The 108,916-nt window shown below is 59.2% G+C and carries 106 protein-coding genes, 4 tRNA genes and 1 riboswitch; of the genes, 55 read left to right on the forward strand and 55 right to left on the reverse strand.

The genetic code is table 11. The annotated features are described in order from the left end of the window. The 8 genes from Q7U49_RS06125 to mdcH all read left to right on the forward strand — a co-directional run. A partial coding sequence (locus Q7U49_RS06125; RefSeq protein WP_304763191.1) for a TRAP transporter small permease occupies positions 1–453 on the forward strand: 453 nt, incomplete at its 5' end. Next, complete coding sequence (locus Q7U49_RS06130; RefSeq protein WP_304763192.1) at positions 450–1,757, forward strand: TRAP transporter large permease; 1,308 nt, start codon at positions 450–452, stop codon at positions 1,755–1,757. The genes Q7U49_RS06125 and Q7U49_RS06130, both read left to right, overlap by 4 nt. Before the next feature lie 12 nt (positions 1,758–1,769). Beyond that, positions 1,770–3,422: a malonate decarboxylase subunit alpha gene (gene mdcA / locus Q7U49_RS06135; RefSeq protein ID WP_304763193.1), complete on the forward strand. Its 1,653-nt coding sequence runs from the start codon at positions 1,770–1,772 to the stop codon at positions 3,420–3,422. A gap of 26 nt (positions 3,423–3,448) precedes the next feature. Beyond that, entirely contained in the window at positions 3,449–3,784 is a 336-nt protein-coding gene (gene mdcC, locus Q7U49_RS06140; RefSeq protein ID WP_304763194.1) for a malonate decarboxylase acyl carrier protein, read from the forward strand. Next, a complete protein-coding gene (locus Q7U49_RS06145; protein ID WP_304763195.1) occupies positions 3,781–4,677 on the forward strand; it encodes a biotin-independent malonate decarboxylase subunit beta in 897 nt (298 codons plus the stop codon). The genes mdcC and Q7U49_RS06145 overlap by 4 nt, the downstream gene beginning before the upstream one ends. Beyond that, positions 4,674–5,372 (forward strand): biotin-independent malonate decarboxylase subunit gamma, encoded by a 699-nt coding sequence (gene mdcE / locus Q7U49_RS06150; RefSeq protein ID WP_304763196.1) that lies wholly within the window; start codon positions 4,674–4,676, stop codon positions 5,370–5,372. The genes Q7U49_RS06145 and mdcE overlap by 4 nt, the downstream gene beginning before the upstream one ends. Positions 5,373–5,400: 28 nt before the next feature. Next, complete coding sequence (gene mdcB, locus Q7U49_RS17430) at positions 5,401–7,059, forward strand: triphosphoribosyl-dephospho-CoA synthase MdcB (RefSeq protein ID WP_370653971.1); 1,659 nt, start codon at positions 5,401–5,403, stop codon at positions 7,057–7,059. Next, positions 7,056–7,976 carry a malonate decarboxylase subunit epsilon gene (gene mdcH, locus Q7U49_RS06165; protein WP_304763197.1) on the forward strand — a complete coding sequence of 307 codons (921 nt, stop codon included), beginning with the start codon at positions 7,056–7,058 and terminating at the stop codon, positions 7,974–7,976. Before mdcB ends, mdcH begins: the two co-directional genes overlap by 4 nt. A 10-nt stretch (positions 7,977–7,986) precedes the next feature. Here the strand turns inward: mdcH and Q7U49_RS06170 are convergent, their stop codons facing one another. Continuing rightward, positions 7,987–8,457 (reverse strand): SRPBCC family protein, encoded by a 471-nt coding sequence (locus tag Q7U49_RS06170; protein WP_304763198.1) that lies wholly within the window; start codon positions 8,455–8,457, stop codon positions 7,987–7,989. 149 nt (positions 8,458–8,606) lie between these two features. Here Q7U49_RS06170 and Q7U49_RS06175 point away from each other — a divergent pair, with 149 nt between their 5' ends. The 19 genes from Q7U49_RS06175 to Q7U49_RS06265 all read left to right on the forward strand — a co-directional run bounded on the left by Q7U49_RS06175 (position 8,607) and on the right by Q7U49_RS06265 (position 25,793). Beyond that, positions 8,607–9,554, forward strand: a complete 948-nt coding sequence (locus Q7U49_RS06175) for a tRNA-dihydrouridine synthase (RefSeq protein WP_304763347.1) — start codon at positions 8,607–8,609, stop codon at positions 9,552–9,554. 70 nt (positions 9,555–9,624) lie between these two features. Further along, complete coding sequence (uvrB, locus tag Q7U49_RS06180; protein WP_304763199.1) at positions 9,625–11,733, forward strand: excinuclease ABC subunit UvrB; 2,109 nt, start codon at positions 9,625–9,627, stop codon at positions 11,731–11,733. Positions 11,734–11,866: 133 nt separating this feature from the next. Next, complete coding sequence (locus Q7U49_RS06185) at positions 11,867–12,403, forward strand: Fe-S cluster assembly transcription factor (RefSeq protein WP_304763200.1); 537 nt, start codon at positions 11,867–11,869, stop codon at positions 12,401–12,403. Between the two features lie 34 nt (positions 12,404–12,437). Next, positions 12,438–13,658: an IscS subfamily cysteine desulfurase gene (locus Q7U49_RS06190; RefSeq protein WP_304763201.1), complete on the forward strand. Its 1,221-nt coding sequence runs from the start codon at positions 12,438–12,440 to the stop codon at positions 13,656–13,658. Positions 13,659–13,671: 13 nt separating this feature from the next. Continuing rightward, positions 13,672–14,070: a Fe-S cluster assembly scaffold IscU gene (iscU, locus tag Q7U49_RS06195; protein WP_304763202.1), complete on the forward strand. Its 399-nt coding sequence runs from the start codon at positions 13,672–13,674 to the stop codon at positions 14,068–14,070. A 20-nt stretch (positions 14,071–14,090) separates the two neighbouring features. Continuing rightward, positions 14,091–14,414, forward strand: coding sequence for an iron-sulfur cluster assembly protein IscA (iscA, locus tag Q7U49_RS06200; protein WP_296272760.1), 324 nt, complete (start codon positions 14,091–14,093; stop codon positions 14,412–14,414). After that, positions 14,411–14,929: a Fe-S protein assembly co-chaperone HscB gene (gene hscB, locus Q7U49_RS06205; protein WP_304763204.1), complete on the forward strand. Its 519-nt coding sequence runs from the start codon at positions 14,411–14,413 to the stop codon at positions 14,927–14,929. Before iscA ends, hscB begins: the two co-directional genes overlap by 4 nt. Positions 14,930–15,011: 82 nt before the next feature. After that, entirely contained in the window at positions 15,012–16,868 is a 1,857-nt protein-coding gene (hscA, locus tag Q7U49_RS06210; RefSeq protein WP_304763205.1) for a Fe-S protein assembly chaperone HscA, read from the forward strand. 27 nt (positions 16,869–16,895) lie between these two features. Beyond that, positions 16,896–17,234, forward strand: coding sequence for an ISC system 2Fe-2S type ferredoxin (fdx, locus tag Q7U49_RS06215; protein ID WP_304763207.1), 339 nt, complete (start codon positions 16,896–16,898; stop codon positions 17,232–17,234). Positions 17,235–17,246: 12 nt separating this feature from the next. Next, positions 17,247–17,975, forward strand: a complete 729-nt coding sequence (gene dnaQ, locus Q7U49_RS06220) for a DNA polymerase III subunit epsilon (RefSeq protein ID WP_304763209.1) — start codon at positions 17,247–17,249, stop codon at positions 17,973–17,975. A 25-nt stretch (positions 17,976–18,000) separates the two neighbouring features. After that, positions 18,001–18,075 (forward strand) — tRNA-Val (locus tag Q7U49_RS06225). A gap of 89 nt (positions 18,076–18,164) precedes the next feature. Beyond that, complete coding sequence (locus Q7U49_RS06230; protein ID WP_304763210.1) at positions 18,165–18,647, forward strand: type II toxin-antitoxin system VapC family toxin; 483 nt, start codon at positions 18,165–18,167, stop codon at positions 18,645–18,647. 96 nt (positions 18,648–18,743) lie between these two features. Next, positions 18,744–19,139, forward strand: coding sequence for a type IV pilin protein (locus tag Q7U49_RS06235; protein WP_304763211.1), 396 nt, complete (start codon positions 18,744–18,746; stop codon positions 19,137–19,139). Then, on the forward strand, positions 19,133–19,711 hold the full coding sequence (gene pilV / locus Q7U49_RS06240; RefSeq protein WP_304763213.1) for a type IV pilus modification protein PilV: 579 nt from the start codon (positions 19,133–19,135) through the stop codon (positions 19,709–19,711). The genes Q7U49_RS06235 and pilV overlap by 7 nt, the downstream gene beginning before the upstream one ends. Then, positions 19,711–20,889, forward strand: coding sequence for a PilW family protein (locus tag Q7U49_RS06245; RefSeq protein WP_304763214.1), 1,179 nt, complete (start codon positions 19,711–19,713; stop codon positions 20,887–20,889). Before pilV ends, Q7U49_RS06245 begins: the two co-directional genes overlap by 1 nt. Further along, on the forward strand, positions 20,886–21,371 hold the full coding sequence (locus tag Q7U49_RS06250; RefSeq protein ID WP_304763215.1) for a hypothetical protein: 486 nt from the start codon (positions 20,886–20,888) through the stop codon (positions 21,369–21,371). Before Q7U49_RS06245 ends, Q7U49_RS06250 begins: the two co-directional genes overlap by 4 nt. 24 nt (positions 21,372–21,395) lie before the next feature. Then, the gene (locus Q7U49_RS06255) at positions 21,396–24,545 is read left to right on the forward strand and encodes a pilus assembly protein (RefSeq protein WP_304763217.1); all 3,150 of its coding nucleotides are present in this window, start codon (positions 21,396–21,398) and stop codon (positions 24,543–24,545) included. A 62-nt stretch (positions 24,546–24,607) separates the two neighbouring features. Next, on the forward strand, positions 24,608–25,120 hold the full coding sequence (locus Q7U49_RS06260; protein WP_304763218.1) for a GspH/FimT family pseudopilin: 513 nt from the start codon (positions 24,608–24,610) through the stop codon (positions 25,118–25,120). Between the two features lie 118 nt (positions 25,121–25,238). Then, positions 25,239–25,793: a GspH/FimT family pseudopilin gene (locus tag Q7U49_RS06265; RefSeq protein WP_304763219.1), complete on the forward strand. Its 555-nt coding sequence runs from the start codon at positions 25,239–25,241 to the stop codon at positions 25,791–25,793. Positions 25,794–25,801: 8 nt separating this feature from the next. Here Q7U49_RS06265 and Q7U49_RS06270 read toward each other — a convergent pair whose 3' ends face one another. From Q7U49_RS06270 to Q7U49_RS06285, 4 genes are all read right to left on the reverse strand, one after another. Then, positions 25,802–27,043: an ATP-binding protein gene (locus tag Q7U49_RS06270; RefSeq protein ID WP_304763221.1), complete on the reverse strand. Its 1,242-nt coding sequence runs from the start codon at positions 27,041–27,043 to the stop codon at positions 25,802–25,804. Positions 27,044–27,118: 75 nt separating this feature from the next. After that, positions 27,119–27,568 (reverse strand): transcriptional regulator NrdR, encoded by a 450-nt coding sequence (gene nrdR, locus Q7U49_RS06275; RefSeq protein ID WP_304763223.1) that lies wholly within the window; start codon positions 27,566–27,568, stop codon positions 27,119–27,121. Between the two features lie 2 nt (positions 27,569–27,570). After that, positions 27,571–28,818 carry a serine hydroxymethyltransferase gene (gene glyA, locus Q7U49_RS06280; RefSeq protein ID WP_304763225.1) on the reverse strand — a complete coding sequence of 416 codons (1,248 nt, stop codon included), beginning with the start codon at positions 28,816–28,818 and terminating at the stop codon, positions 27,571–27,573. Positions 28,819–28,848: 30 nt separating this feature from the next. After that, positions 28,849–28,978: riboswitch (ZMP/ZTP riboswitch) on the reverse strand. A gap of 16 nt (positions 28,979–28,994) precedes the next feature. Continuing rightward, complete coding sequence (locus Q7U49_RS06285) at positions 28,995–29,822, reverse strand: lytic transglycosylase domain-containing protein (RefSeq protein ID WP_304763227.1); 828 nt, start codon at positions 29,820–29,822, stop codon at positions 28,995–28,997. Positions 29,823–30,129: 307 nt separating this feature from the next. Here Q7U49_RS06285 and Q7U49_RS06290 point away from each other — a divergent pair, with 307 nt between their 5' ends. Together Q7U49_RS06290 and Q7U49_RS06295 are read left to right on the forward strand one after the other, a co-directional pair. Beyond that, on the forward strand, positions 30,130–33,765 hold the full coding sequence (locus Q7U49_RS06290) for a DUF748 domain-containing protein (protein ID WP_304763228.1): 3,636 nt from the start codon (positions 30,130–30,132) through the stop codon (positions 33,763–33,765). Between the two features lie 103 nt (positions 33,766–33,868). Further along, complete coding sequence (locus Q7U49_RS06295; RefSeq protein ID WP_304763229.1) at positions 33,869–36,607, forward strand: DUF349 domain-containing protein; 2,739 nt, start codon at positions 33,869–33,871, stop codon at positions 36,605–36,607. Here Q7U49_RS06295 and Q7U49_RS06300 read toward each other — a convergent pair. From Q7U49_RS06300 to Q7U49_RS06315, 4 genes are read right to left on the reverse strand one after another with little or no spacing between them, the layout of a single operon-like run. Then, on the reverse strand, positions 36,604–37,383 hold the full coding sequence (locus tag Q7U49_RS06300) for a UDP-2,3-diacylglucosamine diphosphatase (RefSeq protein ID WP_304763230.1): 780 nt from the start codon (positions 37,381–37,383) through the stop codon (positions 36,604–36,606). The genes Q7U49_RS06295 and Q7U49_RS06300 overlap by 4 nt on opposite strands. A gap of 20 nt (positions 37,384–37,403) precedes the next feature. Continuing rightward, on the reverse strand, positions 37,404–37,910 hold the full coding sequence (locus tag Q7U49_RS06305) for a peptidylprolyl isomerase (RefSeq protein ID WP_304763231.1): 507 nt from the start codon (positions 37,908–37,910) through the stop codon (positions 37,404–37,406). A gap of 3 nt (positions 37,911–37,913) precedes the next feature. Next, the gene (locus Q7U49_RS06310) at positions 37,914–38,507 is read right to left on the reverse strand and encodes a peptidylprolyl isomerase (protein WP_304763233.1); all 594 of its coding nucleotides are present in this window, start codon (positions 38,505–38,507) and stop codon (positions 37,914–37,916) included. A gap of 8 nt (positions 38,508–38,515) precedes the next feature. Further along, positions 38,516–39,055, reverse strand: a complete 540-nt coding sequence (locus Q7U49_RS06315; protein ID WP_370653972.1) for a tetratricopeptide repeat protein — start codon at positions 39,053–39,055, stop codon at positions 38,516–38,518. 191 nt (positions 39,056–39,246) lie between these two features. Between Q7U49_RS06315 and cysS the strand changes: the two genes are divergently transcribed. The 6 genes from cysS (at position 39,247) to Q7U49_RS06345 (ending at position 44,804) form a co-directional block, all read left to right on the forward strand. Further along, a complete protein-coding gene (gene cysS, locus Q7U49_RS06320) occupies positions 39,247–40,623 on the forward strand; it encodes a cysteine--tRNA ligase (protein ID WP_304763235.1) in 1,377 nt (458 codons plus the stop codon). 13 nt (positions 40,624–40,636) lie between these two features. Next, the gene (locus tag Q7U49_RS06325) at positions 40,637–41,281 is read left to right on the forward strand and encodes a DNA-3-methyladenine glycosylase (RefSeq protein ID WP_304763237.1); all 645 of its coding nucleotides are present in this window, start codon (positions 40,637–40,639) and stop codon (positions 41,279–41,281) included. Between the two features lie 155 nt (positions 41,282–41,436). Beyond that, positions 41,437–42,414 carry an acetyl-CoA carboxylase carboxyltransferase subunit alpha gene (locus Q7U49_RS06330; protein WP_304763238.1) on the forward strand — a complete coding sequence of 326 codons (978 nt, stop codon included), beginning with the start codon at positions 41,437–41,439 and terminating at the stop codon, positions 42,412–42,414. Between the two features lie 14 nt (positions 42,415–42,428). Further along, positions 42,429–43,409, forward strand: a complete 981-nt coding sequence (gene tilS, locus Q7U49_RS06335) for a tRNA lysidine(34) synthetase TilS (RefSeq protein ID WP_304763240.1) — start codon at positions 42,429–42,431, stop codon at positions 43,407–43,409. Beyond that, a complete protein-coding gene (locus Q7U49_RS06340; RefSeq protein WP_304763241.1) occupies positions 43,400–44,668 on the forward strand; it encodes an aspartate kinase in 1,269 nt (422 codons plus the stop codon). The genes tilS and Q7U49_RS06340 overlap by 10 nt, the downstream gene beginning before the upstream one ends. A gap of 43 nt (positions 44,669–44,711) precedes the next feature. Then, positions 44,712–44,804: transfer RNA gene (locus Q7U49_RS06345), tRNA-Ser, on the forward strand. A 3-nt stretch (positions 44,805–44,807) separates the two neighbouring features. Here the strand turns inward: Q7U49_RS06345 and Q7U49_RS06350 are convergent. Then, the gene (locus tag Q7U49_RS06350) at positions 44,808–44,954 is read right to left on the reverse strand and encodes a hypothetical protein (RefSeq protein ID WP_304763243.1); all 147 of its coding nucleotides are present in this window, start codon (positions 44,952–44,954) and stop codon (positions 44,808–44,810) included. Between the two features lie 188 nt (positions 44,955–45,142). Between Q7U49_RS06350 and Q7U49_RS06355 the strand changes: the two genes are divergently transcribed. Further along, entirely contained in the window at positions 45,143–46,102 is a 960-nt protein-coding gene (locus Q7U49_RS06355; RefSeq protein ID WP_304763245.1) for a TerC family protein, read from the forward strand. A 37-nt stretch (positions 46,103–46,139) separates the two neighbouring features. Continuing rightward, complete coding sequence (locus Q7U49_RS06360; RefSeq protein WP_304763247.1) at positions 46,140–47,096, forward strand: calcium/sodium antiporter; 957 nt, start codon at positions 46,140–46,142, stop codon at positions 47,094–47,096. A 21-nt stretch (positions 47,097–47,117) separates the two neighbouring features. Here the strand turns inward: Q7U49_RS06360 and Q7U49_RS06365 are convergent, their stop codons facing one another. Further along, positions 47,118–48,002, reverse strand: coding sequence for a LysR family transcriptional regulator (locus Q7U49_RS06365; RefSeq protein WP_304763248.1), 885 nt, complete (start codon positions 48,000–48,002; stop codon positions 47,118–47,120). A 98-nt stretch (positions 48,003–48,100) separates the two neighbouring features. Here Q7U49_RS06365 and Q7U49_RS06370 point away from each other — a divergent pair, with 98 nt between their 5' ends. Both Q7U49_RS06370 and Q7U49_RS06375 read left to right on the forward strand, forming a co-directional pair. Beyond that, on the forward strand, positions 48,101–48,379 hold the full coding sequence (locus tag Q7U49_RS06370) for a zf-TFIIB domain-containing protein (protein WP_304763250.1): 279 nt from the start codon (positions 48,101–48,103) through the stop codon (positions 48,377–48,379). 147 nt (positions 48,380–48,526) lie between these two features. Next, positions 48,527–50,269: an alpha/beta hydrolase gene (locus Q7U49_RS06375; RefSeq protein ID WP_304763251.1), complete on the forward strand. Its 1,743-nt coding sequence runs from the start codon at positions 48,527–48,529 to the stop codon at positions 50,267–50,269. 2 nt (positions 50,270–50,271) lie between these two features. Here Q7U49_RS06375 and Q7U49_RS06380 read toward each other — a convergent pair whose 3' ends face one another. Beyond that, on the reverse strand, positions 50,272–51,585 hold the full coding sequence (locus Q7U49_RS06380) for a D-amino acid dehydrogenase (protein WP_304763253.1): 1,314 nt from the start codon (positions 51,583–51,585) through the stop codon (positions 50,272–50,274). A gap of 129 nt (positions 51,586–51,714) precedes the next feature. Between Q7U49_RS06380 and Q7U49_RS06385 the strand changes: the two genes are divergently transcribed. Continuing rightward, positions 51,715–52,182 (forward strand): AsnC family transcriptional regulator, encoded by a 468-nt coding sequence (locus tag Q7U49_RS06385; protein ID WP_304763255.1) that lies wholly within the window; start codon positions 51,715–51,717, stop codon positions 52,180–52,182. A 50-nt stretch (positions 52,183–52,232) separates the two neighbouring features. Here Q7U49_RS06385 and Q7U49_RS06390 read toward each other — a convergent pair whose 3' ends face one another. Continuing rightward, entirely contained in the window at positions 52,233–52,649 is a 417-nt protein-coding gene (locus Q7U49_RS06390) for an RNA-binding S4 domain-containing protein (RefSeq protein ID WP_304763257.1), read from the reverse strand. Further along, complete coding sequence (locus tag Q7U49_RS06395) at positions 52,630–53,106, reverse strand: DUF192 domain-containing protein (protein WP_304763258.1); 477 nt, start codon at positions 53,104–53,106, stop codon at positions 52,630–52,632. The genes Q7U49_RS06390 and Q7U49_RS06395 overlap by 20 nt, the downstream gene beginning before the upstream one ends. 180 nt (positions 53,107–53,286) lie before the next feature. On the opposite strand from Q7U49_RS06395, the gene icd reads away from it, so the two are divergent. Continuing rightward, complete coding sequence (gene icd / locus Q7U49_RS06400) at positions 53,287–54,540, forward strand: NADP-dependent isocitrate dehydrogenase (protein ID WP_304763260.1); 1,254 nt, start codon at positions 53,287–53,289, stop codon at positions 54,538–54,540. Positions 54,541–54,670: 130 nt separating this feature from the next. After that, positions 54,671–55,543 carry an amidohydrolase gene (locus tag Q7U49_RS06405; RefSeq protein WP_304763262.1) on the forward strand — a complete coding sequence of 291 codons (873 nt, stop codon included), beginning with the start codon at positions 54,671–54,673 and terminating at the stop codon, positions 55,541–55,543. Positions 55,544–55,568: 25 nt separating this feature from the next. Here Q7U49_RS06405 and hypE read toward each other — a convergent pair whose 3' ends face one another. Genes hypE through rpoD form a run of 7 tightly spaced genes read right to left on the reverse strand, consistent with a single transcriptional unit; the run spans position 55,569 to position 63,996 of the window. Next, positions 55,569–56,633: a hydrogenase expression/formation protein HypE gene (hypE, locus tag Q7U49_RS06410; protein WP_304763264.1), complete on the reverse strand. Its 1,065-nt coding sequence runs from the start codon at positions 56,631–56,633 to the stop codon at positions 55,569–55,571. Beyond that, complete coding sequence (gene hypD / locus Q7U49_RS06415; RefSeq protein ID WP_304763265.1) at positions 56,630–57,760, reverse strand: hydrogenase formation protein HypD; 1,131 nt, start codon at positions 57,758–57,760, stop codon at positions 56,630–56,632. The genes hypE and hypD overlap by 4 nt, the downstream gene beginning before the upstream one ends. Continuing rightward, positions 57,757–57,999 (reverse strand): HypC/HybG/HupF family hydrogenase formation chaperone, encoded by a 243-nt coding sequence (locus Q7U49_RS06420; RefSeq protein WP_304763267.1) that lies wholly within the window; start codon positions 57,997–57,999, stop codon positions 57,757–57,759. Before Q7U49_RS06420 ends, hypD begins: the two co-directional genes overlap by 4 nt. Beyond that, a complete protein-coding gene (locus Q7U49_RS06425) occupies positions 57,999–60,398 on the reverse strand; it encodes a carbamoyltransferase HypF (protein WP_304763268.1) in 2,400 nt (799 codons plus the stop codon). The genes Q7U49_RS06420 and Q7U49_RS06425 overlap by 1 nt, the downstream gene beginning before the upstream one ends. A 2-nt stretch (positions 60,399–60,400) precedes the next feature. Further along, on the reverse strand, positions 60,401–61,252 hold the full coding sequence (hypB, locus tag Q7U49_RS06430) for a hydrogenase nickel incorporation protein HypB (RefSeq protein ID WP_304763270.1): 852 nt from the start codon (positions 61,250–61,252) through the stop codon (positions 60,401–60,403). A 42-nt stretch (positions 61,253–61,294) separates the two neighbouring features. After that, positions 61,295–61,636: a hydrogenase maturation nickel metallochaperone HypA gene (hypA, locus tag Q7U49_RS06435; RefSeq protein WP_304763271.1), complete on the reverse strand. Its 342-nt coding sequence runs from the start codon at positions 61,634–61,636 to the stop codon at positions 61,295–61,297. A 29-nt stretch (positions 61,637–61,665) separates the two neighbouring features. Further along, the gene (gene rpoD, locus Q7U49_RS06440) at positions 61,666–63,996 is read right to left on the reverse strand and encodes an RNA polymerase sigma factor RpoD (RefSeq protein ID WP_304763273.1); all 2,331 of its coding nucleotides are present in this window, start codon (positions 63,994–63,996) and stop codon (positions 61,666–61,668) included. Here rpoD and Q7U49_RS06445 point away from each other — a divergent pair. Further along, on the forward strand, positions 63,884–64,225 hold the full coding sequence (locus tag Q7U49_RS06445; protein ID WP_304763349.1) for a hypothetical protein: 342 nt from the start codon (positions 63,884–63,886) through the stop codon (positions 64,223–64,225). The two genes, rpoD and Q7U49_RS06445, sit on opposite strands and share 113 nt — an antisense overlap. Before the next feature lie 14 nt (positions 64,226–64,239). Here Q7U49_RS06445 and dnaG read toward each other — a convergent pair whose 3' ends face one another. Together dnaG and Q7U49_RS06455 are read right to left on the reverse strand one after the other, a co-directional pair. After that, the gene (gene dnaG, locus Q7U49_RS06450) at positions 64,240–66,099 is read right to left on the reverse strand and encodes a DNA primase (RefSeq protein ID WP_304763275.1); all 1,860 of its coding nucleotides are present in this window, start codon (positions 66,097–66,099) and stop codon (positions 64,240–64,242) included. A 71-nt stretch (positions 66,100–66,170) separates the two neighbouring features. Further along, positions 66,171–66,929 carry a 3-hydroxyacyl-CoA dehydrogenase gene (locus Q7U49_RS06455; protein WP_304763277.1) on the reverse strand — a complete coding sequence of 253 codons (759 nt, stop codon included), beginning with the start codon at positions 66,927–66,929 and terminating at the stop codon, positions 66,171–66,173. A gap of 135 nt (positions 66,930–67,064) precedes the next feature. Here Q7U49_RS06455 and Q7U49_RS06460 point away from each other — a divergent pair. Next, positions 67,065–67,141: transfer RNA gene (locus Q7U49_RS06460), tRNA-Val, on the forward strand. 120 nt (positions 67,142–67,261) lie between these two features. Here Q7U49_RS06460 and Q7U49_RS06465 read toward each other — a convergent pair. Then, positions 67,262–67,335, reverse strand: a tRNA-Gly gene (locus tag Q7U49_RS06465). A gap of 212 nt (positions 67,336–67,547) precedes the next feature. Here Q7U49_RS06465 and Q7U49_RS06470 point away from each other — a divergent pair. Continuing rightward, positions 67,548–68,825: a tyrosine-type recombinase/integrase gene (locus Q7U49_RS06470; protein ID WP_370653973.1), complete on the forward strand. Its 1,278-nt coding sequence runs from the start codon at positions 67,548–67,550 to the stop codon at positions 68,823–68,825. On the opposite strand, the gene Q7U49_RS06475 is transcribed toward Q7U49_RS06470, so the two are convergent. Then, a complete protein-coding gene (locus tag Q7U49_RS06475; RefSeq protein ID WP_300216156.1) occupies positions 68,826–69,080 on the reverse strand; it encodes an AlpA family transcriptional regulator in 255 nt (84 codons plus the stop codon). It abuts the gene before it with no gap. Positions 69,081–69,996: 916 nt separating this feature from the next. Between Q7U49_RS06475 and Q7U49_RS06480 the strand changes: the two genes are divergently transcribed. From Q7U49_RS06480 to Q7U49_RS06500, 5 genes are all read left to right on the forward strand, one after another. Beyond that, positions 69,997–70,341, forward strand: coding sequence for a ribbon-helix-helix protein, CopG family (locus Q7U49_RS06480; protein ID WP_304763282.1), 345 nt, complete (start codon positions 69,997–69,999; stop codon positions 70,339–70,341). Then, positions 70,331–72,235 carry a TraI/MobA(P) family conjugative relaxase gene (gene traI / locus Q7U49_RS06485; protein WP_304763284.1) on the forward strand — a complete coding sequence of 635 codons (1,905 nt, stop codon included), beginning with the start codon at positions 70,331–70,333 and terminating at the stop codon, positions 72,233–72,235. The genes Q7U49_RS06480 and traI overlap by 11 nt, the downstream gene beginning before the upstream one ends. A 713-nt stretch (positions 72,236–72,948) precedes the next feature. Continuing rightward, entirely contained in the window at positions 72,949–73,506 is a 558-nt protein-coding gene (locus Q7U49_RS06490) for a hypothetical protein (protein ID WP_304763286.1), read from the forward strand. Positions 73,507–73,812: 306 nt separating this feature from the next. Then, positions 73,813–74,094, forward strand: a complete 282-nt coding sequence (locus Q7U49_RS06495; protein ID WP_304763287.1) for a YlcI/YnfO family protein — start codon at positions 73,813–73,815, stop codon at positions 74,092–74,094. Continuing rightward, entirely contained in the window at positions 74,091–74,408 is a 318-nt protein-coding gene (locus Q7U49_RS06500; protein ID WP_304763289.1) for a type II toxin-antitoxin system RelE/ParE family toxin, read from the forward strand. The genes Q7U49_RS06495 and Q7U49_RS06500 overlap by 4 nt, the downstream gene beginning before the upstream one ends. 291 nt (positions 74,409–74,699) lie before the next feature. Here the strand turns inward: Q7U49_RS06500 and Q7U49_RS06505 are convergent, their stop codons facing one another. From Q7U49_RS06505 to phnF, 20 genes are all read right to left on the reverse strand, one after another. Next, positions 74,700–75,221, reverse strand: a complete 522-nt coding sequence (locus Q7U49_RS06505) for a S26 family signal peptidase (protein ID WP_304763291.1) — start codon at positions 75,219–75,221, stop codon at positions 74,700–74,702. Between the two features lie 19 nt (positions 75,222–75,240). Next, entirely contained in the window at positions 75,241–77,226 is a 1,986-nt protein-coding gene (locus tag Q7U49_RS06510; protein WP_304763293.1) for a type IV secretory system conjugative DNA transfer family protein, read from the reverse strand. Between the two features lie 16 nt (positions 77,227–77,242). Next, complete coding sequence (locus Q7U49_RS06515) at positions 77,243–78,397, reverse strand: ArdC family protein (protein WP_304763295.1); 1,155 nt, start codon at positions 78,395–78,397, stop codon at positions 77,243–77,245. Further along, positions 78,390–78,557, reverse strand: coding sequence for a hypothetical protein (locus Q7U49_RS06520; protein WP_304763296.1), 168 nt, complete (start codon positions 78,555–78,557; stop codon positions 78,390–78,392). Before Q7U49_RS06520 ends, Q7U49_RS06515 begins: the two co-directional genes overlap by 8 nt. 43 nt (positions 78,558–78,600) lie before the next feature. Then, positions 78,601–79,977: an LPD7 domain-containing protein gene (locus Q7U49_RS06525; RefSeq protein WP_304763298.1), complete on the reverse strand. Its 1,377-nt coding sequence runs from the start codon at positions 79,975–79,977 to the stop codon at positions 78,601–78,603. Positions 79,978–79,999: 22 nt separating this feature from the next. After that, complete coding sequence (locus Q7U49_RS06530; protein ID WP_304763300.1) at positions 80,000–80,617, reverse strand: hypothetical protein; 618 nt, start codon at positions 80,615–80,617, stop codon at positions 80,000–80,002. Between the two features lie 513 nt (positions 80,618–81,130). Next, entirely contained in the window at positions 81,131–81,991 is an 861-nt protein-coding gene (locus Q7U49_RS06535) for an EamA family transporter (protein ID WP_304763301.1), read from the reverse strand. After that, entirely contained in the window at positions 81,988–82,764 is a 777-nt protein-coding gene (phnP, locus tag Q7U49_RS06540) for a phosphonate metabolism protein PhnP (protein ID WP_304763303.1), read from the reverse strand. Before phnP ends, Q7U49_RS06535 begins: the two co-directional genes overlap by 4 nt. Further along, positions 82,746–83,369: a phosphonate metabolism protein/1,5-bisphosphokinase (PRPP-forming) PhnN gene (gene phnN, locus Q7U49_RS06545; RefSeq protein WP_304763305.1), complete on the reverse strand. Its 624-nt coding sequence runs from the start codon at positions 83,367–83,369 to the stop codon at positions 82,746–82,748. Before phnN ends, phnP begins: the two co-directional genes overlap by 19 nt. A gap of 10 nt (positions 83,370–83,379) precedes the next feature. Beyond that, positions 83,380–84,534 carry an alpha-D-ribose 1-methylphosphonate 5-triphosphate diphosphatase gene (locus Q7U49_RS06550; RefSeq protein WP_304763307.1) on the reverse strand — a complete coding sequence of 385 codons (1,155 nt, stop codon included), beginning with the start codon at positions 84,532–84,534 and terminating at the stop codon, positions 83,380–83,382. After that, positions 84,531–85,256, reverse strand: a complete 726-nt coding sequence (phnL, locus tag Q7U49_RS06555) for a phosphonate C-P lyase system protein PhnL (RefSeq protein WP_304763308.1) — start codon at positions 85,254–85,256, stop codon at positions 84,531–84,533. Before phnL ends, Q7U49_RS06550 begins: the two co-directional genes overlap by 4 nt. Positions 85,257–85,264: 8 nt before the next feature. Further along, positions 85,265–86,104 (reverse strand): ATP-binding cassette domain-containing protein, encoded by an 840-nt coding sequence (locus Q7U49_RS06560; RefSeq protein WP_304763310.1) that lies wholly within the window; start codon positions 86,102–86,104, stop codon positions 85,265–85,267. After that, entirely contained in the window at positions 86,101–87,015 is a 915-nt protein-coding gene (locus Q7U49_RS06565) for an alpha-D-ribose 1-methylphosphonate 5-phosphate C-P-lyase PhnJ (RefSeq protein WP_304763312.1), read from the reverse strand. Before Q7U49_RS06565 ends, Q7U49_RS06560 begins: the two co-directional genes overlap by 4 nt. Next, the gene (locus Q7U49_RS06570; protein ID WP_304763313.1) at positions 87,012–88,139 is read right to left on the reverse strand and encodes a carbon-phosphorus lyase complex subunit PhnI; all 1,128 of its coding nucleotides are present in this window, start codon (positions 88,137–88,139) and stop codon (positions 87,012–87,014) included. The genes Q7U49_RS06565 and Q7U49_RS06570 overlap by 4 nt, the downstream gene beginning before the upstream one ends. Continuing rightward, entirely contained in the window at positions 88,127–88,717 is a 591-nt protein-coding gene (gene phnH / locus Q7U49_RS06575; RefSeq protein ID WP_304763314.1) for a phosphonate C-P lyase system protein PhnH, read from the reverse strand. Before phnH ends, Q7U49_RS06570 begins: the two co-directional genes overlap by 13 nt. After that, positions 88,710–89,204 (reverse strand): phosphonate C-P lyase system protein PhnG, encoded by a 495-nt coding sequence (gene phnG, locus Q7U49_RS06580; protein ID WP_304763315.1) that lies wholly within the window; start codon positions 89,202–89,204, stop codon positions 88,710–88,712. The genes phnH and phnG overlap by 8 nt, the downstream gene beginning before the upstream one ends. 86 nt (positions 89,205–89,290) lie before the next feature. Further along, the gene (gene phnE / locus Q7U49_RS06585) at positions 89,291–90,322 is read right to left on the reverse strand and encodes a phosphonate ABC transporter, permease protein PhnE (protein WP_304763316.1); all 1,032 of its coding nucleotides are present in this window, start codon (positions 90,320–90,322) and stop codon (positions 89,291–89,293) included. Positions 90,323–90,331: 9 nt separating this feature from the next. After that, positions 90,332–91,144 (reverse strand): phosphonate ABC transporter ATP-binding protein, encoded by an 813-nt coding sequence (gene phnC / locus Q7U49_RS06590; RefSeq protein ID WP_304763317.1) that lies wholly within the window; start codon positions 91,142–91,144, stop codon positions 90,332–90,334. 67 nt (positions 91,145–91,211) lie between these two features. Then, positions 91,212–92,159 (reverse strand): phosphate/phosphite/phosphonate ABC transporter substrate-binding protein, encoded by a 948-nt coding sequence (locus Q7U49_RS06595; RefSeq protein WP_304763319.1) that lies wholly within the window; start codon positions 92,157–92,159, stop codon positions 91,212–91,214. 48 nt (positions 92,160–92,207) lie between these two features. Beyond that, positions 92,208–92,936, reverse strand: coding sequence for a phosphonate metabolism transcriptional regulator PhnF (gene phnF / locus Q7U49_RS06600; RefSeq protein WP_304763321.1), 729 nt, complete (start codon positions 92,934–92,936; stop codon positions 92,208–92,210). A 453-nt stretch (positions 92,937–93,389) separates the two neighbouring features. On the opposite strand from phnF, the gene Q7U49_RS06605 reads away from it, so the two are divergent. The 4 genes from Q7U49_RS06605 to Q7U49_RS06620 all read left to right on the forward strand — a co-directional run bounded on the left by Q7U49_RS06605 (position 93,390) and on the right by Q7U49_RS06620 (position 97,989). Then, complete coding sequence (locus Q7U49_RS06605) at positions 93,390–94,451, forward strand: phosphotransferase (RefSeq protein ID WP_304763322.1); 1,062 nt, start codon at positions 93,390–93,392, stop codon at positions 94,449–94,451. 79 nt (positions 94,452–94,530) lie between these two features. Continuing rightward, the gene (locus Q7U49_RS06610) at positions 94,531–95,706 is read left to right on the forward strand and encodes an ABC transporter substrate-binding protein (RefSeq protein WP_304763323.1); all 1,176 of its coding nucleotides are present in this window, start codon (positions 94,531–94,533) and stop codon (positions 95,704–95,706) included. 125 nt (positions 95,707–95,831) lie between these two features. Beyond that, a complete protein-coding gene (locus Q7U49_RS06615) occupies positions 95,832–97,340 on the forward strand; it encodes an ABC transporter permease (RefSeq protein ID WP_304763325.1) in 1,509 nt (502 codons plus the stop codon). A 1-nt stretch (position 97,341) separates the two neighbouring features. Further along, positions 97,342–97,989, forward strand: coding sequence for an ATP-binding cassette domain-containing protein (locus tag Q7U49_RS06620; RefSeq protein WP_304763327.1), 648 nt, complete (start codon positions 97,342–97,344; stop codon positions 97,987–97,989). Positions 97,990–98,092: 103 nt separating this feature from the next. Here Q7U49_RS06620 and Q7U49_RS06625 read toward each other — a convergent pair whose 3' ends face one another. Genes Q7U49_RS06625 through Q7U49_RS06645 form a run of 5 tightly spaced genes read right to left on the reverse strand, consistent with a single transcriptional unit; the run spans position 98,093 to position 103,233 of the window. Further along, positions 98,093–98,962 carry a DMT family transporter gene (locus Q7U49_RS06625; protein ID WP_304763329.1) on the reverse strand — a complete coding sequence of 290 codons (870 nt, stop codon included), beginning with the start codon at positions 98,960–98,962 and terminating at the stop codon, positions 98,093–98,095. Next, entirely contained in the window at positions 98,959–99,585 is a 627-nt protein-coding gene (locus tag Q7U49_RS06630) for a TIGR04282 family arsenosugar biosynthesis glycosyltransferase (protein WP_304763330.1), read from the reverse strand. Before Q7U49_RS06630 ends, Q7U49_RS06625 begins: the two co-directional genes overlap by 4 nt. After that, positions 99,582–100,253, reverse strand: a complete 672-nt coding sequence (locus Q7U49_RS06635) for a TIGR04283 family arsenosugar biosynthesis glycosyltransferase (RefSeq protein ID WP_304763332.1) — start codon at positions 100,251–100,253, stop codon at positions 99,582–99,584. Before Q7U49_RS06635 ends, Q7U49_RS06630 begins: the two co-directional genes overlap by 4 nt. Then, positions 100,253–101,077, reverse strand: coding sequence for a DUF547 domain-containing protein (locus tag Q7U49_RS06640; protein ID WP_304763333.1), 825 nt, complete (start codon positions 101,075–101,077; stop codon positions 100,253–100,255). The genes Q7U49_RS06635 and Q7U49_RS06640 overlap by 1 nt, the downstream gene beginning before the upstream one ends. A 5-nt stretch (positions 101,078–101,082) precedes the next feature. After that, positions 101,083–103,233, reverse strand: a complete 2,151-nt coding sequence (locus Q7U49_RS06645) for an FAD-dependent oxidoreductase (RefSeq protein ID WP_304763334.1) — start codon at positions 103,231–103,233, stop codon at positions 101,083–101,085. A 149-nt stretch (positions 103,234–103,382) separates the two neighbouring features. Here Q7U49_RS06645 and Q7U49_RS06650 point away from each other — a divergent pair, with 149 nt between their 5' ends. Beyond that, a complete protein-coding gene (locus tag Q7U49_RS06650; RefSeq protein WP_304763336.1) occupies positions 103,383–104,858 on the forward strand; it encodes an IS66 family transposase in 1,476 nt (491 codons plus the stop codon). A gap of 5 nt (positions 104,859–104,863) precedes the next feature. Here Q7U49_RS06650 and Q7U49_RS06655 read toward each other — a convergent pair whose 3' ends face one another. From Q7U49_RS06655 to soeB, 5 genes are read right to left on the reverse strand one after another with little or no spacing between them, the layout of a single operon-like run. Further along, positions 104,864–105,685 carry a universal stress protein gene (locus tag Q7U49_RS06655; RefSeq protein WP_304763338.1) on the reverse strand — a complete coding sequence of 274 codons (822 nt, stop codon included), beginning with the start codon at positions 105,683–105,685 and terminating at the stop codon, positions 104,864–104,866. Positions 105,686–105,687: 2 nt separating this feature from the next. After that, positions 105,688–106,131, reverse strand: a complete 444-nt coding sequence (locus Q7U49_RS06660; protein ID WP_300121954.1) for a hypothetical protein — start codon at positions 106,129–106,131, stop codon at positions 105,688–105,690. Positions 106,132–106,144: 13 nt separating this feature from the next. Beyond that, positions 106,145–107,110, reverse strand: coding sequence for a sulfite exporter TauE/SafE family protein (locus Q7U49_RS06665; protein WP_304763340.1), 966 nt, complete (start codon positions 107,108–107,110; stop codon positions 106,145–106,147). 12 nt (positions 107,111–107,122) lie between these two features. Next, the gene (locus tag Q7U49_RS06670) at positions 107,123–108,064 is read right to left on the reverse strand and encodes a DmsC/YnfH family molybdoenzyme membrane anchor subunit (protein WP_304763342.1); all 942 of its coding nucleotides are present in this window, start codon (positions 108,062–108,064) and stop codon (positions 107,123–107,125) included. A gap of 18 nt (positions 108,065–108,082) precedes the next feature. Next, positions 108,083–108,811 carry a sulfite dehydrogenase subunit SoeB gene (soeB, locus tag Q7U49_RS06675; protein WP_304763344.1) on the reverse strand — a complete coding sequence of 243 codons (729 nt, stop codon included), beginning with the start codon at positions 108,809–108,811 and terminating at the stop codon, positions 108,083–108,085. Positions 108,812–108,916: the final 105 nt, after the last annotated feature.

A 108,916-nucleotide genomic window follows, 5' to 3' on the forward strand; every position in this document is an offset into this window, starting at 1 on the left:
ATCGTGCTGGCGATTGTGGTGGTGTGCCAGATGGTGTTTGTCCGGGCGGTGCTCGGTGAGTCGTCCATCTGGCAGACCGAGTTTTCCACTTTCTCCATCTTGGCGGCCACTTTTCTGGGGGCCCCCTACATTTTGCTGACACGCGGCCATGTGGGTGTCGACATTTTGCCGATGATGGTAGCTGGCAACAAACGGCGCGCGCTCTTTTTTGTCGGCAGCTTTGTGGCGCTTTTCTTTTGCGGCCTGTTCTTTTATGCCTCGCTGTCGTGGTGGTATGAAACCTGGACCTCGGGCCACACCACCTCGTCGATGTGGCGCGCCAGACTGTGGATTCCGCACCTGAGCGTGCCGGTGGGCCTGGGGCTGTTATGCCTGCAGTACCTGACCGAAATCTGGCTGGTCTGGAGCGGAAAAGAAGAACCCTACGGCATGACGCCAGGAGTCCACCTATGAGTCCGTTGTTGATTGGTGTGCTGGTCTTTTCCACCACCATGCTGGTGCTGTCCACCGGGCTGCCCATCGCCTTTGGCCTGGGGGCGGTGGCGCTGGGCTTCATGATCATTTTTGATGGCTGGTCCAGTGTTCACTTCCTGCCGGAAACCATTTTTTCGGGTCTGGATGACTTCACGCTGGTGTCGCTGCCCATGTTTGTCATCATGGGGGCAGCGGTGGCTTCATCGCGTGCCGGCAGTGATCTGTATGAAGCGCTGGCGCGCCTGCTGCACAAGGTGCCGGGTTCGCTGGTGATCTCCAACATCGGTGCCTGCGCGCTGTTCTCTGCGCTCACGGGCTCTTCCCCCGCCACCTGTGCTGCCATTGGCAAGATGGGCATCCCCGAGATGCGCAAACGCGGCTACGACGCCGACCTGGCTACTGGCGCTATCGCTGCGGGCGGCACTCTGGGTATTTTGATTCCGCCCAGCGTCACCATGATCCTGTATGGCATTGCCTCGGAAACCTCGATCGGTCGGTTGTTCATTGCCGGCATCCTGCCAGGCCTCATGCTCACCGGCATGTTCATGGCCTGGGCGCTGTTTTTGAGCTGGAAGCGCGGCACGGTGCTGATCGACAAAGACCGTATTTATTCGCTGAAGGAAAAGGTTGAGCTGCTGCCGCGTCTGTTGCCCTTTTTGGCGGTGATTGTGGGCGTGGTCTATTCCTTGTATGGCGGCATTGCCACACCGTCGGAGGCGGCCGGGGTCGGCGCCATGCTGTGTCTGGTGATGGTGGCCGTGATCTACAAGGTCTGGCGGCCACGTGACATGTGGCATATTTTGCGCGACGGGCTGCGCGAGTCCGGCATGCTGCTGCTGATCATTGGCACGTCCATCCTGTTCGGCTACATGATGTCCTCGCTGCAGGTGACGCAGTCCGTGGCCGAAGCCATTGGCGCCTTGCAGGTGAACCGCTGGGTGGTGCTGGCCGCCATCAACCTGATGCTGCTGGTGGCCGGTTGCTTTTTGCCGCCCGCAGCCATCATTTTGATGACCACGCCGATCCTGATGCCGGTGATCACGGCCGCCGGTTTTGATCCGATCTGGTTTGGTGTGGTGCTCACCATCAACATGGAGCTGGGTCTGATCACGCCGCCTGTCGGCCTGAACCTGTTTGTGATCAATGGCATTTCGCCCGACATCAAGCTGACCACCATCCTCAAGGGGGCTGTGCCCTTCATGTTGTGCATGGTGGTGGCTATTCTGATTTTGTGTGTCTTTCCTGAAATCGCGACCTGGTTGCCGACCAAAGTCATGGGCTGATGCGGGTCGATCATGCGTAACTGGAACAGTCTGGCCGACAACCGCAGCGCCCGGCTCAAGCGCGCAGCCAGCCTGGTGGGTGGTAAACGGGTGCCGGCCGAGCTGGCCACGGCGTTGCTGACGGCGGTGCTGGAGCCGGGCGACCGGGTCTGCATCGAGGGCAACAATCAGAAGCAGGCCGACTTTCTGGCGCGCTGCCTGACCCGGCTGGACCCGACGCAGGTGCACAGCCTGCACATGCTGCAGTCGGTGTTGGCGCTGCCCGAACATCTGGATATTTTTGACAACGGCATTGCCTCAAAGCTCGACTTTTCATTCTCGGGCCCGCAAGCCGCGCGCCTGGCCAAGATGGTTTCTGCCGGGCAAATCCAGATCGGTGCCATCCACACCTACCTGGAGTTGTTCAGCCGTTACTTTGTCGATTTGACGCCGCGCGTGTCGCTGGTCTGTGCCCAGGCGGCCGACGCCCAGGGCAACCTTTATACCGGCGCCAATACCGAAGACACGCCCGCCATCGTGGAGGCCACGGCGTTCAAGGGCGGCATTGTCATTGCCCAGGTCAATGAGTTGCTGGACACCCTGCCGCGGGTCGATATTCCGGGGGATTGGGTCAATTTCGTGATCCAGGCTCCGCAGCCGCACGCCATCGAGCCGCTTTTCACGCGCGACCCGGCGCAGATTTCCGAGATTCAGGTGCTGATGGCGATGATGGCCATCAAGGGCATTTATGCCGAATACGGCGTGCAGCGCCTCAACCACGGCATTGGCTTTGACACAGCGGCCATCGAACTGCTGCTGCCCACCTACGCCGAGTCGTTGGGCTTGAAGGGCAAGATTTGCCAGCATTGGGCGCTCAATCCGCACCCGGCGCTGATTCCGGCCATTGAGGCGGGTTGGGTCGAGTCGGTGCACTCGTTCGGCTCCGAGTTGGGCATGGAAAATTATGTCAGGGCGCGCTCCGATGTGTTCTTTACCGGGGCTGATGGCAGCATGCGCAGCAACCGGGCCTTGTGCCAGGCGGCCGGCCACTATGCCTGCGACATGTTCATTGGCTCCACCCTGCAGATCGACCTCAACGGCCACAGTTCGACCGCCACCACGGGGCGCATTGCCGGTTTTGGCGGCGCGCCCAACATGGGCGCCGATGCGCGCGGGCGCCGCCACGCCACACCGGCCTGGCTCAAAGCCGGCGCCCAGGCGCGCCAGGGGCGCAGCGGCGTGTCCAGCATGCCACGCGGGCAGAAGCTGGTGGTGCAAATGGTGGAAACTTTCCGTGAACACATGCAGCCGGCCTTTGTTGACACCCTCGATGCCTGGCAGTTGGCCGAACAGGCCCACATGGCGATTCCGCCGGTGATGATTTACGGCGACGACGTCACCCACATCCTGACCGAAGAAGGCATCGCCAATTTGCTGCTGTGCCGCAGCGACGCAGAGCGCGAGCAGGCCATTCGCGGCGTGGCCGGCTACACCCCGGTGGGCCTGGCGCGCGACAAAGCCATGGTGGAAAACCTGCGCGACCGTGGCATCATCGTGCGCGCCGAAGACCTCGGTATTGACAAGCGTGACGCTACCCGCAGCCTGCTGGCGGCGCGCAACATGCGCGACCTGGTCAGGGCATCTGGCGGGCTTTATGACCCGCCCAAACGCTTTCGCAATTGGTAGATTTGGTGGCGCCCAAGGAGAACAGCATGGAAAAATTGCACTACGAATTTGCCGGGCAACGCGCTCCAGGTCACTTTGCTCCCGTGTTGGTGGGTGTGGTGGGTTCGGGCAATCTGGAAGTGATGATCGAGCCAAAGCCCCAAAGCGCGGCTTGCCAGATCGACATCACCACCTCGGCGCGCGGTTTTGCGCCCATCTGGCAGGCGGTGGCCAACGACTTTCAGGCAAGGCATAGACTGGCTGGGGTGGCGGTGTCGATCAACGACATGGGAGCCACGCCAGCGGTAGTGAGTTTGCGCCTGGACCAGGCCGCAGCGGCATTGCCAACAGCCAGTTCGGTCGTCGAAGGTGACTTGCTATGAAACTCAGTTTTGCCGAATTGACCGCCCGCGAGCGTGTTGCCCAGCTGCTTGATACCGGTAGTTTTCAGGAAATTCTGGGCCCGGCTGAGCGCGTTGTCAGCCCGCATCTGGCGTTGCTGGGCGTGCCCTCGGCGTTCGACGATGGCGTGGTGATTGGCAGCGGTTCGCTGGCTGGCCAGCCGGTCTTGCTCGCCGCGCAGGAAGGCGAATTCATGGGCGGTGGCGTGGGTGAAGTGCATGGCGCCAAGCTGGTCGGCCTGTTCCAGCGCGCGCTAATCCACCGGCCTGCGGCCGTCATTGTGCTGGCCGAGTCCGGCGGCGTGCGCCTGCACGAGGCCAACGCCGGGCTGATCGCGGTGTCGGAGGTGATGCGCGCCTTGCTGGCGGTGCGTGCGGCGGGCATTCCGGTGCTGATGCTGATTGGCGGCGCCAATGGCTGTTTTGGCGGCATGGGCCTGATTGCGCGCTGTGCTGACTGGGTGGTGATGAGCGACATGGGCCGTCTGGCCATGTCGGGCCCCGAGGTGATCGAGTCGTCCCACGGCGTCGAAGAATTCGACTCGCGCGACCGTGCGCTGGTGTGGCGCACCACCGGCGGCAAACACCGTTACCTGACGGGTGATTGCGACGTGCTGGTGGAAGACGACGTGGCGCAATTTCGCCGCGCTGCCATCGGCTTGCTGAACCAGGCCCGGCCCCTGAGCCTGGCGGCGCTGGAGGCCGAACATGCGCTGTTGGCCGAGCGCCTGAGGCGTGACGGCGACTGCCGCGATGCGCTGGACATCTGGCAACGTGCCGGAGTGCCAGAGCCGCTGCGGGTGACCGACATGGAAGCCGATGCCATCGTACGCCTGAAGGACACGATGGAACACCTGTCAAAGGAGCCGGCATGAATTGGGAAACACTGCTCAGCGCGCTGTTCGGCTCGGCGCACAACGTTCAGTGTGACGGCGACCTGCTGCACGGCAGCGCCCAGCTGAACGGCCAGACTATCACTGTGGTGGGCACCACCCACCACGCGGCCATTGGCGTCGAGCTCGCCCTGGCGCAGGCGCGTGTGGTGCTCGACACGGTGCGCGACTTTCCCGGGCGGGCCATTGTGCTGCTGGTCGACACCCAGGGCCAGCGTTTGCGGCACCGCGACGAGTTGCTCGGCATCAACCGTTACATGGCGCACATGGGTTGCTGCATCGCGCTGGCGCGCCAGCACGGGCACCGCGTCATAGGCCTGGTGTACGACCAGGCGCTGTCGGGTGGTTTTATTACCTCGGGCCTGATGGCCGATGCCTGCTACGCGCTGCCCGAGGCCGAGATCCGTGTCATGCGTCTGCCGGCCATGGCGCGCGTGACCAAGCTCGACGAGCAGCGCCTCGCTGAACTTTCCAAATCCAATCCGGTGTTTGCGCCGGGCGTGGAAAACTATGTGACCATGGGCGGCATCGAGGCGCTTTGGCGTGGTGATTTGCAGGCCTGTCTGGTCGATGCCTTGCAGCAGGCCACCACCCAGGACACGCGTGCGGCCGAGGGCGCGGCGCGCGGCGGGCGCACCCTGGCCGCGCAGGTTGCCATGCGTGTGGTCAATGCCTGAAGTGCTTTAGGCCAGCGTGAGGCACGGCATGCAGGACTTGCGACGCAACCAACTGGTGTGGCTCGATCCGCAGGGCTGGTTGCAGGTCCAATCGCATGTCTGGGACGCTGAGGCCCAAGCCTTGCTGGCACACTGGTGTGACCATGATTTGCCGCTGGTGGTGTGCCGCCAGCGTCTTGATGTGGCGCCAGATCAGCTTTGCCTGGGTTTGCCGGCACCACGGCAATGGTCGCGGCGCCGCCTCGCGCTGACGGTCGGGCGGGACCAGGTGGCCGTCATTGGGGACTTCCCCACGTTGCGTCAAGTGGCGCAGGCCCTGCCCTGGGGGCCTGCCGCGCTGGAACTGGATCGGGCCTTGACTGAGCTGGCGGTGACGCCGAGGGTTTACGGCTCCCATGCCTGGCAGTGGCTCACCCAGATGCCTTACCTGCACGGCGATTCGGACATTGATGTGACGCTGGAGGTGCCCGATTTCCAGGCCGCCTGCGAGGTGTTGGCGCTGCTGGCTGCGGCTGATCTAGGGCCGCGACTTGACGGCGAAATCGTTTTCCCGGACGGCCAGGCCGTCGCCTGGCGCGAGTTGCAGCGCCTGCTGACAGGCCATACCGCGCAGGCCTTGCTGAAAGAACGTCAAGGTATCCGGCTGGCGACGCTGGCAGAGTTGCAAAAGTTGGGAATATGCACGCCTGATGAAGCTGCCCATGCCATGCCTTGTCATGAGCCAAATGCGATTGTGGTTAGGGCGCAGCTCGCGGACGATGCCCTTGTAGGAGGCCCGCCCTCGGGCCGATGGATGTCTGGACCTGTTTCCACTGCAGCACAAAAATTCGGCCTGGCGGCGGTGCGCGCGCTTTACGCCGAGGTGGCGCTGGAGCCCAAACCGGGCCTGGTGTCGTTTCGCGACTGCGGCAGCCATACCGACATGGATGCCCAGACTTTCATGCGCAGCCTGTTTGCCTTGCGCGGCTATTTCCCGCGCATGGTGCGGGCAGGTCATACCGGGGCACCGTTCGCCGTTCTGGAAGGCCTGGGAAAAAATGCCGAGGCCCGCATGCTGACAGCCACCGGTGGCATCAACACCCACCGCGGTGCCATTTTTGGCCTGGGTCTGCTGTGCGCCAGCGCCGGCCAGTTGCAGGCGCAAGGCTTGCCGTTCACGTCACAACATCTGCGTGGCGCGTTGCTGTCCACTTGGGGCGACGCTTTGGCGCAGCGCGCCAAAGCGGCACGGCTGAGCGCGCCGGTTTCCAATGGCCAAAGGGCGATTCGGCGGTTTGAGCTGCGCAGCGCGGGCGATGAAGCGGCGCAGGCGTTCCCGGTGCTGTTTGATGTCACCCTGCCGGCCCTGCAAGCCGCCCTGCGGGCGGGGGCTGGTGAGCGGGCCGCCCGCGTGCAAGCGCTGTTTGCCACCATGGCCGCGCTGGACGACACCAATTGTGTGCACCGCGGCGGCATTGACGGCTTGCGCTTTGTGCAAGCCTCGGCGCGGCAATTTCTGCAGGCGGGCGGCGTGCTGCAAGCTGACTGGGTGCCACAGGCACGCGCGATGCACAGCGCGTTTGTAGCGCGCCGACTGTCACCCGGTGGTTCCGCCGACGTGTTGGCCAGTGCCTGCTGGGTTCGGTTGACGCTACAGAGCCAAATGTCAGCGAGTTCCATGCAATCCCTGCCCGAGCTTGCCGCATGAGTTACGCCCTTGTTTTTTCAGGGCAGGCCAGCCAGCACCCGAAGATGCTGCCCTGGCTCGACACCGAGCCCAGGGCAGCGGCAACATTGCACGCCATGGGTGAGCGTATTGGCCTTGACTGGCGCACGGCGCTGCAAGATGAGAGCAGCCGCAGCAACAATGCCTTTGCCCAGGTGCTGATCACCGGCACAGCATTGGCGGCGTGGGCGGCCATCAAGGATCAATTGTCGCAAGCACCCGCCGTGGTCGCTGGTTACAGCGTGGGTGAACTGGCGGCTTTTGCCGGTGCCGGTGTGTTCTCGGCAGACCGGGCTCTTGCCCTGGCGCAACAGCGTGCCGCCTTGATGGATCAAGCCGTGCTGGGCCAGCAGACTGGCATGATGGCGGTGACGGGTTTGCCTGAGCCCCGCGTGCTGACAGCCTGCGCCGGCCTGGGGCTGGAATGCGCCATCCGCATCCATTCCGGCCAGTCGGTTTTCGCGGGGACCGATGATGCCCTGAGCCAGGCCACACCCCGGCTGCTGGCTTTGGGCGCCGTGTGCAAGCGGCTGGATGTGCGTGTGGCTTCCCATTCGTCCTGGATGGCGCCGGCCGCCCGGGCCTTTGCCAAGACCTTGGCCACCTTGCCGTTTGCCGCACCAAGCTGCCCCATTGCCACCAATGCCGACGGCGCGCTGGTCCGAAATCCGGCCGTGTTGCGTCAGGTCCTGAGCCGGCAACTTGCGAGCACGGTGCAATGGGCCGCTTGTATGGAAGCGGTCAACGAGCGGCAGGTGGCCTGTGTACTGGAAATTGGCGCCGGCTCAGCGCTGGCCAAAATGTGGAACGAGCGCTATCCCGGCATTCCGGCACGCTCTGTCGATGAGTTCCAGCAGCCGCAGGGTGCGGTGGCTTGGATCGCGCGGCACCTGTGTTAAGAACCGTGCATCAGACCTCGCCGCCAAACTGCTGGGTGAGCTTGTCGATGTATTGCTCCACCAGTTTTTCGAACTCCGCCTCGACCACCGGGGCGATCATCATTTTCATCAAACCCGGCAGGGGCAGGGTGAGTTCGCACTGAAGTTCCAGCACCAGGTGGGTGGACTTTTTCTTGTCAGTGATTTTCCAGGAACCTGACACCAGCGCGTTGCCTTCTCCCGCAATGGGCGTCCAGATCACGCTGCCCTTGGCCTTGTTGGACGTGTATTTCGACGCGTAAATGGTTTGCAGGCTGGCTTGGCCGATGCCGATTTTTTCCATTTCCCAGCGGTAAACGCCATCGCCCAGGCCCACCAGTTGATCGACTTTGGGGAAAAAACTGGCGGACTTGGGCACGTCGGACAGGGTGTCGAAGACGCTGCCATAGTCGGCCTTGACGGCGAATTCGTAACCCAGATCAATGTTGACGGTGATGCTCATGTGCGGTGTTCCGGTAGCGGTTGAAGAAGGGTGACTGTACGGACCGTCGGTGTTTCTGTCAAAACCACGGCATAGAGCACGACAATCCGGGATTCATTGTTCATTTTGACCGATCCCACGTGACCCCACCCACCCTGCTTCTTGCCCCCATGGAGGGTTTGCTCGACTTTGTCCTGCGCGATATTTTGACGCGGGTGGGCGGCGTGGACCGTTGTGTGTCCGAGTTCATCCGGGTCACTGGCACTCTTTTCCCCGAGCGTGTTTTCCTGCGTTATGTGCCGGAACTGCTGCAGGGCTGCAAGACGGCGTCCGGCGTGCCGGTGCGGCCGCAGTTGCTGGGCTCCGATGTGGTGTGCCTGGCCGACAACGCGGCGCGCCTGGCGGACATGGGCGCCGAGGGCATTGACCTGAACTTCGGCTGCCCGTCGCCGGTGGTGAATCGGCACCGCGGCGGCTCGGCCCTGCTGGAAGAACCCGAGCTGCTGTACCGCATCGTGGCGTCGGTGCGCCAGGCCGTGCCGGCGCATCTGCCGGTGTCGGCCAAGATGCGGCTCGGCTTGCACGACGACAGTCGGGCAGAAGCCTGTGCCCTGGCGCTTGAAGCCGGTGGCGCTTCTGAGCTGGTGGTGCACGCCCGCACCAAGGCCGACGGTTACCGGCCGCCAGCCTATTGGGAGCGGATTGCCGACATCCGTCAGGTGGTGCGCTTGCCGCTGGTGGCTAATGGCGAGATCTGGACGGTGGCCGATGCCCTGCGTTGCCAACAGGTGTCGGGCTGCCAGAACCTGATGCTGGGCCGCGGCATGGTGGCCAACCCGGCGCTGGCACGCGGCATTCGCGCGGCTTTGGGGGACGATTCTGCGTCGGCCAGCCTGAGCTGGCCGCAGCTCATGGTGCTGATCTCTGAATTCTGGCGCCTGGTTTGTGCGCACCTGACGCGTGACCAGCAAACCGGGCGCCTCAAGCAGTGGCTCAACCTGTTGCGGCGGGTCTACCCGCAGGCGCAAGCGGCCTTTGCCGAAGTACGCACTTTCCATGATCCTGCCGATGTGGAGCGTTGGTTTAAGGCGCAAGCAAGACCCGATGTCAGGGCTTGAGCCCAGTTTGACGCTGGCATGCGAGTGCATTGGATAACATCGCTTCTGATTTAAATTGTGAGCCTCCTGAATGTCTGAACCCCTGACCCTGGCCGTGAGCGATGCGTCTGAGCAGATTCGCCCGGGCACCTTTGTGCGCTACCCCGACTCCCCGTTTGAGCTGTACCAGCCCTACCCGCCCGCCGGTGACCAGCCCGAGGCCATCACGCAGCTGGTGGATGGCGTCAACGACGGCGAGGTGTTTCAGACCCTGCTGGGCGTGACGGGCTCGGGCAAGACCTTCACCATGGCCAACGTGATTGCGCGTCTGGGGCGGCCGGCCATCGTGTTTGCGCCCAACAAGACGCTGGCGGCGCAGCTGTACAGCGAGTTCCGCGAGTTTTTCCCGAAAAACGCGGTCGAGTACTTTGTCAGCTACTACGACTACTACCAGCCCGAGGCCTATGTGCCGCAGCGCGACCTGTTCATCGAGAAAGACTCGGCCATCAATGAGCACATCGAGCAGATGCGCCTCTCGTGTACCAAGAGCGTGCTGGAGCGCCGCGACGTGGTGATTGTGGCCACGGTGTCGGCCATTTACGGCATCGGCCAGCCCGAGGCCTACCACCAGATGGTGATGACGCTGCGCGCGGGCGACAAAATGGGCCAGCGCGACATGATCGCGCAACTGGTGCGCATGCAATACCAGCGCAACGATGTGGATTTTTCTCGTGGCGCCTTTCGCGTGCGCGGCGACACCATCGACATCTTTCCGGCCGAGCACAGTGAGATGGCGATCCGCGTCGAGTTGTTTGACGACGAGATCGAGAGCCTGCAACTGTTTGACCCGCTGACCGGGCGCATCCGGCAAAAGATCCCGCGCTTTACCGTCTACCCCAGCAGCCATTACGTCACGCCACGTGAACAGGTTTTGAGCGCGGTGGAGGCGATCAAGCTTGAGCTGGCTGAGCGCATCAAGGAATTTGTGTCGCAAGGCAAGCTGGTGGAAGCCCAGCGCATCGAGCAGCGCACCCGGTTCGACCTGGAAATGCTCAGTGAGGTCGGCCACTGCAAGGGCATCGAGAACTACTCAAGGCACTTGAGCGGCGCAGCGCCCGGCGAGCCGCCCGCCACGCTGACCGACTACCTGCCCAAGGACGCGGTGATGTTCCTGGACGAATCCCATGTGCTGATTGGCCAGTTTGGCGGCATGTACAACGGCGACCGCTCGCGCAAGACCACGCTGGTGGAGTACGGCTTTCGGCTGCCCAGCGCGCTGGACAACCGTCCGCTCAAGTTTGAAGAGTTCGAGACCAAGATGCGTCAGGCCATTTTTGTCTCGGCCACGCCGGGCCAGTGGGAAAAGGACCATACCGGCCAGGTGGTGGAGCAGTTGGTTCGCCCCACCGGCCTGGTCGACCCCGAAGTGGAGGTGCGCCCGGCCTCAGCCCAAGTCGACGACGTGCTGCAGGAAATCCGCATCCGCGTCGACAAGCATGAGCGGGTGCTGATCACCACGCTGACCAAACGCATGGCCGAGCAACTCACCGACTATTTGAGCGACAACGGCGTCAAGGTGCGTTACCTGCACAGCGACATCGACACCGTGGAGCGGGTCGAGATCTTGCGCGACCTGCGCCTCGGCACCTTTGACGTGCTGGTGGGCATCAACCTGCTGCGCGAAGGGCTGGATATTCCCGAGGTGTCGCTGGTGGCGATTCTGGATGCCGACAAGGAAGGTTTTTTGCGTTCGGAGCGTTCGCTGATCCAGACCATCGGCCGCGCCGCGCGCAACCTGGAGGGCCGCGCCATTCTGTACGCCGACAAGGTGACCGAGTCGATGCGCAAAGCCATCGACGAGACCCAGCGACGCCGGGTCAAGCAGGTGGCGCACAACCTGGCGCATGGCATCACGCCGCGCTCCATCGTGAAAGAAGTGCGTGACCTGATTGACGGGGTTTACAGCGAAAAGGCCGGCAAGGAAGCCGAGAAGCTGGAGCGCGATGCCATGCAGCGCGCGCAGGTGGAAGACATGAGCGAGAAAGACATCTCGCGCGAGATCAAGCGGCTGGAAAAACTCATGATGGAACACGCCCGCAACCTGGAGTTCGAAAAGGCCGCGCGGGTGCGTGATCAATTGGCTATTTTGAAGGAGCAGGCCTTTGGCGCGGCAGGTGGCGACCATGTGCTGGTGGGGTAACATGTCAATAACCTTAAAAAGTTACTGACCAGTCTAGTTACCCGACTAAAACGCTTGGTTTTTGGTTATACTGAACCACGTTATCACAGTCAAACATCAATTTGATCGATAACACAACTTCAGGAGTGTTGCCATGCGTTTAACCACCAAAGGCCGTTTTGCGGTCACTGCCATGATTGATCTGGGCTTGCGCCAATCGGCGGGTCCCGTCACGCTGGCCGCCATCAGCCAGCGTCAGCAAATTTCCTTGTCCTACCTGGAGCAATTGTTCGGCAAGCTGCGCCGCAACGCCCTGGTGGAATCCACCCGCGGCCCCGGTGGCGGCTACACGCTGGCGCGTTCACCAGCCGACATCACCGTGGCTGAGATCATCACCTCGGTGGATGAGCCCATTGATGCCACCCAGTGCGGTGGTAAGGAAAACTGCCTTGGCGAGGGCGCCCGCTGCATGACGCATGAGCTGTGGGCCTCGCTGAACGTCAAGATGGTCGAGTTCCTGGACTCGGTCAGCCTGCAAAAGCTGGTCGACGAGCAACTGGCCAAGGGCTTCCAGATGGAAGAAAAGCCCACCCTCAAGCGCGCCATTTCCAGCATGCCGGCCATGAAACCCATTCGCATCAACGCCCCCAATTCGGTGTTTGCGCTGGGTGCCAGTTACGCCAAGATGTAAGCTCCGTTTCGTTTATTCAGCAAGAGACTTCAACATGGACAGTACCCCCCATTTTCCCATTTACATGGACTACAGCGCCACCAACCCCTGCGATCAGCGGGTGGTGGATGCCATGATCCCCTGGCTCAGAAGCCATTTTGGCAACCCGGCGTCGCGCAGCCACGCCTGGGGCTGGGAGGCTGAAGCCGCGGTGGAAAACGCCCGCGAACAGGTCGCTGCCCTGATCGGTGCCGACCCGCGCGAGATTGTCTGGACCTCAGGCGCCACCGAGTCCAACAACCTGGCGCTCAAGGGTGCCGCGCATTTTTACCAGTCCAAGGGCAAACACATCATCACGGTCAAGACCGAGCACAAGGCCGTGCTCGACACCTGCCGCGAGTTGGAGCGCCAGGGCTTTGAGGTGACTTACCTTGATGTGCAATCCGACGGTCTCGTCAATCTGGACACCTTCAAGGCGGCCATTCGCCCCGACACCATCCTGGCCAGCGTGATGTATGTCAACAACGAAATCGGCGTGATTCAGGACGTGGCTGCCATTGGCGCCATTTGCCGCGAAAAGGGTGTGGTATTTCATGTGGATGCCGCGCAGGCCACCGGCCGTGTGGCTTTCGACATCAGCAAAATGCCCATCGATCTGATGAGCCTGACCGGCCACAAAACCTACGGTCCCAAGGGCATTGGTGCGCTGTTTGTGCGACGCAAGCCGCGCATCCGCATCGAGGCACAAATGCACGGTGGCGGTCACGAGCGCGGCATGCGCTCGGGCACGCTGCCCACGCACCAGATTGTGGGCATGGGCGAGGCCTACCGCATTGCCAAGGAAGAAATGGCCGCTGAACTGGTCAAGATCCAGGCGCTGCACGACCGCATGATTGCCGGCCTGGAGGGCGTGGAGCAGGTTTTCATCAACGGCCACCTGACCCAGCGGGTGCCGCACAACCTCAACATGAGCTTCAATTATGTTGAGGGCGAGTCACTGATCATGGGTATCAAGGGCTTGGCGGTGTCAAGCGGTTCGGCCTGTACCTCGGCCAGCCTCGAGCCCAGCTATGTGCTGCGCGCCCTGGGCCGCAGCGACGAGTTGGCGCACAGTAGCCTGCGCATGACGATTGGCCGCTGGACCACCGAAGAAGAAATTGATTATGCGGTGGCCACCATCAAGGAAAATGTGGCGCGCCTGCGCGAGCTCAGCCCGCTGTGGGACATGTACAAAGAAGGCATTGATATCAGCACCATTCAATGGGCTGCTCACTAAAGGAGAAATCAAAATGGCATATTCAGAAAAAGTGGTAGATCACTACGAAAACCCCCGCAATGTGGGTTCTTTTGACAAGGGCGACGACTCGGTGGGCACCGGCATGGTCGGTGCGCCGGCCTGCGGTGATGTCATGAAGTTGCAGATCAAGGTCAACCCCGAAACCGGTGTGATCGAAGACGCGCGCTTCAAGACCTACGGTTGCGGCTCGGCCATCGCCTCGTCGTCGCTGGTCACCGAATGGGTCAAGGGCAAGACGCTGGACCAGGCCGCTGCACTAAAAAACAGCGAGATTGCCGAAGAACTGGCGCTGCCACCTGTCAAAATCCACTGTTCCATTTTGGCTGAAGACGCCATCAAGGCGGCCGTTAACGACTACCGCCAAAAGCACGCCGAAGCGCAATCCGCATAAACGAAACCTACGAATTCATCATGGCTGTGACGCTGACAGAAGCCGCTTCCCGGCACATTACCCGCTATCTGAGCAAACGTGGCCAGGGTGTGGGTGTGCGACTGGGGGTCAAAACAACCGGGTGCTCCGGCATGGCCTACAAGCTGGAATACGTTGACGAGATCGGCCCGGAAGACATGGTGTTTGAAGGTTTCGGCGTCAAGGTGCTGGTGGATCCCAAGAGCTTTGCCTACCTGGACGGCACCGAGCTTGACTTCGTGCGCGAAGGCCTGAATGAAGGTTTTAAATTCAATAACCCAAAAGAGCGTGACCGCTGCGGATGCGGCGAGTCTTTTCGGGTGTGAATCTCCAATCTGACGATTTCGAGCTGTTCGGGTTGGCGCGGTCCTTTGCCCAGGACCGTGCCGCGCTGGATGCACGCTGGAAAGACCTGCAGCGTCAGGCCCACCCCGACAAGTTTACCGCTCAGGGCGCTGCGGCCCAGCGCATCGCCATGCAGTGGTCGGTACGCATCAACGAGGCTTACCAGCGCCTGAAAAATCCGCTCAAACGTGCCGCCTACCTGTGTGAATTACACGGTGCACCGGTCAATGCCGAAAACAACACCACCATGCCCGCGTCCTTTTTGATGCAGCAAATGCAGTGGCGCGAAGAGCTGGACGAGGCGCAGGGCGCGCAAGACCTGGAGCAGATCAACCAGCAATGCCGCCAGGCCGAACGCGATGTACTTCTTAAAATCGAGCAGTTGCTGGACCAGTCGCACGATTACCCCGGCGCCGTGGCGCAAGTCAGGGCGCTGATGTTCATCGAGCGCTTTGCAGCAGATGTCAACGACCGGCTTGACCAGATCGAAACTTAAGAATAACGAAAATTGCGTCAATACCCAAGCCGCGAGCTGTCATTGCGGACCTGATCCGCAATCCATCCTTACCCAACTGACCATGGCTTTACTCCAAATCTCCGAACCCGGGCAAACGCCCAATCCGCACGAGCGCCGCATTGCCATCGGCATTGACCTGGGCACCACGCATTCGCTGGTGGCCAGCGTGCGCCATGGCGTGGCCGAATGCCTGCCTGACGCCCAAGGGCGGGTGATTTTGCCGTCGGTGGTGCGTTACCTGGCGGGCGGCGGCCGTCAGATTGGCGACGATGCCGTGGTGGGTGGCGTGGGCGACCCCGAAAACACCATTGCTTCGGTGAAACGTTTCATGGGCCGCAGCCTGAAAGACGTGGTGCTGGCCGCCAAACTGCCCTACCATTTTGTTGACCACCCCGGCATGTTGGGCCTGCAAACCGTGCAGGGCGAGAAGTCTCCGGTGGAGGTGAGTGCCGACATCCTGGCCACGCTGCGCTACCGCGCCGAAGACACTTTTAATGACGACCTGTACGGCGCGGTCATCACGGTGCCGGCTTATTTTGACGATGCCCAGCGTCAAGCCACCAAGGACGCGGCGCAACTGGCTGGTCTGAACGTACTGCGCCTCATCAACGAACCCACCGCTGCAGCCATTGCCTACGGCCTGGACAACGCCAGTGAGGGCGTTTACGCGGTTTATGACCTGGGCGGCGGCACTTTTGACATCTCCATTCTCAAGCTCACCCAGGGCGTGTTTGAGGTAGTGGCCACCGGCGGCGACTCGGCCCTGGGGGGAGACGACTACGACCATGCGCTGGCCGACTGGGTGCTGGCGCAAACGGGTGCTGTTGTGGCGAATGCCACCGACAAAGCCGCACTAAAGGCCGCAGCACGCGCCTGCAAGGAAGCCTTGACGGATGCTGACACCGTGACTTTTCGCACCTTACTGAGCGGCGCAGAACTCAGCTTGGTTGTGACGCGCGCAGACTTCGAAGCCGCCACCCAAGCGCTCACCGCGCGCACCCTGCAGGCGGTGCGCAAGGCGCTGCGCGACGCCAAGTTGGCGGCCGACGAAGTCAAGGGCGTGGTGCTGGTGGGTGGCTCCACCCGCATGCCGCAGATCCAGCAGACGGTGAATGCCTTTTTTGGCCAGACGCCGCTGACCAACCTCAACCCCGACGAAGTGGTGGCGCTGGGCGCGGCCATTCAGGCGAACCAGCTGGCTGGCAACAACCCGGGCGGCGACCTGCTGCTGCTGGACGTGATTCCGTTGTCCCTGGGCATCGAGACCATGGGCGGCTTGGTGGAGCGCATCGTGCTGCGCAATGAGACCATTCCTACGGCCAAGGCGCAGGACTTCACCACTTATATCGACGGCCAGACCGCGCTGGCGCTGCATGTGGTGCAGGGCGAGCGTGACCTGGTGGCTGACTGCCGCAGCCTGGCGCGCTTTGAGCTGCGCGGCATCCCGCCGATGGTGGCCGGTGCAGCGCGCATTCGCGTCACCTTTACCGTGGATGCCGACGGCCTGTTGAGCGTGTCGGCGCGCGAGCAGGCCAGCGGCGTGGAGGCGCAAATTGCCGTCAAACCCTCCTACGGCCTGGCCGACGACCAGATTGCGCGCATGCTGCAGGAAAGCTTCACCACCGCCGAGGCCGACATGCAGGCCCGCGCCGTGACCGAGGCGCGCGTGGACGCCGACCGCATGATTCTGGCCACCGTGAGCGCGCTCCATGCTGATGGTGATTTGCTCGACGGTGCCCAGCGTGCCGACATCGACCGCCTGATGCAGGACGTGCAGGCCGCCCGTACACTGGAAGACGCCAAGGCGATCGAGGCCATCACGCTGACATTGGCCAAAGGCACCGAAGCCTTTGCCGCGCTGCGCATGAACCGTGGCATCCAGAAGGCCTTGTCCGGCAAGAATATTGCAACTATCTAACTTGCGGGTCAGACCACCCAATTAACTATGCCCATCATCAAAATCCTGCCCCACGCCGAATACTGCCCCCAGGGCGCCGAGCTGTCCGCCCCGGCGGGCACCTCCATTTGCGAAGCCCTGCTGGAGCACCACATCAACATCGAGCACGCCTGCGAAATGAGCTGCGCCTGCACCACCTGCCACGTCATCGTGCGCGAAGGCTTCGAGTCGCTGGCGCCGTCGGAAGAAGATGAGGACGACCTGCTGGACCAGGCCTGGGGTCTGCAACCCAACTCGCGCCTGAGTTGCCAAGCTATCCTGGCGCAGAAAAACCTGGTGATCGAGATTCCCAAATACTCGATTAACCACGCCAAGGAAAATCACTGATACCGTAGAGCCATGCGTCAAATCTTCCTCGACACAGAAACCACGGGCCTGTCAGCTGACAACGGCGACCGCATCATCGAGATCGGCTGTGTCGAGATGCTGCACCGCAAGCTCACCGGCAACAACCGCCACTTTTACGTCAACCCGGGGCGCGACAGCCACGAGGAAGCGCTCAAGGTGCACGGCATCACCACCGAATTCCTCAAGGACAAACCCAAGTTTGTCGAAGTGGCCCAGGACCTGCTGGACTACCTGAAAGACGCGCACGTGGTCATCCACAACGCGCCGTTCGATCTGGGTTTTTTGAACATGGAGCTGGCGCTCATCAAGCAGCCGCCGGTGAAAAGTGTGGTGGCCAGCATCACCGACACGCTCGTCATGGCCAAGGAGCTGTTTCCGGGTAAGCGCAACTCGCTCGACGCCCTGTGTGATCGCCTTGAGGTCGACAACTCGGGGCGCACGCTGCACGGCGCGCTGCTCGATGCCGAGCTGCTGGCCGACATGTACATCAACCTCACCCGTGGCCAGGATGCTCTGCTCATGGACGAGACCCCGACCACTGATGCCAACGGCGCATGTGTCACCGCGCTGGACCTGAGCCAGTTTGTGCTGCCGGTCATCTGCGCCAACGAGCAGGAACTGGCCGCGCACGAAGACGTTTTGAAGCAAATCGACAAGTCAAGCAATGCCAAGACACTTTGGCGCTCGCAAGAGCAAAAAACGCCAGAAACTGTGCCATAATTCGCGTCTTTCCTGAACAGGGAAAGGGCGGTTAGCTCAGGGGTAGAGCACTGCATTCACACTGCAGGGGTCACAAGTTCGAAACTTGTACTGCCCACCAAAAATACCAATTGAATCAAGCACTTAGCGGTAACGCTAGGTGCTTTTTTGTTGGCTGGACGGACAAAATACGGACAACCGCTTGTTTCAGTGGGCAAGGAGCACCCCAAAACAGCTTCAGTAGCAGCAAGTCTTTCAAAGTCTTTGGGGCCACAGCCGGGGATATATCAATTTCGTCGTTCCGAGTCTGGACAGTTGCGCGTAGGTGAACAACGTACAGATCTGGCTTTGCGCTTGCTGGAGCAATCGGTTCTTGGCTTTCTGACCATGGTGCAGCCGGGCCATTTTGTGGCTGAAGTGGCCGCTGTGTTGGCCCGACTCAAACCGACCGACGCGCACGACGACCTGGACGATTTTTTGAACATCAGCTTCAGCACTCTGGCCAGTCCTGAAATTTATGCCACGGCGTTGGACTTGGCCTTGCGCTATCGGCATCACCTGTTTGACACGCTCTACCATGCGGTGGCGCTAAACACCCCGGGCGCGGTGTTGGTCACAGCGGATGAGCGCTACTACAACAAAACCCGGCTTGAGGGGCAGATCAGCTTGCTGGCAGATTTCAGATTCCCATGACTCCCACCGCTTGTCTGCCCGACCTGCCCATTTGTCGGTGGCGCGCGCGGGGCGATAAGATCGGCGGGCAAAATCCATTTGAAGGCACCCAACTCCATGAACACCAGACAACAACGCGGCTTTACCCTGATTGAACTCATGATCACCGTGGCGGTGATCGGGATTCTGGCGGCGGTGGCTTACCCGTCTTATACGCAATATGTTATTCGAGCAAACAGGTCAGCAGCGCAGGCGCAAATGATGGACATAGCCAACCGACAGCAGCAGTTCTTGCTGGCTAACCGGGCCTATGTTTCTGAGACTGACACGCTTTGGACTAATAGCTATTCTTTGCCCTCTGAGGTGGATGCCAAATATAGCTACACCATCGCACCTGGTACGGGTACCGTCCCTTCTTTTGTAATTACTTTTACCCCCAAAGGCTCTCAGTCTAGCGATGGCGTGCTCACACTAAACAGCGAAGGGGCCAAAACTCCAATTGCCAAATGGTAGCGCCAGCACTCACCATTGCGCAGCGACGGCAGCGTGGGTCCTCGATGATCGAGGTGCTGGTCACACTCGTTATCGTCTCATTTGGTTTGCTCGGTTTGGCTGGACTTCAAACCCGCCTGCAAACGTCTGAAATGGAGTCATACCAGCGAAGCCAGGCATTGCTGCTCCTCAATGACATGGCGAACCGTATTACGACGAACCGCAGCAACGCAGCAGCCTACGTTTCTGGCGCAGACGTGGATAGTCCGTTGGGGGCAGGAATGAATTGCCCTACCTCTACTGCTTCGGTTGTTGAGGCCGATTTGCGCGAATGGTGCAACGCGCTACAAGGCGCGGGCGAGACGACTGGAGGCAACAATGTCGGTGCCATGATTGGCGGACGCGGATGCGTGGAAGACCTTGGCAGCGGCGAATACTTTATTACAGTTGCCTGGCAGGGTCTGATACCCATTGCTGCCCCGCCAGCTTCAGTCGCTTGTGGTGCGAATGGTTACGATACTGCGGGTTCCTCATGTGTCAACGATCTTTGTCGACGAACTGTGACAACGTTGGTGCGTATTGCGACATTGTGATGAACAAGCATTCCCGTCACATATTGCAAGCTGGCTTTACGCTGGTTGAGTTAATGGTGTCCATGGCCATCGGCCTGTTGATTGTGCTGGCGCTGATCACACTCCTCATCAACGTCAACCGCAATAACAGCGAAATGGCCAAGACCAATAGCCAGATTGAAAACGGCCGATTCGCCATCCAGTTGATTCAGAACGATCTGGTTCATGCTGGATTCTGGGGTGGTTTTGTTCCACAGTTTGACGACTTGACTTTTGAAACAGTTCCCAATGATGCCCCCAGCGCCACCGTCCCCGATCCCTGTCTAGCTTACTCGGCACCCTGGACGGCGGCCTACAAGAAAGACATTATTGGCATCTCACTCCAAGCTTATGGCACTACTCCGCCGTCAGGGGCAGGTTGTGTCACCAATTTCGCTACCAATAAAAAGGTCAATACCGATGTGCTGGTGGTGCGGCATGCCGAAACCTGTTTGCCCGGTGTGGGTAATTGCGAGGCCGACACTGCGGGCAAACTGTATTTGCAGGCATCGCTATGCGAACTGGAAAACGCCACACCGTACGTGCTAGATACCACGGGGTTCACGCTTCACAAGCGAACCTGTGTTGGAACCGGAACGCCGCCGGCCTTGCCCATCACGTCGACCGATTTTGCGGACAAACGCAAATTCATTTCCAATATCTATTACATCCGTGATTACGCCGTGACAGCCGGCGACGGCATACCCACCTTGATGCGGTCACAGTTTGACCTGGCTGCTGGCACGTTGGCGCATCAGGCCGCTGAACCCCTGATCGAAGGCATCGAAGGCTTTAGCGTGGAATTCGGAATCGACAGTGTTAGCGACTCCGGAGGCGCTGTGGTGCCAACTGCCGCCATCGTGTGGGCAGACCCAAGTGCCAAAACTTCACCCACCAATCGGGGCGACGGTAATCCCGAATACCCATTCGTGCAATGTACAGACGCTGTCCCTTGTACTGCTGCCCAGTTGGCCAATGTTGTTGCGGTCAAGCTGCATGTACTGGTTCGTGCCAGAGAGGTCTCACCCGGCTATACCGATACCAAAACCTACACCTTGGGCGCCACCACCCTAGGCCCTTTTAATGATCGCTTCAAACGCCATGCCTTTGCCACTACCGTGCGCCTGACCAATGTTGCCGGCAGACGGGAGACCCCATGAAACGGATCGTTCTGCCCCGCCGACAACGCGGCGCCACACTCGTTATCGGCCTCATCATGCTCGTAATCATTACGTTGATGGTGACGAGTGCCTTCATGATGAGCAATACCAACCTCAAATCCGTGGGCAATATGCAAATTCGGGAGGAAACAATTGCAGCAGCCAATGTGGCGATTGAGCAAGTTATAGCGTCACCCTTCACAAATGCACCAGTTGCAGAGTCGATTGATGTGGATATCAACAATGACGGCACCGTTGATTATGTGGTGGCCATTGCCGTCCCCACTTGCATTAGAGCCGTGGCCGTAGCAGGCACTCCTCCCCCAAGTAGCGTTGGTTTCATTGCGCCTGCAACAAATTTCACCACCAGCTGGGATATTGATGCCACGGTGATGGAAGCCGGAAGTGGTGCATCCGTTCGTGTGCATCAGGGTGTGCGTGTACTGCTTACGCAAGCCCAAAAAGATGCAGTCTGTCCGTAATTGGGCAATAGTTTGGAGTTCAATATGCACAACCATCTTTTTAAAAGAGTACTCGCTGCTGGCTTGCTTACGTTCACTCTGGTGGCGTCGGCGGAAGACATTGATCTGTTTGTGGGGGCGGATCCTGTTACTACCGAGGTGCCAAATGTGTTGATCATTATGGATAACACGGCTAATTGGAATACTGCATTTGACAATGAAATGGCTGCTTTGGCTGCCACTGTCGAAGCACTCCCGGCTGATAAATTCAGAGTAGGCATCATGTTTGCGAACGAAACGGGTAACCCTAACAATAACACACGTGGGGGATATGTGAGGGCAGCTATTCGTCTGCTAAATAGTGCTAACAAAACAACATATCAGAATTTGATTAATAGTTTTGAGAAGATAGGAGATGCAGGTAATGGTGGTATTGCAAGTTTGGTAATGGCTGAGGCGTATCGCTATTTTTCAGCTGGAACTCCATACGGCGGCAATGGAAAAGTAAAAACTGACTATATTGGAAATATTTCTGGTACGGCACAATCAAAAGCCATATATGCACTTTCTGGTAACGCGTTGGAGTCGTTCAATGATACAACGTATGTTTCCCCGATTGCTTCCGGTTGTCAAAAGAACTTCATTATTTATATTAGCAACGGTGCATCAAATGACAATACTTCTGTTTCCAATCAAGCCAGTTCCATGCTGACAGCTGCGGCAACGTCGTTGGGAATAACAGGAGCGACCATACCAATACCTATTTCACCGAGTGGGTCGCAGGATAATTTCAGCGATGAATGGGCTCGTTTTATGAAAAAAAGCGATCTAAACATCACTACCTACACGGTGGATGTGAATAAAGTTACGACCGGGCAAGGTCCTGGTTGGACAGCACTTCTGAAAAGTATGGCTGGGGTGAGTAGTGGAAAGTACTTTGATGTAAGCTCAGCTGCAAATGCAGGTCAAGAAATTAAAGATGCACTTGGGGATATTTTTTCAGAAATTCAGTCTGTTAATAGTGTATTTGCTTCTGTCAGTTTACCAGTTAGCGTAAGCACTCAAGGCACCTATTTAAATCAAGTTTATGTTGGAATGTTTAGGCCTGATCAAAATGCCTATCCGCGCTGGTCTGGTAATTTGAAGCAATACAAGATTGGGTTTATCAATGGTGTATTGAGGCTACAAGATGCTGACAGCAAAGACGCCAACAACAGTCAGACCGGCTTTATTACTGAGTGCGCACGCAGTTTTTGGACACCCAGTGTCTTGGATACTTATTGGACATTCAAGCCACAAGGGGACTGCATTACTATTGCAAATTCAGATGTTTCAAATTATCCGGACGGTAACATTGTAGAAAAAGGTGGACAGGGATTTACACGCCGGGCCTCCATTACCCGCACAGTTAAAACGTGCTCTTCAACTTTTGCATCTTGTACAAGTTTGACCGATTTTAATAACACTAATGTTACCCCGGGAATGCTTGGCCTTGGCGCAGAGGATACGACTGAGCGGGATAGTTTGATTAACTGGATGAAAGGCTTGGATGTAGCCGTACCTATTCCGAATCCTGATGGAATCGATGGCGATGAGAATGTCAACGGGATCACCTTGACTGAAATGCGCCCTTCAGTGCATGGTGATGTGGTGCACTCGAGGCCGGTTGCGATCAATTTTGGATCGGACGCTTCACCTCAGGTAGTCGTGTTTTATGGTGGCAACGACGGTATGTTGCGCGCAATCAATGGCAATCGTCCTGACAAACCAACGCCCAATATTGGTGCGGTCACCCCCGGCGGGGAATTGTGGGCCTTTGTTCCCCCCGAGTTTTATCGGCAAATCAAACGTATCCGTGACAACACGACGCAAATAAGCTTTCCTGGCAACACTTCGGGCACGCCTACGCCGCTGCCAAAACCTTATGGTATCGATGGACCAGTCTCGGCCTATCAGGGGAATGTCAGTGGAACGCCTAAAGCTTTCATTTTCGCTACGATGAGGCGCGGCGGGCGTGCGCTGTACGCTTTTGACGTGACGACGCCAGCAAGTCCTGCGCTTAAATGGAAAAAGGGTTGTCCTAATAATTTTTCTGCTTTAGGTACTGTGGACGACACGAATTGCAGCACAGGTTTTAGTGCCATTGGTCAAACATGGTCTACACCGCAAGTGATTAAGTCCAGTGGCTACGGGTCTGGAACTGCGCCTATGCTCATCATGGGTGGGGGCTATGACACCTGCCAGGATGCCGATTCGAACTCTTGCACAACTGCGAATAAGGGGAAAAGTGTTTATGTGATGGATGCGGATACTGGTACGCTGCTCAAGACGCTGACTACGGACCGCAGCGTGGTCGGTGATGTCTTTGTGGTGCCGGACGCGACTGGCTTGATCAAGTACGCTTATGCGACCGACTTGGGCGGTAATGTCTACCGTATTTCTGGCATTAACGCCAACACTCCCATAGGAGCTACAACGCCGGCGAACTGGACAATTACCAAGGTCGCCTCGCTTGGCGGTAGCGGTACTGCGGCTCGAAAATTCATGTTTTCCACCGATGTAGTCGAGGATGGTAATAATATTGGTACTTATTATCTGTTGGTGGGGTCAGGTGACCGTGAAAAGCCCTTGCTTGGTTACACGGCAACTTCGGCGGTAACCAACTATTTCTTCATGATAAAGGATAAGCCGACAGACGCCACCTGGTTGACATCGCAAAATGTTACCTGCGGCGCAGATGTGATCTGCTTGGCTTCATTGACACCGATATTGACCGGCACTAATCCGGAACAGACAGATCTGAATACTTCAAAAGGTTGGTATCTTGGTTTGCGTTCAACTGAGCAAGTGGTCACCAGCGCAGTCACACTTTTTGGCGTAGTGACATTCAGTACGCACCAGCCTGCCGTAGCCGTTGTGGGTTCTTGTGGTTCGAACTTGGGTGAGGCCCGTGTATATAACATCAATTACCTCAATGCTGCACCGGGTAGGGGAACTAGTCGCGATGCTGATCGTGCAGGAGATGGTTTGTCGACTAACCCTGTACTCGCCAGGGTCACGCTTGACGATGGAAGCACCGTAACTACAGTATTTGGCAGCAGCGGCGAGGGACCTATCCCGCCCGGTCCACCACCGCCCCCACCACCCGGTGCGAATCAGCCGAAGTCCCGAGTTTACTGGTACATCCAGAAATGATCTGCTCAATAAACAGGTTGCAAATTCCAAGAGGTCGTACGTTGAGTCAGAAAAGTAGGACGGTGGGAGTTGTCAATGACCTTGTGCATCGTCTTGAAGGAGGCTTCACCCTGATCGAACTCATGGTCACGGTCGCCGTACTTGGCGTGCTGGCAGCCCTAGCTGCACCATCTTTCAATGAAGCCATACTGAGCAACAAGCTGACTTCCTATGCCAACAGCTTTGTAGCAAGCGCGACGCTGGCCCGCAGTGAAGCAATCAAGCGTAACGTAATCGTCAAACTTTGTCGCTCGGCTGATGGCTTGACCTGCGCTAGCTCAGGCACTTGGCAACAGGGCTGGATTGTTTTGGGTGGGACTACCGTCATTCAACACCAACAAGCCCTCTCAACGGATTACCGGCTGACCGGGAACGTGTACAGCATCGATTTTCAGCCAATTGGTGCCGGTGCCACCGCCGCCAACTTGACGTTATGCAGGGCGACACCTTCTCCAGGCGGTCAGGAACGTGTCATCTCGATCAGCGCGACGGGGCGCGCATCCGTCAGTACCACCAGAACAGGCTCCTGTTCCTGACGCAAAATAAAAGCTACCGGCCCCCCAAATGGGGGATACCGCACACAAGCCCTGAGATGTAGTCTTCCCCCTCGCACCCGGCACAAGACCGGTCTGCCCACTCAGGGAGGAGACACCCATGGACAAGCGGTCTGCCAGTGCTGGTTTCACTTTGATCGAGTTGATGGTGGTGGTGGCCGTGGCCGCGTTGCTTCAGTCACTGGCGGCGCCCGCGTTCACGGGCATGGTCAACTCGATGCGTTTGACCGCGGCAGTCAATTCCCTTTTCACCAGTTTGTTGCTCGCGCGCAGTGAGGCCATCAAGCGCAATGGGCGTGCCGTGGTGTGCAAATCTGTCACTGGTGAAACCTGCGTGACCACCGGGGGCTGGCAGCAGGGCTGGATTGTGTTTCATGACGCCAACAACAACGCACGACGCGATGCGGGGGAGGTGATCGTGTCGCACCAGCAAGCCACACCGGCACCAATTATGCTGAATGGCAATGCCCCGCTGGTCAGTTACGTGTCTTACACCCCAATGGGGCAAACCGCCTACGCCTCGGGGGCTTTCCAGGCGGGGACACTCACCGTTTGTGTGGCTTCGTCAGACAGCCAGGAGGCGCGTCAGATCGTGATCAGCAGTGCAGGGCGGCCGCGTACCGTCAGGACGACGGTGGCCAAATGCCCGTTGTGATCAACGCCCTACTGACCCCATAAGCTTGATATTGGCACCGCCCAGATGCGATTTCCGAGCGGCAGGGTTTCCGTGCCATCGTAGAGGATTATGCCCAGCTTGAAGTGGTCGCCAGCAATACTGGCCAGCCGTTTGAGGCCGCGCAAATCGTTCGTTCCGACCGAGGCTGCTGCCTTGATCTCCACTCCCACCAATTGTCCGCCTGCGTTTTCCACCACCACATCCACCTCGAATTGATCGTGATCGCGGTAGTAGAGCAATTGGTAGTCACCCTCTGCGCTGGTAGCGTGCTTGAGTATTTCCCCGTAAACGAAGGTTTCCAACACATGACCAAAGCGGCTGCGATCTTGTGCGGCTGTGGCTGGCGTGAGATCAATCAGGGCGGACAGCAGGCCTGAATCTATGAACTGTACCTTGGGAGTTTTCACCACCCGGTTGAGTCGGTTGCTGGCCCAAACTTCGACTCTCTTGAGTAAGTACATCTGCTCAAACACACTGACATAGCGGGCTGCCGTTTTGTGATCCAGCCCAACCTGGCCGCCCAATTGGGTGTAGTTGCACATCTGACCTGAGACCTGCGCCAAGGCCTGTAAAAAACGAGGCAGTTGGTCAAGCCGGTCAACGCCTGTCACATCGCGCACGTCACGTTGGATGATGGCATCGATGTACTGGCGGGCCCAAGCGGTGCGGCGGCGTGGCGTGGCGCGCGAGACCGCTTCCGGATAACCGCCACGCAACACTGCTTCGACCAGCGCTTCACCGACGATTGGGGTGGACACTTTTGGGACAACTCCGGCAAAGGCGCTGTCCAGCCAGTTGAGCGTGGTGCCATGCATTTCGCTTTGCGACAGAGGTAGCAAAGTTAAGGTTTCCATTCGCCCGGCCAGCGAATCTGCCACGCTGGGCAGCGTCATTAAGTTGGCCGATCCGGTCAGCAGGAAGCGCCCAGGGCGTCGATCTTCATCAACAGTCTTCTTGATGGCCAGCAGCAGTTGCGGGGCACGCTGGATTTCATCAATAATGGCCCTATCTAGGTTGCGAATCGTTCCTACGGGGTCTTCCTTGGCCGCCAACCGGGTCAACTCATCATCAAGCGTGAGGTAGCGTCGCTCCTGGTTCGCCATCTGGCGTACCAACGTGGTTTTTCCGGCCTGTCTTGGACCCGCGATCATGACGACGGGCGTGTCTGTGAGTGCCTCGGCAACTCGCGCCGTTATGAGCCGTGAATAGAGTGGGGTTGGGGTGTTCATGATTGCACATGGTACCGTGCAATTGGGAATCAATCAACGTAAATCAGGGAATCTAAAGCCGTGTAATTGGGAATATTACCGCCCAACCTCATCCACCAGTGTCCTGAAGTCGTCGATGTCTTCAAAGCTGCGGTAGACGCTGGCAAAGCGCACGTAGGCCACTTTGTCGAGCTTTTTCAGCTCGTACATCACCAGTTCGCCAATGCGGGTGGACAGCACTTCGCGCAGGCCCAGGTTGAGCAGTTTTTCTTCGATGCGCTCCACCGCGCCGTCCACCTGCTCGGTGCTCACCGGGCGCTTGCGCAGTGCCAGTTTCATGGAGGCCAGCAGTTTGGCGCGCTCGTATTCGATGCGGCGGCCGTCTTTTTTGACGATGGCCGGAAAGTTCACCTCCGGGCGCTCGTAGGTGGTAAAGCGCTTGTCGCACGAAGCGCAGCGCCGCCGCCGCCGTATGAAGCCCCCGTCCTCAGAAACCCGGGTTTCCACCACTTGGGTTTCCGGATGGCTGCAGAAGGGGCATTTCATGACTAGGCAGAGTACACCGGGAAGCGCGAGGTCAAGGCATGGACCTTGGCGCGCACGGCGGCGATGTTGGTCTCGTCACGCGGGTTGTCCAGCACGTCGGCGATCAGATGGGCGGTCAGGCGTGCCTCTTCGTCCTTGAAGCCGCGCGTGGTCATGGCCGGGGTGCCCACGCGCACGCCGCTGGTCACCATGGGTTTTTCGGGGTCGTTGGGAATGGCGTTCTTGTTGATGGTCATGTGCGCCGCACCCAGCACCGCCTCGGCTTCCTTGCCGGTGATCTTTTTGGAGCGCAAGTCCACCAGCATCACGTGGCTTTCGGTGCGGCCGCTGACAATGCGCAGGCCGCGCTCGGTCAGGGTTTCGGCCACGATGCGCGCGTTGGTCAGCACCTGTTGCTGGTAGAGCTTGAAGTCGGGTTGCAGCGCTTCCTTGAAAGCCACGGCCTTGGCTGCAATCACATGCATCAGCGGGCCGCCTTGCAGGCCGGGGAAAATGGCGCTGTTGATGGCTTTCTCGTGCTGCGACTTCATCAAAATGATGCCGCCGCGCGGGCCGCGCAGGCTCTTGTGGGTGGTGCTGGTGACCACGTCGGCGTGCGGCACCGGGTTGGGGTAGACACCGGCCGCGATCAGGCCGGCGTAATGCGCCATGTCGACCATAAAGATGGCGCCGACGTCTTTGGCCACCTTGGCAAAGCGCTCAAAGTCAATGCGCAGGCTGTAGGCACTGGCGCCGGCAATGATCAGCTTGGGTTTGGACTCATGCGCCTTGCGCTCCATGGCGTCGTAGTCAATGGCTTCGTTGGCGTCCAGGCCATAAGAGACCACATTGAACCACTTGCCGCTCATGTTCAGCGCCATGCCGTGCGTCAGGTGGCCGCCCTCGGCCAGGCTCATGCCCATGATGGTGTCACCAGGCTTCAAAAACGCCAGAAAGACGGCTTCGTTGGCCGAGGCGCCGCAGTGCGGCTGCACGTTGGCGGCTTCAGCGCCAAAGAGTTGCTTGACGCGGTCCAGCGCCAGTTGCTCGGCAATGTCGACAAACTCGCAGCCGCCGTAATAGCGCTTGCCGGGGTAGCCTTCGGCGTACTTGTTGGTGAGCTGGGTGCCCTGTGCGGCCATGACGGCGGGCGAGGCATAGTTTTCGCTGGCGATCAGCTCGATGTGGTCTTGCTGGCGCTGGTTTTCAGATTGGATGGCGGCAAACAGCTCGGGGTCGGTTTGCTCGATGAGGATGTTTCGGTTGAACATGTCAGTCCTTGAAGGCGTGGGGCTTACGGGTTGAGGTGCCCAGGCGAACGGCTGATCACAAAACCTGTCAAGGTCCTGCGGCACGCTCCCCCGTGGTGTTCCCACTTCGGCAACGTGTCCCGTCACAGGGTGTTGCCTATCGCCAGTCGCGTACTGTCTGATTTTAGCTGAGGTCCTCAGCCCATGGCCAGGGTGGCTGCTTTGTCTGGCGTGGCTGCGGGTGCTTCCGGTGCGGGTGGGGGCAGCGTCGCCTTGGTCAATGTGGGAGCCGCATTGGCTCGCGGCACTGCGCGACCCTGGGCGACCTGTTGCAGTCGGGTGTATTCGGCCATGACTTTGGAGGCATAGCCGCCGTCGGTTTCCATATTGGCGGCGCCAACATAGTATTTGAGGCCCCCTTCAACCGAACCCGCCATGCGTATGCAGTCTTGCAACACTTTCACGCCAACATGCAGGTTGGCCAGTGGGTCAAAGGCGGCAAATTTGCCACCAAAGCTCTGGTACTTGTCGCTGTGGATCTTGGTCATGACCTGCATCAGGCCTTGCGCGCCCACAGAGCTTTGGGCAAACGGGTTAAAGCCGGATTCAACGGCCATCACGGCCAGGATCAGCGTGGGGTCAATCTTGACGCGCGCGCCAATGCTGTAGGCCTCGGACACCAGGGCGCTGATGGGCTCCGGTGCCACACGGTATTTTTTGCTCAACCAGAACGCCACGGCGGCCTGCTGTTTGGGCAGTTCCTTGGGGTCGGCTGCGGTGGCGCGGTCGATGGCGACCAGGTCGCTGACCATGCCGCTCACTTCTTGCTGGCGCTCCTGCAACCAGCTGAAAAGCTTGATTTCGCCCACCTGGCGCAGCTCGGGGCGTGCCACCAGGGCCATGGCGGCAAATAAAACAGCCAGGCCAATCAGGGCAAAACTGTTGTGGGTCAGTTGAAAAAAGCCTTTGGTCACGGCTGCCGTGGCTTGCCGTAGGCTGGAACTCATGTTGTTAGACGCTGTCATAGCTTCTCCTTCTTGCGCGAGGGTTGATGTCACTTGAAGAGCTGGCTTCAAGCGGATCAATGATCCAGGCATGGGTTGTTACGCTATCAAGATCCTGCGGATTCTGGCCCGTTGGTGCAGAGATTTGATGTTGCCGGGGTCGGCAGCGGGTGAGGGTTTTCCCTTGATTTTGTCAAGGTCGCCGGATTCTAGGGGGACTGGATATACCAAGTCAACCATAAGAAATAGGTTTTATATTCTAAAAAGAAATTGTAAATTTTGTTTTCATGTGCTTTATCAGCCTTGAAACGAGGCGGAAAATACACTGATGGACGTTCAAAAGCTTCATCATTCCAAGTGGCTGCGCCGTCTGGCAGTGGCGCTGGCCGCCGTGCTGCTCTTGTGGGGATTGGCTTGGCTGGCGCTGCCGCCCTGGCTCAAGACGCAGCTGGAAACCCGGCTGGGTGAACAGCTCGGGCGCCCGGTGAGTCTGGGGCAGATCGAGTTCAAGCCCTGGTCTCTGGAGCTCACTGTCCATGACTTCAAAATTGCGCAGGCGGGGGCTGGCGCAGGGGCTGTGCCGCAGTTGTTTGTGAAGCGTCTTTATTTAGATGCCGAACTGCAGTCCTTGCTGAAGTGGGCCCCCGTGGTGGACGCCATCACCCTGGAAGCGCCGCAGTTGCGGCTGACGCACTTGGGACAGGGACGTTATGACCTTGACGACGTGATGGACCGCTTGGCCACCAAGCCCAGCACGCCAGCGTCGGACCCGCTGCGGTTTGCCCTGTACAACCTGGTGCTGGCCGACGGTGCGATTGAATTCACCGACGCGCCGCATCAAAAAACACACCAGCTCAGCCAGCTCCAGATCAAGCTGCCGTTCCTGAGCAATCTGGCCACGCAACGTGACGTGGTGGTGGTTCCGCAGCTGGCGTTTGCACTCGATGGCAGCCGCTTTGACTCGGCGGCGCAAAGCACGCCGTTCGCCCAAAGCCAGAAGACCGCACTCAGCCTGAAAGTGTCCAAACTCGACTTGGCTCCGTATCTGGGCTACCAACCGGCCAGTCTGCCCTTGCGCTTGACGTCGGCGGTGCTGGATGCCGACCTTAAGCTGGCGTTTGAGAAGACGTCGGAAGCCAGCGTGCGGCTGGAGGGCCAGATTCAGGCCAGCCAGGTCACATTGGTGTCGAACGCGGCAGGCAACGCAAGCCCGTCGCCTGATTTGCTTGCGTTCAGTCAGCTCACGCTCGAATTGAAAGATGTGCAACCCCTGCTGCAAAACGTGCAATTGGCCAGCCTGACCCTGTCCGAGCCGCGCCTGAGTTTGACGCGCGACCGGGCCGGTCGGCTCAATTGGCTGGCGCTGCTGCCACCTGCCAAGGCCTCCCCGGCGACCGCTGACAAGGCGGCCAAGCCCTGGAAAGTCAGCCTCGACCAATTGACTGTGCAGGGTGGCCAGGTGCTGTGGCAAGATGCCAGCATCGCCGCGCCCGGCCGCCTGCAGCTAAGCGCGCTGGACGTGAGCGCGTCTGCCTTCAAATGGCCCATGACGGACGCGATGCCCTTTGAAGGGCAGGCCCGGTTCGACGGCGCCAGCCTCGCTTTCAAGGGCAGCACCAACGCGCAAAGCATGCAGCTCAGCGCACAGCTGGCTGACTTGCCGCTGGCGGTGGCTGCGCCTTACCTGGCTGAAGTGCTGCAGCCGCGCCTCGATGGGATATTGAACACGGCGCTGAACCTGCACTGGCAGGCTCCCGTGCAGGCAGGGCAAGCGCAGCAACTTGAAGTCCAGTTGCCACAGTTGACGCTGGACCAGTTGACTCTGGCACCCGTCCAGCGCGGCAAGGCCGGTAAAACGTCGCTGGCGAGCATCAAGCAACTGCAACTGCGTGACGTGACGATTGATGTTACCGGGCGCAGCGCCAGTCTGGGCCAGATCAGCGTCAGCCAGCCGCAAACCCGTGTGCTGCGGGCCGCCAATGGGCGCTGGATGTTCGAAGACTGGCTCAAAGCCCAGCCGCCTCAAGCGCGTACTGTGGGCGCTGCGGCCGTCAAGTCATCCGCCAGCAAGCCCTGGACGCTCGCCGTGCAACAACTCGACGTGCAAAACGGACTGCTGGGCTTTGTCGACCAGTCGGGCGACAAGCCGGTGAGCATCAATGGGTCGGCCATCGCGCTGCAGCTCAAAAACTTTTCAACGGTCAAGGGCAAGAGTTTCGGCCTGAACCTGGCTGCGCGCGTGCAGCAGGGCCGCAACGAGGCTGGTCGCCTGGCTTGGCGTGGCTCGGGCAAATTGACGCCACTGCAAATTCAGGGGCAGTTGACGGCGCAGCGTCTGCCGCTGCATGCGCTCGAGCCTTATTTGACTGAGCAGCTCAACGTGGAACTGCTGCATGCCGATGCCAGCTTCCAAGGCCAGGTCAACTTTGCCCAGCAGCCCGGTGGTATGCGGCTGAAAGTGCAGGGCGACACCAGCTTTGAAGACTTTCGGGCCAACACCCTGGCGCAGGCGCAGCCTTTTGTGCCGGGTGAGGACTTGTTGAACTGGAAAGCCCTGAGCCTGCGCGGCTTGTCACTGGAGCTGGCACCGGGCGTGGCGACCCGGTTCGACGTCAAGGAAACGGTGCTCAGTGATTTTTATGCCCGCCTGATCCTCAGCCCGGCGGGTCGCTTCAACTTGCAGGACGTGCTCAAACCCGCCGCGCCTTCCTCCACGGTGGCCGACGCGCCGGCGGTATCCGCTTCGGCGCCGGAGTTGTCTGCCGTGGTGAATTTTGGCCCGGTCAGTTTGCTGGGTGGCCGGGTGGACTTCAGCGACCGTTTCATCCAGCCCAACTACTCGGCTGATCTGACCGAGCTCACCGGCAAGCTCAGCGCGTTTTCGTCGCAGGCGCCCAACGGCGCGGTGCAGCTGGCCGACATGGAACTGCACGGACGCGCCCAGGGGACGGCCTCGCTGGAGGTGCTGGGCAAAATAAATCCACTGGTCAAGCCGCTCGCGCTCGACATCACGGGCAAGGTGCGCGACTTGGAGTTGCCCCCGCTGTCCCCCTATTCGGCCCGCTATGCCGGTTACGGCATTGAGCGCGGCAAGCTCAGTGTCGACATCAACTACCAGGTGCAGCCCGACGGCCGGCTTTCGGCCAACCACAAGATCGTGCTGAATCAGCTCAAGTTTGGCGATGCCGTGCCGGATGCCAAGGACACCTTGCCGGTCAAGCTTGCGGTGGCGCTGCTGGCCGACCGCCATGGCGTCATTGACATCAACCTGCCGGTCAGTGGCTCGCTGAGCGACCCGCAGTTTCGTATCGGGCCGATTGTGTTCAAGCTGATCGTCAATCTGATCGTGAAAGCCATTACTGCGCCGTTTTCCCTGCTGGCCAGCGCGCTGGGCGGCGGCGGTGAAGAACTGAGCATGGTCAACTTTGCGCCCGGCAGCGCCAGCCTGAGCCCGGAGGCCCGTACCGGGCTCGACAAGGTCGCCAAGGCGCTGCTGGAGCGCCCGGCACTGAGCATGACGGTGGTGGGCAGTGCCAGCCTGGCGCATGAGCGCGATGCATACAAGCGGGCACAGTTGCAGGCGCTGGTGCTGGCTGAAAAGCGGCGTGGTGCGGTGTTGGATGGTGCCACGGCGGAAGACGCCAGGGCGCTTGCCGTGTCAGCGCAAGACTACCCGGTGCTGCTCAAGGCGGTTTACAAGCGGGCTGACTTTCCCAAGCCGCGCAACCTGATCGGGCTGGCCAAGGACATCCCGGTACCGGAAATGGAAGCCTTGCTGCTGGCCAACCTGAGCGTGACCGAAGCGGCCATGCGGGCGCTGGCCGAGCAACGGGGCGTGGCGGTGCGCGACTACCTGGCCAGCCTCAAGCTGCCCATGGAACGCCTGTTTCTGGGCGCCACCAAAGCCGCGCCGGAGGATGCCAAATGGCAGCCCCGGGCCGAGCTCAATCTGGCCACCCAATAGCGTGGCAAATTGTTTTTTGGCCGGGTGTCAAAACCCGGCGAAAATAGCTGTTTATTCCCGCTGCCCTGCAGTGGGCACTTTCTCAATTTAGTGCGCGATGTCGATGTTCCCTTTTTCTACCCAAAGCAAAGCCAACCCCACGCTTGACGTGCCCGCCGTCAGCGCCAAAACCCCCGAGGTCCATCCGCTGGATGCGCTCACGCATGGGGCGTTTTCTGCGCAAACCTCGGGCGAGCGCATGGCCTGTATCCGCGAATGGCTGGCGACCAGTCCGGGCAACGAGCAGTTGCAGCAGGTGTTCAAGGAGCTCAGCGGCAAGGACAAGGGTGCTGCCAAACTGCTGCGCGAAAAGCTTGACGAGATCAAGCGCAGCAAGACGCAGGCCAGCATCGCACTGGAATGGGCCGACAAGGCCCAGGCGCTGCTGGCCTTGAGCAAACTCAATCTGGCCGACGCCCTGGCCTGGCAGCGCGATGCCGCCAAGGCCGGTGCGCCGCTGAGCAAGGAGCCGCTGGCCGGCCTGAAGGCGCAACTGGTGGAACGCGTGCGTGCCATTGAAGACCTGCAGCACCGGGTGCAGGTGCAGCGCGAGGCCGCGGTGTTGCTGGCGCAGCGCATCGAGGTGCTGTCGACCAAGCCCTGGACCGACGCCCAGGCTGCCCAGGAGGCCTTGGCCGCCGATGTCGCCCATTGGCAAACCGAGGCAGAGGCTTTGGTGGCGGATGCCAATTGGTCCAGTGTGGACGTTCGTTTTGTCACCCAGCTGCACGATGCGCAAGCCCAGTTGCAGCTGGTCTGGCAAGCTTTTCAGGATGCCCTGGCGCTCACGGTCGCCGCTGCCCAGGACCCGGCAGCACCTTTGCCCAAGGTGCCGGTGTGGGCTGACGAGCTGCGCGTTGCGCGCGGCATTCCGCTGGAACCGGTGGCTGCACCTGCCAAGCCCAAGGTCGACCCCGAAATTCGCGCCAAGGCCTCTGCCCATGTGGCCGAGGTGCTGGCCAAGCTGGAACATGAAATGGCCCAGGGCCATGGCAAGGCCAGCGCGGGCGCGGCCAATGCGCTGCGCCAGGTGCTCAAGGACAACGGCCGCCTGATTGACGACAAACTGGAAGCCCAGGCGCACGCGGCGCTGGTGGCTGCGGGTGAACTTGAGGGCTGGCAGCGCTGGCGTGCCGACCAACTGCGCGAAGAACTGGTGGCCAAGGCCGAGGGCCTGCTCAAGCGCCCCGAGGGCCAGGCCATGGGTGGTCGCAAGATGCAGGACCAGTTGCGTGGTTTGCGTGAGCAATGGAAGCTGACCGACCAGGGTGGTGTACCCAACCATGCGCTGTGGAAGCGTTTTGACGAAGCCTGCAACGAAGCCCACAAGGTGGTCGAGGCTTGGTTGGAAAAAATGAAGGCCGAGTCGGCCGAGCACCGTGCCCAGCGCCTGGCCCTGATCGAAGAAGTCAAGGCCTGGGCCGAGGCCAACCGGGTCGCGCTGGACGACGACTGGAAAGGCTTCAGCCGCGTGTTGCACCAGTTTGGCGACCGCTGGCGTGAGGCCGGCCACATTGGTGAAAAAATGTTTGCCGAGCTGCAACCGCTCTGGAAAGCCGCCATTGACCACGCGGCCGAGCCGCTGGAGACCCTGCAAAAGCAAAGCCTGGAAGCGCGCCATGCCATGATTGACGAGGCCCGCGCGCTGGGTGCCGAGGCCATGTTGCGTATCGACGCCGTCAAGGCGCTGCAGCAGCGTTGGCAGGCCGAGGCGCACCGCGTGCCGATCGACCGCCGCCACGAACAAAAGCTGTGGGACGCCTTCCGCAAACCGATTGATGAAGCTTTCAACCGGAAGACGGCCGAGCGCGAAAAGGCACAAAGTGCCCTGAGCGATCGCGACCGCGTCGTGCTGGACGCCTCCAAGGCGCTGCAGGCCGCCAATGCCTCAGGCGATGCGCAGGCCATTCGCAGTGCCATGAGCGCGCTTGAGGCCGCATTGAGCGGTCAGGCGCTGGCGCAGGCGGCTGTCACGGCGGCCGGCCCTGCCGAGACCAACACCGCGATGGCTCAGCCTGAGGCTGTGGCTGAAGCGCCCGAGACGGCAGAAACGTCATCAGAAGCAGCCCCTGGCGAGACGCCAGAAGCTGCACCCGAAGTCGTCAAACCCGTGGCTGCGCCCAAACGCGTGGTGGCCATGCGTGGCGATGATCGTCCGGGCATGAAAAAAGAAGAGCCTGCTGCCATGGGCCGGGGTGGCAAGTTTGGTGACCGCAAGGACGCCGGCCGTCCGGCGGGTCGTGACGGCGCGCGTGATGCGCGCGGTCCCGGCCGCATGGATGACCGTGGTCCGCGCCGCGATGCACGCCCTGACCGCCCCGCTTATGGCGAGCGCTCTGATGCGCCGCGCCTGGGCGATGCTGCCTTCCGGGCTCAGCGCGACGCGCTGGAGCAGGCTCAGTTTGCCTTGCGCAAGCTGGCGGCGCAGGCCCATGGCGAGGCCCTGACGCATTTGCTGACGGCCTGGGAAACGCGTGATGCCGCCCAAGTGCCCGGCGTGCAGGAACTCGGCAGCCGGGTCAGCCCGGCGGCGCGGGCGGCCTGGGTCAAGGCCGTGTCCCAGCCTGCTTCCGGTGAGGCTGCCACAGCACTGCTGCGCCTGGAGATGGCGGCCGAAGTGCCCACCCCGGCTGAGCAGTTGAGCGCACGGCGCATGTACCAGTTGCAGTTGTTGACCAAGCGCAACGACCCGGCACCGGCACAAACCTGGGCGCAGGATGCCGCCACGGTGCTGGCATCGGCTTTTGATGCGGCACAGGTGCGTCGTTTGCAAAATGTCCTGAAAGTGTTGCTGAAGCCTTAAGGCGTTGGGGCCAGTGCCACGCGCCCGGGTGCGTGGCCGGCGCGCAAGCGCAACACCTCCAGCCGCGGTGGCTGGGCCACAGCATCCCAGTCACTCAGCACCAGGCGGCGCAATGGCGGCTGTGCATCGGCATCCAGCAGGTGGTCCTGCGGCCGATGGGTGTGGCCGTGAATCAGGGTGCTGGCGCCATGAGCGTGCAAGCATGACAGCGCGGCTGCGGTGTCGACATCGGCATACGTGGCGCCGCTGTCTTTGCGGGCTGCGCTTTGGGCCCGCAGGCCGCGCGCAAAGGCCTGGCGCTCAGCCAGGGGTTTGGCCAGAAAGTGCGCTTGCCAGGTGGGCTGGCGCACCTGCACGCGGAACTGCTGGTAGTCCACATCGCCCAGGCACAGCGCGTCGCCATGGGACAGCAGGTAGCGTTGGTCAGCAAAGTCCAGTACCGTCGGGTCGGGCAACAGCGTCATGCCGCTGGCTCGGGCGACGTCCTCACCGAGCAAAAAATCCCGGTTGCCGTGCATGAAATACACCGGCAGGCGCCTGGAGGTGGCTTGCAAAATTTGTTGGCATTGCCGCGCAAAGGCAGCGTCGGGGTCGTCCGTGGCAGCCATGAGGTCGTCACCAACCCAGACCTCGAACAAATCTCCCAGAATGAACAGCGCATCGGCAGGCGTGCTGGCCATGTAGCGCTGCCAGGCCGCGGCCGTGGCAGGCTCGCCGACCTGCAGGTGCAGGTCAGAGATGAAGTCAACCGTGCGCCAAGCCGGTTCAGCCTTCACCGCGTGAGCTGCTTGTTGGCTTACAGTGCGACGGCTTTCTCGATCACCACGTCTTCCAGCGGCACGTCGTCATGGTAGCCCTTGCGGCCGGTCTTGACGGCCTTGATCTTGTCCACCACGTCGGTGCCTGCCACCACCTTGCCGAACACGGCGTAGCCCCAGCCTTGCTGGCTGGGTGCGGTGTGGTTCAGGAAGGTGTTGTCGGCGACGTTGATGAAAAACTGGGCGGTGGCCGAATGCGGGTCGCCGGTGCGCGCCATGGCCACGGTGTAGTTCAGGTTTTTCAGGCCGTTGTTGGCCTCGTTCTCGATCGGGGCGTCGCAGCCCTTCTGCGCCATGCCGGGTTCCATGCCGCCGCCTTGCACCATGAAGCCGGGAATCACACGGTGAAAAATGGTGTTGTCGTAATGGCCCTTGTTGACATAGGCCAGGAAGTTGGCCGTGCACTTGGGCGCCTTGTCAGCGTCGAGTTCAAGCGTGATGGTGCCGTAGTTTTTGACGTGGAGTTCGACTTGGGGGTTGCTCATGATTTATTTCACCAGGGTTGCAGAGTTGATAAGAATAGGGGTTTTGGGGACGTCGGCACCAACCGGGCCCATGCCGGTGGGCACGACTTTGATTTTGTCGATCACGTCCATGCCGGAAACGACTTTACCAAACACGGTGTAGCCGTAGCCCTGGGTGCCTGGGTCCAGGAAGGCGTTGTCCTTGACGTTGATATAAAACTGGGCGGTGGCCGACTGCGGGTCGCTGGTGCGCGCCATGGCAAGCGTGCCAACCGCATTGCGCAAGCCCTTTTCCATGGCCTGGCGGCCTTCGTGCACCACGGGGGCGCGGGTGGGCTTTTGTTGGAAATTGGCATCAAAACCGCCGCCCTGCACCATGAAGTTGTTGATTACCCGGTGAAACACGGTGCCGTCATAGTGCTTGTCCTTGACGTACTGCAAAAAATTTTCGACAGTTTTGGGCGCCTTGTCGGGGTACACCTCGACCACAAAATCACCCGATGATGTGGCAAATTTGACCTTTGGTGCGGCTTGCGCCAGGGCCAGATGGGCGGCGGAAAGCAATGTGGCCGCGACCAGCGTGGTGCGGGCCAAGGAAAAAAGGGTTTTTAGATGCATGGTGCCGCTCATTTCTTGGGTGCCAGTTTGGGTTTGAACACGTCAAGCGTCAGGGTCAGCTTGGGTGGAATCGCCGTGTTGCCGCTGTCCAGCAGCAAAGCCCTGTTGTAGGACTGACTGGCCAGCCGGACATAGACGTCACCCAGGTTTTCGTGGGCGGTGGCGTAGTTGGGGTTGGTGCGAATGGCCATTTCAAGCGTCACGCGCGCCTTGTCATACTGGCCCTGGCCCGCGTAAAGCACGGCCAGGTTGTTGTACGGCTCGGGCAGTTCAGGGTAGTCCTGGGTCAGCAGCGTGAAGGTATTGATGGCCTCGGCCGGTTTGCCCAGATTGCGCTGGATCACGCCCTTGAGAAAACGCATTTGGGGGTCGGCGGGTTTGCTGGCCAGGTAGCTGTCAACCTTGGCCAGGGCTTCGGTGAATTTGTTGGCGCGCACCAATTGGTTGGTGTCTGCGTATTCGTCCGCATGGCCCGACAGGGCCGTCAAGGCTCCCAACAGGGTGAGCCAGCGCAAGGATGTGTAAACAATTGAACGGGCGTGCTTCATGGGTGGATGGGTCCGGTAGGGTGGGCTTGACCTGCCAGAAAGCGGGTGAATGCAGGGCCTTATACTGAGGTGAATTGTAGCTGAGGGTCGTTGATTGGAACGCCTGCCGGCCACTGCCAGCCATGCACCATGAACGCGCTGTGCCCCTTGCCTGGCGCAGTTTTGCCCTTCACACCGAATTTGAAATACTCATGAGTTTGCGCATTTACAACACGCTGTCGCGTGATCTTGAACCCTTTAAGCCTTTGCAGCCCGGCCACGTTCGCATGTACGTGTGCGGCATGACCGTGTACGACCTGTGCCACCTCGGCCACGCGCGGGCCATGGTGGCCTTTGATTTGGTGCAGCGCTGGCTTAAAAGCAGTGGCTACCAGGTGCACTACGTCCGCAACGTCACGGATATTGACGACAAAATCATCAAACGTGCGTTGGAAAACGGTGAAACCATCCGCGCCCTCACCGACCGCATGGTGGACGCACTGCACCAGGACGCCGACGCCTTGGGAATTGAGCGGCCCACCCACGAGCCGCGTGCCACCGACTACGTGCCTTCCATGCTCAAGCTCATCAGCCAGTTGCAGGACAAGGGACTGGCCTACCAGAGCGGTGACGGCGACGTGAACTTTGCGGTGCGCAAATTTGATGGCTACGGCAAGCTCAGTGGCAAATCGCTCGACGAGTTGCGTGCCGGTGAGCGCGTGGCTGTGGTGGATGGCAAGACCGACCCGCTGGACTTTGTGCTGTGGAAATCGGCCAAACCCAGTGAACCTGCCGACGCCAAATGGGACAGCGTTTACGGTGTTGGTCGCCCGGGCTGGCACATCGAGTGTTCGGCCATGTGTGGCGAATTGCTGGGCCAGACGGTGGACATCCATGGTGGCGGTGCCGACCTGCAGTTTCCTCACCACGAAAACGAAATTGCCCAAAGTGAAGGCGCCAACGGGCAGCCGCTGGCGCGTTTCTGGATGCACAACGGATTTGTCACGCGTGACAACGAGAAAATGTCCAAGAGTCTGGGCAATTTCTTCACCATTCGCGAAATCCTGGCCCGCTTTGACGCCGAGACGCTGCGCTTCTTCATCATCCGCGCACACTACCGCAGTGCCTTGAACTACAGCGATGTGCACCTCGAAGATGCCCGCCAGTCGCTCAAGCGCTTGTACACCGCGTTGGCGCTGGTGCCGCCCGAGGCGGTCACGATCGACTGGAGCGACCCGTTTGCGGCGCGCTTCAAGGCCGCCATGGACGACGACTTCGGCACGCCGGAAGCGGTGGCCGTGCTGTTTGATCTGGCCAGTGAGGTCAACCGCACCCGCTCGGGCGCGTTGGCCGGTTTGCTGAAGGCGCTGGGCGGCTGCCTGGGGCTGTTGCAGCAAAACCCGCAAAGCTACCTGCAGTCGGGCACGGCGGTCCGCGACACCGACATTGCCCAGCGCATTGCCGAGCGCGCGGCTGCCAAGGCCACCAAAAACTTTGCCGAGGCTGACCGTATTCGCCAGGAGTTGCTGGTGCAAGGTATCGTGCTCAAGGACAGCGCCAGCGGCACCACCTGGGAAGCCGCCAAATGAGATCAATGACGTGATGGGTGCGACAGACAGTATGAGTATCGCGACGCCGGCGTATTGGGAAGATGCCTGCAAGCATCTGATGAAGAAAGACCGCGTCATGAAGCGGCTGATCCCACAGTTTGGTCAGACCTGCCTGCAAAGCCGGGGCGATGCCTTTGCCACCCTGGCCCGCAGCGTGGTGGGTCAGCAGATCTCGGTCAAGGCGGCCCAAACCGTGTGGGACCGCTTTGCGAAATTGCCGCAGCAGATGACACCGGCGCAGGTGCTCCGGCTCAAGATTGACGACATGCGGGCGGCCGGTTTGAGCGCCCGCAAGGTGGAATACCTGGTGGACCTGGCGCTGCACTTTGACAATGGCTTGGTGCATGTGGAGGATTGGGTGGCCATGGACGACGAGGCCATCATTGACGAGCTGGTGGCCATTCGCGGCATAGGCCGCTGGACCGCCGAGATGTTCCTGATCTTTCATTTGATGCGCCCCAACGTGCTGCCGCTGGACGATGTGGGCCTGATCAACGGCATCAGCAAAAGCTATTTTTCAGGCGAAGTGGTCAGCCGCAGCGATGCGCGCGAGGTGGCGCTCGCCTGGGCTCCTTACCGGACCGTGGCAACTTGGTATATTTGGCGCTCGTTGGATCCGGTGCCGGTTGAATACTGAAACCTTGTGGGTCAGATCTTTAGCTCTGACCCCAACTGATTGTTGGATGTCGACCTTGTGGGTCAGATCTTTAGCTTTGACCCCATCCGATCGTCGGATGTTGGATGTCAACCTTGCGGGTTAGACTTGTTTTGAATTGATGAGATGGAGTTGTTGTGGCTAAAAAAACTTTCCTCGATTTCGAGAACCCGATTGCCGAGCTGGAAAACAAGATTGAAGAGCTGCGCTATGTGCAGACCGAGTCGGCGGTGGATATTTCGGCTGAAATCACCCAACTGGCCAAAAAAAGCCAGCAGCTCACCAAAGACATTTACAGTGACCTGACACCTTGGCAAATTACCAAAATTGCCCGCCATGCCGAGCGCCCGTACACCATGGACTACGTGAACGAACTGTTCACCCATTTTGTCGAACTGCACGGCGACCGCCATTTTTCGGACGACCTCAGCATCGTGGGGGGGCTGGCCCGTTTCAATGGCACACCGTGCATGGTGATTGGCCAGCAAAAAGGGCGCGACACCCGCGAGCGCGCCACTCGCAACTTTGGCATGAGCAAGCCCGAGGGTTACCGCAAGGCCTTGCGGCTCATGAAAACCGCTGAAAAGTTCAAGCTTCCGGTGTTCACTTTTGTCGACACACCGGGCGCCTACCCGGGCATTGATGCCGAAGAGCGTGGCCAGTCCGAGGCCATTGGCCGCAACATCTTCGAGATGGCGCAGCTGGAAGTGCCGGTGATCGTCACCATCATTGGCGAAGGCGGCTCCGGTGGCGCGCTGGCGATCTCGGTGGGCGATCAGGTGCTGATGCTGCAATATTCGATTTACTCGGTGATCAGCCCCGAAGGTTGTGCTTCCATTTTGTGGAAAACCTCCGAAAAGGCCCAAGAAGCGGCTGACGCGCTGGGCATTACCGCGCACCGCCTCAAGGCCCTGGGTGTGATCGACAAGATAGTCAACGAACCGGTCGGTGGTGCGCACCGCGACCCCCGGCAAATGGCGGCTTTCCTCAAGCGCGCGTTGACCGATGCGTATCGCCAGGTCAGCGACCTCAAGGTCGACGAACTGCTGGCGCGGCGCTACGAGCGTCTGCAGAGTTATGGCCGTTTCACCGACACCAAAAACACGGGCAAGTAAATCGCCGTCATGCCATGACACGCTCGTTTGAGCAGGCCATTGCAGACTTTGCGCCAGCGTTGCCCTTGGCCGTGGCCTACAGCGGCGGCGCAGATTCCACGGCGCTGCTGTTGGCTTGCGCACGCCAATGGCCGGGGCAGGTGACTGCCGTCCATGTACACCATGGTTTGCAGGCGGCGGGTGACGACTTCGAGCGCCATTGCCGCAGCTTTTGTGCCGACCTGAATGTGCCGTTGGTGGTGCAAAAAGTCGATGCCCGCCACGCCCCGGGGCAAAGCCCGGAAGCGGCGGCGCGCCACGCCCGCTACCAGGCCATTGATGCGCTGGCCCTGCATGGGCAGCTCGCCATTCAAACCATCGCCATAGCGCAGCACGCCGACGACCAGGTCGAAACCCTGCTGCTGGCGCTGAGCCGGGGTGCCGGCCTGCCGGGCCTGAGCGCCATGGCCGCGCAGTGGCAGCGTGGCGGGCTGACTTATTGCCGGCCCTTGCTGCAGGTCAGCGGCATCGCCATTCGGGACTGGCTGCAGACCGAGGGCGCTCGGTTCATTGAAGACCCCAGCAACGTCGATGAGCGGTTTACCCGCAACCGCATTCGCGCCCGCGTGTTACCTGTGTTGCAAGCCTGTTTTCCGCAGTTTCGCGACACCTTCACCCGCAGCAGCCGGCATGCCGCTCAGGCCCAGGTGCTGTTGCAGGAGGTGGCGGCTGAAGACCTGGCGCGCGTGGGCGTGCCGCCCGACGTCAAGGCCTTGCAGGCGCTGAGTCCCGCGCGGCTGGCCAATCTGTTGCGCCATTGGTTGCTGAGCGCGCACCAAGCGACACCAACCAGCGCGCAGTTGGAAGCCCTGACGGCCCAGATTGCGGCTTGCCGCACCCGGGGTCATCAGATCCACCTGAAAGTGGGTCAGGGCTTTTGTGTCAGGCGGGGGAAAGTCCTCGATTGGTACAATCCCCATCCTTTGCAACCCTCTTCAAACCCTTCATGTCCTTGATTGTTCACAAATACGGCGGCACCTCGATGGGCTCAACCGAGCGCATCAGCAATGTCGCCAAACGCGTTGCCAAATGGGCGCGTGCCGGCCACCAGATGGTGGTGGTGCCCAGCGCCATGAGCGGCGAAACCAATCGTTTGCTGGCCCTGGCCAAAGAGCTGGCACCTGCCAAATTGAACGATGCCTACAACCGTGAACTCGACATGCTGGCCGCCACTGGCGAGCAGGCCTCCAGTGCCTTGCTGGCCATCGCGCTGCAGGCCCAGGGCCTGGAATCGGTGAGCTATGCCGGTTGGCAGGTGCCCATTCGCACCAACAGCGCCTACACCAAGGCCCGCATCGAATCGATTGACGACAAACGCGTGCGCGCCGACCTGGATGCTGGCCGGGTCGTCATCGTGACCGGTTTCCAGGGCCTGGACGAAGCAGGCAACATCACCACGCTGGGCCGCGGCGGTTCCGACACCTCGGCGGTAGCTGTGGCAGCGGCCATGAAGGCCGACGAATGCCTGATCTACACCGACGTCGACGGCGTCTACACCACCGACCCGCGCGTGGTGCCCGACGCGCGCCGCCTGCACACCGTCAGCTTCGAGGAAATGCTGGAGATGGCCTCGCTGGGCTCCAAGGTGCTGCAGATTCGCTCGGTGGAATTTGCCGGCAAGTACAAAGTCAAATTGCGTGTGCTGTCGAGCTTCACGCCGTGGGACATCGACATCAATGAAGAAGCCAAATCTGGCACCCTGATCACTTTTGAGGAAGACGAAAACATGGAGCAAGCCATCGTTTCAGGCATCGCATTTACCCGCGACGAGACCAAAATTTCTGTGCTGGGCGTGCCCGACAAGCCCGGTATTGCCTACCAGATCCTGGGTGCTGTGGCCGACGCCAACATCGAAGTCGACATGATCATCCAGAACATCAGCAAGGATGGCAAGACCGACTTCAGCTTCACCGTGAACCACGGCGACTACGCCAAGGCCATGGACTTGCTGAAAAACGTGGTGCTGCCCAAACTGGGTGCGCAAGAGGTGGTGGGCGACACCAAGATTTGCAAGGTGTCGATCGTCGGCATCGGCATGCGCAGCCATGTGGGTGTGGCCAGCACCATGTTCCGCGTCTTGAGCGAAGAAGGCATCAACATCCAGATGATTTCCACCAGCGAGATCAAGACTTCGGTGGTGATTGACGAGAAGTATATGGAACTCGCCGTGAAGGCACTGCACAAAGCTTTTGGCCTGGATCAGGCGCCAGCCTGAAAAAAGCCTTGAAGTCGTGACATAATCGCGGCTCTGATTTTCAGGAAACGTGACCGAGTGGCCGAAGGTGCTCCCCTGCTAAGGGAGTATGGGGTGTAGAGCCTCATCGAGGGTTCGAATCCCTCCGTTTCCGCCAGTACTAAACCCCAAGTGATTGATTTACTTGGGGTTTTTTTATGTCCGGGCTGATGTGCAGCACAGCGGCATGACGGCGTCGCATGACGAAGCCGATCGCCACCACCTGCATGGCGGCATTGGCGTCGATGCCAAACAGTGCGCAGGCCATCAGGATCAAAGCGCTTCAGTCGGTCGTTTTTTACCCAGGCTTCAGATGCCTTTCTCGTGTGCCGTCAGGTTCGTGCGTAACAACCAATTCGCCACGACATTCCTTTTTTTGCGAACTATTCCTATTGTTTTTTCAGAATAAACATGTTGATATCTCGATAAACTTCGACATCAATTCGAAAGGACGTTATGGAAACAATTGCCCCGCTATGGTTGTGGGTCACCTTCGGCGGCATCGTGCTGGTGTCGCTGTTCGTTGACTTTGTCGTGCTCAAAAAGCAGGGCTCGCATGACATCGGTGTCAAGGAGGCGCTGAACTGGTCGCTGGTCTGGATTTCGCTTAGCTTCTTGTTCAACGGACTTTTTTGGTGGGCAGTCAGGGACGCCACCGGCTCGACCGAGATGGCCAACACCAAATCGCTTGAATTCCTGACCGGTTACCTGATTGAGAAATCACTGGCCGTGGACAACATTTTTGTCTTTCTGTTGATCTTCACTTACTTTGCGGTACCGACGCATTTCCAGAAACGGGTGCTGATGATCGGCATCATCGGCGCCATTGTGTTGCGCACCATCATGATTCTGGTGGGGGGCTGGTTGTTGGCTGAGTTCCACTGGATCTTGTATGTGTTCGGAGCGTTCCTGATCCTGACTGGCATCAAGATGTGGTGGGCCGCCGGCAAAGAGCCTGACCTGAACGACAACCCCGCTTTGAAGTTGCTGCGCAAGCTGCTGCCGGTCAGCAAGCATTATGACGGCGAGAAGTTCTGGACGGTCGAAAACGGCAAACGCATTGCCACACCGCTGTTCATGGTGATTTGTCTGATTGCGCTCACCGATGTGATTTTTGCGGTGGACTCCATCCCCGCCATCTTTGCCATCACCAAGGACCCGTTCATCGTGCTGACCAGCAACGTCTTTGCCATTCTGGGCTTGCGTGCCATGTACTTTTTGCTGGCCGCGGTGGCCAACAAGTTTCACTTGCTCAACTATGGCCTTGCGGTTATTCTGGTGTTCATCGGTACCAAGATGTCCTTGATCGATGTGTACAAAATCCCGGTGCATGTGTCGCTGGGGGTGGTCGCGGGCATTTTGGCCTTTACCATGCTGCTGAGCCTGCGCACGACCCCTGTGCGAATCAAGGAGTGAATCGTCGCGTGAGCTGCCCGATCTGGAGATAAGGCCGATGGATGTCTGGATGACCATCGCGTTGGGCTTGACGATGCTGTTGTTGGGCGGGGAACTGCTGGTGCGCGGTGCGGTGGCGTCGGCGAAGTCAATGGGCGTGTCGCCGCTGCTGATCGGGCTCACGCTGGTCGGGTTCGGCACCTCGACGCCGGAGTTGGTGACGAGTGTGACGGCCGCACTCAACGGCTCGCCGGGCATTGCGGTGGGCAATGTGGTGGGCTCGAACATTGCCAACATCTTGTTCATTCTGGGGCTGTCCGCGGTGATTTACCCGATGGCCGTCAACCCGAAGGGCTTCCAGCGCGACGCCCTCATGATGACGGCGGCGGCGCTGGCTTGCCTGGGTGTGGTGCTTTACGGACGCATGGACATGCTGATGGGCGCGGCCTTCATTGCGATCTTGTTGGTCTATATTGTGTTTGTGGCTGTGCAGGAGAAACGCGCGCCGGACGAGGCGGCCCTGGTGGCCGAGCACCGCGCGGAGGATGCGCGTAAAGGGCCGGGCAAGATGGCGCTCTCGTTGACCATGGCAGTGGCTGGCATTGCGATCACTATTTTTGGTGCGCGCTTTCTGGTGGACGGCTCGATTGGCCTGGCCAAAGGCCTGGGGATATCGGACACGATCATCGGGCTGACCATTGTGGCCGTGGGTACCTCGATGCCCGAGTTGGTGACCTCCGTGATGGCGGCGCTGCGCAAGCATGCCGATGTGGCTTACGGCAACATCGTGGGCTCGAATATCTTCAACGTGCTTTTTATTCTGGGCACTACAGCCATCGTCCACCCGATCGAGATGCCTCGCCAGATTGCGGCTTTTGACATTTGGGTGATGCTGGTGGCGACAGGCTTGCTCGTTTACTTTGCTCGCACGGGCGCCAAACTGCAGCGCTGGGAGGGCTGGGTCTTTATTGCCGCTTATGCGACCTACACCGGCTATCTCATTTCTATTGCCTAGATCTTCACGCCAGAAATTCCGTTAAAGCGCTGCCTCCAGCAAACGCTGCACCAGCGGGTGTTGCACTTTCTTCTCAGTGCCGATGGCAAAGAAATGTTCGACCACCCCCTCGCAAGCACCCAAACGCTGCACTGCGTAATGGGCCAGCAAATCTTCGTGAACCCACTCGGCGGCCGGGAAGATCCCCATGCCGCTGGCGCCAAAAGTCTTGAGCAAAGCGCTGTCTTCAAACTCGCCCACCACGCGCGGCCGGATCGCGCGCTGCTCAAACCAGTGGTCCAGGCGCGCTCGGACCGCCGTGTGTGCAGTGGGCAGCAGCATAGGCACATCGGCCAGGCTTTGGGGAAAGTTTTTGCCTGCGGCTGCCACCATGTTCGCCGTGCCATACCAGGCGATCGCGGAGGACCCCATGCCATGGCTGTAGAGCTTGATGTTGGGGTTGGTGGGTGCGGGGCGGTCTGATAACACGACGTCCAATCGATGCAGGGCCAGATCCCCCAGCAACTCGTCAAACTCGCCCTCATTGCACAACAGGCGCAAATGGGGCTCGGGGATCACCGGCCCTAACAGTCGATGCACCACCAGCTTGGGCAAGCCGTCGGAGATGCCCACGGCCAGGCGCACCGTGGGCGCGCTGACAGCGTCGCGCACCCTGGCCGGCAGGTCTTCGCCAAGCTGAAAAATCTGGTCCGCCTGTTGCATGGCGGCCAGGCCCGCGTCGGTCAATACCAGGCCCCGCCCAGCCGGTTTGAGCAGCGCGAAGCCGAGCGAACGCTCCAGTTCGCGCACTTGGGCGCTGACGGTTTGCACCGCCATGTCCAACTTGTCGGCAGCCCGTGAAATGCCACCTTCTTTGGCCACAACCCAGAAGTAGTACAGGTGTTTGTAATTGAAGGGTTTGCTCATGGTCTTGTTTTTTAAGAGTATCGGTTAAAAATTATCTGCTTTTTTAAGATCGTTCCCACTGCTATCGTCAAATCATCTGCAACCTTTAGGAGAAAACCATGAAATGCCCAAGCTGCCCCGACACCACCCTGGTCATGAGTGATCGTCAGGGTGTCGAAATTGACTACTGCCCCGCCTGCCGTGGCATCTGGCTGGACCGCGGAGAACTCGACAAACTGCTGGACCGGGCCGCCACCGCACCGCTGCCCGCGACATCAGCTGCTGCAGCGCCCCCACGGAGTCGGCAACAACCCGACTTTGAAGATTCGGATTTCCGCGACCGCCAGCGCTACCAGCACGGTCGCAAAAAGTCATGGCTCAGCGAGATCTTTGACTGAAATCAAAAATAGTCGTCTTGCCGTTCCCATGCCGTCTGGCGGGAGACCCGGTTGTGCCGGAATTTCCCCCATCTATTGATCCAGGTGGGATTCTTTCTTTGGGCTTGCGGTGTAGCATGTTGGCCATCAAAACTGAGGTGATCCATCATGTCAAATCATCACACCGCACACCGGGACGGGCCTGAAAGCATGGCTGGCCTCGAATCCGCCATTCGCGCCATCAACAAGCAGGCTGATCCTTTCGGCATCATCTCCTCTCAGATCAATGCCCAGGTGGCCTTGATGATGCACCCGCAGGAATTTCTCAAAGCCGTGGACGACTTGTCCTCGGACTGGATCGCCCTGTATGACCATGCGCTGCGTCGCATGCTTGGCATGCCTACCCACGAAGTGTTCGAACAAAACCCTGAAGACGCCCGCTTTGCCGACCCCATCTGGACCGAGTCCGCGATCTGGGACATCTACAAAGAGTGGTACCTGACATTTTCCAACCGGCTGCAAAAAATTTGTCTGGAAACGCCCGGCTTGTCAGGTCACGCGCGCCGTCAGGCCGCGTTCTGGCAACGCAACTGGCTCAACCGGGTGTCGCCCACCAATTTCTTCTGGCTCAATCCGCAGGCTATGGCCCGCGCCATCGAAACCAAAGGGGCGAGCCTGCAGGCAGGGTTGAACAATTTCATGCGCGATGCGGCGGCCAAAAACATCCAGATGGTCGAGCCCGATGCCTTTGCCGTGGGCAAGGACCTGGCCACCACCGCGGGCAAGGTGATCTTTCGCAATCGGCTGGTCGAATTGATCCACTACGCGCCCACCACGAAGCAGGTGCGCGCCATGCCCATCCTGATCGTCACACCCTGGATCAACAAGTTTTACATTCTGGACCTGACCGCGCAAAAGAGCATGGTCAAGCACCTGACTGACCAGGGCTTTTCGGTATTCATCAGCAGCTGGAAGAACCCGACCGCGGACATGTCTGAAGTGCGGCTTGACGATTATTTGCTGGAAGGCGTCGAGGCCATGGTCAACGCCACCACCGAATTTTGCAAGGTGCCGCAAGTGCACCTGGTGGGTTATTGCATTGGTGGCACACTGGCTGCCACCTACATGGCCTGGGCCAACAAGCGCTATGGCGACGACAGAATGGCGGTGGCGCACTGGACGCTGCTGACCTCGCTGACCGATTTTTCCCATCCCGGCGAGATCGAAGTGTTCATCGACGAAGCCTGCATCAGCGCCCTGGAGGAATCGATGGCGAAAAAAGGCTATCTGGACGGCGGGGAGATGGCGAGTTCTTTCCGTCTGCTGCGCTCCAACAGCCTGATCTGGCATTACTGGGTCAAGAGCTATTTGATGGGCGAAAAACTGCCGCCGTTCGACGTGCTGTTCTGGAACACCGACACCACGCGGATGCCGCAAGCCATGCATTCCTATTACTTGCGCGAGATGTACCTGCACAACAAGCTGGTCAAGCGTGACCAACTCAGCATCGGGGGCGAGTCCATCGATCTGAACCGCATCACCCAACCACTGTATGCGGTGACCGCCGAAGAGGACCATATTGCGCCTTGGCAACAGTGTTATCTGATCCGGCGCGACATCCACCCCGAAACCCCGGTGCGCTTTGTCAGGTCAAGTTCCGGGCATATTCTGGGCATCGTCAACCCGCCGGTGAATCCGCCCAAGCGCAGCTACTGGGTGGCTGATCCCGAGGCCAATGACGACTCAGAGCGCTGGCTCAGCCGTGCCGAGAAAAAGCAGGGTAGCTGGTGGCCCGACTGGACCGCCTGGCTGCATGCGCGCACCGGTGACATGGTGCCCGCCTATGCCACCACCAGCCGAAAATTTCCGGCGCTGGCAGATGCGCCGGGCACCTATGTGCTGGAGAAATAGGCTCAGGCGGTGGCGCTGACCGCCCGTTTGGGCAGGTTGCGAATCGGTGCGGGGGCGCTGTAGCGGTCCAGCGCCAAACCTTCCGTGCTGATGGCAGGCTGCCGCCCCGTAACCAAATCGGCCAGCAATTGCCCGGAGCCGCTGGCCATGGTCCAGCCCAGGGTGCCGTGGCCGGTGTTCAAAAACAGGTTGGGGTACTGCCGGGTGGCGCCGATGATGGGCGTGCCATCGGGCGTTTGCGGGCGCAAGCCAGTCCAGAACTCCGCCTTGGGCAGGTCGCCGCCGGGGAACAGGTCGGCCGTCACCATCTCTAAGGTGGCGCGGCGTTTGGGGTTCAGGCTCAGGTCAAAACCACTCAACTCGGCCATGCCACCAACGCGGATGCGCTTGTCAAAACGCGTGATGGCCACCTTGTAGGTCTCATCCAGCACGGTGGACTGCGGTGCCAGGCTGGCGTCCAGCAAAGGCACCGTGAGCGAGTACCCCTTGACCGGATACACCGGAATGCTCAGGCCCAGGGGTTGCAACAGCTGGCGCGTGTAACTGCCCAGTGCCAGCACATATTTGTCGGCCTTGACCACTTCGGCCTCAGGCCCCGCCAATTGCACGCCCTGCAGGCTCTGGCCGTCAGACAGCAGCTGCTTGACATCCACGCCGTAGCGGAACTGCACGCCCAATTGCCGCGCTTTCTCGGCCAGTTGTTGGGTGAACATGAAGCAGTCACCGGTCTCATCATGGGGCAGCCAGAGGCCGCCGAGCAACCGGTCTTGCGTGTGGGCCAGCGCGGGCTCCACGCGGGCCAGTCCGGCGCGGTCCAACACCTCATGCGCCACTCCGCAGGCGCGCAGCACCTCCAGGTCACGCGTCACGGCGTCAAGTTGCGCCTGCGAGCGAAACACCTGCAGCGTGCCACCCGTGCGCTGCTCGTACTGGATGCCGGTGTCCAGGCGCAGTTGCTGCAAACAGGCGCGGCTGTACTCCGACACGCGCATCATGCGTTCCTTGTTGATGGCATAACGCGACGGCGTGCAGTTGGCCAGCATGCCCGCCAGCCAGCGCAACTGGAACAGTGAGCCATCGGCGCGCAAGGCCAGCGGCGCATGTTTCTGAAACAGCCATTTGAGGGCTTTGAGCGGAATGCCGGGTGCCGCCCAAGGAGTTGAGTAGCCGGGCGAAACCTGGCCCGCATTGGCAAAACTGGTTTCCAGCGCTGCGCCAGGCTGGCGTTCCAGCACTGTGACCTCGGCCCCGGCGCGGGCCAGGGCATAAGCCGTTGAAATGCCGATGACGCCAGCGCCTAAAACAACAACTTTCATGCGAACCTCATGTTGAACAATTGATTTATGAAGTTTATGTAAGCATTAGCAGTAAATTTCGCTGTTTTAAACTATGATTTCAGCGAAAAATATAAACTACAACTGGAAAACTCGATCCAAACCAGAAAAATGGCTGAACTCGACCGCATTGACAGAAAAATCCTCGATATCCTGCAGCGCCAGGGTCGCATCTCGATGACCGAACTTGGTGAGCAGATCGGGCTCTCGACCTCACCCTGCGCCGAGCGCGTTCGGCGCATGGAGCGCAGCGGTGTCATCACCGGCTACCACGCCCAGGTCGACCCCAAGTCGGTGGGGAAAACGCTGCTGGTGTTTGTTGAAATCACGCTCACCACGAAGTCGGGCGATGTGTTTGACCAGGTCCGCAAGGCGCTTTTGCACATGCCGGAGGTGATGGCGTGTTACCTGGTGTCGGGCAACTTTGACTACCTGGTGAAGGCGCGCCTGAATGCGATGCCCGATTACCGTGAGTTACTGAGCAGCATTCTGCAAAAGATCCCGGTGCCGTCGCAGTCGCACAGCTATGTGGTGATGGAGGAAGTCAAGGACACCGCCATCATGAACATTAAGTTCTAATCAGTTGGGGTCAGAGCACGTCGCTACGCGAGTGGTCTGACCCGCAAACCTCAGGGTTTGAGGCTGGCGCTCCAGCGCTCGTCCCAGTCATGCTGGCGCAGCTGCTCGGTGTCGCGCCGGTCGCGCTTGGTGGGGCGGCCCTGACTCAGGCTCAGGGCCGGCTCGGGTGCCAGCCGGCGCTGCTCGGCTGCTTGTTGGCGCTGGCGAATGGAGTCTTCGGTTTCCTGGTAGAGCAGGGCGGCGAGCGGCGCCGGGCCCCGCTTGTCGCTGACGGCCAGCACGGTCACGGTGCGGCTGATGGGCCCGTTGCGCAACTGCACGCTGTCACCGGCCTTGAGTTCACGCGCCGGTTTGGCCACCACGCCATTGACCTGCACCCGACCCTTGTCAATTTCGTCGCAGGCCAGGCTGCGCGTCTTGTAGAAACGCGCAGCCCACAGCCACTTGTCAAGGCGCAGACGTTCCATTTTTTGCGATTGGCTTGAACGGTGGGCCACTGAGCTTGAAGCCTGCCTTGATGCCTTTTTGGGCAAACCAGCCCTGGTTCATTTCCAGCACATAACGCACCGGCTTGGCCGAGCAATGGGAGTCGCTGCTTTGCGGTGTCATGTCGGCCAGGTTGACGATGGTGCCGTCATCAGCCACAAAAGCGGCAGTCAGGGGCAACAAGGTGTTTTTCATCCAGAAGCATTGTTGGCCAGCTTGCTCAAAGACAAACAGCATGCCCTCAGCGTGTGGCATTTGCCGGCGAAACATCAGGCCGGTGCTGCGTTGTGCGGGTGTGCCTGCCACCTGGGCGTCAACCAGGTACATGCCTGCGGTGAGCCTGACGCGCGGCAAATCGAGCTGAGGTGCGTCCTGGGCGAAACTGGTGCCTGAGCACAGCAGGGCCAAGGTCAGAAAAAAGCTGGCGAAAGGGTTCATGGCCCGATTTTGACCCAAAAAATAGCGCTGACTATCCCTGCGCAGCTTGTCATCGCAAGCTTGACTGGACTGACCGTGTTGGACGCTTGGATGGGACTAGAATGAAAAAGTCTAAACAACACGGGTCGGTTTGCTCGCTGGCCTGTGCCTAGATTGATCAACTACCGGAGACACAAGACCATGTACCAGCACATCAAGGTGCCCTCAGAAGGCCAGAAAATTACCGTCAATGCAGACTACTCATTGAACGTGCCCGACCAGCCCATCATTCCTTTTATCGAAGGTGATGGCACTGGTTTCGATATCACGCCCGTGATGATGAAGGTGGTGGACGCTGCCGTGGCCAAAGCCTACGCCGGCAAGAAAAAGATCCACTGGATGGAAGTCTATGCCGGTGAAAAGTCCACCAAAATTTACGGCCCAGACGTCTGGTTGCCAGAGGAAACACTGGCTGCCTTGCGCGAGTACGTGGTGTCCATCAAGGGCCCGCTGACGACACCGGTGGGTGGCGGCATTCGCTCGCTCAACGTGGCCTTGCGCCAGGAACTCGATTTATACGTTTGCCTGCGCCCGATTCAATATTTCGAAGGCGTGCCCAGCCCGGTCAAGGAGCCGCACAAGACCAACATGGTGATCTTCCGCGAAAACTCCGAAGACATCTATGCCGGGATCGAGTTCGAGGCTGAATCTGCCAAGGCGAAAAAGCTCATCAAGTTCCTGCAGGACGAAATGGGTGTCACCAAGATCCGCTTCCCCAACACTTCTGGCATCGGCATCAAGCCGGTGTCACGCGAGGGCACCGAGCGCCTGGTGCGCAAGGCCATCCAGTACGCCATCGACAACGACAAGCCCAGCGTGACGATTGTTCACAAGGGCAACATCATGAAATTCACCGAAGGCGGCTTCCGTGACTGGGCCTACGGTCTGGCACAGAAAGAGTTCGGTGCGGAGCTGATTGACGGCGGCCCGTGGTGCAAGTTCAAGAACCCGAAAACGGGCAAAGACATCACGGTCAAGGACAGCATTGCCGACGCCTTTTTGCAGCAAATTTTGTTGCGCCCGGCCGAGTACAGCGTCATTGCCACGCTGAACCTGAACGGTGACTACGTGTCGGACGCCCTGGCCGCGCAGGTGGGTGGCATTGGTATTGCACCTGGCGCCAACTTGTCCGACTCGGTGGCCTGTTTTGAGGCTACCCATGGCACAGCGCCCAAGTACGCCGGCAAGGATTATGTGAACCCGGGTTCTGAAATTTTGTCGGCTGAAATGATGTTGCGCCACATGGGCTGGGTCGAGGCCGCAGACGCCATCATCAAGTCGATGGAGCGCTCGATTGCCAGCAAAAAGGTCACCTACGACTTTGCCCGCCTGATGGACGGTGCCACGCAAGTGAGCTGCTCTGGCTTTGGCCAGGTCATGATCGACCACATGTAATTGACTGAACAAGCCGTCCTTGACGGTTTGATGACAGCCCCATGGCGCGCCGGCGCTTGGGGCTTTTTTTATGCGTTCCTCACGTTTACCCCGATACCCAGTCGGGCCGTGGACCGGCAATATAGCCACCATGAAAATCGACAGTCACCAGAATTTCTGGCACTTTGAACCGCAGGCTTTCCCTTGGATATCGGAAGACATGCCCATCCTGCGCCGGCATCAACGCCCGGCTGACAGCCGGCCTGGCATGGACAGCAGTGGCGTGTTGGGGGTGATTGCCGTGCAGGCACGGTGCGAACCCGAGGAAACAGACTTTTTGCTCGGTCTGGCGGCCAATCATCCGCATATTTTGGGGGTGATCGGTTGGGCCGATTTGACCAGTGCCACACTGCAGGCAGACCTCGCGCGCTGGCAGGGTCAGGAAAAACTCAAGGGTTTTCGGCACTTTTTGCAATACGAGCCGGACCTGGCTGGAGTCATCAGCAACCCGGCCTTCAACCAGGGCGTGGCGTGTTTGCAGCGACAGCAACTGGTCTTTGAGGTGTTGGTTTTTGCGCATCAGTTACCCACCGTGTTTGATTTTTGCACTCGCCATGACGAGCATGCGCTGGTGTTGGACCATGTGGGAAAACCCGCACTCAGGGACTGGCTGACCGCACCCGAGGCAAGGCACCAATGGACGCAAGACCTGCAGCAACTGGCCCGCTTGCCCCATGTCAGTTGCAAAGTCTCGGGGCTGGTGACGCAGACCGATTGGCAGCATCAGGATGATCCCAGCGTGGCCGACATGGCGCACATCGAGCAATGTTTTGACGTGGCCCTGCAAGCCTTCGGGCCGGAGCGGCTGATGTTTGGCTCTGATTGGCCGGTCTGTCAGATGGCTGCCAACTACCAGGGCGTTCACGCCATTGCGCAACGCTGGGCGGCATCGCGTCTTGATAGCCAGGCACAGCGTGCTTTCTGGGGGGAAAATGCCATGCGAATTTACGACTTGACGATTTGAGTCACCGCGTGCCCGTGCCCTGCGTTCAGCAAATGCGCGGCAACTGCTCCCCGGTCAGCCAATCCACAATGCGCCGGCCACCAAAAGCGGTATGAAGTTGCACAAAGTGGTGTGCGTCGGCAACCACGGTGCCGATCTGGGCCGCGTCTGCTCCGAGCGGATGGGCCTGCAGGGTGGCCAGCAGGCTTGGCGCATCGGCGGCAGTGCAAATCACGATCAGTTTGCCTTCGTTGGCCACATAGAGCGGGTCCAGCCCCAGGAATTCGCAGGCGGCAGCCACCACCGGTTTGACTGGAATGGCTTTCTCCTGCAGCACCATGCCCACGCCCGACTGCGTGGCGATTTCGTTGAGGGTCGAGGCCAGGCCGCCGCGCGTGGGGTCGCGCAGGCAGCGGATGTCGGCACCGGTGGCCAGCAGTTGGGCAATCAGGCCGTGCAGCGCGGCGGTGTCAGATGCAATGGCCGCCTCAAAGCTGAGGTTTTCACGCAGGCTCATGATGGCCACGCCATGGTCGCCCATCGTGCCCGACACCAGCACCACGTCACCTGGCCGCGCGCGGGCGCCGCCCAGGTCCAGCCCGTCGGGCATGACACCAACGCCGGTGGTGGTGATGAAAACGCCGTCACCCTTGCCGCGCTCCACCACCTTGGTGTCGCCGGTCACCACGGGTACCCCCGCTTGCCTGGCCGCGCTGGCCATTGATTCGACGATGCGCGCCAGGTCGGCCAGGGCAAAACCTTCTTCCAGAATGAAACCGGCGGCAATGTAGAGCGGCGTGGCGCCCATCACGGCCACGTCGTTGAGCGTGCCGTGCACCGACAGGCAGCCGATGTCGCCCCCGGGGAAGAACAGCGGAGACACTACATGACCGTCGGTGGCCATCACCAGGCGAGCGACCTTGCCGTTGAGCACGGGTGCGGGCAGCACGGCGCCGTCGTTGCCCTGACCAAGGTAAGCATTGCCAAGATGGTGGGTAAACAGCTCGGCAATCAGTTGCATCATGGCACGGCCACCCGCACCATGGCTCATGTCGACCCGGCCATGTTTCAGGTCGAGTGCGCGCGCGTAGCCGCGCTTGACGCCACTCATGGCGCCTTGTCCTGATAGCGGCCGTAACTGTAGTGCGCGGCACAAGCACCTTCGCTGCTGACCATGCAGGAGCCCACCGGGTTTTCGGGAGTGCAGACGGTGCCAAAAATCTTGCAATCCTGCGGCCGTTTGACACCGCGCAAAATGGCGCCGCATTCACAGGCCTTGTTGTCGGGCACTGAGCGGTAGTCCATTTTGAAACGGCGCTCGGCATCGAAACTGCCGTAGCTTTCGCGGATTTTCAGGGCCGATTCGGGCACGGTGCCGAGCCCTCGCCACTCGAACGCAGGGCGCAGCTCGAACACCTCGGCCATGCGGTCCTGCGCCTTCTTGTTGCCGTCGCGGCTGACGGCGCGCGAGAATTCGTTTTCGACCTCGGCGCGGCCGTCGTTGACCTGGGCGATCAGCATGAGAATTGCTTGCATCACATCGAGCGGCTCAAAGCCGGCAATCACCACGGGCTTGCTGTAATTGGTGGCAAACGGCTCATAGGGCCGGCTGCCGATCACCGTGGAAACATGGGCGGGGCCGATGAAGCCGTCAATCGGCACCGTGCCCCATTGCTGCACTTCGGGCGATTCAAGAATATGGGTGATGGCAGCAGGTGTGAGCACATGGCAGCACAACACGCTGAAGTTGGTCAATTGGTCCCGGGCCGCCTGCAGAATCGCCAGTGCCGTGGGCGGCGTGGTGGTCTCAAAACCAATCGCAAAAAACACCACGTCACGGCCCGGATTGTCGCGTGCAATCTGCAGCGCATCCAGCGTGGAATAGACCATGCGGATATCGCCCCCTTGTGCCTTGGCCTTGAGCAGTGACAGGTGGTTGGAGGCTGGCACACGCAAGGTGTCGCCGTAAGTGCACAGGATGACACCGCGGTTCAGGGCCAGTTCAATCGCCATGTCGATGCGGCCGATCGGCAACACACACACCGGGCAACCGGGGCCGTGCACCATGCGCACCGTGGGCGGAAGCAGATCGGGCAGGCCGTAGCGCGATATGGCGTGGGTATGACCACCACAAAACTCCATGAAGCTGTAGCGGCGCCCGGGCTGTGCCAGTCGGGCAATTTTGTATGCCAGGGTTTTGGCAATCTCGCCGTCGCGAAACTCGTCGACGTATTTCATGCCGCTGCCACGGGGGGGGCGCTGATGTCGGCAAACAGGGCCAGCGTGCGCTCGGCCTCTTCGGGGTCGAGTTTGGACAGGGCGTAACCCGCATGCAAAATCACGTAATCACCCACCTGCACATCGTCAAGCAGCGCCAGCGAGATTTTCTTTTTGACGCCGCCCAGATCGACCAGGCCCATGTCGCCCGCTGGGCCGCAGCCGACTTCAATCACCTTGACCGGAAGTGCCAGACACATCAGTTTTTCTCCAAATAATGCATGGCCACCCAGGCTTGCCCGAGCGCGATGCTGCCATCGCCCGGCGAAGTCATGCGGGGCGCCAGCACCATGATGCCATGGCGTTCCAGATTTTGCCGCAGGTGGGTGGACACCAGGGCATTGAGAAAGCAGCCGCCGCCCCAGGCCAGGGTGGTCAATCCGGTGGATTGTGAGGCTCGCAGCACCCAATCGGTCAAGGCGGTCACCAGGGTGGCATGGAAGCTGGCGGCGGCCTGTGCGGCATCACCGGCATCGATCAGCGAAGCCAGCAGCGGTAATAAATTCAGTTGCCCCTCGTTGCTGATGGCATAGCCACCCGGCAGGGGTTCGGGCCAGCCATGGGTATCGACAAAACCTGTGGCCGCCTGCTCCAGCAGCATGGCGGCTTGGGCCTCGTAAGCCAGGGTGGCGCTGATGCCGAGCAGGCCCGCCGCTGCGTCGAACAAGCGGCCCATGCTGGACGTGCGCGGACAGTTGAACTGGCGCAGCAGCATGGCCGCCACCGTGCTGGCGGCTGGGTCCTGACAGCGGCGTACGATCTCGTCATTGCGGCCGAGCTCATGTAGCACCGCAGCCGCCATGCGCCAGGGCGCGCGTGCGGCACTGTCAGCGCCGGGCATCGGAAGCGGTTGCAGATGGCCCAGGCGCGCGACCGTTGCGCCATCGACCCTGAGCAGCTCGCCGCCCCAGGCCGTGCCATCGGTGCCCAGGCCGACACCGTCCAGCGCCAGACCCAGCACCGGGCCGTACCAGCCGTGCTCGGCACAGACGGCGCCCAAGTGGGCATGGTGGTGCTGCACCGCCAAGGTGGGCAGGTCGTGTTGCTGCGCATAGGCCAAGGCAGCGCGCGTGCTGTAGCTGTCGGGGTGCAGGTCGTGCGCGACCAAAGCTGGTTGGGTATCAAGCAGAGCGCACAGACCTAGCACGGTTTCATCCAGAAATTCGCAGCTTGCCACGTCGTCCAGGTCGCCGATGTGCGGGGACAAAAATGCTTCATCGCCCCGGGTCACGCAGACAGTGTTCTTGAGGTGGGCACCAAAGGCCAGCACCGATGGCCCGGCATGGGTAAGGCGAATGGCGGCCGGTGCGTAGCCGCGACTGCGGCGGACAAATTGCCAGGTCTTGCCCACGGGGCGAATCACGCTGTCATCGCAGCGCGCCACGATCTCCCGGTCATGGTCCAGAAAGGCGTCGGCAATGCCAGCCAGGCGGGTGTGGGCTTCTTGTGTATCCCGCACCATGGGCTCACCGCCCGGGTTGGCGCTGGTCATCACCAGCACCATGGCCTGCGGCTCGACAAGCCAGGCGCTGCCCGTGGGGCGCCCCGCGGCTTCATGGAACAACAGGTAGTGGATCGGCGTGGTGGGCAGCATCACGCCCAGGCTCAGCAGGCCCGGGGCGACACCGGGCAGGGCGACCGCACCAGCCGTTGTGGCCGGCAGCAGCACGATGGGACGCTCGCGACTTGCCAGCAGCGAGCGTTCACTTTCGTCGTGCGCGCCCAGCATCGGGTCTTCGTCACTGCGAGCGTAGCGCGGCAGTCCATGGCTGCGGAAGTCATGGATTGCTTCACTGCGTTCGCAATGACGAATGTGAGCGAAAGGTGCTAGGCTGGCGACATTGGCCAGCATCACGGCAAAGGGCTTGGCGTCACGGTTCTTGCGCAAGCGCAGCCGCGCCACCGCTTCAACGTTGCGCGCGTCACAGGCCAGATGAAAGCCGCCGAGGCCCTTGATGGCGACGATGCCGCCGCTTTGCAGCAGGTGCAAGCTTTGCGTGATCGGGTCGCCGGCGATGGTCTGGCCTTGTGCATCCGATAAACTCAGGCGCGGTCCGCATTGCAGACAACAGGTGGTCTCGGCGTGAAAGCGTCGGTTGGCGGGGGCAGTGTATTCAGCACTGCAGTCCGGACACAGCGGAAACGCGGCCATGCTGGTCTGTGGTCGGTCGTAGGGCAGGGCGCGCGTGACGGTAAAACGTGGGCCGCAATGGGTGCAGGTGATGAAGGCGTGGCGCCAGCGCCTGCTGGATGGGTCAAACAGTTCCTCAAGGCAATCGGCACACACGGCCACATCAGGGCCAATCGCGGTGGCGGCCTGTCCCGATTGGCTGGCGATGATGCTGAACGCGGTGAAGGACTCTGCCGCCAGGCCCCGCGTCTGCACGCTGTCAACACGTGCCAGCGGTGGGGCATCGGTGCGCAGGCGCGCTCGCAATTCAGCCAAGGCGAAAGGGCTGCCCTGAGCCAGGATCTCAACGCCCTGGGTATCATTGCGCACCCAGCCGCTCAGATTGAGTTGCTGCGCCAGTCGCCAGACAAAGGGTCTGAAACCGACGCCTTGAACAATGCCGGTAACGCGGAGGTGCTGGGTTTGCAAGGTCAATGCCGTCGAACAGCACGCGCCTGGGCCACGCCCGCGCGCAAAAAATCCAGCCATTCATCCATGCCTGCGCCACTGGTGGCAGAGACTTGAATCACCTTGATCTCGGGGTTGACCCGGCGCGCATAGCCAATGGCGGCCTTCACGTCGTAATTCAGGTAGGGCAGCAGGTCGGTTTTGTTGAGCAACATCAGGCTGGCGGCACGGAACATGTCGGGGTACTTGATGGGTTTGTCTTCGCCCTCGGTGACCGACAGGATCACCACCTTGTGCGCTTCGCCCAGGTCGAACGCTGCCGGGCACACCAGGTTGCCCACGTTTTCGATCATCAGCAGGGACTCTTCGGCCAGTTTGAGCTGGGCCAGGGCGTGGCCCACCATGTGGGCATCGAGATGGCAGCCCTTGCCTGTGTTGATCTGAATCGCCTGCGCGCCAGTGGCGCGAATGCGGTCGGCATCCTGGCTGGTTTGCTGGTCGCCTTCGATCACGGCGACTGTCTGCTGTTTCAGCAGTTCGATGGTCTTGCATAGCAAGGTGGTTTTGCCCGAGCCCGGGCTGGAGACCAGGTTCAGCGCAAAAATGCCGCGCTCGGAAAGTAGCCGGCGGTTGGCTTGGGCATAGGCCTTGTTTTTGGCCAGGATGTCCTGCTCGATTTGCACCCTGCGGGTGGGCGTGACGCCCGGCGCATGGGAATGCGCAGGTGCTGCGTCATGCGTGTGTTCGTGGTCATGGGGGTGTTCGTGCGCGTGGCGGGTGCCATCGGCGTGCACATGTTCATGGACGTGGTCATGTTGCACTGCCGCGCCGTCGATCCTGACCTCACCTTCACCGCAACCACATGTCACACACATTGCCTGCCTCCTCGATTGGATCCGTTGGGACCACGTTGGTGCTCAGCTTACCTCAAGTTCCTTCACCCGCATGTCAGTGCCGGCCGTCACTTGCAGCGGGTAGCTTCCGCACTGCGGGCATTCGCCAAAGACCTCGGTCAGGGGCACGGTCCGGGCGCAGGCCTCACACCAACCCTGGCCGGGCAGGGTGATGATCTCCAGCCTGGCCCCGTCGGCCACCGTGCCGCGCGTCACCGCATCAAAACAAAAGGCCAGGGCTTCGGGCTCCACACCCGAGAGTTGGCCAATTTCAAGCCAGACGGCGCTGACCTTGTTGAACTGGTCCCGGCGTGCCGCGTCCTCGATGAGTTGCAACACACCTTCGGCCAGCGACATTTCGTGCATGGCGCTGTCCCAACATGCCTTCGCGCAGCTTACAGGTTGTCGGTGAAGCTGCGCAGCTTGTCGGAGCGGCTCGGGTGCTTGAGCTTGCGCAGCGCCTTGGCCTCGATCTGGCGAATGCGCTCGCGCGTCACGTCAAACTGCTTGCCCACTTCTTCCAGCGTGTGGTCGTTGGTCATCTCGATGCCGAAGCGCATGCGCAGCACCTTGGCTTCGCGCGGCGTCAGGCTGTCCAGGATGTCTTTCACCACGTCGCGCAGGCCGGCCTGCATCGCGGCTTCCATGGGCGCGGTGTTGGCGCCGTCCTCGATGAAGTCGCCCAGGTGGCTGTCGTCATCGTCACCAATCGGCGTCTCCATGGAGATCGGCTCCTTGGCAATCTTCATGATTTTGCGGATCTTGTCCTCGGGAATTTCCATGCGCTCGGCCAGCACCGACGCATCGGGCTCAAAACCAAACTCCTGCAGGTGCTGGCGGCTGATGCGGTTCATTTTGTTGATGGTCTCGATCATGTGCACTGGAATCCGGATGGTGCGCGCCTGGTCGGCGATCGAGCGGGTGATGGCCTGGCGGATCCACCAGGTGGCATAGGTCGAGAACTTGTAGCCGCGACGGTATTCGAACTTGTCCACCGCCTTCATCAGGCCGATGTTGCCTTCCTGAATCAAATCGAGGAACTGCAGGCCACGGTTGGTGTATTTCTTGGCAATGGAAATGACCAGGCGCAAGTTGGCCTCGATCATTTCTTTCTTGGCGGCACGCGAAGCGTATTCGCCTTCGTTCATGCGCTTGTTGATGTCCTTGAGCTGGTCCAGCGGGACCACGACCTTGGTTTGCAGGTCAATCAGGCGCTGCTGCAACTCCTGCACCGGCGGAATGTTCCGCGCCATCACTGCACTCCAGGGCTTGCCTGCGGCGGAATGTTTTTCGATCCATTTCAGGTCGAGCAAATGGCTGGCAACCTTGTGGTGATGTTTGTCGCGACCGCTGAATTCGGCAATGAAGTGCTCTTGCGGGTAGCCGCATTTGTCGACAATGATGCGGCGCAGTTCACGCTCTTTCTTGCGGACCTCGTCGACCTGACCACGCACCATGTCGCAGAGCTTTTCAATGGTCTTGGCGGTAAAGCGGATCGACATCAATTCGTCAGACAGCAGCCGCTGCGTCTTGAGGTAGGTAGGCGTACCGTACCCTTCCTTGTCGTAGGTTTTCAGGATCTTCTCGTGGTACTCACGCAGCCGGTCAAAGCGGCTCATGGCCTCTTTTTTCAGCTCTTCGAGCTTTTTGGTCAGCGCTTTGGAGCCGCCATTGCCGTCATCGTCATCGTCGGCATCAAATTCGTCGAAGTCTTCTTCAGCCACATAGTCGTCGGCCTCGTTCGGGTTGGTGAAGCCGTCGACGATGGTGGTGATGACCACCTTGTCGCTGCGAATGTCTTCACCCAACTGCAGAATTTCAACAATGCTGGCGGGTGAGGCCGAGATGGCCTCCATCATGGCCATCAGGCCACCTTCGATGCGCTTGGCAATTTCGATTTCGCCCTCACGCGTGAGCAACTCGACCGTGCCCATTTCGCGCATGTACATGCGCACTGGGTCGGTGGTACGGCCAAACTCGCTGTCCACCGTGCTCAAAGCGGCTTCGGCTTCTTCTTCAGCCTCTTCTTCGGTGGCGGCGGTCGGGCCGTTCTGGTTGAGCAGCAGGGTCTCGGCGTCGGGCGTGTGCTCGTACACCGCCACGCCCATGTCATTGAGCATCGAGATCACCACTTCAAGCGTCTCGGCATCGACCAGCTTGTCGGGCAGGTGGTCGGAAATCTCGCCGTGTGTCAGGTAGCCGCGGGTTTTGCCGAGCTTGATCAGGGCTTTCAGGCGCAACCGGCGCTTGGCCAAGTCTTCTTCGGACAGCACGGTTTCATCGAGGCCGAATTCCTTCATCAAGGCGCGTTCCTTGGCCTTGCTGATTTTCATGCGCAGGGGTTTGACCTTCTCGGTCGATGCCTCGGCCACTTCGGTCACTTCGGTCACTTCGGGCTCACCCACCAAGTCTTCCTCAATGTCACTCATGTCGATGTCATGGTCCTCGCCCTTTTTACCCGCCTTGACCGTCTTGGCCTTCGGGCCGCGCTTGGCAGCCACCTTGACTGGCGTGGCCGCGTCTACGGCTTTGCTGGCCTTGGCGGCTTTCTTCTTTTCAGCAGGCGCAGCCGCTTCAATCACTGTTTTTTTGTCTTCTGGGAGGGCTTTGGCTTTGGATGCGGTCACGGGTGCGGCTTTCGGTGTGGAAGGGGTGGCGGCGCTTGTCTTGGCAACGCTGGTCTTTGCTGCGGGAACAGCCGATTTATGGGGCTTGGTAGCGGGCATGTTGACACCTCAAAACAGTAATATCAGTATGAACGAACGCTTTGGCAGCCAGCGTTGGGCAGGACAAGGAATCAACCTGGTCAGACAAGAGGTGTGGGCGAACATTTGGTGTGCAGTCCTTGCGGTAAGTTGGCCGGATGAAAAATGTGTCATCACGTGGCCGGGACCGGAGGTGCTGCTGTCGCGCTTGTCGGAAAGCGTCGGATTATACCTTTTGGCATCAACCTGATGGCCATTGCGGATTCAGGTGGCAGACTCCAGCAGCAAGCGGCGCGCCTGCAACTCGCGGTAGCGCTGCAGCGCCCCGGGATCAACCTTGGCGGCCTCGATCGCCAGGGTTTCTTCGGTTTTGAGGTGCTCGATCAGCATGCGGTTGATCAGATGGCGCAACTCATTGAGCTCCTCGGCGGCATCGCTGTCGGCGCCAAGTTCGTAGCCGGCCATGAGCTTGAGCGCAAAGTCTTCGCTCTCATGCCCTTGCAGGCCTTCGCGCAAGGCGACCCAGGGGATCGGGCCGTGCTCATGAAGCTGGCTCTCAAGCCAGGTAAACAACGGACCATGAGGTGCTGGCAGACCGCAGAGCAGGGTGTGGTCTTCGGCCGACAGGGATTCCAGCGCGGCCATGTTGTCGAGCAAAATGCGCGCCGCATGGTCGGCCCGGCTGGCGGGCAGACGGCCGCCTGGGGTGCGTGTGGGCGCTTTCTTTTTGTAGTTCCTGGGGCTGTAGTCGGGGAAGTCCTGACGGGCTGGGCCGTCATTGCCATAACGTTCAGATTTTTCGCGCTTGACCTTGGTTGGCGCCGGGTGCCAGATGTCGGTGAGTTCGCGCGGACTGAGTTGGACCAGGTCGGCGATCTCGGCCAGCAGTTGTTGTTTGAGGGCGCCCGCGGGCAGCATTTCCCACAAGGGTTTGGCATTGCTGGCCAGATGGGCGCGGCCTTCGGCGCTGTGCAGGTCGCAGCCGTCGCGCGCGGCGTCGATCAAAAAGCGGCTCAGGGGCACGGCCTCGCTGATATAGCGGGCAAAGGCGTCCTTGCCGTGCTCCCGGATGAAGCTGTCCGGGTCGTGTTCGGCCGGCAAAAACAAGAACTTGACCGAGCGCACGTCGGTGGCCAGTGGCAGTGCGGCATCGAGCGCCTTGCGTGCCGCGCGCCGGCCCGCGCTGTCGCCGTCAAAGCTGAACACCACCGCATCGGTGAAGCGAAACAGCTTGTGCACATGCTCGGGCGTGCAGGCCGTGCCCAGTGTGGCCACCGCATTGGGAAAGCCCAACTGCGCCAGCGCCACCACGTCCATGTAGCCTTCGGTCACCAGTGCGTAACCCTGCTCGCGCAAGGCGCTGCGCGCCTCAAACAAACCGTAAAGTTCACGCCCCTTGCTGAAAACCGGGGTTTCTGGCGAATTGAGGTACTTGGGCTTGTCATCGCCCAGCACGCGGCCGCCAAAGCCGATGTACTCGCCCTTGATGTTCCGGATCGGAAACATCACCCGATCACGAAAGCGGTCGTAACGTTTGGCTTCCTGGCCTTCTTCTTCAGTCAGGATGACCAGGCCGCTTTCCACCAGAAGCGGGTCGTCGTAATTGGGGAAGACGCTGGCCAGACTGCGCCAGCCTTCGGGTGCGTAGCCGAGCCCAAACTGCTTGGCAATCCGCCCGGACAGCCCCCGGCCCTTGAAATAGGCCACGGCGCGCTCGGAGCCCTTGAGCTGCTTTTGATAGGCCAGGCAGGCTTTTTCCAGCACCTCGTTGAGCGTGCTTTGTTTTTGCCGCTGCTCGGCCGCGCGCGCCCGGTCCTGCGGGCTGGCATCGTCTTCGGGCACTTTCATGCCAAATTGCTGGGCCAGGTCCTGCACCGCTTCGACAAAGCTCATGCCCGCGTGCTCCATCAGGAAGCCGATGGCGTTGCCGGTCTTGCCGCAGCCGAAGCAGTGGTAGAACTGCTTGGTCGGGCTGACTGAAAAAGAGGGCGACTTTTCGCTGTGAAACGGGCACAGGCCCATGAAGTTGGCGCCGCCCTTTTTGAGCGGCACATAGCGCCCGACGATCTCCACCACGTCGGCACGGGCGAGCAATTCCTGAACAAAGGTTTGGGGGATGGACATGACCGGATTGTAGGAAGCCGCCAGCCCGAACTATCGCGGCGGGTCCAGCGCTGTCGCGGCCGGTCAGCCGGTCAGCGCGGCGCCAGCCGGATCGCGCCGTCGAGCCGGATCACCTCGCCATTGAGCATGTCGTTCTCAAAAATATGCACCGTCAGCTTGGCGTAGTCCTGCGGCGTGCCCAGGCGCGACGGAAACGGCACGTTGGCCGCCAGCGCGTCCTGCACTTCCTGGGGAAAGCTGAACAGCATCGGGGTGCCAAAAATACCGGGGGCAATGGTCATGTTGCGAATGCCGTTGCGCGCCAAGTCGCGGGCAATGGGCAGCGTCATGCCGACGATGCCACCCTTGGATGCACTGTAGGCGGCCTGGCCGATCTGGCCGTCAAAAGCCGCCACCGAGGCGGTGGAGATCAGCACACCGCGCTCGCCCGTGGCCTCGGGCGCATTTCGGCTCATGGCGTCCGCGCACAGGCGGATCATGTTGAAGCTGCCGACCAGGTTGACGCTGATACATTTGCTGAACAGTGCCAGGGCGTGCGGGCCGGTCTTGCCCACGGTTTTCTCGGCCGGTGCAATGCCGGCGCAGTTCACCAGGCCCATCAATTTGCCCAAGCCAGTGGCGCAGGCCACCACGGCTTGCGCGTCAGATTCGCTGCTGACGTCGCATTTGACAAACGCGCCGCCAATCTCCCTGGCCACGGCTTCCCCTTTGTCGGCCTGCATGTCGGCAATCACCACGGTACCGCCCTTGCTGGCGAGCATGCGGGCCGTGCCTTCGCCCAGACCCGAGGCGCCACCGGTGACGACGAATACTTTGCCTGCAATTTCCATGGTGAACTCCAAAAAGTGATTGACGTGAACGTAAACGTCAATTATGGCGCAAGCGCCCACTGTGAATTTTCGCTCCCGGGGCCTCGGATCGGCGCAATATTGCGGCTATACTCTCGTTCTCTTTTAGAGACCCTTAGGCGCGTAGCTCAGCTGGTTAGAGCACCACCTTGACATGGTGGGGGTCGTTGGTTCGAGTCCAATCGCGCCTACCAAATTTGGTAGATAAATCAAGCACTTAGCGGCAACGTCAAGTGCTTTTTTTGTGGGCGTTTGCAAGCTATGTCTCATGGCGCGAGGGCTACGAGGCGGTGATCGGGGAGATTTGGGGGGAGTGGAGCGGGTGATGGGAATCGAACCCACGCTATTTGCTTGGGAAGCAAAAGTTCTACCATTGAACTACACCCGCGTTTTGTAACTGCTTGATTCTTCTATAAGTTTTCAGATAAGTGATTGATTTTCAACGTTTTTTAAACTTTCGTTGAAAATTTTATCACCACATCAAACCACATTAAACCGCATTCACTTATGATCTAGGCGTAGGTTTTGGCGTAGGTTTTTGGAACTTACGCCGCCTGGGAAATCCCCCCGACGACTTGATCACATGGAGATTGTAGTTCGATGTATTTTGATGCCCGCGCCGCAAAGCTGCTGCCACCCGGAGAACATATGGTTATCGACGGCTGTCCTGGGCTGCGTCTAGTGGCTACGCAGACCGGCAAGACCTGGACCTACCGATACAAGGATGCCGCCAATCGAATGAAGCAGGTGCGCATCGGTCAGTGGCCGGTGATGCCGGCGCACGTAGCAGCTACGGACTGGCAAGCGTTGCGCGACCAGCGCGAGGCTGGCGTCGACCCGGCTGCACAGCGCAAGGCCCAGCGCCAGGCTGTCAAGGTCGAAGCGCCCGCGGTCTACACCGTGCGTAAGCTGTTGCAGGATTTCAAGGACGGGCATTTGCGCCAGAGTCGCAAGCCGGCAGGATTTGACGCAGCCGCAAACATGTTCGATCGCATCCTCGAGGACAAACCCGGCTTTGCCGACAAACCCGCTGATGAGGTTGCGCGCGCCGATGCGTTCGAGGTTCTGGAAAGCCGAAAAGCTACGCCAACGATGGCGCAAAAGCTACGCTCGTTATTCGGTTCGGCCTGGGACTATGCGCTCGATGCCGGCAAGCTCGATGGTGATGCGACCAACTGGTGGCGCCTGGTGCAGCGCGGCCGGATCAAAAGCAAGGGCAAGGTGATTGGGGGCAAGCATCAGGGCCAGACGCGGCGCGTGCTGCACCCGGATGAAGTTTCGCAACTGCTGTCCTGGATTCCCAACATGCACGCCACCGGGCGCGATCTGGTGCTGATGCACTTATGGACGGCCACACGCGGCGCCGAAATTTTGTCCATGCAGCGCGACCACATTACGCAGACTGACGAGCAGTGGTGGTGGACGGTGCCCAAGTCGCTTACCAAGAACGCCAACGTTCCGCAGGCAGTCGATTTACGCGTCCCATTGTTCGGCCAAGCACTGGCCGTGGTGCAGCGCAGGATGGCGTCCATTGGGCCGTCCGGCCTGATGTGGGAGGATGCCAAGGGCAAGGCATATAGCCAGCATGATTTTTCGACCTACATCTACAACCTGCAGCCTTACAGCCCCAAGGTGACAGGGCGCCAGAGCATCAGCGGGCTGGTGCTACCAGTAACGCACTGGACGCCACACAATCTGCGACGCACGGCCAGCACCATGCTATCGAGTCTCGGATGCGTCAAGGAATACCGTGAGGCGATCCTGGGTCACGTTCAGCCGGGCGTTGAGGGCATATACAACGCCTACAGCTACGACGCTGAGCGTATTGAATGGCTCAAAAAACTGTCAGACCGTATGCAAAGCCTGATGCCAAAGTGATCAAGTCGGCTTGCCAGCGCGACCATGGCCGCTGTTGATGGGTGGCACAAAGTCCGACACTGGCCGAGCGCGCCCCCAGGCATCGAGCTCGTCCACCAACCAGGCGGTGCGCCCGGCAGAAATGCGCCGAGGTTTGGGCGCGTCACCCTGGGCTACCAGCTTGTCTAGCATTGAATCGCTGATCGACAGATACATCGCCGCTTGCTCCCGCGCCAGGTACAGTGGCTTGATGGTAATGATGGCATCCTTGGTCATTCTTCCATCTCGTCGGGTTCGTTGCTGTGGTCCATTTGCAAAAGTCAGATATCGTCAGGAGCCACAAACTTTAGCCATAGCAATGAGTTGATCTTGCGCGACAGGCTGTGCGGGCATTCACGGCGTTCCGAGTGCAACAGTTGTCATGTGTAAGCGGCGTGGGCCGTTATTGAGCGATATGGTGAGCTTGTTTGTTCGGAAAAACATGATTTACTCCAGCTGGACAGATGACGCCAGCATGTTTGGTAGTTGCTTGATACCGCTGGTGTGCAAGTGGGGCTAATGCGCTAACGCCTTTCAAAATTCAACTCATTGGGGATGCCGTGCGACAACCCCAGCCGTGGGGCTAACCCCTGGACGACGCTCAAACGGACTGCCAAAACAAAGTCGCTCCGCTTTGTTCGCCTTGTCAGTCCGTTTCAGCCCAGCAGAAAGGTTCAGTCTCGTGTCCGAATGGTCACGCAAGTTTTGCAATCTTGGTCAATTTGAAAAAATTCTTTGCGAATTGCCCGAAACCCAGCCAAGCTTGCAAGGCACCCGGTTTGCCTAATGCCACCCCGACAACGATCGTTGTCGCAACATCCGAAAGGATGATTCAACTCATTGGGGATGTCATTCGACAACCCCAGCCGTGAGGCTAACCCCTGGGCGACGCTCAAACGGACTGTCAAAACAAAGTCGCTCCGCTTTGTTTGCCTTGTCAGTCCGTTTCAGCCCAACAGCCAAACTCACCACAGGCGCGCGCGTCCATACTTGCGACGCACCCGTATTGGCTATCCGCCGTCGTGGCGGATAGTCGATTGGAGATGCAAATGAAAAGAATGTCCGGCGTGGTACTGTCAATCAGCCTGTCTACCGTCGTCGTGGCGACACGGCGCGCACAACGCGGTGAACTGTCGCGTGGTCTTTTTTGATCATGCCGCGTTCAACGTTTTTGAAACTCAGGGTTTCGCCCGATGAAGCAGACCGCTTCAACGCGCGTGCAGCAGCGCTGGGCGTCAGTGTGTCGCAGATGATCCGCGACACCACCTTGCATGGCGCAGTTTATGTCACCGTTGACAGAGCTCAGGCTGGCTACGAATTTCGTCGTCTGGGTGCCATGCTCAAGCACCTGTACCCGGCCAGAGATATCCGCTGGACGGCAGAAGACCGAAAAAAATGGTGGGCATTGATCCATGAGCTGCGTGAGCGCGCTGACACGCTGGAAGCAACCGCCTCAGGTGGCAAGGACAGGGCAGCCGGAATGGTTCATGCTGGCTAAGGTCATCATGCTGAAGAAGTCCTGGAAAACGGTGGCCAGCGCAGCAAACTATGTCGTTGACGACCTCAAAAAGGCACCAGCACAACCAGAGCCCGACTACTACGGGCCAGAGGACGGCGCCGACTACCTTGCGCGCGATGGTGTGCTGGAAGCTGCATCCTTCAACATGGAGGGCCTCAACCCCACTGACCCGGATGATCGCAGGCAAATCATCAAGTGGATGGACAGCACAGCGCGGGCCTGGGCGGCAAGATCAAGAGCGCATCCCAAAACCAATCCGTTTTATCACGTAGTCCTTTCATGGAAGGCTGGCGAGCAGCCGACCGTTGACCAGGCCGCGGTTGCAGCCGCCAAGGCGCTCAAAGCGGTTGGCATGGCCGACAACCAGGCATTTTTTGCGATCCACCGCGACAAAGATCACCACCACCACATTCACATCATTGCCAACCGTGTCCACCCTGAGCATTTGGTACTGACCGGGCCACCACGCTATGACTTCCTTGTGCTGGACAAAACCTGTCGGGAGATCGAACTTGAACAGGGCTGGCAGCATGACAACGGCCCCCACGTGGTCATTGACGGTCAAATCAAGCGGCTGACGCATGCGCTGCGCCGCCAGCTTGGACTTGAAACCGACAAGTCACTTGCACCGCATGCACCTGCCGTGAAGGCGCGCATGGGGGAAGTCAAGGCAGGACTGCCCTCACTGGCCGGCTGGCTCAACAACAAGGTTGCACCAGAGCTGGTTGCAACGCAGAACTGGCAGGAGTTCCATCGCGCATGCGTCGCCAGAGGCCTGCGTGTGGTGAAAGTCAAATCCGGCTTGATTTTCGAGACCGACATGCTCGACAAGGCAACGCAAACCAAAGCGTCAGCCGTTCACTATGCACTGAGTCTGGGGCGCTTGCAAAAGCGCTTTGGTGAGTACCAGCCGCCCAACATTCCCATAGGGCAGACCTCATCGACCAACCGGTCGATTGACGGAGCCACTTACAACGATTACGTTGCCCGTGTTGCCTGTGGTACTGACCCGGACTCGCAGGAATATCCCGGGTGCACCGGGCGAGGCGAACAGCGCGATCAAGCCAGAATTGATCGTGCCATTGCACGCACAGCACTCTTTGAGCAATACAAGTCAGAAAAATACACGGCTAAAGACAACCGCAAGGCCGCAAGGCTGGAGCTGCGAGAGCTTTACAAAGCAGAAAAATCTGACCTGCTCCAACAGCTTGCGGCTTCTAAAACCGGGACCCTGACCCATCTGCAAAATCAATATGGGAGCCAGGTGGCGAGACTCCTGTGGGCAGCACAGCGCACGGCGGCGATGGAAGACTTGGCAGACCGGCAAAAGCGTGAACGCCTGGCGCTTACACATGCCAACGCGATGGAATGGTTGCCGTGGCTGGAGCGGCAGGCGGCGCTAGGCAACGAGGCGGCAATCTCCGCACTTCGCGGGCTGCGCTATCGGTCCCAGCGAGACAAAACCAAACAAAAGGCAGGCATCGAGGGCGAAGACCTCGGCCATACCGCCCCCGCAGCAAGCCGGGAAAACAGCATCAGGGGCACGGCACGACCCGACGACTTCGACATCCGCACAGCCCGGCTCAGGATCACTCCAGAGCACTGCATTGAATACCTTGACACCCGTGGCACGGTACGACTGACCGACAGTGGACCGCGGATCGATGTGACGCAAGAGAACGACCCACAAGCCATGCGCGCAGGGCTGTTACTGGCCTCTCAAAAATTTGGTGGTGAAGTATTCGTCACAGGGTCAGTGACGTTTCGGGAGTTGGCTGCCAAAGAAGCTCTGCAAATGGGTATCAAAGTGAAAAACCCGGAATTGGCATTTTTAGCCGCTGAGAAGACAAGGGATAAAGAATTGGAATTATGAGTTTTAAAAACAACATCGTATTAATTTACCTATTAACTTTATAGCTACTCTGAGTTAAAATAGATAATGACTTCATGCTGCTAAAAATAATAGTGAATCATATTTATTTTCATCTGATTAGATTACTTTCCCATGGCCAACAATCGTAGAACTACAGCAAGACGCTGGATCAATAGCGCTGTATATCGGTACGGGCAAGTGGTCTTTTACACCAAATGGCTCTTTTGCCTTGCGATCACTTGCCTGGTCTGGGGAGGCGCGCTCTGGTTTGGGTCGCTAGCCTGGGATCAAAAGCAAGGTGCCATCCTGGCTCTGATGGGATTTGGTGCATGGTTGACAGTTTGCAGATATGTTTTTCCAGTATTTTGGTTTATATCCATCGAGGTCATCAAACGGTTCTTTAGATGTATTAATTATCGCTTCTTGTAAAATTTTTTCCATGACCTAGGAAGTTTGAATGACGGCAATGATTAATATTTATTTTTCCATTCAAACAGATTATTTTGTTATTTTAAAATGATTACTTTAACGGTGAAAATGAATGAAACACTGGTAATCGCGCTGGCCCAATTTGTCAAGCGGGTTGGATTCTCAGAAATTCGCAGCAATGCAGTAGACGACTTTGAGGCGTACCTCATTCGTGATGCCCTCGACAGAGTTCGCATAGGGCTGGCGAACGCTGGCTTTTCTCCTCGGTGAAGCCCACCAGCAGCATGGTGGTGACCATGGTCTTCCTGATGACGGCCACTTTTTCCCGGGCAGAAACAGAGGCTTGGAGAGATCACGTTGTTGCAGCAGTTCGACCTGGAGCCGTTGTGGCGCGGCGCGGCCTTGACAATGATCCCATCACGCAAGCGGTACTGTTCGGTCAGGGTGGCGGCAAATGGAGTCATGTGGGCATCGCCGTGCAGTTGATACCAGATGGCCAAATCTACATTGAAAGTGCCATGCCAGGCTTTGGCACCAAGCTCGAAAAACCGGAGGTATTTTTCAGTGCCGAGCAGGCCTCAGAGGGGAAAGTGTTGTTGATGCCGGTGGACAAAGTGGATGCGGTTCAAAACGCTGCCAAATCGCTTTTGGGTCGTCCCTTTGATGACCAGTTAGCGCTGGATGACAACGGCAAAAAGCTCTATTGCACTGAGCTGGTGGCCATGGCACTGCAAAGTGCTGGGGTGATCAAAGATTTGCCAATGCGATCTGTTCCATTTTTGCCTCAAAAGGTCATTACCCCCGACGATCTGATTGCCACAGTTCGCGCAACAGTGCTTTAGGGGCGAGGTTCGTACGTAATCTGACCAATGAAGCCGCTCTAACCGGCACCAAAACGCCACCAGTTCCGACCTGATATAGCCACCTGATGTGGCTATAAACTGTTGGGACGAGCACCGGCTAGGCAGCGTTTCCCGACAGCCACGAATGCCAGCTTCCGGGTGAGCCGATTTCATGAATTTGGTGGCTGGTCAACGGCTGTTCGCAGACTTTGGCAAGGTGCCCGTTATTGACGTTGCTACCAATGTGAACCGGCCACGGAAGCCCGCCATCCTTGGCGTGAATTGCAATCGCAATACAATACAGCGATGAAAACTGCAACAATCCCCCCCATTCGCGTAGCACCTGAGTTCAGGATCGAAGTTGAAGGTGTCCTTGAGCAGGGTGAATCGCTTTCACAATTCGTCGAAAGCGCCGTACGCCAAACGGTTTTGAAGCGCAAGCATCAAGCTGAATTCCTGCATCGGGGCATCACAGCCATCGAGGAAACAAAGCGAGTAGGTGGTGGCATTGCTGCGGAGGTTGTAGTTGCCAAGCTTGAAGCCAAACTGGCGGCTGCGCGTCGAACCCAGTCTCAGCACCATCGATGATCTATGCCGTTCAATTCAGTGCCGCTGCCGACGAAGACTTGGAGAGGCTTTTTGATTTCATTCTTCAGCGTGAACTGGACAGTGAGGCTGGTGATCTTGACATTCCCGAGAGGGCGCTACAAGCCATCAAAGAGGGCATAGGCTTTTTGAGGTCATCTCCATTTGCCTGTCGAAAGGTTGGGGAGAGTCCTTTTATCCGAGAGCTAGTGATCACTTTTGGACGCTCAGGCTATGTGGCACTTTATGAAATTGTCGATGACAGAACCGTCATCATCGGTGCGATTCGTCACCAACGGGAAGATGATTACCACTGAATCAACCAATCGTTGCTGATGTGGCTGCCATCGAAATCAACACCTGCTGACCTTCAGAGGCAGAGATGAACGGCCGGTTTGGATGGGTCATTTCGGCAAGTTGGCTGGCCTCTTCGGGTCTGGAACTGACCTAGGTTTCATCCAGTGTGCGCACTCACAAGTTGCGGTTTTGAATTAGTATGACTGGCAACGTTGACACCGGAATCAGTGGTTTCGTTGGATCGTAATGGCTGGCTTTTTTGGTCGGATTACGCAATTCGCCTGGCGCGACACACGCGCACAGCAAACCGATCAATCTTCGACAAATCCGAAAGAGGATTTGCGTGGCCTGTTGTGGTGGTCCCTTGGAAATTTCACAGGCCCAAAATACCGCGAATCAAAGCTGTTCGGATGCTCACCGGCGGTCCAGATTCCCCCTTGCTTGAGCGTAAAACATCCGCGCATATGGGGAAGTGCCTGTCCCTTGGTATCCAGGTCAAGCGGCCTTGAATTCGGCACTGGCTGTCCGTTAATTTCAACCCCGTCATCCGTTGCCGTCACCAAGTCACCAGCAACCCCAACCACTCTTTTGATCAAGGGCATGCTGCCATCAGGGCACGAGCCGTGACCGATGGAGGGATGTGGAATCGGAGAGCAAAAGCTGGTCAGGCTGCCTTTTTCTCCATGACCCACTTTGTAGACCGTGCCAGGCATCGAGCCAGTGACATTCAAAACGATGCCAGATGATTTTGCCGTCACGGCAAAAATCGCTACCACCGACAACACCAGCAGCGTCACATAGAGAGGGATGAGGTTCAGTTGTTTTGCTTGCATGTTGCAAGAGTTTGGTCATTCAGCTTCGAGCGGCTTTCTCCCGCGCGTCAATCACCGAATTCCCGATCAGTTTGGCGGCCCCCAGCATCTGTCTTTTCACCAGCGCTGGATCCTTGTAATAGATGATTTTCTGGCAGTAGATCGGCGCGTGACCAGCCACAAACACGAGCTCATCAGTGGGTGGCAGGCGCATGGTTTCATCCGGTGTCAATAAGGGCCGCTGGCTCAATTGTTCATTGGTGCTGACGTTGTTCAGCACCACGCTCAGGCGTGATCCCGAGAAATTTCTTTGGGTGTGGGCCACCGTAGAGGCGCCACTCATTTTGGAGAGCAGTTCTGCCGTTTCGATTTTGTTGGGCGCGAAGGCAATCCGGATGTGGCAGTTCGACATGATCGACTCGTCCTTTGAGTAGGCTTTTGTCAGCTGGGACAAATCTTGTGTGATCAACAGCGCCTTGAGCCCGTAGCCAGCGATAAATGCCAGGGCCTCCTCAAAAATTTCCAGTTTGCCGAGCGCCGGGAATTCGTCAATCAGCAGCAACATCTTGTGGGGGAAGCGCGACTTCGAAGCGCCGGTCTCGTCGAACTCCATTTTTTCTGTGAGGCGACGAACCACCTGGTTGATGATAAGCCTCAAAAGTGGCTTCAGGCGGTCTTTGTCGGAGGGCGGCACGACCAGGTACAAGCTGGTTCTGCGCTGCATCAGCGATTCGATGGTGAAGTCCGACGCACTGGTGTTGGCAGCCACAATCGGATCCCGGTACAGCGACAGGAACGACAAGGCCGTCGACAGCACGCCAGAGGCCTCGTTGGATGCCTTGTTCAAGAACGATTGAGCCGCCTGCGATGCAGTTTTCCAGGCGACCAGATCAACATCGGTACAGTGCCCGGCACTGATCTTTTCGTAGCCGGTGTCCCGGATGTATTCCATCACCGCCCGAAAGCCCTCTGCAATTTTGGCTTTTTCGTCAGCATCGGTATCTTTGTCAGCGGCCAATCGCTCAGCCAGTTCACGCACGGGGCCACCGTCCGACAAAATCGCCTGCACGGTTGACAAATTCCGTTGCGAATCCTCCAGCTCATCGGACACCAGCACAAAAATGATGACACCGGTCATCAGGTCAAAGCCGGTTTTGGCCCAATGGTCTTGCAGGCCTTTGCCGTCAGGGTCAACAATCATGGTCGAGACGTTCTGCACGTCCTTGACCAGGTTGTCGTCAAGGCGAATTTCAGACAGGGGATTGAAGCGGGCCGACTCGATTTCTGATGGCGAAAACCGCAGGCAACGTTGTTTCAACACCTTCTCACGAAAGCCGGACGTCAGCGCCCAGTTTTCTCCCTTGACGTCATGCACCAAAACAGATTCTGACCAGGATAAAAGTGTCGGTATCACGATACCAACACCTTTACCCGAACGCGTTGGAGCAAAGACCAGAATGTGTTCCGGCCCGCCATGGCGCAAATAGATAGTTTTGGCTGTTGCGCCAAACGGGTTGAAACCGACAGTTTTGACTGGAATCTCAACAGCCCCCAGCATCACACCGCCGACGTTTTCCCGTGTCGGCAAGATCCCTGCAGCTTCGATTTCGTCTGCCACCGCCCAATGCGCTGAACCGTGCAGGTCATTGCGTTCGTCTTTCAGCTTGCGGGTTCGCCGAAACACGTAGGCCACCGGAAAAACAATGGCGGTCATGGCGCCTCCAGCCAGCATCAGTTGCGCTGTCTTGATGACGGCCATGACATCCGGTGATGAGTCTGGCCGGAAATACCGAAATATCCAGATCAGGATGTCCCACGGCCAGTAAATCCGCGTCTGGCCAAGAATCGCGGCGGGTGATCCGAGTGTCGGGTGAAAACGAAATTGCCAGGCCGTATATTGCGTCACCAGCACGAAGGTCAGCGCAGTGACAACTCCGAATATCAGGAAGGCAATCCATACAAAGTGAGTAATGTCCCCTTGGGTGCGGGGGATAACGTAGAGCTGCTGTCGCTGCGATTGGGACATGCAGAGCCTTCAATTTCTAAATTTCCAGTTCAGTTTCAGGTTTAGCAACTTTTTTTGCCCTGGCTTTCGAGGGCTTCAGGGTCTCCTCTTTCACGGGTTCTACCTTAACCTCATCCGCCACCAGGCCAACGTCTTTTTCGACCTCAACGCCCAGGCTCTTCTCAATCAAATAGTCCACCGCTTTTGACGCGTCCTTGGCCGCTGCAAAGACGGCGTGCTTGTCGCCTTTGAGTGCTTCCAGCCATGACCCGATGTAAGCGGCATGATTTTTGTCGTCAAACTGTACGCCGGTTTCGGCACTGGCGAAAGCGCTGCACAACTCCGCCACCAATTCTTCACGGGCATACTCACTCGTGCCAAAGCCGTTGGCGAGAGGCCGGTTGAGCCGGTTTTCGCCGCCGGTCGCGTGGCCGAGTTCATGCAATAGCGTGCCGGAGTAGGCTTCAGGGCTTTCAAACTGATCAGGATTCGGCATTTGAACGGCATCGCGTGCAGGCGAGTAAAAAGCCCGATCACCGCCGTGTTCAAGCGTCAAGCCGTCGAGCTTCATACCGCTGGCAATTTTTTCTACTGCAGCGATCTTTTCCACAGCAGGGCGGTCTTTTGTTGTGGCGATAGGTTCAAGGGTCAAGCCGTTGCATTGCTCGACATTGAAGGCATGGCTGGTTTTTTCGAACAGCAAGCTCAAGGTCCGCTCAGCCTGCCGCCAACTGTATTTGGTCCCGTCAGATTCCACCACCAATTGACGCGTGTCCACCTGCAGCCCACTGGCAAGTTTGACCGTTTGCGCATGCTTCTCAGGCGCTTCAGCAAGCGTTACCCGAGCGCCATTGTGGGTGATGTCAACGTCCCGGCGGCGATGAAAAGGCAACTCGTCCCAGTATTCGATGGGCGTTGACTTTTCGCCTTGGGTGACACCACCGCCCAGGCTGGCTGCCTGCTTGTAGGTCAGCCAGCGTGGATCGGCGTAGCCTTTGTCCATTCCCTGCATCATCAGCATGAGCCGGTTACCGCCGCTGTAAATACGGCCAGAAACCGCATTGCGGGGCAGTCCGGCAGCAACACCACCTTCATTGCTCCAACCCTTGCGCCAGGGCATGACACCCGACTCCAGGGAGGCGACGATGCGATCCGTGATTTGCTCACGCAGGTCTTTTTTGGGCTCAGTCATGATGCACCTCGACAAAATCCAGGGCGTCAACATCGTCATGTTCAGGGCCGGAGAGCTCAATGCCGAGCTTGTCGGCATCGCGAACCGAATGCACTTGGGCGTCGGCTGGTATGCCCAGTTCAGCCATTGTTTGCGGAGAGATGGGTGTCATTGCTTGCATGGTTTTTCCTATAAAAATGCCCGATATGGTCGGGCGGTGTCGATCAACGTTCAATATATTCCTCCAAGTCAAGTTGAGGCGACACTGGCATTTTTTTCCACATCTGAGAGGCTTTTTTATTTTCGAGCGCTTGTTCTCTTCTCTCTTCGGCCACTTCAGGTGCGGCCTTTTCCCGCTCCGCCAAAAAAGCCTCCCGCACGTAGTCGCCAGACGTTTTGAAATACTGTGCAATGTTCGCCTTCTGCGATGGCTCCAGCGCTTCGCGTTCCCTGATGACGCGGTCATCGCGCACCATGACCACATCCGTTCCAAGCTGCGTGAGCTTGCCGTCCGTGTCCAAAATGCCTTTCTCGCGTAGCAGATCGACAGACCCGGGGTCAACGCCACCGTTTTGCTGTTCAAGGTCAACCTTGGCTATTTGGTGAATTGCCTGATAGCCCAAATCTTTGATACTGGCGTTGGCCGCAAGCATGCGTTCATCGGGCATGGAAATCTTGCCGTCACCCAGCAGGTCAATATCTGCCACGGGGCTTTTTGTGAGGATGTCAATCGTTCTTTGATCGGCGCGAAGAACGGACTTGCCCACAGGCGCAATCTTCAGGTTCTTGACCGGATCACCCGTGATGCCCGCTTCAACACTTGGGATATTTGCGCGTTCAATGCCTTGGGCGACCTGTTTACCTCTCATCCAGGCCCTTAACACCTCAGGCTCTGTGTTTTGCAATGGATAGCCCAATTTGCCAGAGATCTCCGCTGCACGGACCTTGAAGGCCGTGTCACCGGTCAACAGCAGGCCTTTGTCGATGTCAAACTTTTTGGCGGCGATCTTGAGTGCCGCTTCGACATCGCGATCATCGGTTTTGCGCACATCCAGGCGGTCACCGACATCACGCACGGCCACCGTCAAGCCGCGCGTGTATTCCATGACGCCGTCCTTACCTTCACGCGCCTGCAAATCGGCCAGCACAATGTTGGGTGCTGTTTGTTGGGTGAAGCCTTCCAGGCCGGAATCCGGCGTCTTTTCTGCTTCTTCAATCAGACTGTCAAAAATGGGGTCATCGGGCTGTTCAAGTTTTGACTCTTTCAGGAAATCAAGCCAGCTTTGCGGCTTGACCAGCGTGCCATCGAGTTCGCGAGCGGCCCTGTCTTTTTCAGCGTAATAGCCTTCAGTGAGTTTGGCCAGCTCCATGGCCACCGACGCGGAGATCGATTGATCAGACGCACCCAGCCCCTTCAGTCTGGTTTGCAGATCGCCACGGGTTGCTTCAATACTGGACTGCAATTGCAGCCATTTTTCGCGGTATTTCTGTTCGTGCTGATCAATCCCGCCATTGCGAATTTCTCGCGCAGGGGCAGTTTTGGCCTCAAAGGCATCCAGCAGGGCAATTCGCTTTTGTTGTTCACCAGTCAAAGTTTCCATAGGTGGCCTTTCAGGTACAAACTCATTGACCACCGGAATCAGGCGGGGTGCAGTCGATCAGTGGGATGGTGAGTGCTGGTCCCCAGCGGCCCTCATTGGCTGACTTTTGAATCAGCGCATTGCGAAAGGCCATGTCATCTTCATAGGCAGCACGCCACTTGCCCTTTTGTTGCAGCCAGGGCTTGGCCAGGTCGAGCGATACACGCCGTTTTCCAATCAAGGTTTGATGCTCAGGCGTCAAGACGCCATAGCCCGCATAGACTTTCCAACCAACAAAATCGGTGCTGGTTGAGGCACAGCCACCCCCGGCAGGTGAAGTGGGCATGCACGCGGAGTACGCAAAAGTTGACCCCAGTGCCGGTGTTTCAACGTAAGTGGGGAAGCCGCCGGTCGTCCAGGCCACCCAGCCACTGGGTGTCAAAAATGCAGCGGGGTAACCGGGCACCCCTGGGTCTTCAATACCCACCCAAATGGCACCGGGCAGGCCCACATCGGATGCGGCAACGGTGCCACTGATTGACACTGAAGCGGGTGATGGGTCATACGCCGTGCCAGCGCAAAAGACGTTGCCGCCGACGGTTTGCGCCATTGCGGCGACACCGTGGGCTAGCAGCAAAATGAAAGCGGAATTTTTTTGCATGGGACGGCATTCCTTTCAGGAAGGCCAGTTCAGCATCAAAACTTTGGGGGAAAGGTGGCAAACCCCCGCTGGACTGGCTTTACCCATACCGCGAAGGCGCAAATGCAATGCCTGGACGACTTTCCGCTTCCATGGGAAACGTCCCACAATTCGAAGACTTTCGGTACCCGGTTAACCAAGTCGCTTATGACTGCCAAGACCTGCTGTGCCGTCCGAAAGATATCGAACTGCCGGTCCAAGACGAGAGCGAGATGCTGTTACATAACTTATTGGTCGGGTTGCTCCAACGCAGTCAATCGGGCGTGCGCCGAAAAGTTGGCAATGTGCCGACGATTTCAGTGCCCGGACTCGACCATTTACGGGAATTCACCGGTAACTGCTTTGGCAGTGTCAAGACTTTTGGGTAAACAAGTTCAAGAGTGACCAACGATCAAATTTTGCTCAAAACAATTGGTCTCAAATTAGACTGAGCCACTACATGCGGCATTGGACCGCCTCAACACGTAACCTGCATCAGTTTCTGAATGAAAGCATCAGCAAACCTGCGCAAATGATGAAGGCGGCGGATGCCCTTGCTTTCCAAGCCGCCCTTTCCTTGAAAACAAAGATGGAGGCACCGCTCGCTAGAACAATCCCGGCGTTTGTAAACGCGACAACGATGGCGGCAGGCATCGAACGCATGGCGTGAATAACCAGCGCATAGGCTAAGCCAACGCACAGTCCACCGACGACGGCTACGGGCAGGCCAATCCGGGCTTTGGGTCGCCATGACCCTGTGGTGCGACGAAGATCGATCGTCAGCGCCAGCCACGATGCAAAGTAGCCGATCGTGATGAATCCGACCAGCCCGCCAAAGCCCGGGATGTGGGCGGTGGCCGCCCTATCCGTCAGAGAGTAAATGCTGGTTGCGAACATCGCCAGCAAGGCCCATGGCAGGGCCCTGATGTCGTGTGCATTGCCACCGACGCGCGCCAGCACGACCAGTCCAAGGACGCTCACGAGGAGTCCTGTCCAGGCAAAAACGCCTAACGTTTCGCCCAGGAACAGCGTGCTCCACAACGCAATAAGGATCGGGGAGCTGCGCACAAGTGGGTAAACGAAGGCCACGGGCGCATGCTCGTAGGCGCGACGCAAACCCACGAAATACACCACATTGGCAGTCGCAGAAATCAGTACCCATTTGCCCAGAGTGGGCGTCCACTGCACTTCGGTGAAAAGTGAATAAGCACCCCACGGCCCCAACAACACCAGATGGGCCAGCAGAACCCACCACAGCGGATAGGCATCCCGCGCCTGGTGCCGGGCAATCAAATTCCAGGCGACATGCATGACGACTGATGCTGCCACGGCAAGCGCAGCGCCGCTGATCATCATGGTTGCGGGCTATTGGAACTTGCCTGAAAGTCAATCCGATCACCATCCATTGCGATGGCAGCGCGAGAGGATGACTCGCCTGTGCCAAGTAGCCAGGCATCCAGCGTATGGCTGATGTGCGTGAGCCAGGCGCGCTCGGGATTGACTTTGTCGATCACCGCCAACGCAGTGGTCCAGTCGTTGTGATTTTTTGCTTCACTCTGCGGCGGAAAGCTGCAGTCGAGTGCCAAGCCGTGTGGATGCCAGTCGGTCAAAAACGTTTCGGTGCGGGGCGGCAAGCCCAGCGTGTCAGTCAGGTAGGCAAAGCGGATGCCGCTTGAAGATTCGATGGCGTAACCAAACGTCACTTTGGAGTGAATCAGGGGCACGGGTGTTAGTGTCAAAGCCCCAATGCTGACCGGCTCGAACTTGGTTAGGGCATGAAACTCCAGCACGCCTGGGTGTTTGTACAAGTCGGCGCAGCCCTCCGAGTCGGGTGGCCCATAGACAGGAATACGCGTACCCACACCCCAGCGCAGGTGAAACAGACCCTGCACATGATCGGGATGAAAGTGCGTCAACACAATCGCATCGAGCTCACCGGGTTTGAATCGCTCATGCAGGTCAGTCAGACCTGCATCGAGCAAGATACGTGTGTTGCCTGATTCAATCAGCGCCGAGCATGGACGGCGTACAAACACCGGATCCAAGCGCGCACGCTCACAGGCGACGCAGGTGCACCCAAACAACGGCACGCCGCCCGCAGCGCCCGTGCCTAAAAAGTTAATGCGCATGGAACAGCCCCGTTGCCACCCATTTTTTGACGATCGCTTTGCAACACAGGGGGCACGCTGTCGCAGCGGCGAATCAAGTCCACCAACGTGTCACCGGCCACTCGCAGTTCACCATCGTTGCGGATAAGCTCGCCACGGCGACCCAAAGATGGCCCTTTAGGCGAGCGTGCCAGGCGCTTCTCGATCTCTTCTGCAGATTCACGACCCCGTGTGAGCAACCGAGTCCGCAGCACCTCTTGCGACACCTCAACCCACACCGGCATCAACTCGGGATAGCGCTGCGCTGCCGTAGTCAGATATTCCCGCGACCCATTCACCACCACCGTGATGCCCTTGGCCAGCCATTGGTTGACTTCAATCCCAAGGCCATAGGCGTGACCGTGGCTCTCCCAATGCATGGCCATCAACCCCGCTCGCAGGCGCGAATCGAATTCAACTTGCGTCAACGCCACGTGGTTTTCACCACCCGCATCAGCAGCCCGGGTGATGTAGCGATGGGCAAACACCACCTGGCTCTCGTTGGCCAGGCAGTTCCTCGCATAGCTCATCAGGCTGTCCTTGCCACTGCCCGATGCACCCACCACATAGATCAGACGTGCATTCATGGCTGCTCCTTTACGCATGGTCAAAGTGCGCCGACAGCGCGGCCACACCGGCCACCCAGACCCGGTCAGCCTGGGGCAGGCCACCCAGATGCTTGACCGCCACCAGATCGGCCCGTTTGCCAACGGCGATCTCACCCCTGTCAGTGAGCCCGGCCGCACGTGCCGGGTTGCAGGTGACCAGGCGAACGGCATCTGCCAGGCCAATGCCACCCAGTTCGGGCAACTTCAGCACCGACGGCAGCAGCGCCGCAGCGGAGTAGTCGCCGCACAGGCAATCGACCACGCCTTCATGCACCGCGTCCAGCGCGCGCATATTGCCAGACTGTGACTTGCCGCGCAGGATATTGGGCGCACCAAAGAGGGTGGCCATCCCACGGGCTCGCGCTGCCTGGGCAGCCGCCAGATTGGTTGGAAACTCCGAGATCACTGCGCCCAGACTGGCCAGTGCATCGACCTTCTCAACACTGTCGTCATCGTGGCTGGCAATGGACACGTCCCGCTCACGCGCGACTGCTGCAAGAGCGGACATACGCGCCATGGCACCCACGGCCGCAGCTTGTTTACCCGCTAGCAAGACGTCGAACTCGGCATCAGACGTTTTGTAAGTGCGGGCCAGGTAAGCGCGGTAAGCAGCCACATCCTGAAACTGGCCTTGCCCCGGGCTGTGGTCCATGAAAGACAGCAAGTGCGCATGGCCGTGCTGCAGCAGCTCTGACAACACCGCAGGCGCGGTTTCATCCGTGACCTCGTAGCGCACATGAACCCGGTTGTCCACCAGTGCGTGCGCCTGCCAAGCGTGAACTGCACGCGCAATTTCGGCGGCAAAACCGTTGTTGCGCACACCCAGCTCATGATTCGCAAACGACAAGGCGTGAAACACCGTGGTGATGCCCGCCATGGCGTTGCGCTTGTCGGCTTGGGCGCAGGCAAAGTCCAAAGGAAAGTGAACGCCTGGGCGGGGTTCAACTTCCTTTTCAAGGGCATCACAGTGCAGGTCAATCATGCCAGGGATCAATAGGTGTCCGCAGAGGTCAAGGGTGCGGGTGTTGCCTACCGCCTCAGGATCAATCGCCGTAATAACTCCGTTGTCGATCAGAATGGCCACGTCGTCACGCACCTCTTGGGCGAACACAACGCGGGCGTGGGTCAAAAGTAAACGGCTCATGATGCACAGGTCTCCAGAATGTCAGATACAGCCACCGGCGGTGTGAGTTCCACCACGCGGTCTGCCAGCCGCTGTACCAGTTCGGGGTGGTGAAAAATGGCCAACATGGCCACGCCTTCGGCCTTGATGCTGTTAATCAGTTCGATGACGCGCTCGGTCGTCGTCGGATCGAGGCTGGCTGTGGGTTCGTCCAGCAGCAGCAAACGCGGGCGCGCAATCAGACCCCGCGCCAAGTTGACGCGTTGCTTTTCGCCGCCCGAAAAGGTGGCAGGTGGCACCCCCCACAGGCGCTCGGGCACATTGAGCAGGCCAAGCAGTTCACTGGCGCGCGCGCGGGCCACTTCCCGCTCTACACCTTGCGCCACCAGCGGCTCACACACCACGTCCAGCGCGCTGCGCCGTGGCAGGCAGTGCAAGAACTGGGTGACAAAGCCGATGTCGCGCTGGCGCAGCTCCAGCATGCGGTGCTCCGAGGCCTGGGCCAGATCCGTGCTGTGGCCTTCGCCGTCACGGTAAACCATGCGCCCGCTTGAGGGCAGGTAGGTGCGGTAGACGCACTTCAGCACCGACGACTTGCCCGCGCCGGTGGGGCCAATCAGCGCGGTCAGCTGCCCGGTGTGAACTTGCAGGTGTACGTTGGCGCAAGAGGGAATCAGCTTGTTTTGCTCATGCAACTGAAAGTGTTTACTCAGGCCGTCGATTTCAAGAATAGGTTGCGTCATAAAGTTCCTTACAAGGCTGAGGCGACCAGCCGCTGGGTGTAGGCATGCTGCGGGTCTTCCAGAATCTGATCCGTCAGGCCAGACTCGATCACGCGCCCGTATTTCATGACCAAGGTGCGCCCCGCCAGCAGCCGGATCACGCCCAGGTCATGGGTGACGACGATCATGGCGGTGCGCAGTTCCTGCTGAATTTCCAGAATCAAGTCCAGGATGCGAGCCTGCACCGACAAGTCCAGCCCGGTGGTGACTTCGTCAAGGTACAACAGGGGTGGCCGTGTCGCCAGGGCCTTGGCAATTTGCACGCGCTGCTGCATGCCACCCGAGAATTTCTTGGGCGACTCGTCCATGCGGTCAATCAGCACCTCGGTGCGCGCCAGCAACTGGCGCGCCCGCTCGCGGATGTCGCCGTAGTGGCTGATGTCACTCATGAGCAGCCGCTCAGCGATGTTGCCGCCTGCCGAGACGTTGAAGTTCAGCCCCAGGTGCGGGTTTTGGTACACCATGCCAAAGCGGTGATTGCGCAGCCAGCGCTGGCGGGCAGCGTTGAGTGCGAACATGTCCCACTGCTGCGCGCCTTGCGCATTGTCGAAAAAGATGGCTTCGCCTGCTGTGGGCGCTTCGTCAAAAAACAGGTTTTTGACCACCGTGGACTTGCCACTGCCCGACTCGCCCATGATGCCGAGAATCTCACCTTCGTGCAGGTCCAGGCTCACGTTATGCGCTGCCACCACCGAGCCGCAGTGGGGACAGATATTGGTGTCAGCCTCGGGGCCGGTAGAGTCAAAACATTGCGGGCAACCCCGGCCATAGATTTTTGACAGGCCACGGACTTCAAGAATTTTTTTCATGCGTTTTCCCCCGGCAGCAGCTTGTGCTGGGCCAACTGCTGGTTGCAGTAGTCAGAATCCGAGCACTGCCAGAATTTTTGCGCGCCGTCTTGACCATCGGCTGGAATGATTTCGTCCAGGAAAGAATCCACCGCACCACAGCGCATACAGGTGTGGCGCTGACCCTGCGCGTTGGTGAAGTCTTCGGTGCGAAACGGCACATCGTCAAAAACCAAGGGTTCGGCGCGGGTGTATGGCGGTACGGCGTAGATTTTCTTTTCACGCCCGGCCCCCAGCAGCACCAGCGCCTTGGACTGATGCAATTGCGGCACGTCGTAGCGCGGGATCGGGCTGGGGTCGATCACATAGTGGCCGTTGATGCGTGTGGGGTAACGGTGCGAGATGGTGATCTCATCGAAATACACAAGGTCTTCGTACAGCTTGGTCAACAGGCGCGAGTAATCACCCTCGCCATGCATCACCTTGCGCCGCGCCTCCGAGGGCTCGACCAAGACCAATGGGTCCGGGTACGGCACTTGCAGCACCAGCACCTGATCTTCAGTCAACGCTATCTCCGGAATGCGGTGGCGCGACTGAATCAGCGTGGCTTCCACCGTGGACTCGGTGGTGTCAATGCCGGGGCAGGTGAGCTCCACAAACTGGCGCAGGCTAACGGCGTTGACCGAGTCGTCGGAGCCCTGGTCAATCACTTTCAAAACATCGTTTTGACCAATCAGGGACAAGGTCACCTGCAGGCCACCAGTGCCAAAGCCGCGCCCCATCGGCATCTCGCGCGAGGCGTAAGGGGTTTGGTAACCGGGGATGCTGATGGCCTTGAGAATGCAGCGGCGCACCTCGCGCTTGGCGTATTCATCGAGAAAACCAAAGCTGTAGGCCGCTTCGTCAAGCGGGAGTTCGTAACCGGGGTTCATGCCTTGACTCCTTGTTTGGAAGCAGTTGCGGTTTGGCTCGCCTTGCTTTGTGTGGTGCGCAGGCGGTCCATGTCGGACTGGAAGGTCACGTAGTGCGGCATCTTGTAGTGGCTGGCAAAACCCATCGAATCGACACCATCCACGTGCAGCAGCACAAACTCCGGGTCTTCTGACGGGTTGGAGGGGCCATCGCGCATGCCTTTTTGCAGCGCGCGGTCGAGAATGGCCATGGCGATGGCCTTGACTTCGTTCTGGCCAAAGCAGGCCCCGTAGCCCAGCGTGAAGACCGGTGGCCCGTCGTTGTCGCCCCCTTCGTACATGGCGACCACTTCGCACTCGGTCATCAAGACCTCGCCCGCCTCAATCAATTCACCTGTTACCGGGTGTGGCAGCAGCACCGGCAGGTAGCCCACGCGCAATTCGGCAATGGTGGGATGCACATCGCCATAGCCGCGCATATTGGAGTAGGCAATAGCCAGCAGCGAGCCAGTTTCAGCCCGCGCCATCGTGGCGAGTGCGGCTGAGCGCGGCACCGGGAACACCAGCGGCTCCCTCGTGATGTCAAAGGCATCCGCAGAGCGTGTTGCGAGTGGTGGCAACAATCCATCGGCGCGCAGGGCATCGAGCACTTTGGGGAAGGTATCGGGCAGGTCTGTCTCGGGCTGCGCTTGTCTGAAGCGCCTGGCCACGTCACGAAACGTCTGCGGCGACTCATCGGCCAGGTCCATGCGCATCAGGCGCAGGGCGTAGTCGTAAGTGGCTCCCAGCATCTGGCCGCCAGGAATGTCCTTGAAGGCCGACGAGATGCGCCGGATCAGACGCATGTTGGAGGTGTCTTGCACCGGCATCTCCAGCAGTCGCGGCTTGGTCGATCGGTAGGCCCGCAAGGCAAAGGCCGCTTCCAGTGTGTCGCCTTGCATTTGTTTAATGGCCAGTGCTGCCAGGCGTGGGTGGTAAAGCCCGCCTTCGGACACCACACGCGAGGTCAACAGGCGCAACTGGTGCTCAATGGTCGATAAAGTTAAAGGCGTTCCTGTATCCCCCTCTGCGGTGCGCAGGGCTTCTGCGGCGGCGTGCGAGCCTTCGATGGCCCGCCCACCCCCCTTGATGGCTACATAGCCCATGGTGTTTCTCCTTGTTTGGTCATCGGTGTGGCATGGGTGGCCACTGTGGTTCTGGGCAGGGCGACGACATGGTTGGCATCGATCAGGATCAGGTCCACACCCAACGGAAAACCTTCGTTCCAGACTTGCCGGTGTTCCAGCCAGGCCGGATCAAGGCCAGTGATGGCAAGCGCTTGTGTGGTGGCAATGCCTGGGCCAGTGAGCTGCCATGGCGCACCTTCGCCCAAAGCAGTGACCCACAGCAAAATCGTTGCGCCACCCTCTGGAGACTCCAGCGTCCCCAGGCAGGGTTCAAAGCGTGGTGGCACGCTACCGTCGGCCACAATGAATTGCGCAAGCTCGGGTGCCGTCATGCGGGCTTGAAGGCGTTTGAGCGTCAAAGTGTCGAGCAGGTTTTGCGGGTCGGCCAGCGTGGCCTCGCGGTCTACCAGTGTGGCCAGCGTTTGCGTCAAGGCTTCACCATCAGACAGGGTTTCAAGACGACCGGGAAAGCTGAAGGCGCGCATTAACTGGCGAAACACGGTTTGCTGGTGGGGGGCGCCCCAGGCCTTCAGGTCCTGGTTTTGAACTTCACTCATCTTCGGTCTCCTCTTCGGATGTGCCCAGCAGCGAAAAATCGACCCGCGTGCTGGCCAGCAGGGCGCGGCGCTGTGCGGTTTGTTCGGCCAGGCGGATTTGTCCGGTTGCGATCAAGGCTTGGGCTTCTTCATGGCCGGGCAACTGGGCTGCCAGCACCGCATCCATCACGGCAATGGCGCGTGCCAGACTGGCGCGGTCATCCAGTAATTGCGCCGCGCCTTCGCAAGACTTGCCCTCTGACGTGGTAACGCGCACGTGGGCTATCGCCAGCGGCACTTCACCGGGGTAATAAGCATCGCCCTGGGCGCTGTCACGCAGCTTGAGCAGTGCCAGGCCCGATTGGGGCAGCTGGATGTCTTGCACCGCGTGCTGTTCGCACAGCTTGCGTGCCAGACTGCGAACCGAGTCGGCCGGGCAGGCCAACAGCAGACGCGGCCATTGGGCGCGCCCATGCACCACACCCGTTGGGGATATAGAAGGCATCATGTGCGGAATCCTTGCTTCAATAGATTGATACAGATATCTAGATAAGATAATTTCGAAAATCGAGTTGACATCGTTCTGCGACTCCGTCAGATCAGCTTGGCACGCAGCCGGGCCGAAAACTGGTCCAGCAAGAACACCGCAATGAAGATGGCCAGCAAAATGGTGGCGACATGCCCGTACTGGAACATGTCGAAACGGCCTTTGAGTTCCTGTCCGATCCCGCCGGCACCCACGAGACCAATCACAGTAGCCATGCGCAGGTTGCGGTCCAGGATGTACATGGAGTACGCAATGTATTGCGGCATGACCTGGGGGATCACGCCGTACCACAGCGTCTTTAGCTTGCCCGCGCCAATGGCTTCCAGCGCCTCTTGCGGTTTCTTGTCGGCGTTTTCAATGTCCTCGGCGTAAAACTTGCCCAGAAAACCTGCAGCATGCAGGCCCAGGGCCAACACCCCGGCGATTGGGCCAAAGCCGTAGGCCAACACCAGAAACAGCGCCACGATCAGCTCGGGGGCCGAACGCAACAGGCTAATGGTGCCGCGTGCCAGGGTGTATGTGGTGCCGTTAGGGCTGTAGTTGCGCGCCGCATAGTAGGCCAGCGGGGCTGACACAACGATTGACAGCAAGGTGCCCCAGATGGCAATCTCAAAAGTTTCGATCATCTTGATGAACACCGTCCACAGGTAGCCGACGGGCTGGACGAGGTACTCAAGCCGTTCGGTCTCTTTTTCCATTTGCAGCGTTTGCGGGTTCAGCCGCTGCTCGGTGCGCTCTTGCACCTCAATGTAGGAAAACCAGGGCAAATTATTTTTGTCCAGATTGGGCAGGCGGGCAATCTCTTCTTTTTCACCCATGACCGGTGGCCACATGGATTGACCCACGCGAGACAGGCCACGCACCACTTGGGAGTCATCCACCACGCCCACCAGATTGCCCACAGCCTGGGCGCTCATGACCGCCATCTTGTCCATTTCGGTGCGGTGGCCGGTGAAAAGAATGACAGCCAAAAGAGTCAGGGTGATCAGCACGTGGCGCGCGGTGTAGGGTGCGTCCAGTTGCCAATGCAAGGCGGTGCCCGCCGCGGGCACGGGTATCGGTTTTATGTTGATGTTCATGCGGTATTCCTAGGCCAGCGCTGGCTCCATGGCAGGGTGCGTGTGCAAGGTGTCGGCAATTTCGGTAACTTGCGCTGGCTTGTCCTCCCATTGCGCACCGTGGTAGAGGGCGCGCACGCGCTCGTCGGTAAATTCGGCCGGCGTACCGTCAAACACCACCTGACCATCGCGCATGCCAACGATACGGTCGCCAAACTCGCGCGCCAGGTCAATCTGGTGCAGGCTGCACAGCACGGTTGTGCCGCGCTCACGGGCCGCATCGCGAACCAAGGTCAGGATATCGCGAGAAATTTTCGGGTCAAGACTGGCCACGGGTTCATCCGCCAGTACCACTTCGGGGTCGAGCATGAAAGCGCGCGCAATGCCCACACGCTGTTGTTGGCCGCCCGACAAGTCACCCGCCCGGCGTTGCAGATGCGCAGGGGACAGGCCCACGCCCTGCAGCAATTGGCAGGCTTTGGCCCGATGCTCTGTGCGAAACCAGCCCAGCAGGGCGCGCGCAGTGGAGACCACCGGCAACAGACCCGCCAGCACATTGCCGGCCACGCTCATGCGATTGGTCAAATTGAAGTGCTGGTGAATCATGGCCACGCGCTGGCGCAAAGCCCGCTCGCTGCTTGTGGTCAGTTGCACGCCGTCGATGCTGACACTGCCCTGGGTTGGCTTCATCAGGCCGTTGACGGCACGCAAAAGTGTAGATTTACCGGCACCCGAAGGTCCAAGAATGACGCAAAACTGACCGCGCGGGATCTCCAGCGAGACATTGGACACCGCCTGCGTACCATCCGGCCAGACTTTGGAAAGCGAGTTGAAGCGGATCATGACCGTTCCTCCTTTTAAGTGGTGTGCGAGGCACCTGCCCCGCACACTCAAGTTGTGAAAACCGGGATTAACGTGCGCTGGCTTTTTTCATGATGTCGGTCTTGACCTGGTCGGTCACCAGGTCGAACATCTTGCCTGCATTGGCCATGTCAGCTTCACTGACTTTGGCTGTGTAGCCGTCAACCTTGCCGCCACCGTAGCCACGAATCTGGTCTTTGGTGATGCCAGGCAATTTGTCCACGTTGTTAAAGGCGTCGCGCAGCTTGGCCTTGATGGCATCAGACACTTTGGGGTGAACGGCAATCGGCGGATAGGGAATAGGCGCACTCTTGACCACGACTTTGACCTTGCTTGGGTCAATGGCCTTGGCGTTGACGGCTTTCTCAAACGAGTCAAACGAAGCACCGCCCGCATCCACCAGACCCTCAGCCAAAGCCTTGAGCACGTTGGCATGGCTACCGGCCATGTTGACGCTGCCCGCATCGCGTGCCGGGCTGACACCAGCTGCCAACATCATGGCCACCGGCACATTGAAGCTGGAGGTGGAATTGACATCACCCAGTGCAATTTTCTTGCCTTTCAGGTCGTTGATGCTGTTGATACCGGCATCGTTGCGGGCGAAGATGCCCGAGTAATACACCGACTCGCCATGGCGCACAGCCAGCGCCAGCAATTCGGCGCAACCGCGACCCTTGGCCTGCAAGTAACTGGCAGGGCCGAACCACGCAATGTCAGCCGCGCCGCTGCACATGGCTTCAACCACGGTGGCATAGCTTTGGCCGACTTTGATGTCAAACACCAGACCGGTGGACTTGCCAATGGCCGAGAAAATCGGCTCAAAATCTTTTTTGGTTCCATCTTCGGTGCCGCCATCAGCGGGCACCAGCACAACGCGCAGTGGCTTAACAGCACTACCGTCGTGTTGGGATTGTGCATTCACACTAAGCGATGCAAACGTGACGGCGCTCAGACTAAGTGCCAAAAGGGCGCGACGGGCAAATTGTTTCGGGTACATTTAAAAGGCTCCTGTAGGGTAGAAAAACGGGGTTGTCAGACGGCTAGGTCAAGGGTTAATTCGCAGTTGGATCCGGTCTGCGCGAAACCGGGTAATGGCGTATTCGATTGGGGTTCCATCCCGCTCGTCTACATTCACACTCTTTACGCGCAGCACCGGTCGGTTCTGCGGCATGCCCAGCAACTTCGCGTCATCTCCCTGCGGGAGCACTGCGGTCACCAGGCTTTCGGTTCGTTTTATCTTGCAGCCATAGTTGGCCGCCAGGAATTGGTGCAGTGACTCACCGCTGTAGCGCGTATCCAGATCGGGAAATCGGTCAGCGGGGATGAAATGGGAAATCACACACAGTTGCCGATCAGACGCGGTGCGAAGAGTTTCGATCCAGAACACCCGCTCACCTATGTTGAGCGCCAGGCGTTGTGCGACACGCTCGGTGGCTGCCAGTGTTTGCAGGCACAGAATGCGGTTTTCCGATTGCAACCCAAGGGCTGCAAGGTTTTCTGTGAAACGTGTGCCGGTGCCAATCTGGTAGTCGATCTGGCTGTCCAACACAAACACGCCACGTCCGTGGCGGCGCTCCAGCAGGCCAGCTTCGACCAATTCATCAATCGCGCGGCGCAGTGTGTGGCGATTGACGCCGAATCGCACCGCAAGCAAACCCTCTGCGGGCAGGCAATCTCCTGGGCCATAGGCAGTGGCGACTTCCTGTTCAAGTTGACGTGCAATCTGCACATAAAGCGATTCGCCGTTATCCCGGCTGACTGCGTAAAGACTCATGTGGTTATCTATACATGTTGATTTGCAGTGAGATTAACCAGCCTATGTGACATCTTCGTGACGTATAGCCACGCAGCTACCTGCCAGTTCCTGCGGTTTTCGTCTGAAAGATTTCGAACTGCCGATCCAAGACGAGAGCGAGGTTCAGTTATGAGACTTATCGGTCGGTTTGCTCCAATCCAGTCGGTCCGGCGTACACCGAAAAGTCGGCAATGTGGCGTTGATTTCGCCAACTGGAGTACCCGGACTCGACCAAAGGAGTCTGTTGTCAGTGTCGGGTTAGGGGCATCGAATTTCGCAAACTTCAAGCTGGGTGTAAGACTTCTCGTTTAATAAACGACTATGTAACATTGCCGCGAACGCAGGTGATTCCATCGTGGCACCGATGCCCCCTAGAAAGGTTTCTCAATGGATGAATTTCTCCATCATGATTAAATCCTTCAGCAGAATCTCATGCTGATTGCACAGGTGTTCTCAAATCTACGACTTCATCTTGGGTGTACGCTTCAATGTGATTTTGATCTTCGCCAATTGGCTGACAAGGGTCTGGCGCATTGGCATGTTCGACTGGAGGGCACAGGGTTGCTGGCAAGAATCCCGAAACAAAGCCAAATGGGGCTGGGTTCACTGGACAATCTGGCTTATGAAGCAGCTTGTTTTCAGCGCGCAGCGGCCTGTGGTCATGTGCCAAGACTCGACCGTGTCATTCCGCCATCAGACGATTTGCCTTGGGGTGCGCTGCTGGTTGAGGAAATCACCGGGTCGCCCGCAATCGGCCCGGACCATGTGGCAACCATCATGCAGGCCTTGGCATCGATTCATGTCTTGCCGGTACCGACAGCCAGGGAACGCGCACCTCTTCTGAGCGAAAGCGATCCGCTTGACGGCATGTTGAGACTGGTACTTGCACAGTCCGTTTACCTTGATCATCCCTTGATTTCTGAATCTTCGCGCCGTACGATCACCAAGCGACTGAACGATTTAACTGTCACAGCTCCTCAAATTTGCGATGGCCTAGCGCCTCGACTCATCACTTTTGATGCTCATCCTGGCAACTTCCTCATCACTCCGACTGGCAAGGCGGTGCTGGTCGACTTGGAGAAGCTGCGCTACAGCTACCCACCGCTTGACTTGGCGCACGCGACGCTTTACACGTCGACCACCTGGGATGTCGATGCATCGTTCTCGCTTTCCATGGCACAAGTAGCGCGCGCTTATGAAGTTTGGATGTCTGCAGCGGGGGGCATCGCCGAGCCTTACCTTGCTGCGTTAGTCCCCTTGCGAGAATTGATGTGGCTCTGGTCAGTCACCTGGTGCGCAAAATGGCTGACCGAGTCTGTGAAACCGAAACACGCAAGCGGCGCGGGTGGCGAAGATTGGTCACAGGCGAATAGCGACGCCTTATTGATTCAGCATGTTCGCGCGCGTGTGGATGACTATCTGAGTATTTCCACCGTCAATCAAGTACTGTCCGAGTTCAGCGAGTTGGATCGTTTGTTTGCCCATTCAAGCTGATACGAAAACCGAAGGTGTAAGGTTTTGACGGTTTGCTGCGACTAAACAGCAAAATCAACCTCGAATGGAGTTTTCCTGCATGAAGCTTTCAACTCTCGCTGCCATAGCACTCACCCTGGGCGTATCCAGCTGGGCCAACGCCGACTGGTCGCAGATTCAAACCGAGGCCAAAGGTCAGACGGTGTATTTCAATGCATGGGGTGGCAGCGAAGCAACCAACGCCTACATTGCCTGGGCTGCCAAAGAGGCCAAGACTCGTTATGGCATCGACGTGCGGCACGTCAAGATCACCGACACCGTTGAGGTAGTGAAACGGGTGCAGACTGAGATGTCGGCCGGGCGCACCAGCGACGGCTCCATCGACTTAATGTGGGTCAATGGCGAAAACTTCCGTAACCTTAAAAACGGCGGTTTGCTGTTCGGCCCCTGGGCGCAAAGCTTGCCCAACTGGGGTCTGGTGGATTTGAACAAACCCGTGCGCACGGACTTCTCGGTCCCCACCGAGGGTTATGAGTCGCCCTGGGGCACAGCACAACTCACCTTTATTTCGGACAGCGCCAAAACACCCGCACCGCCACGTTCTGCCGCCGATTTGCTGACCTTTGCCAAGGCCAATTCGGGTCGTGTCAGTTATCCCAAACCGCCTGACTTTCATGGGACGACCTTCGTTAAACAGATGCTGCTGGAGTTGACACCTAACAAAGCGGTATTGCAGCAGCCCGTTACTCCAGCAGCGTTTGCCACCGCAACGCAGCCGCTGTGGGCCTATCTGGACCAGTTACACCCCAGCCTTTGGCGCAACGGCAAGACTTTTCCAGCCAGCGCCGCCGAGATGCACCGCATGCTGGGCGATGGTGAGCTCAAAATGTCGATCACTTTCAACCCCAACGAAGCGGCCAACCTGATTGCCAGCAAACAACTTCCCACCAGCGCCTATAGTTTTGGATTCACGGGCGGCACCATCGGCAACGTTCATTTTGTCGCCATACCCGTCAATGCGCGCGCCAAGGCAGGGGCCCAGGTATTTGCCAACTTCCTGCTCTCTGCCGAGGCACAGACCCGCAAGGCAGACATCACCGTGTGGGGCGATGGCACGGTGCTGGACATCAGCAAACTGCCGACCGCTTCACAAGCCCTGATTCGCAAAACAGTACCAGGTGCATTGTCCGAGACTGTGCCAACCTTGCCTGAACCGCACGCCAGTTGGGTGGAAGCCTTGGAGGCCGAGTGGCTCAAGCGTTACGGCTCGCGATAGAGCAAACTCTGCCACTGGTCCCCCAAAACCGCCCTGGGCTGCCCAGGCAATGGCTGGCTGCTTTGCCGGTCTTGCTAATCTTTGGACCTTTGCTGCCGGGACTTTATTGGGCATTAAGTCCGGCTTTGGATGCTACGGTTTGGCAGGCCCTGTGGCTAGATGCCCAGTGGCCGCAGGCCCTGAGATCAACCCTGATCTCCAGTGTGCTGGGCACGTTGCTGGCCTGCGGCGTGGCAGCCTTGCTGGCCACGCTGCACTACCCCGGTCGGTTGTGGGGGGCCCTGCAGCGACGCTTGCCGTTGCTGTTGTCGGTGCCACACGCTGCATTTGCCGTCGGCTTGTTTTTTTTAATAGCGCCCTCCGGTTGGCTGGCAAGGGCCATCGCCCATTTTTCTCAATGGAGCAGCCCGCCGGAATGGGTCACGGTTCAAGACCCCTATGGCCTGAGTCTGGCACTGGCACTGGCGATCAAAGAGAGCTGGTTTTTGCTGTGGGTGCTCGCAGCAGTGCTGGGTGAGCAGGTCGTCTCGCGTCAGATGGTGATGGCGCGCTCGTTAGGTTACAGCCGCACGCAATCCTGGCGGCTAATTCTGTGGCCGCAGTTGTTGCCGCGCTTGATGTGGCCGGTGATGGCGGTGTTTGCTTACGGTCTGTCGGTGGTGGACATGGCCATCATTCTGGGGCCAGGCACGCCGCCAACTTTGGCCGTTTTGATCTGGCGCTGGCTGACCGACACTGACCCCGCGTTGCAGGCACGCGGCAGCGCGGCCTCCATGATTCTTCTGATCGTGCTGCTTACTTGCGTTTTAGCTGCGCGCGGTCTTTTGTGGCTAATGAAACGGCATCAGCCTTATCCGGCTGGGCAGCGCAAGCCAACCGCAAGTCGGCGTTGGCTCAAGCTGCACACGCCTCTTTTTCTCGTCGGTTATGCGGTGGTGGCCGTGTTGCTGCTTTGGTCGGTGGCGCAGGAATGGTTTTTTCCGGCGCTGCTGCCCGATGCCCTTTCACTTGAGAGTTGGCATCAGGCAGACTGGGCACCGTTTTGGACGACTTTGTGGTTGGCCATAGCAGCGAGTTTGCTGTGTTTGCCCGCGGTGCTGGTTTGGCTGGAGTGGGGGCCCAAGCGGCTGAACGCGTTGCTGTACCTGCCACTGATCGTGCCCGCCTTGCCATTGGTAGCCGGGCAATATGCCACTTTGCTGCATCTGCACCTGGACGGTACTGCTGTCGCTTTGGTTTGGAGCCACCTGCTGTGGGTGTTGCCCTACATGGTGCTCACACTCATCGGGCCGTATCGGGCGTTTGATCTCCGTCTGATGACCAGTGCCCGGGCTCTGGGCTACTCACCGTGGCGTGCTTGCCTGCACGTGAAGTGGCCGATACTGCTGCGCCCCATTCTGGCAACTCTGGCCGTCGGGTTTGCGGTGAGCGTGGCCCAATACCTGCCGACTTTGTTTGCTGGCGGTGGCCGCTTCGTCACCGTCACTACCGAAGCGGTGGCACTGAGTGCGGGCGGCAACCGGCGCGTGCTGGCGGTGCAGGCACTGCTGCAAATCGCTTTGCCCATAGCTGCCTTCGGGCTGGCTGCGTTCGCTGCCTATTGGCTTGGGCGACATCGAAAAGGATTGCGTTGACATGCTGAACATCAAAAACCTGACGATCTCACACGCAGAGAAGTCTCTTTTTTCGGCCCTATCACTGGTAGTCGACCAAGGGGAGGTTGTGACCCTCACCGGGGTGTCCGGCTCTGGCAAATCGACGCTCTTGAACTGGATGATTGGTGATCTGGATCCCAATTTTTCTGCCGTCGGTGAGTTATGGCTGAACAATGTGCGCTGCGACACCTTGCCCATCGAGGCGCGCCACATCGGTCTTTTATTTCAGGATGATTTGCTGTTTCCTCACCTGAGTGTGGGGCAAAACCTGGCTTTTGCACTGCCGGCCACGATCAGGGATACCAAGGTACGCCGCCAGCGCGTGGAGCAAACGCTGTCAAACATTTGTCTGGTTGGTTTTCATGACCGAGACCCGGCCACGCTTTCCGGTGGTCAGCGGGCGCGGGTCAGCTTGATGCGCACGCTGCTGGCAGAACCTTTGGCGCTGTTGTTGGACGAGCCGTTTTCCAAGTTGGACGCCGTGTTGCGCACCCAGTTTCGCGCCTTTGTGTTCGAGCAAATTGAACGTCAAGACATTCCCACATTACTGGTCACCCATGACCCGGCCGATGTGCCGCAAGGGGGTCGGGTGATCGAAATCAGTGATTGGCAGCACAACCATGTTTGATCGGGCGACGCACATCGTGCCGCGGCGCCTGCCACACGCGGATGGCCACTGGCAGCCAGTTGTTCAGGCCATTTTCATTGAAACGTGGTTCGCCTACCCAAAACTAAACCGGGGTGCGTTTGCCGTAAACCACCAAGGCAATACCGCCCAGTACCGCCGTTGACGTCAGCATCAGACCCAGGGTGATGGGTTCACCCACGAACAGAGCACCGGCCAGTGAAGCAAGTACCGGCACGCTCAGTTGAACCGCTGCCGCGCGCGTCCTCGTGAGTTTGGGCAACACGGCATACCAGATGGCGTAGCCCAGGCCCGAAGTAATCGCACCTGACAGCAGCGCATACAGCACGCCCCGGCCATCGAGGTCTTGGTGCGTCAGAAACAGGACACTCAACAGCAACGACATAGGTACTGCGCGCAAGAAGTTACCTGCCGTATCCCCAGTGGGGTCTGCCACACCGCGTCCGCGCAGCGAATACACACCCCAGGCAACGCCCGAAGTCAGCATGATCAACGCACTGGCCAGAGGTGGTGCATCCAGTCCGGGCGACAGGATGGCGACAACCCCAGCGAACGCCATGACCAGTCCTGCGGATTGTTGGGCATTAAGCCGTTCACCACGCCACAGTCCGGTCAAAATCATCGTGACCTGTACCGCACCAAACAGCAGCAAGGCACCTATACCGGTTGACATGTCTGCGTATGAAAACGACAAAGCACTGGCATAGACAAACAACACAGAAGCAGAAATCCAGTTGCCGCCCAATCCGGCAGGTCGTGCTGCCCCAGCCCGCCAAAATCGTTGCCGCCCAACTACCAATAATGCAAGCACCAATGCACCAGAGACTAATCGCACCGAGGTAAAACTGGCGGCATCAATGGATGTCTGGCGCAGCGCAAGTCGGCAAAACACCGAGTTACCAGCGAAACACAGCATCGTGATCAGGGTGAGTATGGTTAGGCGGATGGAAGTCATGCAGCGCGCAAGCTTAACGCCATGGGCTTGGGCAAGTATTTCAGGTCGGACGGCTCATCAATATCGTGGAGGGTTGGAAGCGTTTTCACACGCCAGCCGAGCCGATTCAATCGAGCCATTGTTTCAATCATCACGCTTTCAGTGCTCCAAGTGATTCCCGAAAAAACTGACGAATCAAAGCGTGTCAATCCCAGCAGCACATAGCCGCCGTCAAAGGCTGGAACCAAGGTGGCCTGCGCATGTTGCAGGGCGAGGGCGGCTCGTCGCAGCTGATCCGCATCGAGTTGCGGGCAGTCGGTACCGATCAGCAAGATAGATTCGCCCGCATCAATCACACGCTCTGTCGCGCGCGCCATGCGCGCGCCCAAATCACCTTCGCCCTGATCGGTCAAGCGCACAGCCTCGGGTAGGGGCATGGTCTGCCAGACGGGGTCGGAGGCTGATGGCGTGACACACAATTCCACTGGCCCTACCTGTGACTTCAAGGCTTCATCCAGGGTATGTTCAAGCAAACGCTGCGCCAGATCGGCTGCGCCTTGTTGCCCCAAGGCCGGAATCAGCCGGGTCTTGGCAAAACCAGCCAGCGGCGCTTTGACAAAGACAACAATGCGCACAGCTTTCATTTGTAGGCACCCGCTAATAGGCCAACCGGCACCCCACGCCAGTAGCCCCAGCGCAGACGCCACATCAGAAAAATCGTGCGCCAAACACCACGCGTTTCCCAGCGTCGCCCCGAGGTGGTCACGCAGCGACCTATACAAGCCGGGCGAGACAGACTGCGCAAGCGTTTGGAGAGTTCAATGTCTTCCATCAGGGGCTGGTCCGGGAAGCCGCCCAGGGCATCAAAAGCTGCACGAGTCACAAACATGGCCTGATCGCCGGTGGCAATGCCGCTCCAACGTGAGCGTAGATTCATCATGTGACCCACGATACGCAGCATCCAGTGACGGCCGGTGATGCAGACATCAAATCTGCCCCAACAGTGCAAGCCTCTGCTGAGCGCCTGATTGACACAGTCAACAGCACTGGATGGCAATTCGGTATCGGCATGGAGAAATAGCAAGGTCTGGCCGCTGGCGCACGCCGCACCGGCATTCATTTGCCTTGCACGCCCTGGCTGAGAATTCACGACCTTAAAGCCAGCACACTCGATCATCGCGACCGATTCGTCCGTACTGCCGCCATCGACAAACAGCACTTCACAACCATGGCGGCTCAAGGGCAGCAGCCGCTCCAACAACGCCGGAAGAACCAACGCTTCATTGAGCACTGGAATAATGATGGAAAGCATCACGGCTTGCCACCCCTGGTCGAGCTGGATATGACGTTCAGTCGCCAGTCATAGTCCAGAAACTCTATGCCAAGCTTGCCCGCTGACAGGTGGCTGGCCGAATCACTATTCAGCCCCAATGGTCCACCGTACAGCGCCAAAAACTGACCCAATGTATTGGCACCACGCCATGCTTTTTCAAAGTCTGGCCGGTACCATTTGAAAATGCTTGAAACCTTGAGCGTGTCGGACTCGACACGGTTGCGCGTTCGGTCAGATAAAAACATCTGGGTCGCATCCTCCAACTGGGCGTTCAAGCGCTCGGTCACATAGGCTTCAGCGCGCAGTGCCGGGCAACCAATGCTGGCACAGTTCACCGCAAAATGGATGCGCGGGTCGTTGTAGCGCCCCGAGCCGCGAATCAGGCCGTGTTCAATATCGTCCAACGACCGGGTTTCGCCCAACAAGGGGATGAACCGCTTTTTCCAGGGAGACTGGATGAACGAGCCCAGGTCTTTGATGGACTTGATGCCTGGGTAGCCGGTGAGCACCAGTTCTACCGTCCAGGCGTTGTAGGCGTTTATCAAAAACGCCAGTTGCGCGGGGTTGCTCCAGCGGTCAAACTCAGGCCGCGTAACTTTGGACGTGCTGTCCAGAAAGGATTGGAGTGAGGCGCGTTCAACCTTGAACCCGTCGTAATCCACCTCAGTGGCCTGCCCAGCACGCAGTATTTGCACGTGTTTTTTGAGCAGCGCGTCCCATGGGGCATTGTCGAACCCTTGTGCCTGTGCCAGCCCTGTCAAACCTGCAAGCAGGCACAGTGCAAGAAAAATCCTTCTAAGCATCTCGATTAGCCTCGCTTCCAGGCATGAAACCGTGCCAGCCAGGCCAGCACTTTTTGCGGTGCGTGCGCGCGTTTCCATTCACCTGCCACATATTTATTGGCCTCGGCCAATGTCGGGTAGGTGTGGATCGTGCCCAAAATCTTGTTCAAGCCCAAACCATGCTTCATCGCCAATACAAACTCTGCCAGCAAATCACCGGCGTGTTCGCCGACGATGGTCACGCCCAGAATGCGGTCTTTGCCTGGCACGGTGAGCACTTTGACAAAGCCGTGCGCTGTGCCATCGGCGATGGCGCGGTCCAGGTCGTCAAGGCCGTATTTGGTGACTTCATAGGGAATGTTCTTTTCCTTGGCATCCTGCTCATTGAGACCCACGCGCGCCACCTCGGGCTCGATGAAGGTCGCCCAGGGCACCACCGAATAGTCCACCTTGAACTTCTTGAAATCTCCAAACAGCGCGTTGACCGCCGCGTACCAGGCCATGTGGCCAGCCGTGTGGGTAAATTGGTAGGGCCCGGCCACGTCGCCTGCCGCATAGATGTTGGGGTACAGGGTTTCCAGATAGTCGTTCACGGCTACGGTACGTTGGGTGGGAATACCCAGGTCTTCCAATCCATAACCTTGTAAGCGGGCCACGCGTCCCACGGCACATAAAAGTGCATCAAACTCGATGCGTTTTTCAATTCCCTGATGCTCGACCACGATGAATTTGCGATCGCCTTGTCGTTCGCAGCGCAAAGCCTTGTGGCCGGTCAGAACGTCGATGCCGTCGCGGGTCAAAGAATCGCGGGCCAAGTCAGAAACCTCGATGTCTTCGCGAATCATGATGCGCGGCGCCATCTCGACTTGGGTTACCTTCGAACCCAGGCGGGCAAAGCTCTGTGCCAACTCGCAACCAATGGGGCCACCACCCAAAACGACCAGGCGCGCCGGTGGCGTATCAAGTTTGGCAAATTCGTCCCACAGCGTATCGCTGGTGACATAGCCGACGTCATCAAGCCCTGGCAGCAGTGGCACGAAAGGACGGGCACCAGCGGCAATCACGATGGAACGCGTGGTCAAACGCTGGGTGCCACCGTCATTCAATTTGATTTCAACAGTCCAAGGATCAACGATCTTCGCGTAACCTTGGAGCACTTCCACGCCAAGCTCGGTGTAACGTTCCACGCTGTCGTGCGGAGCCACAGCAGCAATCACCTCATGCACACGGGTCATGACCTTGCTGAAACTGAACTTGGGATCGACGGCGCTCAAGCCATAATTTTCGGCATGACGCATCTGACTGGCAATGCGCGATGACTTGATCAGGGCCTTGCTCGGCACGCAGCCGTAGTTCAGGCAGTCGCCGCCCATCTTGTGCGCTTCCACCAAAGTGACCTTGGCTTTCACCGCCGCCGCAATGTACGAAGTGACCAAGCCTGCGGCACCGCCACCGATGACCACCAGGTTGCGGTCAAAGGTTTTAGGGCGTTGCCACTTGGCATAGACGCGGCGACTCTGCAGAAAATTCATGAACTTTTTAGCCAACATGGGGAAGACTCCGAGTAGTGCAAAAGAAAGCAAGAGGCCGGGCGACACAATGCCCGACAAGCTGGTAATTTGGGCCAACTGAGTGCCAGCGTTGACATAGACCAAAGTGCCAGCCAACATGCCCAACTGACTGACCCAGTAGTAGCTCAGGGTACGCACCGGCGTCAAACCCATCAGCAAATTCACCAGAAAGAACGGGAAGATTGGCACCAGCCGCAGGGTGAACAGGTACAGCATCCCATCCTTGGCCATGCCTTCGTTCATTGCTTTGAGGCGGTCTCCAAAACGGCGTTGAATGGCTTCGCGCAGCACATAGCGCGATGCCAGAAAAGCCAAAGTGGCACCGATGCTTGACGCGAATGACACAATGACGGTGCCCACGGTCAGACCAAACAGGGCGCCTGCTGCCAGGGTCAGGATCACCGCGCCCGGCAGTGACAGCGCAGTGGCCACCACATACACGGCAAAAAATGCCAGACCAACACCCACAGGTGAGGCGGCACGTTGCGCTTCAAATTGCCCCAGACTGGCCTTCATGCCGTCCAGAGTCAGGTAGCGGTTCAGATCCAACGCAAAAAATGCAACCACCAACAAGGCGGCGGTAACAAGAATCAGTATTTTTTTCATGGGTTGCCCGAATTCGTTCGACTTCCGCTGGGCAACAAACTATCACCCTGTGCAGGCATAGTCGCAAACCGCACTCAGGTTCTTACACTTTGGGCAAAACGCATGGTAACTACTCAGCCCCCTGAAGCGATAAGCGAAAATTCTCGGCAATGCCAATCCCAACAAGTCTGAGTCATTTAAGCCACGCCGAAAAGGATGCGCTGATTTTGATGCTGCAAGAGCAGATCAAGGCGTTGCAGACAGCGGTCAAGCAATTGCAGTCGCAGCTTCACAAAAACAGCCGCAACTCCAGCAAGCCACCCTCGAGCAACGGCCTGAACAAGCCCGCACCGAAGTCATTGCGCGTTGCAGGTGACAAACCCACAGGCGGACAAAAAGGCCACCCCGGCAGCACCTTGTGCCAAGTCACCGAACCCCACAAAATCGTTGTCCACGACGTCCCGGACCATTGCCAGGCCTGCCAACAGAAATTGCCCTTTGCCTATGTAAGCGAAACCCGCCAGGTCTTTGATTTGCCCGTACTGCAATTTGAGGTGACCGAACATCACGCCATGCAAGCCATCTGTAGTTGCGGGCAGGTGCATACAGCAGAGTTCCCCGCCGGTGTGCGCGCGACGGTTCAATACGGCCCACGCGCACAGGCTGCCATGATGCATCTCAATCAAAACCATGCCGTCTCAGTGCAGCGCACGGCGGCCCTCATGCAAGACCTCTTTGGCCTGAGTGTCAGTCAGGCCACAGTTATCAAGGCGGGCGTAGCAAGTGCGGCCATCTTGCAGCCCACGGTTAATGCCATCGGCCAAGCCGCTGTCAACGCGGACGTGCTGCATGCCGATGAGACCGGGTTACGGGTGATCAAGAAGCTGCATTGGCTGCATGTGCTGGCCACCGACACGCTGACCTGGATGGGCTGTCACCCCAAGCGAGGAGGCGAGGCGTTTGAGTCTCTGGCGCTGCCACAGCAGTTCAAAGGTGTTTTGGTGCATGACGGCTGGATGCCCTACAAAGCATTGCAGTGCCAACACGCCCTGTGCAACGCCCACCACTTGCGCGAACTGACCTACCTTTTGGAAGAACAAGACCACGCCTGGGCAGGCGACATGATTGAGCTGCTGACGCACGCCAACCACCTCGATAACCTCAACTGCGCTGGCGGGCAATCACCGAACTACAGCTCACAAAAATATCAAACCGGAGTACGCGAACTGCGTGACCTGTATGAGGCCATCCTGGCGCAGGCTGAAGTGGACAACCCGGTGGTGACTTCTACTGGCAAGCGTGGCAGATCCAAGCAAAGCAAGGCCACCAATCTGATTGGCCGACTGCGCGATTACAAGGATGATGTTTGGCGCTTCATGACCCAGCCCGATGTACCGTTTACCAACAACCTGGCTGAGCAAGCCGTGCGTATGCCCAAGGTCAAGCAAAAAGTCTCCGGCTGCTTTCGCACCTTGCCGGGAGCGCAGGCCTACTCGTCATTCGATCCTATTGCGCCACCATGTACAAGCAAGGCGGAAATGTCTTTGAGTCGCTTGTGGCAGCATTCAAGGGTGCACCGCCTCAGCCCTGCTTCGCGTGAATTGGGTGCGGCTGGTGAAAACGGCCTGAGTAGTTACGAAAATTAAAAACATCAGACATGCAAGACAAAAACCGGCAGCTCCGACAGCCCCATTACCTTTTGTGCCACACCGCCAATCAGGGCGCGGCCAATCGAGGCATCACCGCGGCTGCCCATCACAATCAAATCGGCCCGGCAGGCGGCACTGGCCGACAAGATTTCGGTGTAGGCCTTACCCACCCGCACTTCGCCCTGGGCCACCAGCCCTTGCGCGCTGGCCTGCTTGACCACGCTGGCAACAAACACATCGGCGGCAGGGCGCTGGGCCTCGGTGCCCACCACACTCACCACATTCAGGGGCAACGCACATTCGCTCGCCACAGCGATGGCGGTTGCCACCACCTGCCGCCCGGATTCACCGGCCTCGGCCGCAACCAACACACGCTGTTGCCACAACTGTGCCTCACGCGGCACGATCAACACATGGCAAGGCGCGTGAGTGACCACCTTGCTGACCATCTCGCCGACCAGCAAATTGGCCAGCAAGCCGCGCTTGCCACGGCGGCGGATGATGACGACATCGCTGCCCTGCTGACGGGCCTCGTCAACGATTTCCTGGTAGGGCTCCTGGCCCCGGCGCAGACGCAGGTCGATGGCCACGCCAACGGCTTGAGCCTGTTGACGCAGCTCGGCAATTTTCACCGCTGCTTCCTGCTCGGCCTTGGCGGCAATTTGCGGTGCAATGGCCTCGAATTCGGGGTTGCTGACCAGCGGCAGCACGGTGGTCAACGGCAACTGGCAACGCTGGGCCAGGGCAAAGCCCATGGCCTCGGCACCGGTGTCATATTCGCTGTGCTCGGTGGCCAGCAGCAAGTGGGTGAACAATTGCGTCATGCTCAGTGACCTCCCGTCAGCAGCCCTGAGGCGGCCAACAACAACACCGCCAGAATGACCGCACAAATCACCGCATAAACCCTGTCCTTGCGCTTGGCATAAAGCAGCATCAGACCCAGCAGCGGCGCCAGGGAGCTGCCTGCAAGCAAAGCAATGCCGACCAGGTTGGCCAGGTCGCCATGATAGGCAAGTGCCACCCAGCCCCAACCCTGGGGAGTCGCGGTGCGTTGCAGGTAGACGTCGACCGGCAAGTTCCAAAGGCCGGGCAACTGGTCCAGCGGAACGTGCGGGGGCAGGATGCCAAAGATGTAAGCCGCAAAAGCCAGCAGCAGGGCCAGCACACCCAGGCGTGTGCTCCAGTCAAGCAACAGGGCGTAACGCCGGGACTCATCCCGTTGCTGTTGGGCGTGCAAGTGCTGCGCAGTGGTAAGTGTTTCGCTTGTCATGCTTGCTCAGCTTTCATATCCAGATTCCCAAACCCTTGAGCAGGGCGCGCACCCCGGCAAAAAGCAGGAGTGTGATCACCATCTTGCGAATCACCGAGCCCTTGAGCACATGCAGCAGGCGCGCGCCGATGCGTGCGCCCAGCATCATGCCGACCACCGACGGCACGGCAATCATCGGCAGCACCGCACCACGGTTCAGGTAAACCCAGGCGGCAGAAGAGTCCACCAGGGACAGCACCAGGCCCGAGGTGCCCGCCGACACCTTGAGCGGCACACCCATCAGCAAATTGAGCGCGGGCACATTGGCCCAACCGGCGCCAATGCCAAACATGCCGGCCATGACGCCGATGAGCAAAAACACAAACAGGCCCAGCGGCGTGCGGTGCACCTGCCAGTCAATGGCGCGCCCGGAGGCGCCGTCGATGAACACACCATGCATACCCAGGGCAGTCGACAGCCGGTCAGGCTGCGCCACATGCGGGAATTCTGATTTCTTGGCCGCCAGCATGAGGGCCACAATGCCCAGCACGATCAGGCCCAGGGCGATCTGAATGACCGAAGCCGGCAGCGCCAGGCCCAGCAAGGCCCCCGCGATCGAACTCATGCAGGCCAGCAGCGCCAATGGCAAGGCCAGCCGCACGCTGGCCAGGCCGCCACGCAGCAGCATGGGCCCGGCCGCCAAAGCGCTGGCCAATGCCACCAGCAGACCTGCCCCGCGCACAAAGTCCAGGTGAAACGGGAAAAAGCCGCCAATGATGGGCACAAACAACGTGCCACCGCCAATACCGGCGGGCACCGCCACGATGCCAATCAGGAAACAGGTGACAAACAGCGCCAGCGGCCAGAACCACCAGGGCATGGCGCTTGCGGGCACCACAGTATCGGCGGCGTGTGCGTGCAGGGCCGTCATCCCATAGACCGCAACCAACAGGCCCAGCTGTTGCAAACTGGCCAGCGTGCGGGTGAATAACTTGAGCATGTGCAAACGGGCTCAGGAAATGGTTTGGTAATACAGGTTTTGCGGGTGGTTGGCCTGCGCAAAGAAGAACCAGCGCTCGGCCAGCAAGCCAAGGTATTGCAGCGCAAAGGCCAAGAACAGCAAGGCAGTGGACGCGCTGCTCACGCCCAGCGCCAGGCATAGCAGCGGCAGCGGAAACACCAGCAGCAAGAACGCCCATTTGACCGAGCGCAGCAGCTGGGTGCTGCGGCCATGGAAGAACTCGCGGGTGTTGAACGAGCCGCCCATGAAACCCTGCGCCTTCTGCACAATGCGCGGGTGTTTGATGCCGATGGCGCTTTGCAGGGTGGACTTGGGCTTGAGCCGGGCATTGCGCATGAGCGAGGCGCTGCGCGTAACCCAGGCCAGCAGGGTCAGCACGGCAGCGGCAATGGCATAAGGCGTGACCAGCGTCGACATGCCGGTGCCGGCCGCCAGCAGCGTGGCCAGCGTCAAGCCCGAGGCGCAACCCAGCAGCAGGTAGTTGACCAGTGTCAGCGGACTGGCCCATTCCTGCAAAAAACGCACCGAGGCATACACCATGGCCATGGCCACAAACAGCGCCAGACACAACACCACGGTCACCGCACCGATCAGTTGGGTGTTGCCAACACCAAACCAATGCGCGGCAACATACAAAAACAGGCCCAGCATGAACAACGGCAGGGCAATCACCTCGCGCGACAACCAGGAGGTGCGCCACATGGTGGCAGTGCGCCAGGCGCGCTCGGGGTGCCCCAGGTGAAAAAACGAGGCCAACAGGCCCATCCCGGTGAGCACCAGTGCGACAAGGCTAGCCGTTGACAGGAACTGCCGGCTCTCTGCTGCAGAGAGTGCGCCCAGGCCACTGAGCTCGGTGCCGTACAGGGCCAGGAACAGCCCCTGCGCCGCACCGGCAAGCGTGGTTAAAAAGATCACGGAAAAAGCGGGTTGCATTAAAAGTCCGTCCGAGGTTCAGGTTGCAAAGTCTTCACGCCCGGCGCCACGGCCGGCGTGGTCGGGCTGTTTGCCGTCGAGCTTGAGCGGGTTGTCGACGCGCTCGAGGTCTTCCGGGTGAATGCGGATTTCGGTCTTGCGCCGCGGCAGGTAGTGGTTGGCCGGGCGCGTGCCCCACTCGGGCATGAGCTGGTAGCCACCGCGCTCGGCAATGGCCCTGGAGACCACCGACTCGGGGTCGTGCACGTCGCCAAAGAGCCGGGCGTTGGCCGGACAGGCCAGCACGCAGGCGGGCTTGCGCTCGGGCTCGGGCAACTTGGTGTCGGTGACGCGGTCGACACACAGCGTGCATTTGGTCATCACCTTGCGTTCTTCGTCGAACTCGCGCGCACCGTAGGGGCAGGCCCAGCTGCAGTATTTGCAGCCGATGCACTTGTCGTAGTCGACCAGCACAATGCCGTCCTCGGCGCGTTTGTAGCTCGCGCCGGTGGGGCACACCGGCACACAGGGCGGGTCTTCGCAGTGCAGGCAGCTTTTGGGAAAATGTACGGTTTGTGTGTTCGGGTATTCACCCACCTCAAAGGTCTGCACCCGGTTGAAAAAAGTGCCGTTGGGATCCGCCGCGTAGGGGTTGAGGTCGACCAATGCACCGGCCGTGCCGGAGGTGTTCCACTGTTTGCAGCTGGTCACGCAGGCATGGCAACCGACACACACATTGAGGTCGATGACGAGGGCGAGTTGGGTCATTTCGTGTCTCCCTTGCCCGCGAAATAGGCCTGGATGCGTGGCAGCACCTGGCGCATGCCGGGGGCTGCGGGTACCGCCTTGAACTGTGGAAATGTTTGTTCAGGC

The sequence above is a fragment of the Rhodoferax sp. genome, assembly GCF_030653815.1.
Lineage (GTDB): Bacteria > Pseudomonadota > Gammaproteobacteria > Burkholderiales > Burkholderiaceae_C > Rhodoferax.

Coding starts and splice junctions, on each gene's coding strand:
- nrdR (WP_304763223.1), bottom strand. CDS start 27,568: ATGAAATGCCCCTTCTGCAGCCATCCGGAAACCCAAGTGGTGGAAACC.
- tilS (WP_304763240.1), top strand. CDS start 42,429: ATGACACGCTCGTTTGAGCAGGCCATTGCAGACTTTGCGCCAGCGTTG.
- dnaG (WP_304763275.1), bottom strand. CDS start 66,099: ATGTCCATCCCCCAAACCTTTGTTCAGGAATTGCTCGCCCGTGCCGAC.
- Q7U49_RS06290 (WP_304763228.1), top strand. CDS start 30,130: ATGGACGTTCAAAAGCTTCATCATTCCAAGTGGCTGCGCCGTCTGGCA.
- Q7U49_RS06365 (WP_304763248.1), bottom strand. CDS start 48,002: ATGAGCAAACCCTTCAATTACAAACACCTGTACTACTTCTGGGTTGTG.
- Q7U49_RS06620 (WP_304763327.1), top strand. CDS start 97,342: ATGCTGAACATCAAAAACCTGACGATCTCACACGCAGAGAAGTCTCTT.
- Q7U49_RS06340 (WP_304763241.1), top strand. CDS start 43,400: ATGTCCTTGATTGTTCACAAATACGGCGGCACCTCGATGGGCTCAACC.
- Q7U49_RS06670 (WP_304763342.1), bottom strand. CDS start 108,064: ATGCAACCCGCTTTTTCCGTGATCTTTTTAACCACGCTTGCCGGTGCG.
- Q7U49_RS06295 (WP_304763229.1), top strand. CDS start 33,869: ATGTTCCCTTTTTCTACCCAAAGCAAAGCCAACCCCACGCTTGACGTG.
- rpoD (WP_304763273.1), bottom strand. CDS start 63,996: ATGCCCGCTACCAAGCCCCATAAATCGGCTGTTCCCGCAGCAAAGACC.
- Q7U49_RS06360 (WP_304763247.1), top strand. CDS start 46,140: ATGGATGTCTGGATGACCATCGCGTTGGGCTTGACGATGCTGTTGTTG.
- Q7U49_RS06325 (WP_304763237.1), top strand. CDS start 40,637: ATGGGTGCGACAGACAGTATGAGTATCGCGACGCCGGCGTATTGGGAA.
- hypD (WP_304763265.1), bottom strand. CDS start 57,760: ATGAAATACGTCGACGAGTTTCGCGACGGCGAGATTGCCAAAACCCTG.
- Q7U49_RS06500 (WP_304763289.1), top strand. CDS start 74,091: ATGATCTATGCCGTTCAATTCAGTGCCGCTGCCGACGAAGACTTGGAG.
- phnP (WP_304763303.1), bottom strand. CDS start 82,764: ATGCGCATTAACTTTTTAGGCACGGGCGCTGCGGGCGGCGTGCCGTTG.
- mdcE (WP_304763196.1), top strand. CDS start 4,674: ATGAATTGGGAAACACTGCTCAGCGCGCTGTTCGGCTCGGCGCACAAC.
- Q7U49_RS06315 (WP_370653972.1), bottom strand. CDS start 39,055: ATGAAGCACGCCCGTTCAATTGTTTACACATCCTTGCGCTGGCTCACC.
- Q7U49_RS06490 (WP_304763286.1), top strand. CDS start 72,949: ATGGTGGTGACCATGGTCTTCCTGATGACGGCCACTTTTTCCCGGGCA.
- Q7U49_RS06385 (WP_304763255.1), top strand. CDS start 51,715: ATGGCTGAACTCGACCGCATTGACAGAAAAATCCTCGATATCCTGCAG.
- Q7U49_RS06380 (WP_304763253.1), bottom strand. CDS start 51,585: ATGAAAGTTGTTGTTTTAGGCGCTGGCGTCATCGGCATTTCAACGGCT.
- Q7U49_RS06650 (WP_304763336.1), top strand. CDS start 103,383: ATGCCAATCCCAACAAGTCTGAGTCATTTAAGCCACGCCGAAAAGGAT.
- Q7U49_RS06480 (WP_304763282.1), top strand. CDS start 69,997: ATGCCGCGTTCAACGTTTTTGAAACTCAGGGTTTCGCCCGATGAAGCA.
- soeB (WP_304763344.1), bottom strand. CDS start 108,811: ATGACCCAACTCGCCCTCGTCATCGACCTCAATGTGTGTGTCGGTTGC.
- Q7U49_RS06185 (WP_304763200.1), top strand. CDS start 11,867: ATGCGTTTAACCACCAAAGGCCGTTTTGCGGTCACTGCCATGATTGAT.
- mdcH (WP_304763197.1), top strand. CDS start 7,056: ATGAGTTACGCCCTTGTTTTTTCAGGGCAGGCCAGCCAGCACCCGAAG.
- iscU (WP_304763202.1), top strand. CDS start 13,672: ATGGCATATTCAGAAAAAGTGGTAGATCACTACGAAAACCCCCGCAAT.
- Q7U49_RS06535 (WP_304763301.1), bottom strand. CDS start 81,991: ATGATGATCAGCGGCGCTGCGCTTGCCGTGGCAGCATCAGTCGTCATG.
- phnG (WP_304763315.1), bottom strand. CDS start 89,204: ATGATGCCTTCTATATCCCCAACGGGTGTGGTGCATGGGCGCGCCCAA.
- Q7U49_RS06570 (WP_304763313.1), bottom strand. CDS start 88,139: ATGGGCTATGTAGCCATCAAGGGGGGTGGGCGGGCCATCGAAGGCTCG.
- Q7U49_RS06665 (WP_304763340.1), bottom strand. CDS start 107,110: ATGCTCAAGTTATTCACCCGCACGCTGGCCAGTTTGCAACAGCTGGGC.
- Q7U49_RS06455 (WP_304763277.1), bottom strand. CDS start 66,929: ATGGAAATTGCAGGCAAAGTATTCGTCGTCACCGGTGGCGCCTCGGGT.
- phnH (WP_304763314.1), bottom strand. CDS start 88,717: ATGAGTGAAGTTCAAAACCAGGACCTGAAGGCCTGGGGCGCCCCCCAC.
- Q7U49_RS06375 (WP_304763251.1), top strand. CDS start 48,527: ATGTCAAATCATCACACCGCACACCGGGACGGGCCTGAAAGCATGGCT.
- Q7U49_RS06655 (WP_304763338.1), bottom strand. CDS start 105,685: ATGACGCAATTGTTCACCCACTTGCTGCTGGCCACCGAGCACAGCGAA.
- Q7U49_RS06270 (WP_304763221.1), bottom strand. CDS start 27,043: ATGAACACCCCAACCCCACTCTATTCACGGCTCATAACGGCGCGAGTT.
- uvrB (WP_304763199.1), top strand. CDS start 9,625: ATGTCTGAACCCCTGACCCTGGCCGTGAGCGATGCGTCTGAGCAGATT.
- hscA (WP_304763205.1), top strand. CDS start 15,012: ATGGCTTTACTCCAAATCTCCGAACCCGGGCAAACGCCCAATCCGCAC.
- Q7U49_RS06470 (WP_370653973.1), top strand. CDS start 67,548: ATGTATTTTGATGCCCGCGCCGCAAAGCTGCTGCCACCCGGAGAACAT.
- Q7U49_RS06505 (WP_304763291.1), bottom strand. CDS start 75,221: ATGCAAGCAAAACAACTGAACCTCATCCCTCTCTATGTGACGCTGCTG.
- Q7U49_RS06255 (WP_304763217.1), top strand. CDS start 21,396: ATGCACAACCATCTTTTTAAAAGAGTACTCGCTGCTGGCTTGCTTACG.
- Q7U49_RS06605 (WP_304763322.1), top strand. CDS start 93,390: ATGCTGATTGCACAGGTGTTCTCAAATCTACGACTTCATCTTGGGTGT.
- phnL (WP_304763308.1), bottom strand. CDS start 85,256: ATGACGCAACCTATTCTTGAAATCGACGGCCTGAGTAAACACTTTCAG.
- Q7U49_RS06265 (WP_304763219.1), top strand. CDS start 25,239: ATGGACAAGCGGTCTGCCAGTGCTGGTTTCACTTTGATCGAGTTGATG.
- Q7U49_RS06645 (WP_304763334.1), bottom strand. CDS start 103,233: ATGAAAAAAATACTGATTCTTGTTACCGCCGCCTTGTTGGTGGTTGCA.
- Q7U49_RS06190 (WP_304763201.1), top strand. CDS start 12,438: ATGGACAGTACCCCCCATTTTCCCATTTACATGGACTACAGCGCCACC.
- Q7U49_RS06630 (WP_304763330.1), bottom strand. CDS start 99,585: ATGAAAGCTGTGCGCATTGTTGTCTTTGTCAAAGCGCCGCTGGCTGGT.
- hypB (WP_304763270.1), bottom strand. CDS start 61,252: ATGTGTGTGACATGTGGTTGCGGTGAAGGTGAGGTCAGGATCGACGGC.
- hypE (WP_304763264.1), bottom strand. CDS start 56,633: ATGAGTGGCGTCAAGCGCGGCTACGCGCGCGCACTCGACCTGAAACAT.
- Q7U49_RS06390 (WP_304763257.1), bottom strand. CDS start 52,649: ATGGAACGTCTGCGCCTTGACAAGTGGCTGTGGGCTGCGCGTTTCTAC.
- Q7U49_RS06350 (WP_304763243.1), bottom strand. CDS start 44,954: ATGGCCTGCGCACTGTTTGGCATCGACGCCAATGCCGCCATGCAGGTG.
- dnaQ (WP_304763209.1), top strand. CDS start 17,247: ATGCGTCAAATCTTCCTCGACACAGAAACCACGGGCCTGTCAGCTGAC.
- glyA (WP_304763225.1), bottom strand. CDS start 28,818: ATGTTCAACCGAAACATCCTCATCGAGCAAACCGACCCCGAGCTGTTT.
- Q7U49_RS06395 (WP_304763258.1), bottom strand. CDS start 53,106: ATGAACCCTTTCGCCAGCTTTTTTCTGACCTTGGCCCTGCTGTGCTCA.
- cysS (WP_304763235.1), top strand. CDS start 39,247: ATGAGTTTGCGCATTTACAACACGCTGTCGCGTGATCTTGAACCCTTT.
- Q7U49_RS06355 (WP_304763245.1), top strand. CDS start 45,143: ATGGAAACAATTGCCCCGCTATGGTTGTGGGTCACCTTCGGCGGCATC.
- Q7U49_RS06560 (WP_304763310.1), bottom strand. CDS start 86,104: ATGAAAAAAATTCTTGAAGTCCGTGGCCTGTCAAAAATCTATGGCCGG.
- iscA (WP_296272760.1), top strand. CDS start 14,091: ATGGCTGTGACGCTGACAGAAGCCGCTTCCCGGCACATTACCCGCTAT.
- Q7U49_RS06285 (WP_304763227.1), bottom strand. CDS start 29,822: ATGACAGCGTCTAACAACATGAGTTCCAGCCTACGGCAAGCCACGGCA.
- mdcB (WP_370653971.1), top strand. CDS start 5,401: ATGCAGGACTTGCGACGCAACCAACTGGTGTGGCTCGATCCGCAGGGC.
- Q7U49_RS06510 (WP_304763293.1), bottom strand. CDS start 77,226: ATGTCCCAATCGCAGCGACAGCAGCTCTACGTTATCCCCCGCACCCAA.
- mdcC (WP_304763194.1), top strand. CDS start 3,449: ATGGAAAAATTGCACTACGAATTTGCCGGGCAACGCGCTCCAGGTCAC.
- Q7U49_RS06625 (WP_304763329.1), bottom strand. CDS start 98,962: ATGACTTCCATCCGCCTAACCATACTCACCCTGATCACGATGCTGTGT.
- mdcA (WP_304763193.1), top strand. CDS start 1,770: ATGCGTAACTGGAACAGTCTGGCCGACAACCGCAGCGCCCGGCTCAAG.
- Q7U49_RS06235 (WP_304763211.1), top strand. CDS start 18,744: ATGAACACCAGACAACAACGCGGCTTTACCCTGATTGAACTCATGATC.
- Q7U49_RS06515 (WP_304763295.1), bottom strand. CDS start 78,397: ATGACTGAGCCCAAAAAAGACCTGCGTGAGCAAATCACGGATCGCATC.
- Q7U49_RS06610 (WP_304763323.1), top strand. CDS start 94,531: ATGAAGCTTTCAACTCTCGCTGCCATAGCACTCACCCTGGGCGTATCC.
- Q7U49_RS06175 (WP_304763347.1), top strand. CDS start 8,607: ATGGAGGGTTTGCTCGACTTTGTCCTGCGCGATATTTTGACGCGGGTG.
- pilV (WP_304763213.1), top strand. CDS start 19,133: ATGGTAGCGCCAGCACTCACCATTGCGCAGCGACGGCAGCGTGGGTCC.
- Q7U49_RS06305 (WP_304763231.1), bottom strand. CDS start 37,910: ATGAGCAACCCCCAAGTCGAACTCCACGTCAAAAACTACGGCACCATC.
- Q7U49_RS06130 (WP_304763192.1), top strand. CDS start 450: ATGAGTCCGTTGTTGATTGGTGTGCTGGTCTTTTCCACCACCATGCTG.
- Q7U49_RS06520 (WP_304763296.1), bottom strand. CDS start 78,557: ATGCAAGCAATGACACCCATCTCTCCGCAAACAATGGCTGAACTGGGC.
- Q7U49_RS06595 (WP_304763319.1), bottom strand. CDS start 92,159: ATGTACCCGAAACAATTTGCCCGTCGCGCCCTTTTGGCACTTAGTCTG.
- icd (WP_304763260.1), top strand. CDS start 53,287: ATGTACCAGCACATCAAGGTGCCCTCAGAAGGCCAGAAAATTACCGTC.
- Q7U49_RS06310 (WP_304763233.1), bottom strand. CDS start 38,507: ATGCATCTAAAAACCCTTTTTTCCTTGGCCCGCACCACGCTGGTCGCG.
- Q7U49_RS06640 (WP_304763333.1), bottom strand. CDS start 101,077: ATGCTTAGAAGGATTTTTCTTGCACTGTGCCTGCTTGCAGGTTTGACA.
- Q7U49_RS06565 (WP_304763312.1), bottom strand. CDS start 87,015: ATGAACCCCGGTTACGAACTCCCGCTTGACGAAGCGGCCTACAGCTTT.
- Q7U49_RS06530 (WP_304763300.1), bottom strand. CDS start 80,617: ATGCAAAAAAATTCCGCTTTCATTTTGCTGCTAGCCCACGGTGTCGCC.
- traI (WP_304763284.1), top strand. CDS start 70,331: ATGCTGGCTAAGGTCATCATGCTGAAGAAGTCCTGGAAAACGGTGGCC.
- Q7U49_RS06495 (WP_304763287.1), top strand. CDS start 73,813: ATGAAAACTGCAACAATCCCCCCCATTCGCGTAGCACCTGAGTTCAGG.
- Q7U49_RS06170 (WP_304763198.1), bottom strand. CDS start 8,457: ATGAGCATCACCGTCAACATTGATCTGGGTTACGAATTCGCCGTCAAG.
- Q7U49_RS06550 (WP_304763307.1), bottom strand. CDS start 84,534: ATGAGCCGTTTACTTTTGACCCACGCCCGCGTTGTGTTCGCCCAAGAG.
- phnF (WP_304763321.1), bottom strand. CDS start 92,936: ATGAGTCTTTACGCAGTCAGCCGGGATAACGGCGAATCGCTTTATGTG.
- Q7U49_RS06420 (WP_304763267.1), bottom strand. CDS start 57,999: ATGTGTCTGGCACTTCCGGTCAAGGTGATTGAAGTCGGCTGCGGCCCA.
- Q7U49_RS06475 (WP_300216156.1), bottom strand. CDS start 69,080: ATGACCAAGGATGCCATCATTACCATCAAGCCACTGTACCTGGCGCGG.
- phnE (WP_304763316.1), bottom strand. CDS start 90,322: ATGAACATCAACATAAAACCGATACCCGTGCCCGCGGCGGGCACCGCC.
- Q7U49_RS06660 (WP_300121954.1), bottom strand. CDS start 106,131: ATGACAAGCGAAACACTTACCACTGCGCAGCACTTGCACGCCCAACAG.
- hypA (WP_304763271.1), bottom strand. CDS start 61,636: ATGCACGAAATGTCGCTGGCCGAAGGTGTGTTGCAACTCATCGAGGAC.
- Q7U49_RS06525 (WP_304763298.1), bottom strand. CDS start 79,977: ATGGAAACTTTGACTGGTGAACAACAAAAGCGAATTGCCCTGCTGGAT.
- Q7U49_RS06635 (WP_304763332.1), bottom strand. CDS start 100,253: ATGCTTTCCATCATTATTCCAGTGCTCAATGAAGCGTTGGTTCTTCCG.
- Q7U49_RS06250 (WP_304763215.1), top strand. CDS start 20,886: ATGAAACGGATCGTTCTGCCCCGCCGACAACGCGGCGCCACACTCGTT.
- Q7U49_RS06245 (WP_304763214.1), top strand. CDS start 19,711: ATGAACAAGCATTCCCGTCACATATTGCAAGCTGGCTTTACGCTGGTT.
- Q7U49_RS06370 (WP_304763250.1), top strand. CDS start 48,101: ATGAAATGCCCAAGCTGCCCCGACACCACCCTGGTCATGAGTGATCGT.
- Q7U49_RS06405 (WP_304763262.1), top strand. CDS start 54,671: ATGAAAATCGACAGTCACCAGAATTTCTGGCACTTTGAACCGCAGGCT.
- phnN (WP_304763305.1), bottom strand. CDS start 83,369: ATGAATGCACGTCTGATCTATGTGGTGGGTGCATCGGGCAGTGGCAAG.
- fdx (WP_304763207.1), top strand. CDS start 16,896: ATGCCCATCATCAAAATCCTGCCCCACGCCGAATACTGCCCCCAGGGC.
- Q7U49_RS06145 (WP_304763195.1), top strand. CDS start 3,781: ATGAAACTCAGTTTTGCCGAATTGACCGCCCGCGAGCGTGTTGCCCAG.
- phnC (WP_304763317.1), bottom strand. CDS start 91,144: ATGATCCGCTTCAACTCGCTTTCCAAAGTCTGGCCGGATGGTACGCAG.